Annotated in this window: 78 protein-coding genes and 8 pseudogenes (1 of these 86 only partly in view); 38 read left to right on the forward strand and 48 right to left on the reverse strand. The window is 69.0% G+C overall.

Annotated elements, in window-relative coordinates:
• From ACFVXC_RS22975 to ACFVXC_RS23015, 9 genes and pseudogenes are all read left to right on the forward strand, one after another.
• Positions 1-522, forward strand: the 3' portion of a protein-coding gene (locus tag ACFVXC_RS22975; RefSeq protein ID WP_389907897.1) for a DnaJ C-terminal domain-containing protein. Its footprint begins 432 nt before the window's first position; 522 of the gene's 954 nt are visible here — the last part of the coding sequence; its start codon lies beyond the left edge, outside the window; its stop codon occupies positions 520-522.
• Complete coding sequence (locus tag ACFVXC_RS22980; RefSeq protein ID WP_389907899.1) at positions 519-932, forward strand: chaperone modulator CbpM; 414 nt, start codon at positions 519-521, stop codon at positions 930-932. Before ACFVXC_RS22975 ends, ACFVXC_RS22980 begins: the two co-directional genes overlap by 4 nt.
• A complete protein-coding gene (gene clpB / locus ACFVXC_RS22985; protein ID WP_389907901.1) occupies positions 923-3,562 on the forward strand; it encodes an ATP-dependent chaperone ClpB in 2,640 nt (879 codons plus the stop codon). Before ACFVXC_RS22980 ends, clpB begins: the two co-directional genes overlap by 10 nt.
• Positions 3,559-4,017 (forward strand): thioredoxin, encoded by a 459-nt coding sequence (gene trxA, locus ACFVXC_RS22990; RefSeq protein ID WP_389907903.1) that lies wholly within the window; start codon positions 3,559-3,561, stop codon positions 4,015-4,017. The genes clpB and trxA overlap by 4 nt, the downstream gene beginning before the upstream one ends.
• A 33-nt stretch (positions 4,018-4,050) precedes the next feature.
• On the forward strand, positions 4,051-4,314 hold the full coding sequence (locus ACFVXC_RS22995) for a UBP-type zinc finger domain-containing protein (protein WP_364465188.1): 264 nt from the start codon (positions 4,051-4,053) through the stop codon (positions 4,312-4,314).
• The gene (locus tag ACFVXC_RS23000; RefSeq protein ID WP_389907905.1) at positions 4,314-6,059 is read left to right on the forward strand and encodes an FAD-dependent oxidoreductase; all 1,746 of its coding nucleotides are present in this window, start codon (positions 4,314-4,316) and stop codon (positions 6,057-6,059) included. Before ACFVXC_RS22995 ends, ACFVXC_RS23000 begins: the two co-directional genes overlap by 1 nt.
• Positions 6,020-6,222, forward strand: a pseudogene (locus ACFVXC_RS23005) (DNA helicase); the annotation flags it as partial. The gene ACFVXC_RS23000 and the pseudogene ACFVXC_RS23005, both read left to right, overlap by 40 nt.
• Positions 6,223-6,322: 100 nt before the next feature.
• Positions 6,323-6,743: pseudogene (locus ACFVXC_RS23010) on the forward strand (hypothetical protein).
• Between the two features lie 768 nt (positions 6,744-7,511).
• Positions 7,512-8,075, forward strand: a complete 564-nt coding sequence (locus ACFVXC_RS23015; RefSeq protein WP_389907907.1) for a hypothetical protein — start codon at positions 7,512-7,514, stop codon at positions 8,073-8,075.
• Between the two features lie 745 nt (positions 8,076-8,820).
• Here the strand turns inward: ACFVXC_RS23015 and ACFVXC_RS23020 are convergent.
• Complete coding sequence (locus ACFVXC_RS23020; RefSeq protein ID WP_389907909.1) at positions 8,821-9,342, reverse strand: HAD domain-containing protein; 522 nt, start codon at positions 9,340-9,342, stop codon at positions 8,821-8,823.
• A 419-nt stretch (positions 9,343-9,761) separates the two neighbouring features.
• Between ACFVXC_RS23020 and ACFVXC_RS23025 the strand changes: the two genes are divergently transcribed.
• A complete protein-coding gene (locus ACFVXC_RS23025) occupies positions 9,762-9,908 on the forward strand; it encodes a hypothetical protein (protein WP_389907911.1) in 147 nt (48 codons plus the stop codon).
• Positions 9,909-10,143: 235 nt separating this feature from the next.
• On the opposite strand, the gene ACFVXC_RS23030 is transcribed toward ACFVXC_RS23025, so the two are convergent.
• Positions 10,144-10,389 carry a hypothetical protein gene (locus tag ACFVXC_RS23030; RefSeq protein WP_389906459.1) on the reverse strand — a complete coding sequence of 82 codons (246 nt, stop codon included), beginning with the start codon at positions 10,387-10,389 and terminating at the stop codon, positions 10,144-10,146.
• Positions 10,390-11,108: 719 nt separating this feature from the next.
• The gene (locus ACFVXC_RS23035) at positions 11,109-11,621 is read right to left on the reverse strand and encodes a PadR family transcriptional regulator (RefSeq protein WP_389907913.1); all 513 of its coding nucleotides are present in this window, start codon (positions 11,619-11,621) and stop codon (positions 11,109-11,111) included.
• A 55-nt stretch (positions 11,622-11,676) separates the two neighbouring features.
• Between ACFVXC_RS23035 and ACFVXC_RS23040 the strand changes: the two genes are divergently transcribed.
• The gene (locus ACFVXC_RS23040) at positions 11,677-12,360 is read left to right on the forward strand and encodes a cysteine hydrolase family protein (RefSeq protein ID WP_389907915.1); all 684 of its coding nucleotides are present in this window, start codon (positions 11,677-11,679) and stop codon (positions 12,358-12,360) included.
• 7 nt (positions 12,361-12,367) lie between these two features.
• Here the strand turns inward: ACFVXC_RS23040 and ACFVXC_RS23045 are convergent, their stop codons facing one another.
• The 5 genes from ACFVXC_RS23045 to ACFVXC_RS23065 all read right to left on the reverse strand — a co-directional run bounded on the left by ACFVXC_RS23045 (position 12,368) and on the right by ACFVXC_RS23065 (position 19,144).
• Complete coding sequence (locus ACFVXC_RS23045) at positions 12,368-13,111, reverse strand: alpha/beta fold hydrolase (RefSeq protein WP_389907917.1); 744 nt, start codon at positions 13,109-13,111, stop codon at positions 12,368-12,370.
• A 919-nt stretch (positions 13,112-14,030) separates the two neighbouring features.
• Complete coding sequence (locus ACFVXC_RS23050) at positions 14,031-15,248, reverse strand: glycoside hydrolase family 1 protein (protein WP_389907919.1); 1,218 nt, start codon at positions 15,246-15,248, stop codon at positions 14,031-14,033.
• 32 nt (positions 15,249-15,280) lie between these two features.
• Positions 15,281-16,642 (reverse strand): MFS transporter, encoded by a 1,362-nt coding sequence (locus ACFVXC_RS23055; protein WP_389907921.1) that lies wholly within the window; start codon positions 16,640-16,642, stop codon positions 15,281-15,283.
• Between the two features lie 142 nt (positions 16,643-16,784).
• Positions 16,785-18,551, reverse strand: a complete 1,767-nt coding sequence (locus ACFVXC_RS23060; RefSeq protein WP_389907923.1) for a sulfatase — start codon at positions 18,549-18,551, stop codon at positions 16,785-16,787.
• Positions 18,551-19,144 carry a PadR family transcriptional regulator gene (locus ACFVXC_RS23065; RefSeq protein WP_389907925.1) on the reverse strand — a complete coding sequence of 198 codons (594 nt, stop codon included), beginning with the start codon at positions 19,142-19,144 and terminating at the stop codon, positions 18,551-18,553. Before ACFVXC_RS23065 ends, ACFVXC_RS23060 begins: the two co-directional genes overlap by 1 nt.
• Before the next feature lie 55 nt (positions 19,145-19,199).
• On the opposite strand from ACFVXC_RS23065, the gene ACFVXC_RS23070 reads away from it, so the two are divergent.
• Positions 19,200-20,126 carry a formylglycine-generating enzyme family protein gene (locus ACFVXC_RS23070; RefSeq protein WP_389907927.1) on the forward strand — a complete coding sequence of 309 codons (927 nt, stop codon included), beginning with the start codon at positions 19,200-19,202 and terminating at the stop codon, positions 20,124-20,126.
• 3 nt (positions 20,127-20,129) lie between these two features.
• Here ACFVXC_RS23070 and ACFVXC_RS23075 read toward each other — a convergent pair whose 3' ends face one another.
• A complete protein-coding gene (locus ACFVXC_RS23075) occupies positions 20,130-20,693 on the reverse strand; it encodes a TetR/AcrR family transcriptional regulator (protein ID WP_389907929.1) in 564 nt (187 codons plus the stop codon).
• A 149-nt stretch (positions 20,694-20,842) separates the two neighbouring features.
• Between ACFVXC_RS23075 and ACFVXC_RS23080 the strand changes: the two genes are divergently transcribed.
• Complete coding sequence (locus ACFVXC_RS23080; RefSeq protein ID WP_389907931.1) at positions 20,843-22,117, forward strand: MFS transporter; 1,275 nt, start codon at positions 20,843-20,845, stop codon at positions 22,115-22,117.
• 73 nt (positions 22,118-22,190) lie between these two features.
• Positions 22,191-24,479, forward strand: a complete 2,289-nt coding sequence (locus ACFVXC_RS23085) for a glycoside hydrolase family 3 C-terminal domain-containing protein (RefSeq protein ID WP_389907933.1) — start codon at positions 22,191-22,193, stop codon at positions 24,477-24,479.
• A gap of 1,107 nt (positions 24,480-25,586) precedes the next feature.
• Here ACFVXC_RS23085 and ACFVXC_RS23090 read toward each other — a convergent pair.
• Positions 25,587-25,928, reverse strand: coding sequence for a cupin domain-containing protein (locus ACFVXC_RS23090; RefSeq protein ID WP_389907935.1), 342 nt, complete (start codon positions 25,926-25,928; stop codon positions 25,587-25,589).
• A gap of 71 nt (positions 25,929-25,999) precedes the next feature.
• Here ACFVXC_RS23090 and ACFVXC_RS23095 point away from each other — a divergent pair, with 71 nt between their 5' ends.
• The 3 genes and pseudogenes from ACFVXC_RS23095 to ACFVXC_RS23105 all read left to right on the forward strand — a co-directional run bounded on the left by ACFVXC_RS23095 (position 26,000) and on the right by ACFVXC_RS23105 (position 27,970).
• Positions 26,000-27,037 (forward strand): GlxA family transcriptional regulator, encoded by a 1,038-nt coding sequence (locus tag ACFVXC_RS23095; protein WP_389907937.1) that lies wholly within the window; start codon positions 26,000-26,002, stop codon positions 27,035-27,037.
• Positions 27,038-27,305: 268 nt separating this feature from the next.
• Positions 27,306-27,554 (forward strand): annotated as a pseudogene (locus ACFVXC_RS23100) (IS256 family transposase); the annotation flags it as partial.
• Positions 27,551-27,970, forward strand: a complete 420-nt coding sequence (locus tag ACFVXC_RS23105; protein ID WP_389907939.1) for a VOC family protein — start codon at positions 27,551-27,553, stop codon at positions 27,968-27,970. The pseudogene ACFVXC_RS23100 and the gene ACFVXC_RS23105, both read left to right, overlap by 4 nt.
• Positions 27,971-28,023: 53 nt before the next feature.
• On the opposite strand, the gene ACFVXC_RS23110 is transcribed toward ACFVXC_RS23105, so the two are convergent.
• The 7 genes and pseudogenes from ACFVXC_RS23110 to ACFVXC_RS23140 form a co-directional block, all read right to left on the reverse strand.
• The gene (locus ACFVXC_RS23110; protein ID WP_389907941.1) at positions 28,024-28,641 is read right to left on the reverse strand and encodes a hypothetical protein; all 618 of its coding nucleotides are present in this window, start codon (positions 28,639-28,641) and stop codon (positions 28,024-28,026) included.
• Between the two features lie 169 nt (positions 28,642-28,810).
• On the reverse strand, positions 28,811-29,227 hold the full coding sequence (locus ACFVXC_RS23115) for a DUF6193 family natural product biosynthesis protein (protein ID WP_389907943.1): 417 nt from the start codon (positions 29,225-29,227) through the stop codon (positions 28,811-28,813).
• 25 nt (positions 29,228-29,252) lie between these two features.
• Positions 29,253-29,447 (reverse strand): annotated as a pseudogene (locus ACFVXC_RS23120) (transposase); the annotation flags it as partial.
• Between the two features lie 22 nt (positions 29,448-29,469).
• Entirely contained in the window at positions 29,470-29,649 is a 180-nt protein-coding gene (locus ACFVXC_RS23125; protein ID WP_389907945.1) for a hypothetical protein, read from the reverse strand.
• Between the two features lie 265 nt (positions 29,650-29,914).
• The gene (locus ACFVXC_RS23130) at positions 29,915-30,982 is read right to left on the reverse strand and encodes an alkene reductase (RefSeq protein ID WP_389907947.1); all 1,068 of its coding nucleotides are present in this window, start codon (positions 30,980-30,982) and stop codon (positions 29,915-29,917) included.
• Between the two features lie 74 nt (positions 30,983-31,056).
• On the reverse strand, positions 31,057-31,707 hold the full coding sequence (locus tag ACFVXC_RS23135) for an SAM-dependent methyltransferase (RefSeq protein ID WP_389907949.1): 651 nt from the start codon (positions 31,705-31,707) through the stop codon (positions 31,057-31,059).
• A 15-nt stretch (positions 31,708-31,722) separates the two neighbouring features.
• A complete protein-coding gene (locus ACFVXC_RS23140) occupies positions 31,723-33,225 on the reverse strand; it encodes an MFS transporter (RefSeq protein WP_389907951.1) in 1,503 nt (500 codons plus the stop codon).
• A 131-nt stretch (positions 33,226-33,356) separates the two neighbouring features.
• On the opposite strand from ACFVXC_RS23140, the gene ACFVXC_RS23145 reads away from it, so the two are divergent.
• Positions 33,357-33,926 (forward strand): helix-turn-helix domain-containing protein, encoded by a 570-nt coding sequence (locus ACFVXC_RS23145; protein ID WP_389907953.1) that lies wholly within the window; start codon positions 33,357-33,359, stop codon positions 33,924-33,926.
• Between the two features lie 137 nt (positions 33,927-34,063).
• On the opposite strand, the gene ACFVXC_RS23150 is transcribed toward ACFVXC_RS23145, so the two are convergent.
• Positions 34,064-34,816: a calcium-binding protein gene (locus ACFVXC_RS23150; RefSeq protein WP_389907955.1), complete on the reverse strand. Its 753-nt coding sequence runs from the start codon at positions 34,814-34,816 to the stop codon at positions 34,064-34,066.
• Positions 34,817-35,303: 487 nt separating this feature from the next.
• On the opposite strand from ACFVXC_RS23150, the gene ACFVXC_RS23155 reads away from it, so the two are divergent.
• Together ACFVXC_RS23155 and ACFVXC_RS23160 are read left to right on the forward strand one after the other, a co-directional pair.
• Positions 35,304-35,612: a hypothetical protein gene (locus ACFVXC_RS23155; RefSeq protein WP_389907957.1), complete on the forward strand. Its 309-nt coding sequence runs from the start codon at positions 35,304-35,306 to the stop codon at positions 35,610-35,612.
• A 23-nt stretch (positions 35,613-35,635) separates the two neighbouring features.
• Positions 35,636-35,803: pseudogene (locus tag ACFVXC_RS23160) on the forward strand (transposase); the annotation flags it as partial.
• An 881-nt stretch (positions 35,804-36,684) separates the two neighbouring features.
• Here ACFVXC_RS23160 and ACFVXC_RS23165 read toward each other — a convergent pair.
• Positions 36,685-37,302, reverse strand: coding sequence for an SMI1/KNR4 family protein (locus ACFVXC_RS23165; RefSeq protein ID WP_389907959.1), 618 nt, complete (start codon positions 37,300-37,302; stop codon positions 36,685-36,687).
• Between the two features lie 151 nt (positions 37,303-37,453).
• Positions 37,454-37,612: a hypothetical protein gene (locus ACFVXC_RS23170; protein WP_389907961.1), complete on the reverse strand. Its 159-nt coding sequence runs from the start codon at positions 37,610-37,612 to the stop codon at positions 37,454-37,456.
• A gap of 27 nt (positions 37,613-37,639) precedes the next feature.
• On the opposite strand from ACFVXC_RS23170, the gene ACFVXC_RS23175 reads away from it, so the two are divergent.
• Entirely contained in the window at positions 37,640-37,921 is a 282-nt protein-coding gene (locus ACFVXC_RS23175; RefSeq protein WP_389907963.1) for a TetR family transcriptional regulator C-terminal domain-containing protein, read from the forward strand.
• A 35-nt stretch (positions 37,922-37,956) separates the two neighbouring features.
• Here ACFVXC_RS23175 and ACFVXC_RS23180 read toward each other — a convergent pair whose 3' ends face one another.
• Positions 37,957-39,141 carry a serine hydrolase domain-containing protein gene (locus ACFVXC_RS23180; RefSeq protein WP_389907965.1) on the reverse strand — a complete coding sequence of 395 codons (1,185 nt, stop codon included), beginning with the start codon at positions 39,139-39,141 and terminating at the stop codon, positions 37,957-37,959.
• A gap of 317 nt (positions 39,142-39,458) precedes the next feature.
• Between ACFVXC_RS23180 and ACFVXC_RS23185 the strand changes: the two genes are divergently transcribed.
• The gene (locus ACFVXC_RS23185) at positions 39,459-40,778 is read left to right on the forward strand and encodes an MFS transporter (protein WP_389907967.1); all 1,320 of its coding nucleotides are present in this window, start codon (positions 39,459-39,461) and stop codon (positions 40,776-40,778) included.
• 56 nt (positions 40,779-40,834) lie between these two features.
• On the opposite strand, the gene ACFVXC_RS23190 is transcribed toward ACFVXC_RS23185, so the two are convergent.
• A complete protein-coding gene (locus ACFVXC_RS23190; RefSeq protein WP_389907969.1) occupies positions 40,835-41,437 on the reverse strand; it encodes a TetR/AcrR family transcriptional regulator in 603 nt (200 codons plus the stop codon).
• Between the two features lie 137 nt (positions 41,438-41,574).
• Here ACFVXC_RS23190 and ACFVXC_RS23195 point away from each other — a divergent pair, with 137 nt between their 5' ends.
• The 4 genes from ACFVXC_RS23195 to ACFVXC_RS23210 all read left to right on the forward strand — a co-directional run bounded on the left by ACFVXC_RS23195 (position 41,575) and on the right by ACFVXC_RS23210 (position 46,416).
• On the forward strand, positions 41,575-43,143 hold the full coding sequence (locus ACFVXC_RS23195; RefSeq protein ID WP_389907971.1) for an AMP-binding protein: 1,569 nt from the start codon (positions 41,575-41,577) through the stop codon (positions 43,141-43,143).
• A gap of 31 nt (positions 43,144-43,174) precedes the next feature.
• On the forward strand, positions 43,175-44,371 hold the full coding sequence (locus tag ACFVXC_RS23200; protein ID WP_389907973.1) for an acyl-CoA dehydrogenase family protein: 1,197 nt from the start codon (positions 43,175-43,177) through the stop codon (positions 44,369-44,371).
• Between the two features lie 52 nt (positions 44,372-44,423).
• Positions 44,424-45,548 (forward strand): CaiB/BaiF CoA transferase family protein, encoded by a 1,125-nt coding sequence (locus tag ACFVXC_RS23205; protein ID WP_389907975.1) that lies wholly within the window; start codon positions 44,424-44,426, stop codon positions 45,546-45,548.
• A 112-nt stretch (positions 45,549-45,660) separates the two neighbouring features.
• Positions 45,661-46,416: a transposase family protein gene (locus ACFVXC_RS23210; RefSeq protein WP_389907977.1), complete on the forward strand. Its 756-nt coding sequence runs from the start codon at positions 45,661-45,663 to the stop codon at positions 46,414-46,416.
• Positions 46,417-46,603: 187 nt separating this feature from the next.
• On the opposite strand, the gene ACFVXC_RS23215 is transcribed toward ACFVXC_RS23210, so the two are convergent.
• Positions 46,604-47,506 (reverse strand): helix-turn-helix transcriptional regulator, encoded by a 903-nt coding sequence (locus ACFVXC_RS23215; protein ID WP_389907979.1) that lies wholly within the window; start codon positions 47,504-47,506, stop codon positions 46,604-46,606.
• A 494-nt stretch (positions 47,507-48,000) separates the two neighbouring features.
• On the opposite strand from ACFVXC_RS23215, the gene ACFVXC_RS23220 reads away from it, so the two are divergent.
• On the forward strand, positions 48,001-48,534 hold the full coding sequence (locus ACFVXC_RS23220) for a nuclear transport factor 2 family protein (RefSeq protein ID WP_389907981.1): 534 nt from the start codon (positions 48,001-48,003) through the stop codon (positions 48,532-48,534).
• Between the two features lie 355 nt (positions 48,535-48,889).
• Here ACFVXC_RS23220 and ACFVXC_RS23225 read toward each other — a convergent pair whose 3' ends face one another.
• The 4 genes from ACFVXC_RS23225 to ACFVXC_RS23240 all read right to left on the reverse strand — a co-directional run bounded on the left by ACFVXC_RS23225 (position 48,890) and on the right by ACFVXC_RS23240 (position 50,997).
• Positions 48,890-49,621, reverse strand: coding sequence for a pentapeptide repeat-containing protein (locus ACFVXC_RS23225; protein ID WP_389907983.1), 732 nt, complete (start codon positions 49,619-49,621; stop codon positions 48,890-48,892).
• A gap of 39 nt (positions 49,622-49,660) precedes the next feature.
• Complete coding sequence (locus tag ACFVXC_RS23230; protein ID WP_389907985.1) at positions 49,661-50,227, reverse strand: hypothetical protein; 567 nt, start codon at positions 50,225-50,227, stop codon at positions 49,661-49,663.
• 296 nt (positions 50,228-50,523) lie between these two features.
• Positions 50,524-50,787 (reverse strand): hypothetical protein, encoded by a 264-nt coding sequence (locus tag ACFVXC_RS23235; protein ID WP_389907987.1) that lies wholly within the window; start codon positions 50,785-50,787, stop codon positions 50,524-50,526.
• A gap of 9 nt (positions 50,788-50,796) precedes the next feature.
• Positions 50,797-50,997, reverse strand: a complete 201-nt coding sequence (locus tag ACFVXC_RS23240) for a hypothetical protein (protein ID WP_389907989.1) — start codon at positions 50,995-50,997, stop codon at positions 50,797-50,799.
• Between the two features lie 12 nt (positions 50,998-51,009).
• Here ACFVXC_RS23240 and ACFVXC_RS23245 point away from each other — a divergent pair.
• Positions 51,010-51,054: pseudogene (locus ACFVXC_RS23245) on the forward strand (hypothetical protein); the annotation flags it as partial.
• 73 nt (positions 51,055-51,127) lie between these two features.
• The gene (locus ACFVXC_RS23250; RefSeq protein ID WP_389907991.1) at positions 51,128-51,562 is read left to right on the forward strand and encodes a Tn3 family transposase; all 435 of its coding nucleotides are present in this window, start codon (positions 51,128-51,130) and stop codon (positions 51,560-51,562) included.
• Between the two features lie 78 nt (positions 51,563-51,640).
• On the opposite strand, the gene ACFVXC_RS23255 is transcribed toward ACFVXC_RS23250, so the two are convergent.
• Entirely contained in the window at positions 51,641-53,131 is a 1,491-nt protein-coding gene (locus tag ACFVXC_RS23255) for a PLP-dependent aminotransferase family protein (protein ID WP_389907993.1), read from the reverse strand.
• 28 nt (positions 53,132-53,159) lie between these two features.
• Here ACFVXC_RS23255 and ACFVXC_RS23260 point away from each other — a divergent pair, with 28 nt between their 5' ends.
• The 3 genes and pseudogenes from ACFVXC_RS23260 to ACFVXC_RS23270 all read left to right on the forward strand — a co-directional run.
• Positions 53,160-54,032, forward strand: a complete 873-nt coding sequence (locus ACFVXC_RS23260; protein WP_389907995.1) for a methyltransferase domain-containing protein — start codon at positions 53,160-53,162, stop codon at positions 54,030-54,032.
• 344 nt (positions 54,033-54,376) lie between these two features.
• On the forward strand, positions 54,377-54,559 hold the full coding sequence (locus ACFVXC_RS23265) for a recombinase family protein (protein ID WP_389907997.1): 183 nt from the start codon (positions 54,377-54,379) through the stop codon (positions 54,557-54,559).
• 737 nt (positions 54,560-55,296) lie between these two features.
• A pseudogene (locus ACFVXC_RS23270) lies at positions 55,297-55,569 on the forward strand (IS5/IS1182 family transposase); the annotation flags it as partial.
• A gap of 32 nt (positions 55,570-55,601) precedes the next feature.
• On the opposite strand, the gene ACFVXC_RS23275 reads toward ACFVXC_RS23270, so the two are convergent.
• A complete protein-coding gene (locus ACFVXC_RS23275; protein WP_389907999.1) occupies positions 55,602-56,540 on the reverse strand; it encodes an alpha/beta hydrolase in 939 nt (312 codons plus the stop codon).
• A gap of 142 nt (positions 56,541-56,682) precedes the next feature.
• On the opposite strand from ACFVXC_RS23275, the gene ACFVXC_RS23280 reads away from it, so the two are divergent.
• A complete protein-coding gene (locus ACFVXC_RS23280; RefSeq protein ID WP_389908001.1) occupies positions 56,683-57,714 on the forward strand; it encodes a GlxA family transcriptional regulator in 1,032 nt (343 codons plus the stop codon).
• Between the two features lie 174 nt (positions 57,715-57,888).
• A pseudogene (locus tag ACFVXC_RS23285) lies at positions 57,889-58,056 on the forward strand (transposase); the annotation flags it as partial.
• 545 nt (positions 58,057-58,601) lie between these two features.
• Here ACFVXC_RS23285 and ACFVXC_RS23290 read toward each other — a convergent pair.
• On the reverse strand, positions 58,602-59,489 hold the full coding sequence (locus ACFVXC_RS23290) for an alpha/beta hydrolase (RefSeq protein ID WP_389908003.1): 888 nt from the start codon (positions 59,487-59,489) through the stop codon (positions 58,602-58,604).
• A gap of 147 nt (positions 59,490-59,636) precedes the next feature.
• On the opposite strand from ACFVXC_RS23290, the gene ACFVXC_RS23295 reads away from it, so the two are divergent.
• Positions 59,637-60,509, forward strand: coding sequence for a helix-turn-helix domain-containing protein (locus ACFVXC_RS23295; RefSeq protein ID WP_389908005.1), 873 nt, complete (start codon positions 59,637-59,639; stop codon positions 60,507-60,509).
• A 543-nt stretch (positions 60,510-61,052) separates the two neighbouring features.
• Here ACFVXC_RS23295 and ACFVXC_RS23300 read toward each other — a convergent pair.
• The 18 genes from ACFVXC_RS23300 to ACFVXC_RS23385 all read right to left on the reverse strand — a co-directional run bounded on the left by ACFVXC_RS23300 (position 61,053) and on the right by ACFVXC_RS23385 (position 84,998).
• On the reverse strand, positions 61,053-61,358 hold the full coding sequence (locus tag ACFVXC_RS23300; RefSeq protein ID WP_389908079.1) for a NucA/NucB deoxyribonuclease domain-containing protein: 306 nt from the start codon (positions 61,356-61,358) through the stop codon (positions 61,053-61,055).
• Positions 61,359-62,418: 1,060 nt separating this feature from the next.
• A complete protein-coding gene (locus ACFVXC_RS23305) occupies positions 62,419-65,598 on the reverse strand; it encodes a hypothetical protein (RefSeq protein WP_389908007.1) in 3,180 nt (1,059 codons plus the stop codon).
• 13 nt (positions 65,599-65,611) lie between these two features.
• Positions 65,612-67,159, reverse strand: coding sequence for an IPT/TIG domain-containing protein (locus ACFVXC_RS23310; RefSeq protein WP_389908009.1), 1,548 nt, complete (start codon positions 67,157-67,159; stop codon positions 65,612-65,614).
• A 56-nt stretch (positions 67,160-67,215) separates the two neighbouring features.
• Complete coding sequence (locus tag ACFVXC_RS23315) at positions 67,216-69,255, reverse strand: hypothetical protein (RefSeq protein WP_389908011.1); 2,040 nt, start codon at positions 69,253-69,255, stop codon at positions 67,216-67,218.
• A 6-nt stretch (positions 69,256-69,261) separates the two neighbouring features.
• Positions 69,262-70,818, reverse strand: a complete 1,557-nt coding sequence (locus ACFVXC_RS23320; protein WP_389908013.1) for a baseplate J/gp47 family protein — start codon at positions 70,816-70,818, stop codon at positions 69,262-69,264.
• A gap of 33 nt (positions 70,819-70,851) precedes the next feature.
• Positions 70,852-71,214: a GPW/gp25 family protein gene (locus ACFVXC_RS23325; RefSeq protein WP_389908015.1), complete on the reverse strand. Its 363-nt coding sequence runs from the start codon at positions 71,212-71,214 to the stop codon at positions 70,852-70,854.
• 39 nt (positions 71,215-71,253) lie between these two features.
• A complete protein-coding gene (locus ACFVXC_RS23330; RefSeq protein ID WP_389908017.1) occupies positions 71,254-71,742 on the reverse strand; it encodes a hypothetical protein in 489 nt (162 codons plus the stop codon).
• 4 nt (positions 71,743-71,746) lie between these two features.
• On the reverse strand, positions 71,747-72,442 hold the full coding sequence (locus ACFVXC_RS23335) for a phage baseplate assembly protein V (RefSeq protein WP_389908019.1): 696 nt from the start codon (positions 72,440-72,442) through the stop codon (positions 71,747-71,749).
• Positions 72,439-73,593: a phage late control D family protein gene (locus ACFVXC_RS23340; protein WP_389908021.1), complete on the reverse strand. Its 1,155-nt coding sequence runs from the start codon at positions 73,591-73,593 to the stop codon at positions 72,439-72,441. Before ACFVXC_RS23340 ends, ACFVXC_RS23335 begins: the two co-directional genes overlap by 4 nt.
• A gap of 9 nt (positions 73,594-73,602) precedes the next feature.
• Positions 73,603-74,187, reverse strand: a complete 585-nt coding sequence (locus ACFVXC_RS23345) for a hypothetical protein (protein ID WP_389908023.1) — start codon at positions 74,185-74,187, stop codon at positions 73,603-73,605.
• A gap of 7 nt (positions 74,188-74,194) precedes the next feature.
• Positions 74,195-74,914 carry a hypothetical protein gene (locus ACFVXC_RS23350; RefSeq protein ID WP_389908025.1) on the reverse strand — a complete coding sequence of 240 codons (720 nt, stop codon included), beginning with the start codon at positions 74,912-74,914 and terminating at the stop codon, positions 74,195-74,197.
• A gap of 5 nt (positions 74,915-74,919) precedes the next feature.
• The gene (locus ACFVXC_RS23355) at positions 74,920-77,160 is read right to left on the reverse strand and encodes a DUF4157 domain-containing protein (RefSeq protein ID WP_389908027.1); all 2,241 of its coding nucleotides are present in this window, start codon (positions 77,158-77,160) and stop codon (positions 74,920-74,922) included.
• Positions 77,154-79,310, reverse strand: a complete 2,157-nt coding sequence (locus ACFVXC_RS23360; RefSeq protein ID WP_389908029.1) for an ATP-binding protein — start codon at positions 79,308-79,310, stop codon at positions 77,154-77,156. The genes ACFVXC_RS23355 and ACFVXC_RS23360 overlap by 7 nt, the downstream gene beginning before the upstream one ends.
• Positions 79,307-80,146 carry a DUF4255 domain-containing protein gene (locus ACFVXC_RS23365; protein ID WP_389908031.1) on the reverse strand — a complete coding sequence of 280 codons (840 nt, stop codon included), beginning with the start codon at positions 80,144-80,146 and terminating at the stop codon, positions 79,307-79,309. Before ACFVXC_RS23365 ends, ACFVXC_RS23360 begins: the two co-directional genes overlap by 4 nt.
• 1,140 nt (positions 80,147-81,286) lie before the next feature.
• Positions 81,287-82,156: a hypothetical protein gene (locus ACFVXC_RS23370; RefSeq protein ID WP_389908033.1), complete on the reverse strand. Its 870-nt coding sequence runs from the start codon at positions 82,154-82,156 to the stop codon at positions 81,287-81,289.
• 2 nt (positions 82,157-82,158) lie between these two features.
• On the reverse strand, positions 82,159-82,659 hold the full coding sequence (locus tag ACFVXC_RS23375) for a phage tail protein (protein WP_389908035.1): 501 nt from the start codon (positions 82,657-82,659) through the stop codon (positions 82,159-82,161).
• A gap of 31 nt (positions 82,660-82,690) precedes the next feature.
• A complete protein-coding gene (locus ACFVXC_RS23380; RefSeq protein WP_389908037.1) occupies positions 82,691-84,637 on the reverse strand; it encodes a phage tail sheath family protein in 1,947 nt (648 codons plus the stop codon).
• Between the two features lie 64 nt (positions 84,638-84,701).
• On the reverse strand, positions 84,702-84,998 hold the full coding sequence (locus ACFVXC_RS23385; protein WP_389908039.1) for a hypothetical protein: 297 nt from the start codon (positions 84,996-84,998) through the stop codon (positions 84,702-84,704).
• Positions 84,999-85,175: 177 nt separating this feature from the next.
• Here ACFVXC_RS23385 and ACFVXC_RS23390 point away from each other — a divergent pair, with 177 nt between their 5' ends.
• The 3 genes from ACFVXC_RS23390 (at position 85,176) to ACFVXC_RS23400 (ending at position 88,151) form a co-directional block, all read left to right on the forward strand.
• Positions 85,176-85,379 (forward strand): hypothetical protein, encoded by a 204-nt coding sequence (locus tag ACFVXC_RS23390; protein ID WP_389908041.1) that lies wholly within the window; start codon positions 85,176-85,178, stop codon positions 85,377-85,379.
• A 200-nt stretch (positions 85,380-85,579) separates the two neighbouring features.
• Positions 85,580-86,254 (forward strand): BTAD domain-containing putative transcriptional regulator, encoded by a 675-nt coding sequence (locus tag ACFVXC_RS23395; protein ID WP_389908043.1) that lies wholly within the window; start codon positions 85,580-85,582, stop codon positions 86,252-86,254.
• Between the two features lie 28 nt (positions 86,255-86,282).
• Positions 86,283-88,151 (forward strand): DUF4157 domain-containing protein, encoded by a 1,869-nt coding sequence (locus ACFVXC_RS23400; protein ID WP_389908045.1) that lies wholly within the window; start codon positions 86,283-86,285, stop codon positions 88,149-88,151.
• Positions 88,152-88,759: the final 608 nt, after the last annotated feature.

The raw sequence follows: 88,759 nt of genomic DNA on the forward strand, positions 1-88,759 counted from the left end.
GAACTGCCACTCACCGTCGAGGAGGCGTACAAGGGCGGCAGCCGCACCGTCACACTCGCCGGGTCCACCGGGCAGCCGCGGCGTTACGAGGTCGACGTCCCGCCGGGCGTCACCGACGGGCAGCGCATCCGGCTGGCGGGCGAGGGCGGGCGGGGCAGTGGTGCTGCACCCGCGGGCGACCTGCACCTGCGGGTGAGGATTCAGTCCCATCCTCAGTTCAGGCTGGACGGCCGCGATGTCCACGTGCAAATCCCGGTCACCCCCTGGGAAGCGGCCCTGGGCGCGACCGTGCCGGTGCCCACCCCCGGCGGCGGCACAGCCAAGGTCACTGTGCCTGCCGGCTCTTCCAGCGGCCGTCGGCTGCGGCTGCGCGGCGAGGGCATGCCCAACCCGCGCGGTGTGAACGGCGACCTGTACGCCGAACTCCGCGTCATGGTGCCACCCACCCTTGGCGACCGGGAGCGTGAACTGTTCGAGGAGCTCGCCGCGACCTCCTCGTTCGACCCCAGGAGGACGCGATGAACGACCGACCCACGGGAGCGGCGGCGGGCATCGGCCGGACCGGTGCAGGTGACCGTCCGGTACGGCCGGCCACCTATGTGGCCACCGCCTCGACGGCTGCCCGGTATGCGCTCGTTCCCGCCTCGAGGCTTTCCCTGGAGGCCGTGGCCCGTCGATCGGGTCTCCATCCTGATCTGGTCCGCCGGTTCGTCGCCCTCGGCCTTGTCGACGCCGAACGCGACGCTGTGGGCCACCTGATGTTCGACCCCGGTGCCCCAGTGGTACTTGCCCGCATCCAGCGGCTGCGCTCCGGACTCTGCCTCAATTACGCATCCATCGGCCTGGTGCTCGACCTGCTCGACCGCATCAGCCTGCTCGAAACCGCCCTGCGTGGCCGCGGCACGAGGAGTGAAACACCCCCATGGACATAAACCGTCTCACCCAGAAATCCCAGGAAGCCCTCCAGGAGGCCCAGACCGCGGCCGCCCGCATGGGCCAGACCGAAGTGGACGGGGAACACCTGCTGCTCGCACTCCTCGATCAGGAGGACGGTCTGATCCCACGGCTGCTGCAACAGGCCGGGACCGAGCCGAAGGAACTGCGCGCGGCCGTGCGCGAGGAACTCTCCCGCCGTCCGAAGGTCACCGGCCCCGGTGCGGCGCCCGGACAGGTCTTCGTCACTCAGCGCCTGGCCGGCCTGCTGGACGCCGCTGAACGGGAGGCCAAACGCCTCAAGGACGAGTACGTGTCCGTGGAGCACCTCCTGATCGCCCTGGCTGAAGAGGGGGCATCAACAGCCGCCGGGCGACTGCTCAACCAGGCAGGGATCACCAGGGACTCGTTCCTGGGCGCGCTCACGAAGGTCCGTGGCAACCAGCGCGTCACCTCCGCCAACCCCGAAGTGGCCTACGAGGCTCTGGAGAAGTACGGCCGCGATCTCGTCGCCGAGGCCAGGGAAGGCAGGCTCGACCCGGTCATCGGCCGGGACGGCGAGATCCGCCGCGTCACCCAGATCCTGAGCCGTAAGTCCAAGAACAACCCGGTCCTCATCGGAGACCCCGGTGTCGGCAAGACTGCCATCGTCGAGGGCCTCGCCCAGCGCATCGTCCGCGGCGACGTCCCCGAAGGGCTTCGCGACAAGATCGTGTTCGCCCTCGACATGGGCTCCCTGGTCGCGGGCGCCAAGTACCGAGGCGAGTTCGAGGAACGGCTCAAGGCCGTACTCAGCGAGGTCAAGGCTGCGCAGGGCGGCATCCTGCTCTTCGTCGACGAACTGCACACCGTGGTCGGTGCGGGCGCTGCCGAAGGGGCCATGGACGCGGGGAACATGCTCAAGCCGATGCTCGCTCGGGGCGAACTGCACATGATCGGCGCCACCACCCTCGACGAGTACCGCCAGCACATCGAAAAGGATGCCGCGCTCGAACGACGTTTCCAGCAGGTCATGGTCGACGAGCCCAGCCTCGAGGACACCATCTCCATCCTGCGTGGACTGCGTGAGCGCCTGGAGGTCTTCCACGGTGTCAAGATCCAGGACACCGCGCTGGTCTCCGCCGCCACCCTCAGCCACCGCTACATCACCGATCGGTTCCTGCCCGACAAGGCCATCGACCTCGTCGACGAGGCATGCGCCCGGCTGCGTACCGAGATCGACTCCATGCCTGCCGAACTCGACGAGATCACCCGCCGCGTCACCCGCCTGGAGATCGAGGAAGCCGCCCTCTCCAAGGAGACCGACCCCGCCAGCAAGACCCGTCTGGAGGAACTGCGCAAGGAACTGGCCGACCTGCGCGGTGAGGCCGACGCCAAACACGCCCAGTGGGAGGCCGAACGGCAGGCGATCCGGCGCGTGCAGGAACTGCGCCAGGAACTGGAGCAGGTCCGCCACGAGGCGGAGGAGGCCGAACGCGCCTACGACCTCAACCGCGCCGCCGAACTCCGATACGGCCGTCTCCAGGACCTGGAGCGCCGACTCGCCGCGGAGGAGGAGCAACTGGCCACCAGGCAGGGACAGAACCGGTTGCTGCGCGAGGTGGTCACCGAAGAGGAGATCGCAGAGATCGTCGCCGCCTGGACCGGCATCCCGGTCGCCCGCCTCCAGGAGGGGGAACGCGACAAGCTGCTGCGCCTCGACGAGATCCTTCGCGAGCGTGTCGTCGGCCAGGACGAGGCCGTCAAGCTCGTCGCCGACGCCATCATCCGTGCCCGCTCCGGCATCCGCGACCCTCGCCGGCCCATCGGCTCCTTCATCTTCCTCGGCCCCACCGGCGTGGGAAAGACCGAGCTGACCAAGACCCTCGCCCGGGCGCTGTTCGACTCCGAGGAGAACATGGTGCGCCTCGACATGAGTGAGTACCAGGAGCGGCACACCGTCAGCAGGCTCATGGGCGCACCGCCCGGATACGTCGGCTACGAGGAAGGCGGCCAGCTCACCGAAGCCGTACGCCGCAAGCCGTACTCGGTTGTGCTGTTCGACGAGATCGAGAAGGCACACAGCGACGTCTTCAACACCCTGCTGCAGATCCTCGATGACGGCCGCATCACCGACGCTCAGGGCCGCACCGTCGACTTCCGCAACACCGTGATCATCATGACGTCCAACATCGGCTCCGAGCACCTCCTCGACGGCGCCACTGCCGAGGGTGAGATCAAGCCTGACGCCCGTGCCCTGGTGATGGGCGAGCTGCGGGGGCACTTCCGTCCGGAGTTCCTCAACCGCGTCGATGACATCGTGCTGTTCAAGCCGCTGGGTGAGCGGCAGATCGAACGAATCGTGGAGCTGCAGTTCGACGAACTGCGGCAGCGGCTCGCGGAACGTCGCATCAACGTGCAACTCACCGATGCGGCAAGGGAGTTGATTTCCCACCAGGGGTATGACCCGGTGTACGGGGCCCGGCCGCTGCGGCGATACATCTCCCACGAGGTCGAGACACTGGTCGGGCGTGCCCTTCTGCGAGGCGACGTCCAGGACGGCGCGACGGTCCGCGTCGACGCCGAGCACGGAGAGCTGGTGGTCACCTACGACCAGCAGGAAGAGGCCCGGGAAGCGAGGGCAGCGTGAACACCACCCGTACGACGACGATGACCTGCCCGCACTGCGGGCGCGACAACCGGATTCCTGTTGCCGCCAAGGGGCGTCCTAAATGCGGCCACTGCAAGCAACCGCTGCCCTGGATGGTCGACGCCGGCGACGACGACTTCACCGAAGTCGCCGACAACGCCGTCCAGCCTGTCGTCGTCGACCTCTGGGCCACCTGGTGCGGCCCCTGCCGCATGGTGAGCCCCGCCCTCGAACAGGTGGCCCGCGACCTCGCCGGACGGATCAAGCTCGTCAAAGTCGACATAGACAAGAACCCAGGATTGAGCCGGCGGTTCGAGGTCCAGGCAGTGCCCACGCTGCTCGTTCAGGACCAAGGCGTAACGCTCGCCCGACAGGCCGGCGCGGCACCTGCGCACGTCCTGCGTGAGTGGGTCGAACAGGCCCTGGAAGGCCGGCAGAACACTGCGGGACGGTAATTGCGGAGCGCAGAGAGGCGGAAGGAGAACGTCATGGCCACGATTCCGGATCCGCACCTGGCAATGGTGCGGCCAGTGACGCCGCGTACCCCGCAGGGCTGCGAGGAGTGCCTCAGGGAGCATTCTCCATGGGTGCACCTGCGGCTCTGCCTCACCTGCGGGCACGTCGGCTGCTGTGACTCCTCACCCCTCAAGCACGCCCGACGACACGCGGGCAGCGCCGATCACCCCGTCGTGCAGTCCTTCCAACCGGGAGAGGACTGGCGATGGTGCTACGTCCACGAGGCTTTGGTCTGATGCGTGCTGACCAGCACAAGAATGGTGCGGTCCGTGAGACGCCGGACCGACACGGGGCATTCCCGCGCCTGACACCGGAGCAGCTTCAGGACCTGACCGCGTACGGTGAGCGCCGCAGGACCGCGGAAGGCGAGGTGCTGTACCGCGAGGGCGAGCCGCTCCAGGAATTTCTCGCGATCCTCAGCGGGACCGTCGAGATCGTTCAGGACCACGGCGGGCCGGAAGAGCGCACGGTGGCGGCCCACGGACCCGGCAGGTTCCTGGGTGAACTGGGGATGCTGGAGGGGCAGGCGGCGTTCGACACCGCCGTGGTGCGCGAGGCAGGCGAGATCGTGGCTGTGCCGGTGGAGCGCCAACGCACCCTGGTCGGCCGCGACCCCGTACTCGGCGACCTGATCCTCCGCGCTTATCTGGGCCGCCGATACCTGCTCATCGGCCTCGGTGCGGGCTTTCGCATCCTGGGATCGTGCTATTCGCGGGACACGCTGCGGCTGCGTGAGTTCGCTGCCCGCAACCGGTTGCCCCACCGCTGGCTGGATCTGGAAAGGGACGAGGAGGCTGAGTCGCTGCTGCGTCGGTTCTCCATCCGCCCCGAGGAAACTCCGGTGGTCCTCTGGAAGGGCGAGCGGGTGCTGCGCAATCCGAGTAACGCCGAACTTGCCAGGCTCATAGGGCTGCCCGCCCCCACGTCGAAGGCCGGGCAGTGCGACGTGATGGTGGTCGGCGCGGGCCCTGCGGGACTCGCCGCCGCCGTGTACGGAGCCTCTGACGGCCTCACCACGATCTTCGTCGACGCTGTGGCCACTGGAGGCCAGGCAGGCACCTCGTCTCGCATCGAGAACTACCTCGGCTTCCCGTCGGGCATCTCCGGGGGCGAGCTCATCGAACGCGCGGTGCTCCAGGCCCACAAGTTCGGTGCCCGCCTGATGGTGCCGGCCCAGGTCAACGGGCTCGTCCCGCAGGACGACGAGTACGTAATCGCCTTCACCGACGGGTCCCAGATCCGGGCCGGTGCCGTGGTGCTCGCCTCAGGTGTCTGGTATCGCAGGCTCGAGGTGCCTGGCATCGACCGGCTGGAAGGCATCAGCGTCTACTACGCGGCGACCGTGCACGAGGCCAGTCTCTGCCAGGCGGACCCGGTCGCCGTAGTCGGCGGGGGTAACTCCGCCGGCCAGGCGGCGCTGTTCCTGGCCCGTCACGCGTCCAGAGTTCACCTGCTCGTCCGGGGCGGCGACCTCAACGCGGACATGTCGCGTTACCTGGTGGACCAGGTGGAACGGCACCCGAAGATCGAGGTACTGCTCCACACCGAGGTCCGGGGCGTTTCCGGTCAGGAGAAGCTGGAATCGCTGAGCGTCGAGCACAACGCACATGGTGGGCGCCGCACGCTGCGGGCCGCCGCGCTGTTCGTGTTCATCGGGGCCCGCCCGTGCACGGAATGGCTGAGGGGCGTGCTCGCCCTGGACGAGAAGGGTTTCGTCCTCACAGGGGCGGACGCCCAGGCTGCTGCCGACACGACCCGGTGGGGCCCGCTCGGCCGTGGCCCATTGCTGCTGGAGACCAGCCTCCCCGGGGTCTTCGCAGCCGGCGACGTCAGGAGCGGCTCGGTCAAACGAGTTGCCTCGGCCACCGGTGAAGGTGCCATGGCGATCCGCCTCGTGCACCAGCACCGGGAAAAGGCCGGCAACCTGGTCCGCACGGCAGGGCTGTCGCCCAACTCGCCCCCGAAGGAACGGCCGAGGTGACCGTCTCCACCGCCCACAAGGCCAAAGGGCGCGAATGGCCACGCGTGAGGATCGCCGACGACTTCCCCCAACCAAGGACAGCTACGAGCGCGACGATCCCGGCCAGCCCGTGCCCGGACCGGCCGATGACGCCGAAGTGTGCCTCGCCTATGTCGCCGTTTCGTTCGGATCACCGGCCCTTGGCATGTGAGGGCGCTCGTCGAGTGCGCCGCCTCCGGCGGCCTTTGTAGTCTTACGGTGCTGTCATCGGGGGGAAGTTGACCGTGGAGAACATCCTGTCCGTGGCCATCGGGGCCGCAATCGGCCTCATAGGGGTCCTGTTCGGTTCGTGGTTCACCGCGCGCGCGTCGACAGGACCGCATGTGGCTCCGCGAACAGAAGCTCAAAGCCGGGATCGCCTTTAACACGGCCATAGTTCAGCTACTGGACTACCTCAAGGAAACACAGCTGAGTGACGACGGTCCCGGAGCCAACGAGCTGGCGAACCAGATGCAGGAAGCACGCTCAGCCCGCTACCTGCTCTGTTCCAGCGACACCGTCGATCTCGCCGACGCTCTCGCGCGTCGGGTCTGGAGCACCCGTCCCACCGACGGCAGGGACGGCCGCCGGGCCGAGTTCCGAGAGACATTGGACCTCCTGCGGCGCTTCACCCACCAGCCCCGGCAGGAGATCGCCGGATCGTAGTCCCCATTGGATCACCGGGCCGACCAGAGGACGATGCCTGCGACGTGCAGTCCGGCCATCCCACAAGCGCCGGGCTTGCTTCTTCTCTCGCGGAAGCCGTCGACCGCCCGGTCTGTCCCTCGGGCATCTTTGAGGCCGGGCTGAGTCACGCCCCCGGTTGCCTGGGGGAGTGCTCCAGCGGCCGGGGAGCGGCCACCAGAGGGGCACGCGGCCGCCGCCCGTTCACGTCCCTTTGCGCGATCGGCCCGGGACGGCGAAGTATGGGGCTGCAGGGCGGACATCGCGTTCTTGCGGTGGGAAGCTGGAAGATGCCCGGGCGCCGCCGTAGATGGGACGGCGACCGGAAACCGCGCGGGACCACAGCTCCTCCTGGCCCTCGCGCGAGGTGCCCTCCTGGCGTGGGGCGAGGCTGCGGGAGTTGCCCCGTCGGCCGATCACGCGTGGAGAGCGGCGGCTGGAGCCGTGTAGTCGGCGATGCGGCTCCAGTCGGCCTCGGTGGTCACGGCTCGGGGGCTGGGAGCCTGCGGCGCGGGCCACTCTCATACTCGCAGTCATTGGGCCCTGTGAGGCGTCTGTGGGCCGCCGACAACCCGTGGACTGCGGAGGGTGGCCTCAGAGTCTGCTTCTGCGTCCCGAAACCGCGGATCAGTCCGGAAACCTGATGTCACTCGTTTGGTGCGAAGATCCGGAAGCAGCGCCGGAACAGAGACATTTTGTCTCAGGATGGCCCGGAAAGAACTCGTCTTTCGTTACAGAAAGGCTGACTTCATGGCCAATCGACTGAGATTCCAGCGTTCCGCGTCGCTCCTGGGCGCGGTCCTCCTGGCGGGTGCGGGACTGGCGTCTGGGAGCGGGGTCGCACACTCCGCGGGCTCCGCCCGGGCCGCGGAGGCAAGGGAACCCGCGTACGAGGCGCGCACAGTCTGCAGCGGGTGGGTCGAGCGCTACGGCGCTAGCGGCTATACCTACTCCAAGATGCGGCTCTGCATCAACGTCGTAAAGAACAGCATTATGGGTCAGTTGTACGCGGACAACAACGAAGTCCAATACTGGTGGTCCGGCGGCTGGTGGAACCCCTCCAACAAGTGGCCGGCCAAAGTGACGATCACCGGCACTCTGACCAAGAGCGACGGCCGATCCAAAGGGTTCGAGGGGGAGGCCGGCCAGGGCACCCCCGACAAGAAGATCGACCTGACGCCCATGAACTGGCGCTGCGGCACGTACAAGATCGACTATGTCTTCAAGCAGGTCGGCCCGTACTGGGACACGAATCCGATCCACCGAAAGGCAGTCGCCAACATCATGGTCCCCTGCGGCCCTGGGTGGGGCTAGCCCTCAGATAGGTGGCCTTACCGGTGAGGGCGCTCGTGCCGCCCTCACCGGCCCTCCTCTAAAGGAGAGCGATCGGTCCGCATTTCTCTTCTTGGGCGTCTTATAAGCGAGCTCCGCGCCGCAGGAGCTCCTTCGCCCTCTGTGGGCGGGGGAGCGGTATGAGGACCACCACCTCTACGACCACAAGATTCCGATCATCGCGACCGGGCTGGGCAGCCTGCGTGAACACGGCCTGGCCGGACCGGCTTTCCGCCGCACCCACGTGCAGCCCCTCCTGGAAGCCATCGGCAACCCCCGCCGCGAAGCACACGACATCCGCCAGCGGGCCAAGTACGAGGCCCGTGACCGCGAGCACCAGGAACAACTGCGCCGCGCGACGGAACAACAGCAGGCCGAGTGGGAAGCGCGCCGCACCCTCTGGGCCAACTGCGGCACGAAGTTCACCGACCAACGATGGAAGGCGATCGAGACCGCCGGGGTGGGGTGCCCCACGGGAGACTCACCGGCGCCTGAGCGACGCCTGCAAGCAGCAGGTTCTCACTGCCGAACACCAGGCTGGCTTTATTCACGAGTAGTTGCTCTGGTCCAATTTGTGTGGTGCCGACCGGGCGCGCTGCCGAGTGCTTCTGGCGAAGGCGTCTGACCTGCGAGTTCCGTCTCGACGGTCCGCCGCCCTCACAAGTGGCGGACCGTCCCGCAGCGCCACCAGGTCGTTCCCGCGACCTCTTCATGTTCTCCAGCTGTGTCAGACCGGCTGTCGCAGCCACGACTCGAGAGCCGCATAGTCGCTGTCAGCCAGGCCACGGCGGGGATCGACACGATGGAGCAGGCCTTGCCCCTGATGATGGGCAGCGACCCAGGCCCGATCGGTATTCGTGATCTCGTCGTCGACCCAGGCGAACGGGCGCCCCGCAGCCCATTCGACAAGGGCACGGGTCTTCCAGTGCAGTCCGTTCCGTTCGTCCTGGTCATCGGTATCGGACGGCTCCGGCCAGACCACCACCGCCAGCTGCGGCAGACCGATGCGGGGCGCGATGCACTCGTTCGCGTCCAACATCCATGTCGTCGCCCAGACCACCTCGCACGGGAGCGCCGCCAGCCGGGGCCCGTGCTCGGGATTAATCCTTTTCAGGAGCGGATTCGCGTCCGCATCGGGCAGTTCAGGACCCGCCGCATAAGTCGGATGCGGCTGGGGCACCGCGCCGAACGGTATGAGTGGCCCGTCGACATCGAGAAACAGCAGGGCACGCTGCAGGGAAGCAGTCACGGGAGCACGATAGCGGCGGATCCCACCAGTGCCCGCCTTGATGACCGAGCCCGACACCCGACCGTGGCCCCGCTTGCTGCTACTTCTCGTGAACACACACGGGTCCCAAGGTCCGCAACTGCTGCCCGTAGCAGCAGACAAACACTGCTGCTGGAAGTGAACCAAGCCACCAGGCCACCAGGCCACCAAGTCGGCCAGGCGGTGCCGGAGTTCCAGGAGCAGGATCAGGTTGTGCCCGAGCCGCGGGCCGGGGGCGGTTGGCTCTCGCGATTCCGCACCGGTTCTGGGTAACCACGGGCGATTACCCACTTTGGGTAATCGCCCGCCACGTGGCCTTGACCTGTGGTGATAGCTCCTACCACTTTCGACTGCCCTGAGCGAGTGCCCATCGGCGCCGCCGATCGGGTACAAGTACCGCTATGGCGCGTGAGCGGCTCCGGTGGTCGGCCGTGGTGGACCGGGCGAGGCAGATCATTGTGGGATACGCCCCCCTCAAGGTCACGCTTCGACAGGTCATGTACCGGCTGGACTCCGAGGGCGTCCTGCCGCACACGCCGCTGATGTAGCGCCGCCTGTCCTCGCAACTGGCCAAGGCCCGGCCGTGCCGTGGCCATCGCCCACCGTGCGACCATCGCCACCGCTGGCACCGAGCAACACGAAGGCGGCCTCTCCGGCCCCCGCGCAGGGGGTGGAGGAGCCGCCTTCGTCCGTCACGCCGACGCAGCGTCCGGTTCTCCGACGTGCCGCAGCCAAGGAGACCGGGGCCTCGGTGGAGAGAGCCGGAGGCGATCCGCCTCGGACTCAGGGCCGGTAGAAGACCAGCATGGTGCCCGGGTTCTGGGGGTCGCGTTCGCAGTGGACGATCGTGACGTGGTGGCCCGCTCCCTGGTCCACCCCCCGTTGGGTCTCCTGCGTGAAGCAGTCCGTCGCGGGGTCGCCCGGCGTGAACATCGAGGGGAGTTCGGCGGCCTGCGCGGCTCCGATGCTGAGGCCGGAGAAGGCCAGAACGCTGGCGGCGGCGACTGCTGCGCGCTTGAACTTGCGCATGTTTTCTCTCCTTACGTGCGTACGTGCGTACGTGCGTACGTGCAGTGGTGCGTGTGCGCCTGTGCGGCGCACGGGCCCGCTACTCGCGGAGCGCGGCTGGCTCGGGCCGCCCCCGCGGTCGGCCGGAGTCGTGTCCGGCCGTGGCAAAGCGTCGCGTTGCGCTTCGCGTTTCTCTCGGACACTGAGCAGTCGATCACACGAACGGGTGCAACTCCAAGGGCTCACGGTCCCTGTTACAGGGCTACGACAGACCAGCCGGAGTCGATTCCCCGCGTGCCGGGCCTGGCTGCGTAGGTGAGACCGGAGAGCGTTTATCAGTGGTTTCGAAGAGCGGTTGATGGCAGGGCGCTCTGAAAATGTCGCTGAGAATTGCGCTCTGGTACAGATCTTGGTGAGCGGTCGCGGGGAGCGATGGCAGTGTTGCCAGGCCAGTCAGCGTCACCGACCGGCTCACCGACCGGCTCACCGACCGCGGCGAGCTGAGGCGCGTCCCGACTCGTCCCAGATTGCTGCCTGGCGTCTGCCGTCTCTTCGTTCTTGACCGCTGCGTGGAACAAGCCGCAGCCGCCGCACGAGCGGTCGTCACCGCCGACGGATCCCGGTCCATCCGCGCCGATACGCTCTCGATCTCACGGACATGTACTCGTTCTGTCCCCCGCACACTCTCGCGGAAGAAAGAGCGCCCAGGGTTGAGCCCCGTGCGGTTCTCCCCGTCAGCGTCATGCCAGTTGCTCCCGCAGCCAGGACCGTTCTGCATGGCTGGTGGCGCGGGCGACGAGGAGCATGCCGCGGCGGTAGGGGTCGTCGGTGTCCTCGGCACGGAGCGGGCGGTTGCCGTCATGGAAGAAGCTCGCGGGCTGCTCCAGGAACTCCAGCCTCCGGCGTAGCACCGCGTGCTGGTCGGCGGTGTCGGGGAGCTGGGAGAGGAAGGCCAGGATGGTGAAGTACCGGGCGCCGTCGGTGATGTCCGGCTCGTCGGGCTCCCGGAGGCGGCGCAGCAGTTCGGTGCGGCCGGCGGGGGTCAGGCTCAGGGTGTGCCGCTGGGCGGCCGAGGCGCCGGGCTCGGTGCGCCGGTCCAGTAGTCCGGCCCTGACCAGGCGGTTGATCGCCGGGTAGAGGCTGCCGTCGCTGACCGGCCGGGCGTGGCCGGACAAGTGCGCGATGAGGCGGCGCAGTTGGTATCCGTGCAGCGGGCCGTCGGCCAGGAATCCCAGGATCGCGAGTTCCAGCATGCTGCTACTCTCGCACATCGAAACGAGGTATCTCGAATCGAGGTAAGGGGTAGAGGTGGCGTATTCCGAGGGATGGGTGACCGAGCGAGCGCGTGACGGCTACCAACACGGCCGGGCGTCGTTCGGCGTACGGCCCGAACGCTCCGCGCTGCTGGTCATCGACATGCAGGACGAATTCACCCGTCCCGGCTGGAGCCCCTACTGGGTACCGGCGGCAACCCGGATGGCGCCCCGGCTGCGCCAACTGGTCGAGACGTGCCGGGCCGCCTCTGTCCCGGTCATCTGGACCATCTTCGACGACACGCATCTCGGACTGGACCGGCCGCACGCCCTGCAATACCTCCCGCACTCCGACACCGGCTGGTGCCGGCCGGGCCCCGCGAAGGTGTGGGGCCCGATGGGCTACCGCGCCGACGAGGCCCTGATCCGCAAGCCCTCCTACGGCGCGTTCTACGACACCCCGCTCGACACGATGCTGCGCAACCTCGGCCGCGACACGGTCATCGTCACGGGAACCCTCACCAACTACTGCTGCGGCACCACGGCCCGGCAGGCATACGAACGCGGCTACAAAGTCGTCGTCGGATCCGACGTCACCGCCACCGACGACGAGTCCCGCCAGGAACCCGAACTCGCCGTCCTACGCAAAGGCTTCGCACTGGTGCTGTCCGCTGAGGAGATCACGCATCAGTTGATCGGACACGCCTCCGGCACTAGGAACCGGGCGAACGTAACCTGATGCGGCACTAGCTGAAGAACTGATGGACGCGGGAGACGAACCATTCAGGTTGTGCCAGGTGTGGATAGTGCGTGCGGGTCGGCGTCTGCTCGGCCACGGCCCCCGGGATGCGGTCGGTGAGCCAGCCGGCGTAGTGCTCACCGGGGTCGGTTCCGTGCAAGGACAGGTACGGCACGTCGGGCGGGAGACTCGTAGTGCGTTGAGACCACGCTGCCAGCGTGTCGGCGTCCCAATCGAGCAACGGGGTCCAAAACCCGCTGAACACCTCCTGGTCCAGGACGCGGCGGCGCTCGATGTCGGCCACCAGCGCAGGATCCAGCTCGCCGTACAGCGAGGCGAAAACCGTACGAGTGAAGTCCGCAAAACCCTCTCCCCGCACGGCGGCGGCTATCTCCGCGGGCAGGGGGCCAACCTGCAGCGACTGGTCGACATTGACCACACCACGGGTCGGGTAACAGGCCGCGTAGGCGGTCGCGATCACTCCGCCGAGGGAGTGGCCGACGATGAACGGAGGCTGGTCCTCACCCAGCGACTCGATCAGTCGGTGGATGTCCTCCACCGACTCGTCGATCCCGTACGGTCCGGTCCGGGGCGAGTCACCGTGGCCACGCAGGTCGACGCTCAGCACGCGGAAGTGCTGCTGCAGGTGAACGAGGTTCCAGAAGCTCCGGTTTTCGGTGATGCCGTGGACGGCCACGAGCAGTGGTCCCGTGCCGTCGAGCTCGTGGGCCAGATGATTGTTGGGTACCATGATCACTCTCGGTAACGATGTGAGTTGGGGCGGATCGCTGCCAGTCCAGAAGCAGCCTATCTCCGGCCTCGAACGACCACTCGAACTGGGTCGCTCACCTGGAGGTTCGCCGGACGTGGGGCGGCCTTCGTCTGATCATGTGCTCCGGCCAAGGTGCACGTGACCACGACGAAGGCCGTGATGGCGAGCCTGCTGCCTGGTGTTGTGCGGAGGGAATTGTTCGCAGAAGCGTCACGCTTCCCTACGTGGTTCTGCGGGACATGGTGAGCCCTTTGTTCGGTTCATCTACCCAGGGAAGTCGGGTGTGTCTTTCACGCTTCTGCCGTTTGTGGCCACCCCGGATTGGCCACCCGACGCCCCACGGCGACTCGGCTGCCAATTTCGAACTCCTCGCCGACGTCATGGACCTCGAAGCTGTGGGACAGCGAGCAGACCGCGGCGTATCTTGCCGGCGCTCCCGTTCCGGAGCTGTTGCAGGCGGGGTCCTTGTTCCTTCGTGCTGTTCGAGTACCGACCGTGATGCCTGAATGCTGCATGGCGGCGGTCGACGCCCTGCAGCAGAGCGGCGGGCGGTCCGGGGTGCTCGTGGGTGGTGGTGGTCGCGTGGACGCAGGGGGTGTGTCTGGTACGCGTCGGGCTGTAGAGCCTTCGGCTAGCAAGGTGGTGCCCGACGTCCTCGTGTCGGCACCTCCTGAGGGCCTTCGTGAGTGATCTCGTACCAGAGCGGTTGGAAACTGTACGGCGAGGTCGCCCAACTGCCGCTGTCGAGAGCCGGATCAGAGACGTGGTGATGACTCGCCGGCAGGACGGGACTGGCGCCCCCACCACTCGCCGAGTGTGACACCAGCTATTGCGTACGCGCTGGGTCTCCCATCCCCCAAGGGGATCTGGACACCATGGTCGACCGCTTCCGGGAGCCTCAGGTCGTCTGCTTCGACCGGGGAGCGAGAGGCAGGGTCCGGGTGCGTCCCGTGGCGCCGAGCCATGCGGCGGAGGCCTTGGGGGTACGGGCGAAGGTCTCGCGGTCGACGGCGATCAGGCCGAAGGTGGGTGTGTAGCGGCCCCACTCGTAGTTGTCGAGCGCGCTCCAGTGGAAGTAGCCGCGGACGTCGACACCGTCGTCCATGGCGTCGGCGAGGGAGTCGAGGGCGTCGGCGGTGTAGTGGATGCGGCGGGTGTCGTCGGCGGTGGCGATGCCGTTCTCGGTGACGATCAGCGGGACGCCGGGGGCGACGGCGGCACTGTGGCGCAGCGCCTCTCCCAGGGCGCGGGGGTAGTACTCCCAGCCCATGAGGGTGTGTTCGACTTCCGGCGGTGCGGGCAGCGGGCCGTCGTGGCCGACGCGGGTGCGGGTGTACGACTGCACGCCGAGCCAGTCGTCGCCGCGGGCCGCTTCGAGGAAGACGTCCTCGCGCGGGTATCGGACCGCCGCCGCGACGTCCTCCGCCCCCGGCAGCGGCTGGTACACCTGGTTCGCGATGGACCAGCCGCAACGCACGTGCGGGGCAATGGACTTGACCGTCTCCACTGCCCGGCCGTGCGCACGTAGGAGAGCTTCGGTGGTGGCGCCGTCCGGCACTGTCGGCCCGAACGTGGGTATTTGGCTTCCGGCGAGATGGGCCTTTTGGAGCGTGGCCATGGAGGTGAGCATGTTGGGCTCGTTGATGGTGCAGGCATAGGTCACGTCGGTGGCGTAGACGGGCGCGGCTGCCGTCAGGTAGCGGGCGAACAGTTCGTCCGAACCGGCGGAGGCCCATCCGCCGCGCTCCATGAACCACCGGGGAGCGGTGAAGTGGTGCAGCGTCACCAGGGGCCGCAGGCCACGCTCGTGCGCACCCTCGACCATGCGCCGGTAGTGGGCGATCGCGGCCTGGGAGAACTCGCCGGGAGCGGGCTCGATGCGCGCCCACTCGATGCTGAACCGGTAGTCGGTGAAGCCCAGTTCGGCCAGCAGGTCCATGTCTTCGGGCCAGCGGTGGTAGCTGTCGCAGGCATCGCCGCTGGGCTCCTTGATATACGGGTTCTCCGTGTGCTCGAAGAGCCACCAGTCGCTGTTGGTGTTGTTGCCCTCGATCTGGTGCGCGGCGGTGGAGGCGCCCCAGAGGAAGCCGTCGGGCAGGTGGCGTGCGGGTGTCATCAGCTGTTCTCGATCCAGGGTGTTGTTTGCAGTTAGCGGGGCTCGGTCAGGGCGGCCCTGCGCCGGGCGTCCAGTTCCCGCTGTACGCGGGCGGTGTCGGTGGCGTAGGGGCGGTAGAGCAGAGTGAGGAAGAGGCCGTTCACCAGCATCAGGACGACCAGGACCCAGAGGAAGACCGCACGGAGCCCGACGGCTTCGGCGAGGAATCCCGCGCCGAGGCTGTAGCCCGCCCAGGCGATCGACTCGGCGACGGACACGTACAACGCGAAGGCGGCGCCCCGGAGTTCGGGCGGGGTGATGGCCATGACCATCGGCCGGTTGACGCTCGGGTTGATGCCCTGTGACGTGCCGAGCAGTGCGAAGAAGACGCCGTACACGAGGATGCTGTCGTAGTGGAACTGGCTGCCGAAGAAAGCGAATACGGCGAAGGCGAGCTGGGCCGCCTGGAGGACGGCGACCGGTCCGAAACGGGGACTGCGCCGCGAGGCCCAGTCGGCGGCTGCCCCGCCCAGGAGGGTTCCGAGGAAGTAGCCGACACCGAAGGGCAGGCTGACGAGTGAGGCCTTCTGGGTGCTGAAACCGTGCACGTCCACCAGGAAGACCACGCCGAACGTGACCACCAGCAGGTGCCCGGACAGCAGCCGCGAGACGATCAGGATCACCAGACTGCGGATCTTGAGGAGCGAGAACGCCTGGGCCCAGGTGAGCTTCGAATGGGCTTCACGGGTGGCCTGGTCCAGGTCGGCGAGTTGCTCCTCGGCGGCACCCCGACCTGGGTCGCGGAACCAGACCAGCAGGGCGAGACCGAGCAGGAGGTTGAACGCGCCGATGCCCCACAGGCCCCAGCGCCAGCCCTCGTCCACGCCGGCGAGCTGCCCCTGGAGCGGCCCGATCACCGCACTGACCAGCGAGATAGATCCGTACAGGACACCGACGGCACGGCCGCGGGAGGAACTGCCGAAGAGGTCGCCGATGATCTCGGTGATGATCGGGTTCGCGGCGGCGTATCCGGCCGCCAATATGGTGTACAGGATGAGGAGTTGGGTGAAGTTCTGGGAGAAGCCCGCGGCGATGCCCCAGACGCCCCACAGGCCGGTGGCCACGACGAGCACGCTCTTGCGCGACCAGCGCTGAGCCGCCCACACCCAGAAGGGGCCGGTGAAGACGCCCACGATCTTGCTGGCCGCGGTGAGGATGCCCAGGGCGCCGAGCGAGACGCCGAGGGACTGGCGGATCAGCGGGAAGAGGCTGCTGACCAGGCTGGCCTCGGTGTTGTCGACGACCATGGTGCCGCCGAGCAGGGAGAGTTGTCGCCACCGGCCCTTGATCTGTGCGGGAGTTGAGCCGGTAGCCGGGCCGGGGGGCGCAGCGTCTTTGCTGAGCTCGGTCGTCATGGTGCCTTCTCGATTCTGTGCGGCGAGGCGGCGAGCAGTGGGCCCTGGGTGGGCCGCGCGCGAGAGGGGCGTGGGAGAGAGGGCCGCGCGGGGGAGGAGCGTGGGAGAGAGGGCCGCGCGGGGGAGCGGCGACTGCGTGGGGTCAGAGTTTCGCGAGATCCTCGGCGACCCGGTGCAGCGCATCGGACGGGAACAGCGCCCCCGCCGTCGCCGCGAGATCGATCAGCGGTGTCGCCCCGACCATCTGGAGCAGTTCGGAGTCCACCACGCCCGGCAGATGGGTGCGCAGCACCTCGACGGCGAACGGGTCGGCGATGAGCGCCCGGAACGGGGTACGCAGCGAGAGCCGGCCCTCCGGGTAGTCCGCCATGCGGGGCAGCGGTTGCGTCGCGCGCTCGGCCTGGGCGCGCTGGGCCCGTATCAGGAGGTGCTCGTCCCCGACCGGTCCGTGCTCGGGCAGGCCCAGGCGCGCGTACTGGCTGGGCGGTGCGTCGTTGGCCCGCATCAGCTCGGTCATCAGGGTCGCCATGCGCAGTTCGGCCGCGTCGTCGACGAGCGGGGTGTTCTGTCCGGGGTCGCTCTCCAGATCGAAGAGGAGGGTGCCGTGGTGGTACGGGTTGAACATGGTGCGGGCCGGTACGCGCACTGTGCGGACGTTCTTGGTGAAGTCGAACGGTTCGGCCAGCTCCAGGCCGACGAGCTCGGCGGGCGAGAACCGGCCCCGCATGTGCGTCGGCATCAACGTGTGCTCGTACAAGGGGGAGTTGTCGGGTGAAGCGGGCGCGCGCATGTACACGTGTCGCCCGTCGGTGACGTTGACGTGTCCGCCGTGGATGCCGAAGAGACCGGCCTCCCGTACGGGTGTGTCGGTGGCCATCGGCAGTGGTGCGCCCTGCATGTCGCTGGGGCGCTCGACGCCGAAGAATTCGAGGAAGGTCGGGGCGAGGTCGACGGTCTGTACGAGAGCCCCCCGCCGCGCGCCCGCGGCGGCCGTGCGGGGGTCCCAGGCGAACAGGGGGAGGTGGACCAGTTCGTTGAACCAGGGCTGGACGCTCTTGCCCCACCAGCCCTTCTCGCCGAGCAGCAGTCCGTGGTCGGTGTTGACGATCAGCAGGGTGTCGTCCCACAGCTCCAGTTCGTCCATGGTGTCCAGGACCCGCCCCAGCGACTGGTCGCACATGGAGAGGAGCGCCCCGTACTCCATCCGCCCATGCTCGACCTGTTCGTCGGTTTCCACCACGCGTTTGTAGTCGGGCCAGTCGAAGTGCGGGCCGTCGTAGTCGTGCGGGTAGAGGTCCTTGTAGCGCTGCGGGCTGAAGAAGGGTTCGTGCGGGTCGAAGGTCTCGATCTGGACGAACCACCGGTCGGCGTTCTTGTTCGCCGTGACGAATTCGAGGCCGGCGTCGAAGGTGAGGGTCTGTGGGTGCCGGTCCTCGGTGGCCGTGTGCTGCCGGTTGATCCAGTCCTGCCGGTAGCCGGGGCCGAACCGCATCTTCTTGAGGTCCTCGGGTATCGGCGGGTCGGCCACCTGTCCCTTCCACGGGTCGCCCTCCTGCCCGCGGAAGAACTCCCAGGTGTGGTAGCGGCCGTGGTAAGTCGCGCCGCCGTCCTCCCAGTAGTGTGGGTGGTCGCTGACCAGGTGGGTGTAGACGCCGTTCTGCTTGAGGAGTTCCGGCATCGAGTCGTCGAACGGCTCCAGCGGTCCCCAGCTGCGGTGCAGGAAGTTGTGCCGCCCGGTGTGGATCTCGCGGCGGGCCGGCATGCACGGCATCGACCCGGCGTACGCGTTGTCGAAGGTGACGGCACGCTCGGCGAGGCGGGCGAAGTTCGGGGCGTGTGTCCAGTCGCCCCCGTACGGAGGCAGCATGTGACGGTTGAGGCTGTCGAACATGACCATGATGGCCTTCATCAGGCGGACTCCTCACCGGTCGTACGGTCGGCGGTACGGCTTCCGGTCATCCGGTGAAGGGTCTGCTCCAGCCAGTCGACCCAGGTGTCCATCGCCCTCGCGCCCAGCAGGTGCAGCGACTCCTGGACCTCCCGGTCCAGGTTCTGATCGAGGCCCGGCAGCGGGTCCTCGTAGTGCAGGGTTCGGTCGCGGTGGCGGTTCTTGGCGATCTGCGCGCGGCGGTAGTCGAGTTCGGTACGGAGCAGGCCGATCGCCGTGTCCCTGTCCAGGGGAGCGCACACGCTGAAGCGGGCGGTGAAGTCGATGTCCTGGAGTCGGGTCGAGGGCTCGTACGGCGCACGTACCCAGTCCATCAGCGCGTTGTGCCCGCTTTCGGTCAGCCGGTAGACCTTCGCGTCCGGGCGCCCCTCGCGTGCGTCGACCTCGTGTCGCACCCAGCCCTCGCCCTCCAGTTGGGCGAGTTTTCGGTAGATCTGGCTGTGATGCGCCTTCGCCCACACGAACTGCCCCTCGGTCTCCAGCCACTTGCGCAGGTCGTAGCCGCTGTAGGGGCGGCGAGCCAGCAGACCCAGCAGCACGTACTCGAACTTCACCTTGGCGACTCCCTATGTGTGTTCTCACCTATGTGCGTATTCATATACTCGGGTCATGGAGACGTCAATGGACTGCTGCGCATCCGTTCCCCGGCCCGGTGCCTCCGGACCGCTCCCCGTGTCGGCCGCGGATCCTCCCGTGCACGATCAAGTCGCCCTGGAGGGCGGTGAGTTCTCGATGGGTGACGCTTTCGACGAGGGGTATCCGGCAGACGGCGAACGTCCTGTGCACACGGTGCGCGTCGCGTCGTTCGGCATCGACGTCACCACCGTCACCGTGGCGATGTTCCGGGCCTTCGCCGAGGAGAGCGGGTACGTCACCGTGGCCGAGCGGGAGGGGAGCTCGGCCGTCTTCCACCTCGCGGTCGCCGCCGAACGCCCCGACATCGCCGCCGCCGACCCCACCGTCCCGTGGTGGCTCGACGTGCGCGGAGCCGACTGGCGCCACCCGCACGGCCCGCTGTCCGACGCCGAACCCGACCACCCCGTCGTGCACGTGGCCTGGGACGACGCCGTCGCCTATTGCGCGTGGGCGGGGCGTCGGCTGCCGACGGAGGCCGAGTGGGAGTACGCGGCGCGGGGTGGCCTCGAAGGGCGGCGCTTCGCCTGGGGCGACGAGCTGCTCCCCGGCGGCCGGTGGCGGTGCAACATCTGGCAGGGCCGCTTCCCGTACGAGAACACGGGCGCCGACGGCCATCTAGCGACCGCGCCCGTACGGACGTACTCGCCCAACGGTTTCGGGCTGTACGAGGTCGCCGGGAACGTGTGGGAGTGGTGCGCCGACCGGTTCGCGCCGGACTACTACGCGCAGTCGCCGTCGGCCGATCCGCGAGGGCCGGAGAGTGGCGACCGGCGGGTGATGCGCGGCGGCTCGTACCTCTGCCACCACTCGTACTGCCACCGCTACCGTGTGGCGGCCCGCTCGGCCAACACCCCCGGTTCCAGCAGCGGGAACTGCGGGTTCAGGACGGTGGCGGGGTGAGGGTCAGGCCGTGAACGTGCGCCACACGCGGCGCACGTGGTCGGCCATGTCGATGGCCGGGTCGCTCAGCCACTGGAGCATGATGCCGTCGGACGCGGCGATGAGGGCCGAGGCGGTGAAGTCGGCGTCCACGGAGGGGAGCTGTTCGGCCTCCAAGTGCGCGACGATCGTCGCGCGCAGGAGGGCATAACGCTCCTTGAAGTACGCGTGCGCCGGGTGGGCCGAGTCGGTCGACGCGGCGACGAGGGTGACGTACAGCCGGGCGCGGGCCGCGTTCGCGGCGTTCGCCGTCAGGGCCAGGGCCAGGAACTCGCCCGGGTCGCGCACGGCGTCCGGGGCCCGGAACCGTGCCTCCGCCGCCCGGTCGCTCGCGCGCAGCACCTCGGTGAGGAGGTGGTCCTTGGACTCGAAGTAGTGCATCACGCCGGTGAGGCTGATGCCGCTCTCCTTGGCGACCGCACGCAGCGTCGTGTTCCGCTCGCCCTCCCGGCCGAAGATCTCCAGGGTGACCTGGAGGATCTCCTCCCGCTTGGCGACGCCCTTGGCGTACGAGGTCTTCGCTTTCACGGGGTCAGCCTATGTGCCGCAGCGAACTCGGGGCAGTCGACCCTTGTCCTCAAAAACAGTACGCCGTACTGTTTCGAAGCGACCGCACGATCCCGCACGATCCGAAGCCGGTGCACACCGTTGTGTCCGGACGAGAGAAGGTCCCGCCCGTGCAAGGACGCGTTGAGAAATTCGTAGCCCCGCCTGTCGCGCCGGGCACCGGCCCGACCGTGAGCGGGCGGGCGCTGTGGCGCATGATGGCCTGCGCGGGGCCCGCCACCCTGAGCATCGCCCTCGTCTGGGGCGCCGTGCCCGGTGTCCTGCTGGCCCTCCAGATCCAGCGCACCGTCGGCGAGGACGCCAAGGTCGGCTCCCTGGCGCTGGTCGCCACCGTCGGTGCGATCGTCGCCATGGTGGCGCAGCCCGTCGCCGGTACGGTCTCCGACCGGACCCGAACGCGGTTCGGCCGGCGCACACCCTGGATCGTGGCCGGTGCGCTGACCGGTGGCACCGCGCTGCTCGCCATGGCGTTCATGAGCTCCGTGCCCGCGATCCTGGCCGCCTGGTGCTTCGTGCAACTCGGCTACAACTTCGCGATGGCCCCGCTGTCCGCCGCGATGCCCGACCGGGTGCCGGTCGCCAGGCGTGGCCAGTACTCGGCGGTGCTCGGGATCAGTTCCATGTGCGGATCACTGTTCGGGCAGATCCTGGGTTCCGTACTGGAGGCCCACATCACCCTGGCGTACGTGCTGCTGGCAGCCTTCTCGGTCGTCGCAGTGAGCGTGTTCGTCACCCTCAACCCGGACCGGTCCAGCCGGGACGTGCCCCAAGAGCCTTTCCGCGCGGGCGAGTTCCTGCGGAACCTGCTGCCCGATCCGCATAAGCACCCCGACTTCTTCTGGGTCTTCGTCGGCCGGCTCTGCACCTTCCAGTCGTACTTCCTGGTCATCGGATACAAGCTCTACATCCTCCAGGACTACGTCGGCCTCGGGGACGGGGCGATCGGCAAGGTGCCCGCCCTCGCCGTCGCGGGAGTAGCCGGAATACTCCCGGCCACGCTCATCTGCGGCCCGCTCTCGGACCGGCTCGGCAGACGCAAACCCTTCGTCGTCGCCTCGGCCTCCCTCATCGGCTGCGCCATGCTCGTTCCGCTGGCCGTGCCGACCGTGACCGGGATGCTCGTGATGGCGTTCCTGGTGGGCGTCGGCTTCGGCTGCTTCCAGGGCGTGGACACCGCCCTGATCTCCCAAGTACTGCCTTCCCACAAGTCGTTCGCCCGCGACCTCGGCGTCATCAACATCGCCGCCGCCCTGCCACAGGCGCTCGCACCGGCCGTCGCCGCGGCCGTCGTCCTAGGGCTCGGCTACCAGGCCCTGTTCCCCGCAGCGGCGATCTTCGGGGTGCTCGGCGCGATCGCGGTCCTGCGGGTCCGCAGCGTGCGCTGAGGCCCCCCGACTTCCCCTGAGGACTCCCGACTTCCCTTCAGAACACGCAATCAGAACACGCAAGGAGCACACAGTGACCGACCCCACGGCAGCCACCACCCCCGAAGAAGCGGTGGCCCGGCTGAGCATCGAAGAGAAGGCCACTTTGACTACCGGGGCGAGCTGGTGGATCACCGAGAGCTTCCCGCACGCGGACATCCCGGAGTTCCGCCTCGCCGACGGACCGCACGGACTGCGACGGCAGAAAGACGACCGGGTCGACCAGCTCGGCATCATCGACAGCGCCCCGGCCACCTGCTTCCCGCCCGCCGTCACCCTCGCGAGCAGCTGGGACACCGCTCTCGCCGAACGCGTCGGCCGGGCGCTGGGCCGCGAGTCGCTCGCCCAGGGCGTGCACGTACTCCTCGGCCCCGGCGTCAACATCAAGCGCAGCCCCCTGTGCGGGCGCAACTTCGAGTACTTCTCCGAGGACCCGCTGCTCAGCGGCGCCCTCGGTACCGCCTGGGTGAACGGCGTCCAGTCGCAGGGCGTCGGCACCTCACTCAAGCACTTCGCCGCCAACAACCAGGAGAACGACCGCATGACGGTCAGCTCCGACATCGACGCCCGCACCCTGCGCGAGATCTACCTCCCCGCCTTCCGCCGCGTGGTCACCGAGGCCGGGCCCTGGACCGTCATGTGCGCCTACAACCGCCTCAACGGTGTGCACTCCTCGGAGAACCACTGGCTCCTCACCGAGGTGCTGCGCGACGAATGGGGCTACGAAGGCGTCGTCGTCTCGGACTGGGGCGCCGTCGTCGACCGGGCCCGTTCCCTCGCCGCCGGACTCGACCTCGAAATGCCCTCGTCCTCGGGATTCGGTCCTGCCCGTCTTGTCGCGGCGGCGGCCTCCGGCGAAATCGACGAGAAGGTCCTCGACGTCAGTGCCGCACGCGTGGTCGCACTCGCCCGCAGGGCGGTCCTGCACGCCGACCCGGACGCCTCCTACGACCAGGACGCCCACCACGCCCTCTCCCGCGAGGCCGCCGCCCGCGGTGCCGTACTCCTGAAGAACGAGGGCGGACTGCTGCCCCTCGACCCCGCCACTGGCGCACGCATCGCGGTACTCGGCGAGTTCGCCCGTACGCCCCGCTACCAGGGCGCGGGCAGCTCGCGCGTCACCCCGACCCGGCTTGACGACGCGCTCACCGCCCTCACCGCCGCCGCACCTGCCGCCCGTATCGACTTCGCGCCCGGCTTTCCCGTCGACGACCCGGACGGCGACGTGACCGGTCTGCGCGAGGAAGCAGTACGAGCCGCCCGCGAAGCCGACGTGGCCGTCCTCTTCCTCGGTCTCCCGCCGAGCTTCGAGTCCGAGGGGTACGACCGCGACCACATCGAACTCCCCGCCGAGCAGACCGAGTTGCTCGACGCGGTGACGGCAGTCAACCCGAACACGATCGTGGTACTCGCCAACGGCAGCGTCGTCCGCCTCTCCGGCTGGATCGACGACGTACCGGCCGTCCTGGAGGGCTGGCTGGCCGGCCAGGCCGGTGGCTCCGCCACCGCGGACCTGCTCTTCGGTCACGCCAACCCGGCCGGTCGCCTCACCGAAACCGTCCCGCTGCGCCTCGCCGATACCCCTGCCCACCTCGACTGGCCGGGAGAGAGGGGCCACGCGCGGTACGCCGAGGGGCTGTTCGTCGGATACCGCCACTACGACGCCCGCGAGATGGAGGTCTCGTACCCCTTCGGACACGGCCTGTCATACACGACCTTCGAGCAGACCGATCTGCGGGTGGCCCAGGACGCCACCGGGCTCGACGTCACGTTGACAGTCACGAACACCGGGCCGCGCGCCGGGCACGAGGTGGTGCAGGTGTACGTGGGTGCACCGGGCTCGAAAGTGGCCCGTCCCATACGGGAGCTGAAGGCGTTCGCCGCGGTGTTGCTCACCCCGGGGGAGACCCGCGACGTCACCCTGCGCATAGCCCGTGCGGACCTCGCGTACTTCGATATCGGCGTCGACGCCTGGCTCGTCGAAGGACTCGAATACCGCGTCGACGTAGGCGCCTCCAGCCGCGACATCCGCCTGACCACGACGGTCACGGTCGAGGGAGACCCGTACGCTCCGCTCCTGGACGCCGACTCGACTATCGGCGAGTGGCGCGCGCACCCCGTGGGCGGCCCCGCGGTCGACCGCCTCCTTGATCGCGTACGGGAGACCATGCGCGACGCGTACCCGAAGGAGGGCAGCCACCGCTACCGGATGATCGCGAACATGAGACTGAGCCAGCTCGCGAAGCTGCCCATCGTGCCGCTGGACTTCGCGGACGTGGACAACCTGCTGGCAGAAGTGCGGAGGGCTCCGGCACAGAGCTGACGAACGGCATAGAGGCCCCCCGGGTCCAACCACTGGCCGACCCCGGGCATGACGAGGCGAGGGTCCGACCGGCGTATCCCGGGCGGACCCTCACTGGTGTTCTGGTGGCGGCTTGTGTCTGCCTGTCGGCGTGCCGGGCATACGGAAGTGACCTAGCGGCAGAACAGGTCGAACAGATAGGCGCGCCAGGAGGGCCAGAGGGACTCCCGCGCGCCACCGACGGTTGACACGGATCCAGTTGACCCCCGTCAGATTCTGGTGGCAATGAGACCTCTGTTCGGAGCGATCGCGCAGGGCGGCCTCGTGGGTCTATGACTGGTGTGCCGCAGCCCCAGCTGCACTCCGGCACAGAGTCCATCCCCTGAAGGCCGGTCCCCGAACAGGCCCGCGCCTGACCTCGGCCGGTACGTGCTGGCCCGGGCACGGGTGCGCTCACTGGAGTTCCCGTGACGGCACCCACGCTGGCCAGGCGGTTCCTGGTGTCGACAGTCCGGCGGACACGGCACAGCAATGGGCGGCTCAGGAGCGTACGGCCGTGCTGGCCCGGCCGATCACCGAGCAGCCCTTCGGGCCCCGGCACTCCGCCGACGCGATCGTCATCGACGAAGACGGGGAGTGCTAGGGCACCTTGTACCGGGGCGTATTCAACCATCACCTGACAGCCGGGGCCGCGGTGCTGCGGCCCCGTCACACCGCCACACCGCGCACGCGTGCGAAGTGTTGACCCCGGCCTGGTCAGCCACCGTGATAGTCGTTGGGGTTGTCGACCGCCCCGGCTCGCCGGGCAGCTTCTTCGTCCCCGATCAGGTTGAGGAGATCAGCGGCCTGAGCTTGAGAGCGCACGTCCTTCGCCCTCGCGTCTTCCCAGGCTCGGTCCTCGCGGGCCTCGCTCAACCTCTGCAGGCTTGGATGGCGGGCAGGAGCCAGAAGGGCGTCGATATGGCGACGGGGACGCGAGGCTGTCGCCGGTGTTGTCGATGGTGTAGGCGAGGTTGAAGACGGCGGCGTCGCCGGGCTTCAGTGTGGTGATACGCGACTGGGCGTGGCCGCGCTCGATGGGGCTCGAGGTGCACCGTTGCGGGTCACGGACTTCGGGCTGGACGACAGCTAGTGGTCACGCTCGTTCAGCACCGTGATGCCGAGCATCCGCGCGCCCGACTCGGTGCGCGGCCGGTGTCGGCTGCCCGGGGCGAAGACCACGTACGAACCGGGACCGTGGCGCTCCCCGCCGTCTATCACCTCCCCGCTCACCACGAAGTACCGCTCCTCGGTCGCATGCACGTCGGTCTCGGGCCATTCCGTCCCCGCGGCAAAGTCGATCAACCAGCCGCGGGCGTACTGCGTCCTCTGAAGCCTGCGGCGCACGATTCCGGGGGCGACCTCCTGCGGTTCGACGTCATCGACTTGGACGACGGTCTTCAACATGGGCGTGTCGGTGCTCTCACTCATGGGGCCACTGTGCCGCCGGGCAAGCCAGCCGAGTCAGAGTCTGGAAAGACATCCTCAGGTACATTCCTGCCATGACCTGTCACCGGGTGGTGGCTCTGCTCAACGAGCCGCAGTCACCCTTTGAACTCGCCTGTGCAGCCGAGGTGTTCGGCACCGTCCGGCAGGATCTGCCGGCACACTACGACTTCGCAGTGTGCGCCCGGCGCCCCGGCCTGGTGCGTACCACGGTTGGCCACTCCATCCTCGTCGAGCAGGGTCTGGCAGCCCTCCAAGCGGCGGACACCGTCATCGTCCCCGGGTGGCAACCGCCCGGTGCGGCCGCCCCGCCGGATGTTATTGACGAACTGCGGGCCGCACACAGGCGTGGGGCGCGGCTCGCAGCCATCTGCACCGGCGCCTTCGTCTTGGCCCAGGCCGGGCTTCTCGACGGGCGCAGCGCCACCACCCACTGGCGCCGCACCACCCAGCTCGCCACTGCCTTCCCTCGGGTGAGCGTGGATGCGGACGTGCTGTACATCGACCACGGCGATGTGGCCACCAGCGCCGGTACCGGTGCCGGCATCGACCTCTGCCTGCACCTGGTGCGCTCCGACCACGGCGCCGCGTACGCCGCACAGATCGCCCGGAGCATGGTGCTGCCACCACACCGCGAGGGCAGCCAGCTCCAGTACGCCGCGCCGACCACCTACGCCGGCACTCGGGCAGCCGAATCACTGGCGCCGCTCCTGGAATGGGCCTTGTCCCAACTCGATGCCCGCCTGACTGTCGATCAGCTCGCCGCTCAGGCAGGCGTATCAGGGCGCACCCTCGCGCGCCGGTTCGTTGAACAGCTCGGGACCGGCCCTGGACAGTGGCTGCTCGGCCAGCGTCTCGATGCGGCCCGGGCTCTGCTGGAGCAGACCGATCTGCCGGTGGAGACCATTGCCACACGGGTTGGCCTCTCTTCTGCCGTCAACCTGCGGCGCCGATTCCGGAACGCGTTCGGCGTCACGCCCAGCGCGTACCGACGGACGTTCGGCGAGGGCACTGCGGCGATCCCGGCACAGCGCAAGGCCCGCCGTGAGTACGAGAACCGCGGCAACGCCCTCGTGGCTGACACCCAGCTCTGAGTGGATCCAGAGCTATCCCGCCAAGATCAGCTCATTGCCCCCAACATGTCTCGTCCCTCCATGTGGCAGGACTCGTACGGGGGCACCACACGCCGGACGGTCTTGTTCGCGTCGACCGTTCGCAGCCGCTCGACGGACAGGCGGACGACCCGTAGGGACATCACGAACCTCTGAGAACCTGCTGCGAATGGGGCGCGCCCAGCGTCACTGACATGGGAGGCTGGTACGGGTGACGAAGCAGGGGCTGATCGATGGCTTACCTGGGCCGTTCTACGACTTCCCCGCCGAGCACTGGATCCACTTGCGCACCACGACCCCGATCGAGTCGACCTTCGCGACCGCCCACCTGCGGACTAAGGTCACCAAAGGGGTCGGCTCACGAGCCGCCGCCCTGGCGATGGTGTTCAAACTCGTCGAGTCCGCCCAAGCCCGCTGGCGAGCCGTGAACGCACCCCGCCTCGTCGCCCCTGTCAGAGCCGGAGCCCGCTTCGAACGCCCCGAGGCGGTCGCCGCATGAGCCGACCGTCGCACGGCACGTTGCATCACATTGAGCTGTGGGTGCCGGACCTCCATCGCGCACTCGCCTCGCTCGGCTGGCTGCTGGAGGCGCTGGGTTACGCCCCCTTCCAGAGCTGGGACGACGGACGCAGCTGGCAACTCGGGCCGACCTACCTGGTCATCGAGCAGTCTCCGGCCCTCACCGCCGAAGAGTACGACCGCTGCCGTCCGGGGCTGAACCACCTGGCCTTCCACGTCGAAGACGCCGCCACGGCCGAGAAGCTGGTGGCCGACGCCGCCCAGCACGGCTGGCACCTGCTGTTCCCCGAGCAGCATCCCTACGCCGGAGGCCGAAAGCACTACGCCGCCTACCTGGAGAACGACGACGGCTTCGAAGTCGAACTCGTCGCGGTCAACTCGCGTGAACGAAACTGAGATCAACCGATCCACAGGTCTTGACGAATACCCGGCGGGGGCATTCCCGCGTTTCAGTACCCCAGCTGCTTCTTCACCTCGGCCACGCGCGGCCCAGAGTCCACGACGGGCATCTTCCACCGGTAGGCGGTGCTCTCGCCGTCGGTGTAGAGGAGCGTGCCACCCTTCGCCTGCGCGGCCGTCAGATCGAAGGCCGCCGAATCCCACTCGTAGGTGCCGGGCTGCACCGCGCCGCCGCTGTCGTACTTATCCATGCTGATCATGGTGGAGTTGCCGCTGTCGAAGTCGACCGATTCCCCGTCCGGGGCGATCCACTTCCAGCCGTCGCCCGTGATCGGCGCGGTCTGTTCCGCCGGCGCCCCCGTCATCGCCTTGACCTTCATCGTGACCACAGCGAACGTGCCGTACTCGGACTTCTCGCCGCTGCCCTCTTTCACGTACACGACGGTGTCGGGGGTGATCTGTAGGACGCCGACCCCTTCGTCGCCGATGGTCTGCGCGGGGTCTCCCAGCGTCAGAGTCTTGTCGACACCGTCTCCGTCGTCCGGTTCCTTCGACGCTGGCGCCTTGGTGGGCCGCTTCGCCGCGGGTTCGTCGTCGCCCCCGCCGCCGCACCCGGTGAGAGCCGTGAGGAGCAGGACCGTCGTGACTGCAGCAACTCGAACGCGCATATGTGCCCCCACAGTTGAGCTAGTCGGGACACCGCAGGGCAGAAGCTGTGACTTTTCGCGGTAGATGGCACTTGTTCGCGATAGTTGTCACTCGCTGTCGATGCGGCGTGCGAGTCGGCTGAGCCGGGACGCGATAGTCGGAACTGGGCCACGACGGTTGAAATCAAGATCAGCTCGCGGAGCGGTTGGGCCCTGAGGGCTCGGCGTTCGCGGGCCGGGCCCCGGCCTCGTGGGCGGCGAGTTCTTCTCGGGTTCCGACGAGGGCAGGTCCGCAGGTGGCAGGGAGTCGATCGACGACCATCGTGACGGCCTGCTGTGCCGTCGTGGCTGGACCTACGGACTCGCTGCGCAAGGGTCCGGAGACCCAGTACTCGCCGTCTGCTGCGGGCTGGATGTAAGGAACGCCCCATGCCCATGGCCACTCCGTGCAGCGGCTGAAATGCAGCTCTCCCATTCCCGTCCAGGGGAACAACTGGCGTAGGCGGGGTTCGGCGTAGGCCGCTTCGAGTAGTTCCGGACGAACCCGCCCGTCGTCGCGAACCTTCTGCCAACCCGCTTCGACCAGGGCCAGTGGTGCTGTATCCATGGTGACCATCTTCCCCGTGCTGCGGGCGTTCGTGCGCGGTCTGGAACGCACCGAGCTCGTGGGGAAGATCCCGCCAGGGTGAGCACGTGCGGTACTTCCACGCAATGGCCTCCAGGATTCGACGGTGGTCGGCCCACCGCCGTCCACGGACCGGATCGGCTGGCATCAACGGCTCGATCCGGGCCCACATCGCATTAGTGATCACTAACCGGACAGGCATATCCGATCAACTGATCAACCCATCAGGGAGGCGCGCTCTTGGCGCGGCTCTTCCTGATGAGCTCGGCGTCGTCGCGCATGACGTCGGGGACCCTTTGGCCGGCCTCGGACTGTCCGTGCTCCTCGCCGCACGGGCAGATGCTCCACCCGTTGTTGTCGATGCGGTCCGCGACCCGCGCGATAATCTCGGCGGCTTCGTCCAAGGGCCCGAGTGGGAGGCTGGCATCGTCGCTCTTGGAGTCGGCGCCGAGGTCGCAACCTGCGGCGAACTGCCGAACGGCGGACGGCCTGCTCCGGGAATTTGCCGGGTGCGGGGCGCTTCGCAGCGGGTGGGATGAGCGCACCGTGTTGCCGCTTGGCCGCGCTGACAGGGCGTCATCGCTGCGGCGGCTGAGCACCCCCAAGACACTCTGCTTTCGACTACTTGAACGAGATGCCTGCGGCCTTGGGGGTGCCGGTGTGGCCTTGTTACAGGGCTGGGTAGTCGGTGTAGCCGCGGTGGTCGCCGCCGTAGAAGGTGTTCGTGTCGGGCTGGTTCAGGGGTGCCTGGGTCTGCCAGCGGTGGACGAGGTCGGGGTTGGCGATGAAGGCGCGTCCGACGGCGACGAGGTCTGCCTGGTCGTTGTCGAGGAGGGCCTGGGCGATGGTGGCGTCGGTGACGGGGTCCCAGCCGTTGCTGACGATGCGGGGGCCGGCGAAGCGGCGGGAGAGGTCCTCGATGAGGGGTGTGGTGGGGTCTCCGATGGTGTGCAGGTAGGCCAGGCCCATGGCGGACAGGGCGTCGACGAGTGTGCGGTAGGTGATGGCGGTGTCGTCCGGGTCGTCTTCGATGGCGCCGTGGAGGTTGATGGCCGGTGAGATGCGGATGCCGACGCGTTCGCTGCCGATGGCGTCGGAGACGGCCTGGGCGACCTCGATGACGAAGCCGGCGCGTGCCTGGGGGGTGCCGCCGTAGGAGTCGGTGCGCTGGTTGGTGTTGGGAGCGAGGAACTGGTGGAGCAGGTAGCCGTTGGCGGCGTGGAGTTCGATGCCGTCGAGTCCGGCGTCGACTGCGGCCCGTGCGGCGTGGGCGTATTCGCCGATGACGGAGGGGATTTCGTCGGTGTCCAGTGCGCGGGGGGTGGGGTGGGGCTGGGGGCCGGTGGCGGTGAACATCTTGCCGGGGGCGGCGATGGCGCTGGGGGCGACGGTTTCGGCGTGGTGCTTGTTGTCGGGGTGGGAGATGCGTCCGGCGTGCATGATCTGCGCGACGATGCTTCCGCCGTTTTGGTGGACGGCGTCGGCGACGGTGCGCCAGGCGGCGATCTGGGCGGGCGTGTGCAGGCCGGGTGAGTTCATGTAGCCCTGGCCCACGGTGCTGGGCTGGACGCCTTCGGTGATGACCAGTCCGGCGGTGGCCCGCTGCCCGTAGTAGTCGGCCATGAGGTCGGTCGGCACACCGTCGGGGGTGGCGCGGTTGCGGGTCATGGGTGCCATGACGATGCGGTTGTCCAGTGTCCACTTGCCGACGGTCACCGGTGAGAAGAGGTCTGCCATGAGGGGTCTCCTTGGATGAGGGCTGCGCGCGCCGTAGAGGGTGGCGCAGCCGGGGTGCGGGGCGGGTGGGGTTTTCAGGTGCGCCGGATGGTGACGACGGTGTCGGTCACGGTTGCTGTCTGGCCGTTTGGGCCGGTCGCTTCGCGTTCGGGGGTGGCCAGGCGGGCAGGGGTGAACCGGGCGGGGTCCAGGGCGAGTTCGTCAAAGATTTCTTCGGGGCAGGGGAAGTGGGTGCCGGGGTCGGTGTTCCAGGCCCAGGGGCGCACCGAGCCGTGGTCGACGATGAGGAGGAGTCCGCCGGGGGTGAGGGCGTGGGCGGCACGGCGCAGGATGTCGGCGCGGGGGAGGTCGTAGGGAGTCTGGAGGTACTGGGCGGAGACGAGGTCGAATGTCCCGGCGGGGAAGGTTTCGGCGAGGTCGTGCTGCCGGGTGGACACGCGGTCGGTCACGCTTGCGCGGGCTGTGTGCTGCGTGACGCGCCGCAGTGCGGTGGGGGCGATGTCGACGGCGGTGACGTGCCAGCCGTGGGTGGCGAGCCAGACGGTGTCGCCGCCTTCGCCGCACCCCAGGTCCAGGGCGCGTCCGGGAGGAGAGAGCTGGACTGCGGTTTCGGCGAGTACCGGGTTGGGGTCGCCCTTCCACACGGCGGCCTTGCCGCGGTAGAGGTTCTCCCAGAACCGGGCAGCCTCGGCCGGGGCCTGCGCGTTGTGGGTGGAGTCCTGCATCGGGTGGCCCTTCGGTCAGTGGGCGGGGGCTGGAGCGGTGAGTTGAGCGGACGGTGTCTTGGGGGTTTTCACCAGGACGGCCAGAGCGAGGACGGCTGTGGCCATGAGGACTCCGGCGACGATGAACGCGATGCGATAGCCGTGCAGGAAGCCCTGGAGCTGCAGGGCCCGGGATGCTGCGCCGCCGGCCGGGGTGCGGGGGGTGAGGTAGCCGGTGACGGCGGCGAGGTAGAGGGTGTTGAGGAGGGCCGGGCCGAGTGCGGCGCCGATCTGCTGGCTGGTGGTGAGGGCGGCGCTGGCCACTCCGGCGTCGCGCGGATCGACGCCGGACAGTGCGACGTTGGGGCCCGCCAGGAAGAACAGGCCCACGCCGACGCTTACGAGGATCTGGGTCGGCAGGACCTCCCCGGTGTAGGCGGAGGCGGCGTCCAGGCGGGTGAGCCAGAGCAGTCCTGCGGAGGCCAGGGCGGTTCCGGCGACCATCAGGGGCTTGGGGCCGAAGCGGGTGACCAGGGGCGGGCCGAGTGTGGTGGTGGCGATGATCCCTGCGCTGAAGGGCAGGAAGGCGATGCCAGCCTGGAGCGGAGTGTAGTGGAGGTTGACCTGCAGGAAGTACGTCATGAACAGGTTCATGCCGAACATGCCGGCGCCGATGAGGAGGTTGGCCAGGAACACCCCGGCCCGGTTGCGTTCCATGACCACCCGCAGCGGCAGCAGGGGGTGGGCGGTGCGGCGTTCCACGAGGACGAACGCGGTCAGCAGCAGAACGGCGGCGGCCAGGAGGATCAGGGTGGCGGGCGCTGTCCAGCCGTCGCCGTCGGCGGCCTGGGTGAAGCCGTAGACGAGGGCGACCAGCCCACCGGTCACCAGGAGGGTGCCGGGGAGGTCGTAGTGCCGGTCGCCCGCAGCGCGGCTCTCCCGGACGTAGGGACGGGCTGCGAGGGCGACGATCAGGGCGATGGGGACATTGATGTACATGCACCAGCGCCAGCCCGCGTACTCGGTGAGGACGCCGCCCAGGAGAAGCCCGACGGCTCCTCCGCCGCCCTGGAACGCGCCGAAGATCCCGAATGCCTTGGCGCGTTCTCTGGGGTCGGTGAAGGCCACAGTGATGAGGGAGAGCGCCGCGGGTGCCAGGAGCGCGGCGAAGGCGCCCTGCAGGGCGCGTGCGGTGAACAGGGTGCCCGGGTTGGGTGCCAGTCCGCCGAGCATGGAAGCCGCGGCGAAGCCCAGCAGCCCGATGACGAGGATGCGCTTGCGGCCGGCGAAGTCGGCGATGCGCCCGCCGAGCAGCAGCAGCCCGCCGAAGGCGAGTGCGTAGGCGGTGATCATCCACTGGCGGTTCGCGTCGCCCATCGCGAGATCGCTCTGCGCCTGCGGCAGCGCGATGTTCACGATGGACACGTCCAGCACGACCATGAGGGTGGCGACCGACGCGACGATCAGGGCCATCCAGCGGCGCGGATCCGGTGCATCCGCATCCTGGGCCTTTCCGGCGGTGCGGGCGGGGGTAGACATCGGCAGCTCTCCTGAGCAATGAGGGGCAGGGGCTCGGTGGGCTACGGGGTGCGTGGCTCACGTCGCCAGGAGAGTGCGCCCAGCTCCGGAAGAGTTGCAATCTCTCATGCCGGTTCAGCAAGATGCGGAGCATGGACGACTTCGAGAACGTGCTGGCCGGTGTCGGGCCCCGGCTGCGGGACCTGCGCCGCAGGCACGCCATCACACTGGCCGCGCTGGCCGACCTCACAGGGATCTCGGAGAGCACGCTCTCCCGCCTGGAGGGCGGAGGCCGCAAGCCCAACCTGGAACTGCTGCTGCCCCTGGCCCGCGCCTACAACGTCCCGCTCGACGAGCTCGTCGGCGCTCCGGAGACGGGCGACCCCCGCGTGCATCTGCGCCCCGTCACGCGCGACGGCATGACGTACGTGCCGCTGACCCGCAGGCCGGGCGGCATGCACGCGCACAAGCTCGTCATCAGCCCCGCCGCGGGTGAGCCCGAGCTCCGGACACACGAGGGCTACGAGTGGATCTACGTTCTCAACGGCAGGCTCCGCCTTCACCTCGGTGACCGCGTCCTGGTGATGGCGCCGGGGGAAGTCGCGGAGTTCGACACCCATGTCCCGCACCGGCTGGGCCCCGACAACGACCAGCCGGTGGAACTGCTGGTCATCTTCGGCAAGCAGGGCGAACGCGCCCACCTGCGCGCCGGCCCCGCCTGACACCCCGCCCACGAAGGACAGGCCCCCCGTGACCGCGCACAGCGGCTACCCCAGCGACCTGTCCGACGCCCGCCGTGCGCGTCCCTGATCACGGTGACCGATGAGCGAACCCGGCAGCGGTCGACGCGAGCTGGCGGCTACCTGACGTCGACGAAGTCGGCAGTGGTAGTGGCGGGGTGGGTGCTCGAGGTGCCGACAAACGACCAGCGCCAGTACCCGTCAGTCGCGGCCTTCACGTCTGTCCTCAAGGCTCCGCGGCTGCCCGTGCTCACCGTCTTCACGGTGGTGTAGGCGCTGGAGCCCTTCTTGCGGAACTGCAGTTTCACCGGCTGGCCGGTGTAGCCGGCGTATTTGTACGTCTCCCAGTTCGCGCGGGTGAGGCTGCCGGTCACGGTCAGCGTCTTGCCCTTCTTCACCGGCTCAGGCGCAGCGTTGACCGTCGCCTTGGCGTTGCGCCTCACCTGGACCGTGGCGGCGGCGTCCTTACCCATGTAGTCGCCGTCGTTTCCGCTGATCGCGACATCCGCTTTCCAGGTGCCGGCTGTGGTGTTGTCCTGGGGATCGATCCGCGGGCGCAAGGTCATGCGGTACGTGCACGTGCTGGTCGTAGGTGCACCGGCATGGGGTACACACTTGCCGGTGGGGTTGTCCGGAATGACGAGGCCCTTGGTGCCGTTCCACAGCGACGGGACGGTGAAGTCTTCCCTGATGCCCGAATCGTCGCTGGCGGTCACCTGGAGGGTGAACTTCTTCGCCTCCGTGGTGCCGAGGGCAATGTCGCGCCCCCCGTTGACGACCACCTTGAGTATCTGGGTATCACCCTCGTGTTCGTCAGCCTGCGCGCCGCCCTGGACGGCGAACGCAGACAGGGCGCCAACAACAGCTGCCACGACAGCACGCTTACGCATCAGTGTCTTTCTCTCGGCTCAACAAGGTCAACAACACCTGACATCAGGGTTGCCTGACCTGCCTCAGTGCTCTTGAGGCGTCGAGAACGACTCTTGAAAGCGTCAAACAGTTGTATCCAGAGGGGGATCCCTCCTTCGAGCCGTCGACGGGCACCTGCGGTGGCGCGCTTTGAGCCTGGAAGGTGACAGGCGACCGGCAACTGTCACGCTCACCACGCGCCAGGCGGTTCTCGTCGGCACCACGGCAAATTTCGTTCTGCTGGGCTGATCCAGCAGCGCTCAGCCCGGCACAGTAACTACGCTCCGGCCTGACCGCCGCTGCTGTCACTCTTGCCGTCATCGCCGCCGTACTGGAGCTGTTGGGGTCAGGTGGACCGTCAACGACATCCGTACCGCGCGGCGGAACTTGGCGTCATACCTGGAGTTTCCGCGGACCGTGTACGGCTCGGCTCACGGCGTCCTCGGCTCGGTGACTATGACTGCCGAGGGCACGGTGGGCGTGCCGACACCTGAGCAGCGCATCGAGGATCTGGAGGCGTGGCGGCGCGGGATGCGGGCTGAACTCGAAAGGCGTGAGGAGAACGTGAGGGAACGTCTGACGGAGCATTTCCAAGGCGCTCTGAAGGCCGCCGAGCAGACCCCCGACGACCAGTTCGCGAAACTACGCGCGTACATCAGTGGTTCTCAGCAGTCCGCCTGGAGGAGCTACCGGGGCCCGATCACCCTCGGCGTTGGAGTCGCGTTCGGCCTGGTAGCCAACGTCCTCTCCAACGTCTAATCGGTTGCAACGCCGAAATCCGCGCAATCATGCGCACCTGGATCGCCGATCGGGACTGGCTGACCGTCCACCAACTGCCGTCATACGCACCGGATCTCAACCCGGTCGAGGGCATCTGGTCCCTGCTGCGGCGCGGCTGGCTCAGTAATGTCGCCTTCACCAGCCCTGACCACCTAGTCCAGGCCGTCAGGGCACCCTGGACCAGAGGCAGCGTTTGGAAAAGCTCGCACGGTCGTCCGTTGACCACGGCGATCACGCTTACTTCATGAGCTGGGTCTGGCTCGGCGCGGGCGGCGTCTACGTCGACATCTTCCTGCCCGACGGCTCCGCTGCCCTGACGGGCCTCAAGACCGGATGGATCGATGTGCCAGGAGACGCGAGGCCCTGGCAATTCCGTGTTCCCCGGCCCGAACCCCGCCGCGTGGCGGACCCGGCCCCGGAAGGGGGATTTATGATCGACCTTCCGCTCCTGGAGTTCAGGGGTGAAGGGGCTGCCAGTCGGGCGGCGATCAGCCGGGTGGGACCTGCGGCCGAGGAGGCAATGGACCGGGCCTTCAGCCGCGAGGAGCACCAGCTCGGCATGCTCGCCGGCGTACCGGTCCGAGGGCGGTGGATCCGCGGCGATGTCCTCGGCGAGGCGCGGCACGAGGTACTGATCGGAGTTCTGGGCGAGCGGGTAGAGGTGAACCGCCGCGCAACGCGAGCGGCTGGCCACCCTGACGGGCGATCGGCTCGATACGCTCCTCGACGGCCGCCTGCTCACAGCCGTACGCCCAGTCGACGGCCCCCGACCGAGCTGGGACCGGATCAGCGCAGAGCTGCTGGAGCCGTCCTGACGTCTGTCTTTCGCACTCGGCTGGCACTGCCCTTTTCGGCGCCACATCGTCACGCAGAGCGTCTGATTTCTCACCCTTTTGCAATGAGGTATCCGCTACCGGCAAGCTGGGTCCTGTGGGTGCGGAGAACGCTTGCAGAGTAGGCAGCAAGGGCCACCCGGTCGTAACGGCGCTGCGACGAGAGGGCCTCCTCGGTGCTTTTGTGCTTCGCAACTCCGCACTGCCGAGGAGGATTCTTAGGTCTCGTCTGCTTCCCGCCACTCCAGGAAGCCGTCATCGTCTGTGTAGGGGCACCACTGGCCCCACATATCAAAGCGGGCGGCATGCAGAGCGTTGTCGGTTGCTTGCAGGAGATGAGTCAGCGTCAGGAATGCCGGGTTGTCCTCGAAGTATCCGCCGGAGTCGAGGTCGAACATGCCGATCCTGCCCAGGGGCTCATCCTCGCCCTGACTGATGAACAAGAGGTTGCCGCTCTCGTCATAACAGACAGGAATCCACTTCGGGTTCCAGACCAGATGTTCACTCGGCAAGGGGTCGGGGAATTGATGTGGGCGTTCCTGGTGCTGTTCTCTCTGCTGCTGTGTGCGGCGCTCATTGGCTGCCATCATCTGTCGGTGTTCGTGCGCAATCTGCCGAGCGGTGGCGAATCGGTAGAAAATGGGCAGGATAAGCTCTCCTGACCCATCGTGCCGCAGAAGCGACTCGCGAAGCCTGTCCGGGCAAGGCATGCCCAACTGTCGCTCGAGGGCATCCAGATCATCGTAACTGGCTGGCTCGGGAAGTGATGCGTATGTTGCGGGAGCCTGACTCCGCAGCCACTCCTCGATGCCGTGCCAGGCGTCATTGATCGTCATGGCAGCATCGTCGCGCGGCGTGCTATAGCACCGCAGGAGAGGCGCCGTAGTGGCGCCACCCCTCACAAGCATCCTCGCGCCTGCGCGGTGCTCGGCCACCGTGAGTGCGTGACTCTACCTCTGGCGTGGCGCCACGCACCCGCCTCTCACCTCATACGCAGGGCGGGCCGGCCTTCAGCATCCTGATTTTTCCACTGAATGCTTCGGTGCTGTCCTGGCTGACCAGGATGAAGTTGCCCTTGTGCGGGGTCACGCTGTACTCGTTGGCGTTTCCGGCCGTCGTGTCGTTCCCTTCGGTCTCGCCGTACATCCATGCGCCCTTTTCGGTGTTGAGGTATTGCCACTTGCTTTCTTCGCCACCCGCTACACCCGCATCCTCGACACTCTCGCCGCCGAGATCCGCTCCCTGCGTGCGCGGGGGTTGTTCGAGCCCGTGCCCGATCCGGAGACCGAGGCGGCACGGCTGACGGCCCTGTGGGACGGCCTCCAGATCCACGCCCGTCACATAGGCACGGGCGACATGCGCATTCCCGAGCGGCTCCTGCGCCACCTCAACGGCCCGATCGGCGAACGCGTCCCCGCGCAGCGCCGGTCAGACCTTTTGATGTGCGAGCCCTGAACGACGGCCGACGTAGATGCGCGCGTGACTGCCGTTCAGCGGGTGCGCTGGAGATGCGTGGCGATCTGCTGGAATGCGGGGACGAGCGGGGCAGCGGGTACGGCCGGGGACATGACCTGAGAGCCGTAGTGGACGATGACCGTCTCCAACTCCGGTGAGATGAATAGGCGTTGGCCATGGATGCCGCTGGCCATGAACGAGCCGTGGCCGTCGTTCAGGATCCACCACAGGTCGTGGTACGACAGGTTGGCGGGAGCGGTCGGCGGCGCGGCGGGGAAGCGGACGTGCCGGGCGTAGCCCTCGGGGGCGTTGGTGATGTCGGCGATCACGGCGCTCGGTACGATCTGCTGTTCCCCGACGGCGCCGCCACAGCGGATCATCTCGCCGAGCCGGGCGACATCGCGGGCAGTGGCGCTGAATCCGCCGCAGGCCGCTTCCGCGCCTTCGCTGTCGAGGACGTAATACGCGTCCTCGTCGGCGCCGATGCGGGACCAGACCATGTCACTGAGCAGGCCCGAGGTGGTGGCGCCGGTGACGCGGCGGAGGATCTCGGCGAGCGTTTCGACGTTGCCGTTCTCGTAGCGGAACTCGGTGCCGGGCGCCGCGGTGGCGCGTGCGGTGGCCAGGTGTTCGCGGATGCTGCCGGGGCCGCTGTAGCCGTAGGGGCGCAGCGAGGGCGCGATCACCGCGAAGTAGCGCTGCGCTTCGACCGGTTTGTCGAAGGGGCGCCCCCCGTAGGAGACCTGTGTGCCCATGTGCAACAGGTGGTCAACCGTGCTGTCCCCAAAGGCGGTTCCGGCGAGTTCGGGGACGTACTTGGAAGCTGTCGCCTCACGGTCGAGGGCCCCCTCGTAGATGAGTGCGGCCGCCATCAGGCCCATGTAGGACTTCGCCGCCGAGGCATTGAAGTGCGGATCGTGGGGCTGCAAGCCGTGCGGATAGGTCTCGTAGACGAGGTCCCCTCGATGGAGCACCAGAAGGGCGTCGGTCTGAGCGGCTTCGAGAAGTTCGCGGAGCGGCACGGCGCGTCCGCCGGGTGTGGTGAAGGTGATCCGGCCGACGTCCGCGATGTCGGCCGGCACACTGCGGGCCGGGCCTGGCCCGCGCCATACGCGCCGGCTGGGTAGCAGTTCGCGTTCCGAGGTGGTGTACCTGCGCACCCACGCCGGATCGGTATAGCCGCGGGACCAGTGAAGATTCATGAGCGGCGTGTCAGACATCTGCGCTCCTCAGCGGTGAGTGACAGAACGACCGCAACCATACACACCGTTCAATTGCTTCCCGAGGGCCCCGGGTGGCGCGACTGGTCCGCCGAGGATGGGCGGGTCTGGATCTCATATCCCAGCAGAACCATTGACCGGAAGTGTGCAGCGAGTTACGTTGCCGGACACTTGACCCGTTACTAGACGTTCAGTTCAGATGCTTCGTGCTGCTGCGTCCTGCTGCCGCAAGAACGGGAGCCCTGCCACCGGCACCGGCACTCCCGCAGCCGAGCATTCCGCCCTGCCTTTTTCTCTGAGTCGCAGGAGTCTGTTCCATGTCCTCACAACCATCGCCGCAGCTGGCTCCCGAAGCGTCCGGCGATCTCGGAGTACCGGCGTTCGACCGGCACCGCGCCTGGCTCGTCACCGCGTTGATCGTCACGTTCATGGTGGTCAACTTCGCGGACAAGTCGGTGCTCGGCCTGGCGGCCGGCCCGATCATGGACGAGCTGGACATCAGCCACAGCACCTACGGGCTGATCTCCAGTTCCTACTCGGTCCTGTTCAGCTTGTCCGGGCTTGTGGTCGGCTTCTTCTCCTCGCGGCTGTCCAGCCGTGTCCTGCTGTTTGCGATGTGCCTGGTGTGGGGTCTCGCCCAGCTGCCGGTTCTGATCGTGGCGACCGTGCCGACCTTGGTGGCCGGTCGGCTGCTGCTCGGTGCCGCTGAGGGCCCGGCCACGCCCATGTCGATGCACGCCCTGTACAAGTGGTTCCCGGTGGGGCGCCGAGGCCTGCCCTCGGCCCTGCAGATCAGCGGCGCCGCGCTGGGCACCCTGGTGGCCGCCCCCGTGGTGACCTGGCTCATCACCCAGTTCGGCTGGCGGTCGGCGTTCGCCGTGCTGGCCGTGGTCAGCCTGGTATGGAGCAGCGTGTGGTGGTTCCTCGGGCACGACGGCCCGTACGACGACAAGCCGGCGGCCGAGTCGCAGGCCGGGCCGGACGGGCAGGCGCGCGTGCCCTATCGGCGGTTGCTGCTGTGCGGCACGGTCGTCGGAAGTGTGGCCAGCGCGTTTGGGGCGTCGTGGGCGATGGCGGTGAGTCATGCGTGGCTGCCGTCCTATCTCGGGACGCAGCTGTCCATGAGTCCGGGGGCGGCGGCCTCGGTCATCAGCGCCGTGTCGGCCTTCAGTTTTGTGCTGCTGCTCGCACTGTCCCCCGCGGTGGACCGGCTGACCCGGCGGGGGGCCTCCCTGCGCTGGTCGAGCGGTGTGCCGCAGGGAGTGGCGGTGGTCTGCGCGGGAACGGCGATGGCGCTGATTCCGGTTTCCGGAGCCACTTCGGTCCAGCTGGTCCTGATCGCCGTCGCGTTCGGCGCGCATTCGATCGCCTTCCCGCTCCACTACATGACGGCCGCAGCGGTGGCCCCGGCCTCTCAGCGGGGAGCCCTGTTCGGCATCGTCGCCGCCACGGGGACACTCCCCGGCCTGCTGGCCCCTTCCATCACCGGACGACTTCTCGATACCGCCTCATCGCAAGGTGCGGGCTACGCGCAGTCGTTCGCCCTGGCGGCGGCGGTCATGATCGGCTGCGGGGTGGTGGCGGCCTGCTGCATCAATCCGGCCCGGGATGCGGCCCGGCTGAAGTCGGCCGCATAGGGCCCGGGCAAGCGATGGCACCGGTTCGGCTGCGCCCGACGGCGGGCCGCACGGAGTCAGTCCCCGGGCGGGCTGGTGTAACCGCTGGCCCAGTAACGGCCGTGCATCGCGAGGTCGAGCAGCATGCGGACGGCCTCCTCGGCGGGCATCGGCGCGGTGTCCTGCTCGGCCCACCAGCGCAGCACCGCGATCTGTTCGCCCACCCAGACGCGGGCCAGGAGGTCGGCATCGATGCGCGGCTCGACGCCGTTGCGTTCGGCGCGGGACTTGAACTCCTGCGCCGTCGCGGCGGCCAGGGAGTCCACGAACATCTGCAGCGGCTTGCCGTCGCCCTCGCCGCGCAGGACGACACGGTAGGCGTCCCGTTCGTCGCGGACATGGCGCAGCATCTCCAACAGGGGCTTGCCGGTGAATCCGACGGCACTGCCGGAGACCACCGGTTCCAGGCGCTGACCGAGATGTTCGAGCACGTCGGTGGTCACGCGGGCGAACAGATCGTCCTTGCCCTTGAAGTGCGCGTAGAACGTGGCGCGGGCCACATCGGCCCGCTCAGTGATGTCCTCGACGGTGAGTGCGCTGAAGCCGCGTTCCAGCACCAGCTCCACCAGCGCGCCGCCCAGCGCCCGGCGGGTTCGTCGGGTGCGCCTGTCCTCGGCCATGCGGCCCTCCTTCGCCCTCGAGTTGTCCGTGCACAGTCTAGACGGCTCTTGACAGTGCGCGAGTTACAAAACAGTCTGTATGTAATCGATCATTCTGTATGCAACAACTGATCAGACCGCACGGCTGGAGATCGTTGATGAACCTCGGCACCTACCTCACCCGCAGCGCCCGCTACTGGCCCGACGCCACCGCCCTGGTCTGCGGCACCCGGTCCTGGACGTACGCGGAGCTCGACCGAGCGACCGACCGGCTCGCCGCCACACTGATCGCCCGCGGACTGCGCCCGGGGGACGCGGTCGCCTCGCTCGCCTGGAACCGCGGGGAACTGGTCGAGATCGAATTCGCCCTGTACAAAGCCGGGTTGGTTCGCGCGCCGATCAACGCCCGGCTGGGGCGCGGGGAGATCGAGCACATCCTGGGATACGCCCCGGTGCGCGTCCTCGTGTTCGACGCCGCGCACCGCGAGGACGCACTCGCCGCGATCGAGGCGGCAGGCACCGGATGCCTCGCCGTCCAGCTTGACGAGGACGATGCTCCTCTGGCCCCCGGCGTCATCGGCTACCGGGGCCTGCTCGCGCAGGGCACACCTGAGGCGGCGCCCGTCGAGGTCGACGAGGACGACGCCTGCGTCCTGAACTTCACCTCCGGCTCCACCGGAGCGCTCAAGGCGGCCGTGCAGACCTTCGGCAACCGGCTGGCCAACATGCGCAAGCTCCTGATGAGCGACGAGTCCCGGCCCCGCCCCGGCACCCGTTACCTTGCCTGCGGTCCCATCACGCACGCTACGGGCATGACGCTGCTGGCCAACATGTTCGCCGGGGCGACCACCCACGTACTGCCGACCTGGAGCGCCGAAGCGTTCGTGGACACGGTGGAGAAGGAGCGGATCACCGCCACCTTCCTCGTCCCCGCCATGGTCAACATGGTCCTCGGCCACCCGGACGCGGCCCGCCGCGACCTGTTCAGCCTGGCCAGCGTCCGGGTCGGCGGCGCGCCCATCTCGCCCCAACGCCTCAAGGACGCCGTGGAGTTCTTCGGCCCCGTCGTCGCGCAGGGCTACGGTCTAGGTGAGACCACCAGCGTGGTGGCGGGCCTCAGCAGCGAGGAGATCGCGCACGCGGTCGCCCACGACGCCGAGCTCCTGCAGTCCTGCGGACGGGCGACGTACGACACCGAGATCCGCATCGTCGACAAGGCGGGCCGGTCCCTGCCGCCCCGCGAGGTCGGGGAGCTCATCGTCCGCGGGCCCGACTGCGTACGCGCGTACTGGCAGGAGCCGGAGCTGTCGGCGCAGACGTTCCGCGACGGCTGGGTGCACACCGGCGACCTCGCCTGGATGCGGGAGGACGGCTACCTGTTCCTCGTCGACCGCAAGAAGGACATGATCATCTCCGGTGGGTTCAACATCTACTGCACCGAGGTCGAGGCCGCCCTGTACGAGCACCCCGGCGTCCAAGAGGTCTGCGTCGTCGGCGTGCCCGACGAGACCTGGGGCGAAGCGGTCAAGGCCGTCATCGTGCCCCGCCCCGGACACGAACTTCGCGCCGACGACATCATCGCGTTCTGCGCACAGCGCCTCGACCGCCTCAAGAAGCCGAGGAGCGTCGACCTCGTCGCCGAACTGCCGCACAACCGCAACGGCAAGCTCGACCGCAAGGCCGTGCGCGAACCGTTCTGGGCCGGCGCAGACCGCCGCGTCAACTGACCCGCCCCCTCTCCTCCCTCAAGGAAACACGATGACTTTCTCCCTGCGTCCTTCCTACGACGACCCGCAGCTGTCCGGCCTCGTCGACCGGCTCCGCACCTACCTCGAAGGTGAACTGGCCGACTACGAACGCGAACGCGGCATCACCCACGAGACCCGCCTCACCCGCGCCGACCTCGAACCGGTCTGGGAGCGCAGCCGCGAACTGGGCTTCTACGGCATCCACTTGCCCGTGCAGTACGGCGGCAAGGACCTCTCCTACACGGCGCTGGCCGCCCTGAAGGAAGAAATCGGCGCCAGCGGACGCGTCCTCGGCCACAGCGTCCTGGGCGACATGGGTGGCCCGCTGCGCGCGGGCGACATCCTGCGCCACGCCACCGAGTACCAACTGGACAAGTACCTGCTCCCGCTGGTCCGCGGCGAACGCGCCTGCTGCTTCTCGCTCACCGAGACCGACGCAGGCTCCGACGTGCGCTCCATGCGCACCACCGCCGCCCGCGACGGCGATGGCTACCGCCTGACCGGCCACAAGGTCTTCAGCTCCGCGGGCCCGTTCGCCGACTTCGCCATCGTCGTGGCCCGGATGGCAGGAACCGGCGAACAGGATGGCGAGAAGCCGTCGTTCTCCGCGTTCCTCGTCGACCTCGACAGCCCCGGCTGCCAGGTGACGGACGGGGCCACGCCCATGTCGGGCGAGCACATCGAGAGCGACATCATCCTCGACGACTGCCACGTCCCCGCCGAGAACCTGCTCGGCGAGGAGGGCAAGGGCATGCGGATCGCGCTCGGCCGCGTCACCACCAACCGGCTCCTGCACTGCCCCACCGTCATCGGCGCCACCCGCCGTGCCCTCGACCTCACCCTGGAGCGCACCCGTACGCGCAAGGTCGCCGGAGGCCAGCTCCTGCTGCAGTTGCAGTCCATCCAGCACAAGGTCGCCGACATGGCCACCGAACTCTACGCGGCCCGCTCCATGACGTACGCCGCGCTAGCCGCCCTCGACCGGGGGGAGGAGGTCCGCACCGAGGCGTTCATGTGCAAGCTGTTCGTCGCCGAGTCCGCCTTCCGCATCCTCGACCAGGCCGTCCAGATCCACGGCAAGGAAGGACTCACCCAGGGTAACGAGATCGAGTTCTTGTTCCGCAAGATCCGCATGTTCCGCGTCCTGACCGGCACCTCCGAGATCCAGCGCAATGGCATCGCCCACGGCCTCGCCTTCATGAACTGACCCCACCACCCGCCAGCCCCGGCCGCACGACAGACGTACTCCAGGAGGCCCCATGCCCCCTTCCGCAGCACCCACCTGGTCATCCCTGACCGGTAAACGCATCCTCGACCTCTCACGCCTCCTGCCCGGCCCGTACGCCACCTCGCTGCTGGCCGACCTGGGCGCCGACGTCATCAAGGTCGAGTCTCCCGACGGCGGCGATCCGCTGCGCGCCGCCCCCGACCTGTTCGACGCGCTCAACCGCAACAAGCGCTCCGTCACCCTCGACCTGCGCTCCCGCGACGACCGTGCGGCGTTCCTCGAACTCGCGCGCACCGCCGACGCCGTCGTGGACAGCTTCCGCCCCGGCTTCCTCGACTCCCTGGGCCTCGGGTACTCCACGCTCCACGAAGCCAACCCGCGCCTGATCCTGTGCTCGCTTAGCGGATACGGACAGACTGGGCCATATGTCCATAGACCCGGGCATGAGCTCAACTTCCTCGGCTTATCCGGGTTCTTCGCCGTCGTGGGGCGCCTCGACGGACACGTCACCCGCCCCGGCGTCCGCGTGGGTGACATGGCCGGAGCCATGCACGCGGCCCTGGCACTTGCCGTGGCCCTCAGCGCCGGCGGTGCGGGACAGCACATCGATGTCGCCCTCAGCGAATCCATCACCGCCTGGTGCTCCCTGTTCGCGCTGCCACTGCGCGACATCCCGGACCCGTTGGAAGCCGGCCTGGTCCAGGGCGACAACGACATCTTCACCACCGCGGACGGACACCGCCTGTCGCTCGCCACGTTCGAGGACAAGTTCTGGCTCAGCTTCCGCACCGCGCTGGCCGGCGACTTCCCTGCCCTGAAAGTATCCACCTACGACCAGCGACCCGACCGCACCGCGGCCCGCCAGGCCGTCGGCAACCTCCTGACCGGCGTGTTCCAAGCCCGCGACTACGCCTGGTGGGAAACGCGCCTCACGGACCTCAACGCCCCCTGGGCCCCCGTTCTGTCCACGCCCGGGGACCTCCTGACCGATCCCCACGCCACAGCGCGGCACCTGTTCAACACCTCGCCGGCGCACGGCTCTTGCCCTCAGGCCCGCTTCCCCGTCACCTTCAGCGCCGGCCTCGACACCTTCCGGCGACCTGCTCCCACACTCGGCCAGCACAATGACGATCTACTGGTCGAGCGCACCCACTGAGCCCCTTTCAAGCTGACGGTGCTGACCCCGAGTTGGACTGTCCTGTGCAAGGACGAAGCTCCTGGTAGACGGGTTCTCGACCAAGATCACCCGTGTCCGCCAGGAGCTTCGCGTGCTTGTCCATCCGTCCTCGATTGATCTGTCCAGCCGCACTCTGCGGTTCCTGACGGGGCAACTGACCGTGCGGCGGCAGGAGATCGGGACGCGGTGGCGACGCCTGTCCGCCGCACGTCAGGCCCTGCTCGCTCTGGCTCATCTGCGGTGCGGTGACACCTACGCCCAGCTCGCCGCCGAGTTCGGCATCGGGATCGCCACCGTCTACCGCTACATACGGGAAGCCGTCGAGGTCCTGTCCACCCTCGCCCCGACCCTGACCGAGGCGATGAAGACCATCCGGGCGAAGACGTTCGTCATCCTCGACGGCACCCCGCTGCCCATTGACCGCATCGCCGCCGACACCCCGTACTACTCCGGGAAACACAAACGTCACGGCATGAACGTCCAGGTACTCACCGATCCGTTCGCCCGTCTGCTCTGCGCCTCACCGGCGTTGCCCGGCTCGGCCCACGACCTCACCGCCGCCCGGCAGCACGGGATCATCGACGCCCTCGCCGACGCGGGACCCAACTGCTGGGCCGATAAGGCGTATCAAGGCGCCGACGGACCCGTCCGCGTCCCGTTCCGAGGCCGCCGACTCAAACGATGGAAGCGTCGCCACCACACCACTCACGCCAAGATCCGCTGTGTCGGTGAGCAGGCCATGGCCACCCTCAAGGGCTGGCGACTCCTGCGGAAACTCCGCTGCAGCACCAACCGCATCACCAATCTGCTGAAGGCCGTCCTCGTCCTCCAGCACGCATCAGGGTGAGGTTGGAAAGAGCTCCATGTCTAAGGTTGAGTGAGGGTCTTTCAGCCTGCCGATGGCGAGGTTGGGGAGATGGCCATGGCCCGTGGTGCGGTCCCGGTGTGCACAGTGGAAGCGCCTTTGGCGAAGGCGGCATCCCTGATGTAGTGCGACATGCGCACCAGGATGAAGCGAGCGCGCTGGGGCGGGGTCAGGCGTTGCGCGTGGGGTTGTCTGCCGAGCGGTGTCGGGTGGGTGCGTGTTCGGTGGCGGCCATGGCGCCCAGCAGGTGAAGGGCGCGGGCGGAGGGGGAGCCGGGTTCGGCTGTGTAGGTGACGAGCATCTGGTGGGGTGAGGCCGGTGTGGTCCAGGTGAGGTAGCTGAGGTCCAGGTCTCCGACCTCGGGGTGGCGTAGCAGTTGCATGCCGGTGGCCTTTTCGTGGACGTGGTGCTCGGCCCACAGGCGGCGGAAGGTTTCGCTGTACATGGACAGCTCTCCGACGAGTGCGGAGAGCGGCGGGTGATCCGGGTTGGCTCCTGCGGTCATGCGCAGTATGCCGACTGTGTTGCGTGCTGCGGACTCCCAGTCACGGTGGCGGGCGGCGACTTCCTCGTCGCGGAAGATCAGCCAGGCGGTGTTGCGTTCCTTTTCGGGCAGGTCGTCGAAGTCGGTGAACACGGCGCAGGCGAGACGGTTCCAGCCGATCACCTGCGTGGTGTTGGTCATGACCATGGCCGGCACGGTGAGAGTGTCCAGGAGGGTGTGGGTGGCCTGGCTCATCTGTTCCTTTGGAACGCGGGGTGCCGAGGCGCGGCGGCGTGGCGGGTGCGCTACGTGGTAGAGGTGGGCGCGCTGGGCGTCGTCGAGGCGCAGCACGTTCGCGAGAGCATCCAGGACCGACTCGGACGGTCGTCCGCCGCGGCCCTGCTCCAGCCGGACGTAGTAGTCGGTGGAGAGGCCGACCAGCGCGGCGACCTCTTCGCGGCGAAGTCCCGGGACGCGACGGCGGCCGGTGTCGGGGAGTCCTGCGGAGGAAGGGGAGACGGCGGCACGGCGGGCTTGAAGGAACTCCCCGAGCTCCGTCCCGGTCCGGCTGGGCTGGATCTTGCTCATGTGCCCATAATGCCCGGCCTACGCCCCTCCAATGCCGGATGTGGGTGGGTCCGCGAGTACCCAGGTTCGCTGGTCCGCCCGTTGTATGCGGCCTGGATGCGGTGCTGGTGCGCGCGCACGCTGGTTCACATGAACAGCACCACCAGCCGCACGACGAGCGGCGCCCCATCCAGCATGCGGTCAGTGATCCGGCCCGCACGGTGACGAGGGGCGCGGTCGCGGCGGGGCCCCGGCAGACCGGTGTACGCGCGATCGTCGTTGCCGTCCTGCTGGCCTCGTCCCTTTTTCCGCCCTGCACCTGGTCTTCATCGTGATCAGTGCTCTGGCCCTGACCGGAGCCGTGTTCATCTGCTGGGCCCTGCGCGATCACCACGCCGCCCACGAGCGGTAGGCCGCGGCCGTCCCCACCACGCCAGCTACTCCCGACGAAACGCCGCAGCAGCCCAGAACCCACCACTCCACACCCAGAAACAGACCGGAACGAGAGGACGATCATGAAGAATCACGCGTCGGCTCACGGGCAGATGATGCACCTGGAGACGGCCAGCCTGGAGGAGAAGGTCACCTACCTCCTGGACCGGGCCCAGATCATCGATGTCACGCAGCGCTACGGTGAATGCGTCGACATGCGCGATTTCAAGCGGCTCCGGAGCTGCTACACCGACGAGATCGAAGTCGATCACAGCCCGACCATCGGCATGGGCCGTATGCACATCTCCGCCGACCGCTGGTGCGAGATGGCCGACAAGTTCCACAGCCAGCTCGACGGCGACGAGCACATGCTCATCCCTCAGAGCATCATCATCAACGCCGACACGGCAACCTGCCACGTGCTGGTCCACGCGAAGCACTTCTACCGGAACGCGAACGGAAGCCCCTTCGAAGCCCTGATCGGCACCTACGATCTGGGGTTCGCCAAGACCGCGGACGGATGGAAGATCAGCCGCTCGATCCAGGGAATACGCTGGACCGAGGGCAACTGGCAGTTCCACACCGACATCAAGGAATCCCTGCAGAGCGAGTCGTGAGTCGGGCTGGAGATACAGGCAGTGGCTGACGCCTGGTGATGTGACCTCGCGCGGATTGACGGCCGAGCCAGAGGCAGAGGCCATGAAGCGCAGGGCTGTTTCAGAGTCCGGTTGATGCTGCGAAGTCGCGGGTCACAGGGGCGTGGCGACTGCCGATCGACCCGTCTCGCACACATCGAAGCTCCGGTTGGAGCGGGTGATCTCTCAAGTCGCCCTGCCGAACCGGAGCTTCGATGTGCCGTCAGTCTGCCGACGTTTGCCTGATCAAGTCGCCCTCGCGTCAGCACCGCGCACTGCCGGGACTGCCGCGGCGACTGGTCACGCTGGCCGATCCGCGGCACCGGCGCGGGAAGCGTCAGCGTGCTGCTGATCGCATACTCGGCCGTGCTGAGCGGAGCGCGTTCGTTGGCCGGTAGCCCTCGCTGACCTTCGCGTAGTACGTGGTCGTGTCCGGTGCGGAGTTGAGGACTTGCACCGTGGCGCCACGCCGATTCAGCCACCGTTCCAGTGCACGGCCCGCCAGCTCCTGGCGTGCCCCACTGGTCACGACGTGCGCGGGCCCGTACACGCTGCCGGTGAGGCCTTCCACCACCGTGTGCTCATCCAGCAGCACTTCGAAGGACGTCTGCTGTACCGACGCGCCGGTCAGGTCGGCCCCTTCCAGACGCGCGTCCAGGAGCAGGGCGCCGCGGAGGCTTGCTCCTCGGAAGCAAGCCCCACGGGCGTCGGTCTTGTAGAGGTCAGCTCTGCCGAGATTCGCGCCGGCCAGCACCGCGTCCCGCAGGCTCGCCTCATCCAGGACTGCCTTGACCAGGCAGGCCCGGCTGAGGTCGGCGCGGTCCAGGACGGCGTATGCCAGATCAGCGCGGTACAGGTCGGTGCCGGTCAGGACCGCACCCTTGAGGCGGGTTTCGATGAGCAGTCCGCTGGCCAGGTCGGCGCCGGTGAGGTCGGCACCCGATGCGTCGAGACCGCACAGATCCAGGGTGGTGTCCTCTTGCCCGCTCCATGTCCTGAGTGCATCAGCAGCCTCGGAGCCCGCGGGCAGTACGCGCACGGCCCGCACGCCGTCACACCTGTCAGGCAACTCGATCACTCCCTCACTGTTTCCCGGCGCCGCGCGCCGCTACATCAGCCGATGCCACGTGGCCAGGGCCAGCTGCGCTGCCGAGGACCAGTCGGTGGCGCCTGCCGAGCGGAGCGAGCGGCCGAGATCGCCGAGGAGCAGACGAGGGTGGCGTCGCCACCACCACATGTCGATGGGGTCGAATCCGCTGATCCGGTGGAACTGCGACAAGGTGATGCCGTCGTCGAAGACGCTGGAGGCCCGGAAGCGGTCGTCGAGGGCTTTGATCTGTGGGGTCCATAGACAGGGCTGGGGGCTCAGCAGCGAGGCGTGGATGCGGGCGATGGCCCGCAGCACCTCGTCACGGTTCTTGGCCTGCTGCATCCATGCGGGCAGGCGCGCCACCACGGTCATCCTTCGGCCGTGGTCGTGCCAGGGGATTCCTTCACGCAGCGGTGCCTGCACGAATCGTCTGATCAGGTCCAGGTGTTCCAGGTTGTAGGCCCATACCCATCCGTGCCGGGTCTCAGTCTGCAGCCAGAGACACACATCGAAGTACGGGTCTGTGGCCGGCGCGTGCCGGTCCCGGTGCAAGGACACACCGCCACGGCTCCAGTCCTTCGCCATCCCGCAGCTCCGACAAACGAGACGCCTCCGTGCGAAGAGGCCCTGGTCGTGAATCCCGGACGGGCCTGGTGCCGTACCGATGTGCGCGACCTTCCCGCAGCCGGAACAGCGCACCAGAACCGACGTGAGGAAGTCGTACTCCGTGCTCCGGGGGTCCCGGAACCGGTGGTGCGTGGAGATCGAACTCATTGGACAAGTATGCGAGCCACGCGCCCAAGGCTCCTACGGGTTAAATCTCAAGCCGATCTGAGCGTGCGCAGTGAAGCCCTCACTACCGGGCGGGGGCTGCTGGCGTCTCAGGCTTCGAAGTAGTCGAGCGTGACGATGGTGCGCCGGTTGGTCTTCGTGTAGACGATGGGCACGCTCGTGCCGGGGGGCCGGTACTCCCACATGATCCCGCCGTGCTCGGTGCGGGTGCGGAGGATGCCGATTGTGGGGGCGGCAGCGGTGGCGGCCAAGGCGCGGTCGACGGCGATCTCTTCGGCGGGGGTGAAGCGGCTAGCCTGCTCTGCGTCCACGGGGCCGGGGATGATGCGAGCTCCGGGCCTGCTGTGCTTCATGGCCTTGGATTATGCCGCGTTGCCGCTCACATCGATGCCGTGTTGCGCATACAGGTCGATGCGCAGATCTTCCCAGTCCACGGTCGGCGTCTTGCCGTCCCGGATGCCCTGCCAGTAGTCGGCAAGCTCCGTGTTGCTGGACTCCCGCGCGGTGGCGATGGTCTCGTCGAGGTCAGCGAGTTCCTCGGTGGTCCACGGCTGGTTGCTCATGCCGACCAGATCGTGAAGTACGCCACCGCCCTGCGCCTGGGCACCGCCGAAGCCGAGCAGGTCCTGCGGCGCTTCACCAGGGGAGGGCCCAAGCACCCGACGTACCGGGCGATCGAAGGAGTTGGGCCGAGTGGTACGTACTTCGTTCGTCTGCGACTACCTGGCCGACGTTGGGATGCGCCAGGAGATTCACGAGGGGTTGCAGGTGGTGGAGAACTGGAACTCTGCGAACAGGGACCTCTTCTACGGCAAGGACGGCGACCCGGCCGGTGCGGACAAGGAATCCCAGGAGGTCAGTATGCTCGCGCTGCACCTGCTCCAGGCCGCGCTGGTGCACGTCAACACGCTGCTGATGCAGGAGGTCTTGGCTGATCCGAAGTGGGCGGACAGGCTGGCCGATGCGGACCGCCGGGCGTTCTCCCCGCTGTTCTGGACCCATGTGAATCCGTACGGCCGGTTCGAGCGGGACATGAACTGCCGCCTTGATCTGGACCTGGCCAGCCGAGCGGCCACGATTCCTGGCCCACGTAGCCCGCAGAGCGGGGTGATCCCGGCGCCGAGATGACCGGTGGCTCCGGCTGGCCGCGAAAGCCGCCACTTTCCCCGCCCCGAGTTCAGGAGCGTGCGGGCGTGGATCGGAGCGTCAGGACAGCTGTCTCAGGACTGCGCCGAGTGTCGCCACTCCTTCGCTGATGTTGGTCGGCGTGCTCGCGGCGTAGCCCAGGACCAGTCCCGGTTGGCGGGAACGCTGACAGTGCCAGGACAAGGGGTGCACTTTCACATCGCGTGCGAGTGCCGCGGCTGCGATGTCTGTGTCGGCGAACCCGGCCTTGAAGGTGACGGTCAGGTGCAGGCCCGCTGCGGTGCCGTGCACAGTCGCGCCCGGCAAGTGGGTACCGACGGCTTCGATCATGGCGTCCCGCCGGCGGCGGTGGTGCCTGCGCAGGTGGCGCAGCTGTCGTTCCATCTCGCCCGATTCCATGAACCGGGCGAGGACGAGTTGTGGCAGGGCGGCGTTGCCGAGGTCGGCGAACCGCTTGGCATCCACGAGGGCGTCGCGGTACTTCCGCGGGGCGAGAAGCCACCCGATGCGCAGGGCCGGGGCGAGGAGCTTGGACACGCTCCCGGCGTAGAAGACGTTCTCGGCGAGCACGGACCGCAGGGCCGGCACGGGCGCCCGGTCGTAGCGGTGCTCGGCGTCGTAGTCATCCTCAATGATCAGTCCGCCGCTTTCGCGGGCCCAGTGGGTCAGTTCGCTGCGCCGGCCACCACGGAGAACGACACCCATGGGGAACTGGTGTGCGGGTGTCAGGAAGACGGCCGCTGCACCCGTGGCGCGCAGATCATCGACGCGCACCCCTTCTGAGTCGACCGCGACGGGCGGGGTGTCCAACTGACAGTTGTTCAGGTGCTGGCGGGCCCCCAGGGAGCCGGGGTCCTCCATCGCCACCGCGGAGATGCCGTCACTGTGCAGCACCTGCCCCATGAGGGTGAGTGACTGGGCGGTACCGGCGACGACTAGGACCTCGCCGGGGTCCGCCCGGATACCGCGGTTGCGGGCGATCCAGTTCACGATGGCCAGACGGAGCGCCGGCGTACCGCGTGGGTCTCCGTATCCGAGGTCGGATGCCGCGAGCCGATCCAGGACACGGCGTTCTGCGCGCAGCCACGCCGCGCGCGGGAACGCGGCAAGATCGGGGAGCCCTGGGGAGAGGTCGATCCGGGCCCGGGCCATGCGCATCGCGTCGAAGACGTCTGCCTGGGGCGCGGCGGCGAACACTGAGCGAGGTGACGGGGGACGGGCAGGTCTAGGAGGCTTGGCTGCTGCTGTCGTCGCGGGTGCGCCGACGACGATCGTTCCGTTGCGCCCTCGTCCGGCGAGCTGCCCGTCCTCGACCAGACGTTGGTAAGCCTCGGTGACGACGCCACGCGATACGCCCAGCTCGTCGGCCAGGACACGCGTGGCCGGCAGCCTGCTTCCCACCGGCAGCCGCCCGTCTGCCAGCGCGAGCCGGATCTGCTGGGTCAGCCACTCGGACTTCCCGCCGCTCGGCGCCTCGTCGATGGCCAGATGAAGGAAGTCCGCCCCAGACACTATGGACTGGTGAGAAGTGAACTCATTGGATCTGTTCATCGGGCCATACTGGCAGCAGGGTGGGCCCATGGACACAGCCACAACACCTCCCGCCCCTGTCCCGGCGGCCGCCTACGTACACGGGTACTCACAGCGTGAGGGCCGTCGGCTTGGCGACCAGGCGGACACACTGGCACAGCTGCTGCACGCCGGAACGACCTACCCCGCAGGCAGTCGGGTGCTGGAGCTCGGCTGCGGGGTCGGCGCTCAAACAGTCCACTTGCTTCGTTCTAGTCCCGGGGCGCACATCGTCGCGGTCGACCAGTCGGAGGAGTCTCTCGCGCAGGCCCGCACCCACGTCGCCGGCATCGCACCCGAGGCACAGGTGCAGTGGCGCCGCGCCGACGTGTTCGACCTTCCTTTCGCCGACGCGGAATTCGACCACGTCTTCGTGTGCTTCGTCCTGGAACATCTGGCGGATCCTCAGCGGGCGCTGGCTGGACTACGACGCGTACTACGGCCCGGGGGCACCATCACCGTGATCGAGGGGGACCACGGATCGGTAGTGTTCCACCCCGACAGCGCGTATGCCCGGGCAGTGATCGACTGCCAGGTCCGCCTCCAGGCGACAGCGGGAGGCAACGCGCTGCTCGGTCGGCAACTACAGCCGTTGCTGGCTGGTGCCGGATACGACGGCGTTGTAGTCCGCCCACGTACGGTCTATGCCGACCGGACCCGGCCCGAGTGGGTCGACGGCTTCACCCGCAACACCTTTATCGCCATGGTCGAATCCGTTCGGGACAACGCCCTGGCCGCCGCCCTGACCACCCCTCCCGACTGGGACCGGGGGATCGCCGACCTGCACCGGTCCGCCCACGACGGAATCTTCCACTACACGTTCTTCAAAGCCGTCGCCATGAACCTGCCCGCAGGTCCCGCAACGTTCCCTCATCTCTCGTAAACGACCCTTTCCCGGCGCAGGATCGAAAGTGATCGGCGGGAGCGGTCGGGATCGCGGGTTCACTGTCACAACTCGTTCTCTCTCAAAGTGGAGCCAGGAGTGTTCTGAGAAATGTTTGTGACAGCATCCGGGGTCATGACGGGCCCTCAAACCGCACCCACGTCCGAAGCGGACGCCGTCGAGCGCTCCCCCTGCCCACGCTGTCACGCGTCTCCAGGCTCACCCTGCCGCTCGCGCTCCGGCGCGGTCGCCGGGACCTGTCACACCGGCCGCTTCACCAAGGTGCCCCGGCAGAGCTGACAGCCCTGGCCGATCACATCACCACCCACGGCCTGGTGCTGGAGATGCTCGCCGGACCCCTCCATGGGATGTACGACCCCAGCGGTCCAGGACGCCTGCTGTTCGGGTTCTTCGCCGCGATGACCGAGACCGAACGTGAGAACATCCGCGAGGCCACCCTCGAAGGACTGGATGCCGCGGCCCGCAAGGGCAACTACGGCGGCCGGGCGGCCGGCTCTCGGTCATGACCGACGGCATGCTGTACACCGTGCGCCGCCGCCGCCGCGCGAACGGCGAGACCGTTGAGGATATCCAGCCCGACCTGCTCATCCCCACCGGCCGCCGCAAAGGATAGAGCCCCAGCCTCTCCAGCATCTACCGGGCGCTGGCCGAGCACGAGAAGACCCAGGCGTACCCGGAGGCCATCGAGACGGCGCACGCCGACTTCGCCGCCCTCCAGCAGCGCGACCCCAGCCCCGCGTAGTTACTCAGTGCTACATGACGGGTGGCGGCAGCTGTACGAGAACACGGCCGCCTGGATTGTCAGGAGGCATTGAAGGCCCACTGAGATTGCTTGCCTGACCCCGCACCCGCTCGCGCGCAGGGCAGGCGGTGGGTGCCGAGCTGTGTGCTTCACACAAGATGGGAGCCTGCGGGCAGGAGCTCTCGTTCCAGCCGCCATTCGGTCTACGAGGCGTCAGGGCAGTCAGGGGCACGGACACCCACAGCGCCCCGTCGTCGTCGATCAGCAGCAGCCCGGTGGCGTGCAACTCGTGAAATGACCGCAGCGCTTCCTGCTCATCGATGCCCTGTCGCGACGCATGATCTCGCCGAAGAACCCACACCTGCTGAGGGTGAGGTCCAGGGTGACTCGTTCTTGGCCACGATCGGATAGGTCATCCGGTTGTGCTGGCGTCCACTTAAACGGATGACCCATCCGATTATTTGAGTGGAGGAGCTCATGACGAAGACAGCCGTGATCACGGCCGGGACAGGCGGCATCGACCTGGAGATCGTCCAACGCGCCCCCGGTACCAGGGGGTTCACTCCGATCCCGAAACGCTGTGCGGTGGAGCGCACCTACGGCTGGCTGATGCTGCACCGTCGCCCGGCCCGCGACTACGAAACCCACCCACACCGTTCCGAAGCCATGATCCACCTCGCCACGACCGACCTCTTGGCCCGCCGCCTCGCCAGAGAGAACACCGTCTCCTGGCGAGACTCGACACCACCACACCAAAGCCGCATCCAGGGATGAAACAACAGGAGGAAACGACCCCTCAGCCTCAATCAGGGGTGGAGGGCGTCGCGCAGGGTGCGTACCTGGTCGGTGAGGTTGTGTTCGCTGATGCGGGCCTGCGGGAAGAGGAGGTCGAAGCCGTGGACGGCGCCGGGGACCTGGACGAGTTCGGTGGTGACGCCGGCGGCGGACAGGCGTGCGGCGTAGTCGCGGCCCTCGTCGCGCAGCGGGTCGATCTCGGCCACGGCGATATAGGTGGGCGGCAGGCCGCTGAGATCGGTGGCGCGGATCGGGAAGGCGTACGGGTCGGCGTGGCCGTCCTTCGCGTAGTACTGCACGGCCAGTTCCAGCGCCCCCCGGTCGAAGACCGGGGTATCGGTGAACTCCCGTGCCGAGGCGCTGGTGAGACTGCCGTCCACGCTGGGGTAGGTCAGGGACTGGAAGAGCAGGTGGGGGCCCGCCTGGTCGCGGGCGCGGAGCACGGTGGAGGCGGCGATGTTCCCGCCGGCGCTGCCGCCGGCCACCGCGATGCGTGTTGGGTCTGCGCCGAGTTCGGCCGGGTTGTCGGCGATCCAGGTCAGGGCGGCGTAGACGTCGTCGGCTGCGGCCGGGTAGGGATGTTCGGGGGCGAGGCGGTAGTCGACGGAGACGACGACGGCGTGGGCGTCGCGGGCGTAGCGCAGGGAGCGCCCCTCTTCGGCCTCGGGGGATCCGTAGGTGAAGGCGCCGCCGTGCACGTAGAGGATCATCGGCAGGTCTTCGGTGGCGTCGGGGCGGTAGACGCGCAGTCGCAGTTGTCCTGCGGGGCCGGGGATGTACAGGTCTCGCACCTTGACCTGGTCGTCGACGGGGGTGTCGGGGTGTGCGCGCAGCAGTGCGTAGCGCTGGGGGTCGGCGAGGACGGCGTCCAGGCCATGGACGGGGAAGACGCCGGTGTCGGCGGTGTCGAGCAGGGTCTGGATTTCGGGATCGAGCGCGGGGGAAGTCATGGCTGGCTGGGCACCTTCCGGGTGTTCGACCGGGTGCTGCCCGGTCTGTTGTGCGGTCTGTTGTGCGGAACTGACCTCAGTCTCTGCCGATCACCAGCGGCACAGAAGTGGCCCGGGAGCCACTATGTGCAACTATTGGGCCATGACTGTTGCGACACCGCACCATGTGGCCGTCCTGGCCCTCGCACCGGTGGTGGCCTTCGACCTGAGCATCCCGGCCCAGATGCTTGCCTCGGTCGAAACCCGCGCGGGCACCGCGGCCTACGAGGTACGCACCCTCACCCCGGACGGCTCCCCAGTACCGACGGTGAACGGGTATGGCGTCACGCCGCAGGGCGACTTGTCCCTGCTGGAGCACGCCGACACGGTGATCGTCGCCGGCACCCGCTGCCCGGAGGTACTGGACGCCGGCGCGGTGGACGCCTCCGTCGCCGAAGCGCTGCGCCGTGCGGCCCGGCGCCGCGCCCGGCTGGTGTCCCTGTGCACCGGCTCGTTCGTACTCGCGGCCGCCGGCCTGCTGGAAAGCCGTCGGGCCGCGACCCATTGGCGCTACGCGCAGCAGTTCAGGCGGCTCTTTCCCGCAGTCGACCTCGACACCGACCCGCTCTACATCGCCGACCGCGGGATCCTGACGTCAGCCGGCGGCGCGGCCGCCATCGACCTGTGCCTGCACCTGGTCCGGGAGGACCACGGCAGTTCCGTGGCGAACCGGGTGGCGCGGTACAACGTCGTCGCGCCCATGAGAGACGGAGGGCAGGCACAGTACATCGAGCACCCGGTCCGGGAGGACGCGGACACCTCGACGGCCGGGGCACGGACGCTGATGACCGAACACCTGGACCGGCGGCTGTCCCTCAAAGACCTCGCGGCCCACTGCCACATGAGCGTACGAACCTTCACCAGGCGCTTCCGACAGGAGACCGGACTCTCCCCGGCCGAATGGCTCGCCTCGGCCCGCTTGGCACACGTACGCCACCTGCTGGAGTCGACCGAACTGCCGGTTGACGACATCGCCGCCAGGGCCGGCCTGGGCAGTGGCACCAACCTGCGGCAGCATATGCGCACCGCCCTGGACATCACCCCGTCCGCCTACCGCAGGGCATTCCGCTCGGCCACCACTGCCTTCGCACCGCCCCTCTCCGAGGACCAGCGGGCCCGGTCCGCAGGCACGTGACGCCGTTCGGCGCGGGTTGCCCCGGAAACACGACCGCTTGCACGGAGAGTCGGCCGCGCCGAGAGGCCGAGAGGCCGCGGGGCACGGGTGGTGCGCCGGCGTCCCGGTCAGCGCGCATGGCGCAGCGGCGTGCTCTTGATAGTGAGGTGGGATCAGTCAGTCGTTGGTCTGGGCGTGCCGTTGACTGATGCGCAGTGGGCGCGGATCGAGCCGTTGCTCCCGGACCGGACGCCGAAGCGAGGTGGTCGCCGGCGGGATCACCGCGAGGTGATCGACGCGATCGCCTACAAGTTCCAGACCGGGACCCAGCGGGTGCATCTGCCGGAGAGTTACGGCAACTGGCGGGGCGTCTACATCCGGTTGCGGATATGGGCCGTTGACGGCACCTGGGAGCGGGTGTTCACCACCCTGGTGGCGGTGGTGCCAGCCGCGCCAGGTGCGGCCCTCGAAGTGGTCCAGGCCCAGGCCGTGTTTGAGTTCGCGGCAGTCGTGCTCGATGCGCCAGCGCATCTTGGCCCAGCACACCAGCTCGGGAGGGATCCGATGCACCATTCCCGACAAGGTCGACCAGGCACGCAACCGCCAGAAGCTCGGCTCCCGCGGTGGCCGACCGTCGCGTTTCGATCCGTCCGACTACCCCGAGCGCCGTGCTGTCGAGTGCGGGATCAACCGCCTCAAGAGACATCGCGCGGTCGCCACGAGATACGACAAGCTTGCCGTCCGCTACGAGGCCGTGGTGCTGGTTGCAGCCATCGGAGAGTGGCTGCAACCAGCACCTTCGCGACACTTGGCAGCCTGACCCTCGCCGGGGACACCCCACCCTGGCCAAGCGAGCTACCCGCAGCGCGGACGAGGGGTCCGCTGGATGGCCGCTCACGCTTGCCGACTCAGGCGAGGTGCTTGCTGAAGAACTCGACCAGCTTGGCGACGGCAGGAGTCACGTACTGGTCGCGGTCGTACAGGTCGACGTGGGTGGCGCCGTCGACGAGGAACAGCTCGGCGTTGCCGGGGCTGTCGGCGACGGCCTTCTCCGAGAACCCGCGGGTCACCGCCTCGGTGCCGGCGATCATGAGCAGCGGGCGAGGCGCGATCTTGGCGACGTCGGCGAAGGAGTCGAACTGGTCGAGTAGATCCGCGCTGCGCACGACCATGTCACCCGTGGAGCGCGGGTGCCTGCCGCGGGGCGTCTTGTAGTAGTCGACGAACTCGGCCGTCGGGGCGGGGGTGTCGGCATCGGCCTTCTCCGGCAGCACAGCGAACGTTGCCGCGGGCTCGCCGGCGGCTTCGGCGCTGCGGAGGTTTCCGGAGTTCGCCACCATCTGCTGCCAGCCCTTGGGGTCGGCGCCGCGGAAGAAGCTGGGCACGTCGGTCCCGGAGACGCCTGCCACGGCCTTCATGCGGTGGTCCGTCTGGGCCGCGTAGGGCACGTAGGCGCCCGAGCCGCACACGCCCATCACGCCGATACGGTCGGAGTCGACCTCGGGACGGGTAGTGAGGTAGGAGACCGCCGCACGGAAGTCTTCCGCGCGCTGGAAGGGGTCCTCCAGGCCGTGGGGCGTGCCCTCGGACTCTCCCTGGAAGGCGGCGTCGAAGGTCAGGACGGCGAAGCCCTCCTTGACCAGGCGCGCGGCGTAGACCGCCGGGGACTGCTCCTTGACGCCGGTCGTCTGGTGGCCGACGACAATCGCGGCGAGCGGGCCGTCGCCGTCCTCGGGAAGGTAGAGGTGACCGGCGAGCTGCAGGCCGTTGGTGGGAAAGCGGACGTCAGTTCTCATTCTCTGCTCCTGGGGGTCATGACCGGCCGGCGATCTGCGGGCCTGTATCCACTGTCCGGTCGGCAACCTGGTCGCTGGAAGGGCGTACTCCTTCCTAGGAAGGATCTGTCCCAGGCAGAGCCCGTGCCCGGATGCCATGCTGAACGGGTGATCGGATCCGCACATCTTCGCGAGCTCGGTGAGCTCCTCAGACATCGCCGTGGCGAGCTCACCCCAGCGCAGGTGGGGCTTCCCGAGCGCGAGCACACCCAGCGCCGTGTGCGGGGGCTGCGCCGCGAGGAAGTGGCTGAGCTCGCCGCGATCAGCACCGACTACTACGTACGCATCGAGCAGGGCCGTCTGGCGCCGTCGAAGGCAGTGCTCGAGTCCCTCGGACGTGCGCTACGGCTGGACGGCAACCAGAGGTCGTATGCGGAAGGACTGGTAGACCAGGCCGCCAGGGCCGGGCACCGCAAGACGCCGCGTCGGCCGGCCCGGCCCAGGGTGCACGCGCACCTGACCCGGCTGCTCGGCCAGCTCACCGATACGCCCGCCATCGTCTTCGGCCCACGGCTCGACATCCTCGCCTGGAACCCGCTGGCAGCGGAGCTGCTGTGTGACTTCGCAGCCGTGCCCGAGCCCGAGCGCAACTACGTCCGCATGGTCTTCACCGACCCGGTGATGCGCGACATCTACCCGGACTGGGAAGACGTGGCCCGCACCTGCGTCGAAGTCCTGCGGATGGAAGCCGGGACGAATCCGGCCGACCCGGCCCTCACGGCTCTCGTGGGCGAGCTGGCCGTTGCCGATCAGCAATTCCGGGCCTGGTGGGCCGAACACCGCGTCGCGCACCAGGACTTCGGCAGCAAACGCATTACCCACTCCATCGCCGGCGAACTCACCCTCGACTGGGACACCTTTCGCTACGCCGGTGCACCAGAACAGCAACTCGTGCTCTGGTCGGCCGAACCCGGCACCGCAGACGCGGAACGACTGGCCGATCTGGCCCACGGCACGGCCCAGAGTCCGCAATCTTCGTGAGGATCACTGCGACTGAATCTTTTCGAGGAGCAGCGGACCGTCGTCACTTTCGATACACGGCCCAGCGGTCTCGCTGTGTTGAGGCCTGCTGTTCAGCTCGGTGGTCGGCGGGCTGCGCCGAAGGCTGTGTGCGGCATTGCGTGAACCAGCTTGCGACGGTCGCGGCGGCGACCCCAGTGAAGAGCTGGGCTGGTACAGAGCGAGGCTTTCCCGATGCTCTGCACATCAACTATGTGCGCAATTTCGCCGAACCGTTGACCGCGTTGCAGGACCAGTACTGCAAGAACGGCGCCCGCCCCTACCAAGAGCTGGAGGACGCCAGCGGCGGCCGCCTTACACACTCAACGAATGCCCGGGTGATGACCGGTCAGACTGGCAGGCTCAGTAGATTCTTCGTCGGTGCCGGAGGCTTTCCGGTCCTCTTTCTCAGGCACGCGAACCTCCCATGTCAGTCCAAGGGCATTAGAATCTTCCACTCGATCACGCAGCTGGGCGAGGGCCTGTTTGGCCCTCGCCCAGAAGTCAACTTCAGTCTTTTGCCGCCTAGTTAACGCAGATCCCGTAGGCATCTCCGTCAAGGATGCGATCCTGGCCGTACCGCTTGGAGAGTGCGCCTCCGGCCTTGGAGTTGTCTGACTGGGGAACGTACTTCACCGAGAAGTTGCCATCACCCTTCCCTGCGCCTTCCTTGGTCGAGGCGAAGGGGAACTCATCGCACTGCTCGCCCGTGTTGTGTGACAGCCCGGCACAAGCTGCATTCTTGGCCGCCCCGTTCTTCTTCGATACATCGGCGGAGGCGCTGTCGAACTTAGGGTAGGTGCGATGAAGAGGCGCTCGTCTCCCCTCCAGATGTACCCGGGGATGTCTTTGTCGGTCTTCTTCCGGTACGTCAGCTGCGGGGCGTGGAGGGCGTCAAAGACGTGCTCCGCGACGGCCTTGACGTCGGTATTCGTCCGGTCGTAGTGGAACGACGGGGTGACGCGGCTGAAGATGGCACCCTTGGTCCCGTACGGGACCAGGTACTCGCCAGAGTCGAACCTGACCACGTTGTCCGGCGCACCCCACCAGCCCGTGGTGCGTGTCCCGCTGGTCGCGAGGAACTGCGACCGGTATACGCACAGGGTGGCGTCATCGATGCGCTTACCGGCACCCTTGGCTGACGTGAGGTCGTAGGTAACCGCAACCCCCGTGCCATGGAAGGCGGCCGTGGGCTTCGGCGTGCCGGCCTGCCCGGGAGGCATGTCGGCAACAGTGCATCCACCCGGAGCTGTCGGACTTGCTGCGGTCGGCTCCCAGGTGATGCGAGCCGCTGGTGTTGCGAACACGCCAGTCTCTGTCGTGGCGTGTCGACAACCCAGCACCCTGGACCTGGAACGAAGAACATCCCCGTCCTCTGGCAAAGCCCCGACCCCAAGTCGCTTCCGGCCCCCGTCCTCCCTGCCTGGGCAACCGCACAGCTGGGCAAGGTCCAAGTCGAGCACCAGCCAGCGACCTGTCCCACCAACACTGCCCTCGGTCTGCGCAAGAACTGGCCGGTCGGCGATGCCTTCCCTCGGCGCCACCGAAGCAACCCAAGCTGACGATCTTCCGGCGGCCTCAGCAGACCCAAGGGCTGCCATCGAGGTGAGAGCAAGCCGCTTGAAACCTCCGGCTCCGGCCGCTCCGGCCTCGACTTGGACGTATCCTCGTAATACGCCGCCCTCCAGGTCCACTGGGTCGCGCAGCGCAACGCGCTGACCGTCGCCCAGGTGCGCAAGCTCGTGGCCGACCACACCGACGGCCGCACTCTGGGATTCCTGGGCGAGCCCACCTCAACATCCTCAAGCTCAACATCGTGCTCAAGGAACTCGCAGCTTCGTAACACCGCGACGGAGAACCGCCCACCCCTCGCGGGGCGGGCGGCCCGTGCCTACCGTGCCCAGGGGAACCAGTTGGGCAACTGGTCCGGTCGGCACGGCAGGTCCTTGGCCGTCTTCAGCGCCCCGACGCCGCGCAGACTCACCCCCGGGGTGGTCAGCGCCACGAAGGCGTCGTCGCGCGTACGGCCGCTGATGTCGGTGATGCGCAGGGCGATGGTGAACTTCAGGTGGGCCGTGCGCAGCCCGAACGACTGGGTGACGCCGATGGACTCGCCGAGATCCACCCATGCGCGGCGCTCCACCGCGTAGGCCTCCACCCGGTACGCGCGCAGGTCCGTGTCCGGCCGGACGAACACGGTGACGTCGTCGTCGCCACCGGCGGCCAGGATGACCAGGCGGGTGATACCGACCTCCAGCCGGCCCGCCGCGCCGAGCGAGACGAACGTTCCCGCGGGCTTGTCGACGACGCTGCCGAGCACCGCGCGCGCGTCGGCGTGCTGGTTGGCGTCCTTGATCGCGCCTGCCTCGAACTTGATGACGCGGTTGGTGTACCGCAGGTCGCCGACCGGCGGCGTGTGCTTCGGTACGAGCACGTCCTGGCCGCCGAACTGCAGGCCGATGGCGGGGTTGACCTTCGGGTCGAACGTCACCGTGCCGGTGTACGAGCCGTCGAGCCGGCTGGTCAGCGCGCCGGGCTTGCCGCCGAGCGCGGTGAGGCCGAAGCCGCCGGCCGTGTCGGGGTTGATCAGCAGGACGTTGCCGAACCGGTCCCGCGGGATGACGGTCGCGTCGATCTGGCCGGGCCCGGTCTGGTTGAGGTCGATCCGGGTGTGCTGCGGCTCGGGCCGCACCATGACGAGCGTCTCCTGCTTGCTCTCGCGGTGGAAGCTGGTGCCGTCGGCGGTGATGCCGGTGGCGGACAGGTAGAAGACGTACTGCTTCGGGACCGACGTGTCCGTGACGGTGGCCCGGTAGTTGCCGGTGCCGTCCGCGTCGCTCATCGCCTGGACGTGTTCGCGGCGGCTGCCGTCGATGTTCAGCCCGGCGAGCTGGGCCCCCAACTGCCTGACGAGCAGCGGGGTGGCGTCCTTGCCGGCGAGCAGCTCCTCGGCGCGCTTCAGCGCCTCGGCGGGTACGCGCAGCGCGGCGATCTGGTTGTCCGTCGACTGCACCGGCGCGGTGGTGGACAGCGATACCGCGGCGCCGGTCACCGGCCGGCCTTCGGCGGTGAGGCGGCCGGTAACGGTGATCGGGTCCCCGGCGAAGTAGGTGCCCTTGTCCTGGCTGACCTCCAGGCGCAGCGTCGAGTCGGTGAGCACGTCGTAGACGTAGTGCTCGACGTCGGGATCGCCCTCGCTCGTCGCGCTCGTCGTGCCCGTCGTGTCCGCGGCGCCGATGACTCCGCCGCCGGAGCTGACGAGCAGCCGCCAGGTGCCGTCGCGCCCCCGGGTGCCGGACGTGCCGGTGGCCCCCTCGGAGCCACTGTCGCCCCGCAGGAAGTCCCGGGGGATCAGGTACATGTTCGAGCGCGTCCCGCCGTGGAAGGTGACCTGGGAGAACCTGCCCTGGCCCGCGTTCTCCGGCGTGATCAGTTCGCAGTTCGGGGTCAGCAGTTCCAGCCGCAGCCTGCTGGCGTCGGGGGTGTTCCAGTCCAGGACGAAGGCGGCCTTGTCGTCGTACGGGGTGATGACCGTCTCGTGGCGGATCTCCCGCTCGCCGAAGACGAACACGCCCGGCGGGTCGGCGGGGGAGGAGGCGTCGGTCAGGCCCTCCTTGAGGGCGTTGCGCAGGACCGCGCCGAGTTGGGTGGGGGTGAACCCCGGTTCCGTGACGCTGTGCGAGACGCCGCCGAACGAGCCGTCGGCGAGGGTCTTGATCAGGATGTGGTCGACGTCGGTGTGCCCCTCGACGCCGTACCCGATGCCGTACATCGTGATCTTCTTCTCGGCGAGCGAGGTGCCGGTCGGCGCCGTGCCGTTGGGTGGTGCGGTGAACTCCTTCGGGTTGTGCGTGCCCGAGTTGTGTGCCCCGTCGCTCATCATGATCAGCCAGCGGCGGCTGGTGTTGACGCTGAGCGGGTCAGTGCCGAAGTAGCTGGTGGAAGGCGCCAGGACATGGTCGAGGCCGTCGCCCATCGGGGTGCTGCCGGTGGGCACGATGGCCTCGACGGCGCTGCCCGCGTCGGCCATCTCGGAGGCCGCGATCTGCTTCATCGGGACGATGTCGAAGCCGGCGGGGCCGGCGCCCACTGCGGGGAAGCGGGCGATGCCGAACCGGCCACCGTTGTCGGCGAAGAGGCCGAGGAGGTGCAGGAACCCCTTGGTCGCCGTGGTCAGCTCCCCCCAGCGGGACTCCGCGACGGTGGCGGGGGGACCACCGAGTGGGTTGCCGCCCATGCTGCCCGAGGAGTCGAGCAGGAGGACGACCTCCAGCTTCTGCGTGACGGCGGTCAACGCGAGTTGCTGGTTGTGGCCGGCGGAGGTGCCCACCGTGGGGTCCGGTGGTGTCACGACGATGTTCGTGGTCAGAGTGGTCTTGTTGTCCGGCGGGGGCGCGGCGGGCGCGGTGAACCGGAGCGAGAGGGTCTCTGTGCGGGAGGGGCGTACGGTCAGCGGCAGGGGCGAGGTGACCGTGAAGCCGCTGGTCGGAAGGGAGCCCGCCGTGGCGATGGCCAGCGGGGCGGTGCCCTTGTTGGACACCTGCACGCTGTCCGAGTCGGACTTGTTGACGAGGGAGAGGAAGGCGGACACCGTGCCAGGCGAGATGTCGAGCCAGGGTTTGGCCGTGTCGGTGGCCGCGTCGGCCACCACCCAGGTGAACTCGACGGGCGCGCCACCCACGTTGTTGTTCTGGAAACCCAGCCGCCAGGTCTCCGCGGTGCCCGCCTGGTCGAACCCCATGCGGATGATGGCCACGTTGTCGGCCTCGACGTCGCGTTTCACGTCGCCCAGGTACGTGGTCTTGTTGAACACCCCGCCGGTGAATCCGGTGATCTCCACCGCGGGTCCCTCGGTGTCGCCGGGGGTGGCCGGGGTGTCGGGGTGTCCCGCCCGGATGAACAGCGTCGGGAGTTCGACGGCGCCCGTCGCGCACACCCGGACGTACATCATCTTCGCGTAGCCGCCCTGGTCGCGCGGCCCGGCCAACTGGTCGATGCCGACGAAGACCGGCAGCCCGGTGCTGACGGTGAGCGCGGCGGTCTGCGGATCGGGATAGATGTGGAACGCCATGAGCATTCCCTTCCTAACCGTTGATCGTGAATATGTCCGTGCTGGTGGCGGTGCCGCCCGCCGTGGTGACCGAGAGCTTCATGTCCTTGGTGGTGCCGGGCGGCGTCATCCCTGCGGGCACCCGTACGGAAATCTGGGTGGCGGAGGGCGTGCCGATGATCACCGCGGTGAAGGTGTCGAACTTGACCGTGACCGGGGCGAAGTTGAAGTTGTTGCCGTTGAGGATGATGGGCTGCTGGCCGGCCACCCCGGACTTAGGGGAGAACTGGGGCGGCGTGGTGGAGAAGGTCGGGGCGGGGATGTTCAGTTCGGCCCGGAACGGGTCGTCGCTGACGATGCTGCCCGCCGGGTTGATCACGGTGATCTTGACGTCGGCGTTGGTGCTGCCCGCGGGCACCAGGCCCGCCGGCACCTGGACGACCATGCGGGTGGCGGTCGGCACGCCGACCACCGTGGCGGCCACGGCCGCGAAGCGCACCTGCGTGCCGGCGGCGTTGAAGTTGAACCCGTTGAGCGTCACCTGCGTGCCCGGGGTGCCGTTGCCCGGACTGAACTGGGTGGTCGGCTCGGTGAACGCCGGCGCGGGGTCCGCCGTGAACGTGTCGTCGCTGATCACCGAGCCGCCCAGGTTGCTGACGGTGATCCTGACGGCCGCGGAGACACCCCCCGGGGTCAGCCCGCCCGGCACCCGGGCCACGACCTGCGTCGACGACGCCCCGCCCACGATCTTCGCGGGCAGGTCGCCGAAGCGCACGGTCACCGGGGCGACGGCGAAGTTGCTGCCGTTCAGGGTGACCGGCTGCCCGATGACGCCGCTCTTGGGCACGAACTGCGGCTGCCCGGGCGCCGGGACCGTGAACGCGGGCAGCAGCAGCGTCCGCTCCATCAGGCTCATCCTGCGCTCCATGTCGGAGACGGTCAGCCGGCGCTGCCGCAGATCGCCGATCACGGCTGCTTCGATGGTCGCCACCCCCCGGGGCCGCTGGAGGGAGGCCAGCGGGTAGAAGCTGTGTCCGGACGACGGCGCCGGCACCGCGTCCCCCTCACTGACCCGCACCACCCACACCGGCTTGAGCCGTACGGACGTCTGGACGCCCACGTCGCGGCTGTTGTTCAGCTCCGCGTCCACCGTGCCGTCCACCTCGGCCAGCGACACGTCCAGGTACACGGTGTCCGTCCGCGGATCGGGCTGCGCCGCCGTGGGCGCCGTGAGCACGGGCAGGCCCGGCTGGCTCTTGTACGTCACCGCCGCCGGGATGACCACCTCGACGCCGCCGACCAGCGCGCTGCCGGGCCCCCCGGCATCGCCGGCCGCGATGAGGAAGTCCTGACCGTTCTGCCCGGTGGGCAGCGCCTGCACGGCGAAGCCGTTGGCCCCGGCCGCGGCCCCGTTACCGACGTAGCGGTTGATGACCGCGCGGACCGTCGCCGAGATCAGGTCCTGCAACAGGTTCAGGTCCCGGTCCAGGACCGGCACACCCTGCTCGACGTGGATGCCCACGTACCCCTTCTGCTGGTTGGCCAGCAGCAGTTCCAGCGGTGACTGCGAATAGTCCGCCACGGTCCCCCTCCTTCTGCGGCGTTGCTCCGGTACGGCGTGATGGCTTGGCGAGATGGCTACGGAGTGATGAAGACGGGGCGCGCGGTGACCGGCATGGCGTCGGCGAGGACCCCGGCCAGCCGGGAGACCATCGCCTTGACCTGGTCCGGATCGGCGGTGCCCGGCGGCGCGAGGAACAGGCCGACGGTGTCCCGCCCGATGCGGTCGTCGTTGGTGCGCAAGCCGCCGGCCCCGGCGTCGTACGTGTACGTCTGGAAGTCCTCGAACCGGCCGCGGAGCCCCAGCTTGGCCGCGCCCGTGGCGTCGACGGTGGTCGTCCCCGCGTACCGGTGATCCACGGTGCGACTCGCACCGTAGTCGGCGCTCGCGTACTCCAGGCTCTCGTTGGAGCGGTGCACCAACAGGGTGCCCGACGGTGTGTCCACGGCGTACGGCCCGCGCCGCGCGTACGGCCCGCCTCCGATCCGCTGGTTGGCCCCCCACGTGAGCGGGGTGACGGCGAGGACGTTGCGGCTCAGGGACCAGCCGCCGTTCTGCGTCGAACTCCAGAACACCTCGATGTTGCCGTCGGCGGTCAGCAGCGCGGCGGGCTGCCGGTCGTGGTAGTCGGCACTGGCCTTCGGCAGCGCACGGATCGGGGACCAGTCCGAGACCGCCGGGTCGAGCCCCGCCTTGACCCGGTGCACGATGCTCCAGCGGGACTGGCCCGGCGGGCCGCCGCTCTCGTGCCGTGCCCAGAACAGCCACAGCCGCTGGGCCGTGCTCGTCGGATGGAACAGGACGAACAAGTCGTCCTCCACCCGCGGCGGTCGGCCGCCGTCCGCCGGCAGGGTCAGCGGCGCGGGCAGCCAGGCACCGCCGACGTTGCGGTTGTAGCGCAGCTCCCAGCCGTCGCCCACCGCCTCCAGCCAGAACAGCCACAGCCCGCCGGCGTTGTCGGCGACCGCGGTGGGCAACCGCCGCTCGGTGGCGGTGTCCCCGAACACGGCGGGCGCCGACCAGGTGGCAGGTCCCGTCCGCACGCTGTACCAGATCCGCCACTTGCGGTCCGCGGGCGGCTGCTCCGGGTCGTACCCCTGCCAGAACAGCCACACGATCCCGGCGCCCTGTACGGCCACCGAAGGGTGCTTGTCGATGCCCGGCCGGTCCACCCGCGGGGCGCTGGGCTCCCACTTCCCGCCCGCGAACCGTTTCATCCAGATGTCCCAGCCGTGCGGCCGGCGGGTGTGGAAGAAGAACAGCGACGAACCGTCTGCCTCGCGCAGCGCCACCGGCCGCCCGTCATGGGCGAAGTTGACGGACGCGAGCTCCGCGGGCGCAAAGACGCCGGAGGCATCGCGCAGCGCGGACCACAGGTTCAGCCGCTCCGGCTGGTTGGTGCGCGCCACGTTGTGGACGTACTCCTTGGTACGGCTGGTCCAGCCGGTGACCCGGGCCACGGTGGCGTCCAGCGTGGGCACCCCGCCGATGGTCCGGTAGATGCGCGGCGCGAACCTGACCTCGTTGCGCTGCGCGTCCACCGGCAGCCCGAAATCGGTCTGCCAGCCGATCCACTGCGCGAGGAGCGGCAGCAGCCGGCCGTCGACCCGGTCGAGGTCGCCGAGGTCGAGTCCGGCGCGGACGAGGCTGTAGATCCGGTCGAGTTCGCCGCCGGGCAGGTCCAGGAAGCGGCGGAGCTGCCCCTTGTCGCGGTCGGCCGGCAGGCCGCTGCCCACCGGAGGGGTGCGGTCGGCGTCGTAGCGGCGGTAGATCGCCGGGAGCATGCCGTAGAGCAGACTCGCGAAGTCGTACCGCGACGTGGCCATGGCGGACGTGTGGTTGTGCGGGTCGGGGTCGTACGTGGGCACGGGGGAGCCGCTGAACGGGAACAGCGTGTAGTAGTAGACCGTCCCGCCCCGGAGGCCGGTGTCGACGGTGCGCGTGTCGGGGCCGATCGTGTGGGCGATGAGCCGGCCGTCGTCGGGGCCGGTCGGATGGGTGCCCTCCCGGCGCACCACGCGGATCCCGGGCGCGCGCCCCGGATCGGGGTTGTGCCAGCTCAGGTCGATCCTGTTGCCGGAGGGGTGGGCGGTGGCCGTGATGTCCGTCAGCCGCACCGTCCGTCACCTCCTTCCCTGTTCGAGGACGATGACCTTCAGGCCGAGGCGGTAATCGGGCTCCGGCGGGACGATGGGCACCTCGTTCGAGCCGAGCACGAGGGTGCCGTGCGGTTCGACCGGCGCGCCCGTCCGGTCCCCGCGCCGGAACTCGGTGATGTTCACGAAGACGACGCCGGGAACGTCCTGCGTCTCCTCGTAGAACTTGCTGAGGTACACCGTCTGGTTGAAGTCGACCCGCTCGAAGTCCAGCAGGCGGGCGGCGGCCTGCTGGACCTGGGCGACGACGTCTTCCCGTACGTAGAAACTCTCGACCGCCAGCTCGGCCGTCACGCGGATCGGGACGTAGTCGACGTCGGAGACCTCGATGAGCTGGCTGAGCATCCGTTTGTCCTCGAAGAAGCCCTTGAGGTCGGCCTCCAGCACGTCGCTGACCTTGCCGCCGCCCTGCGGCGCGACGTGCAGCGTCACCTGGTTCCAGCCGGTTGCCTCGGCGCGGACCTTGCCGACGCCCTTGAAGCTGAGGGCGAGCGCCTCGTAGTCGGCGGCGGTCACGGCGCGGCGCAGGGAGCGGAACACGGCGGGGGCGTGCTGCACGGCGTGCGCGATGTCCTCGCGCTCCGCGCCGCCGGTCGCGGGGGCGGGGTTGCTGACCGTCGCGCCGAGCAGTGCGAGCTGGGGTGCACCGACGATGGTGGTCACCGCGCCCGCGGGCACGTTGCCCGCCGAGCCGCCGCCGACGCGGTACGTGGCCCGGATCGCCGCGGCCTGCGGGGGGATCGCGCCGAACGTGCCGTCGCCGAAGACGACGGTGGCCCGGTCGGCGTCGTCGATCTCCACCCGGTAGTCGCGCTGCCCCGCCTGGCTGAACGCCAGGCTCTCCCGCAGCGTCCACGCGGAGGGCACCGACGCGAGCCGGCTCTCCACCACCACGTCCCGGCCCGCCGGTCGCAGGATCAGTCCCGGGTGGGCGAGGGGGAAGCGCTGGTTGGGCGCGTTGTCCGACGTGCCGAGCAGCTCGTCCCTGATCAGCCGGCCCTCCTCGACCGGGATGCCGCCCTGTGTCGGCCCGAAGACCTTCCGGCCGGTCGCCGGGTCGGCCGTCAGCTTCGAGAAGTCGATGACGAGCGGCGCCTCGCGGGTGTACTCGAACCTGACGCTCGGCTTGTCGCGCTGGCTCTTGGTCGCGAACGCGTCCCCCCGCGCCACGGTGACCGTCGCGGTGACGGTGCCGGGCACGGTCAGGCTCAGCGAGGCCGCCGCGGGGGCCGCGGTGCCCAGTTCGTAGCCGATGAGCCGCAGGTGTTCGATGACGCTGCGCCGGGTGCGGGCCGTGCCGAGGAAACTCTCGTTGGCCACCCGGTCCTGGTAGTAGCTGAGGATGTCGCCGAGATGCGCGAACAGTTGCAGCAGTACGTTGCCGAAGTCGGCCTCGCCCGCGAAGTCCTTCCACTCCGGCAGTTTCTGCGGGATCAGCCCGCGCATGGACGCGAGCAGGCTCTCGTAGTCGCGGGCCATGTAGTCGATGACCGGCCGATCGTCTGTCCTCTTGATCTCAGCCATGCCGCGTCCCCGCTCGTCCGTTCCCGTTCCCGCTCACCGGAACTGCACCCTGACCGCCTGCCGTGCGAGGTCCCGGCGCCGTACGTAGGCCACCTCGACGGACAGCGTCTCTTCCTGCGCCTGTACGTCCACTCCGCTGACCACGAGGTCGTCTCCCAGCCACCGGGTCAGCGCCTGGCCGACGGTGAACTCGACGGCCGCGGCCAGGATCGCGTTGGCGGGGTCGAAGACCAGGTTGAACAGCCCGCACCCGAACTCCGGTTGGTTGATCCGCTCCCCGGGTGCCGTGAACAGCACCTGGATGACCTTGCCGCGCAACTCCGCGCTCTCGTCGGGCTCCGGCACGATGGCACCGGCCGCGCTGACGCCGAACGGGAATCCGAACCCTGTCGCCACGCTCGCCCCCTCCCTCTCGCTTCGCCGCTCGTATGCCGGTCACTGGGAGCAGGCCACCAGCGACTGCTGCTGCGCGCTGACCTTCGACTCGCCGGGTGTGGGCAGGCCGCTGCACGTGTCGATCACGTCCTTGTCGAGCAGTACCTTGACGCCGCCGATGGTCAGCAGCTTGCTGCCCGCACCGGCGCCGGGTGTGCCGCCGCCGAGCGGGGTGTCGAGGATGGACAGCGAGGTGGCGAGGGGTTTCGGCGCGGCGGGCACGAAGTCGCTGCCGGCGGGCCCGGCGTGGCCCCCGGGTGGGGGGCCCGGCGCGGTCTGGCCCGCGTCGAGGGTGCTGCCGCTGGTGACCAGGGCCACCGGCACGCCGTTGATCCGTACGAAGTCGCTGAGCCCTTCCGTGATCGAGCCCTGGTAGGCGTACTTCCCGAGGCCCGCGTAGGGCGTCGTGCCGTTTTCGAGGGTGCCCGATACCTTGTGCGTGTCGGTGCCCCGCACGCTGTCGCCCTTGACGGCGATGCTCTTGGCCATCGACTCAGCCCTCCTTCAGGTCGATGCTGGCGGCGACCACCGTCACGCTCTGGCCGGCGGCGTTGATGGTGAGGGGCGTCTTCGCGGTGAGGGTGACGGCGTCGGAGGACATCTGGAGAAAGTTGCCGGTGGCGTCGGTGATGCGGATGCCGTCGTCGGTGAGCGAGACGGTGTTGCCGCCCGCGTCGGTGACCGTGACCCCGGACTGATCCATCGTCAGGAGATGGCCGCGGCTGCCTTCGCGGACGAGGACCCGTTCCTTGCCGTCGGCGTCCTCCAACTGGATGGTGTGCCCCTTGAGAGTGGCGAGGATCTTCGAGGTCGGGGGCGACTGCACCGCTTCCACGTCCTCGGTGCCCGCGTCGGAGCGCGGCTTCGGCACCTGGCTCTCGTCGCCCGGCCTGCTCCAGTACGTACCGACCCAGATGGGGAACTCTGTGTCTCCCCGCTCGAACTCGACCCACACCCCGGCCTCGCGCTCCGGAATGAACAGCAACCCCTGCCCCGCGGCCCCTCCGTACGGGACACAGGGCGTGGCCCAGCCGGTGACGACCTCCGGGCCCAGCACGTCCGCGACGGTGAGCCGCAGTCGGCCGAGGCGCGAAGGGTCGTCGTTGTCGACCACCGTGCCCCGGTACTTGCCGTAGCAGCGCCGCCCGGTGTCCTCCACCAGGCCGGCGACTATGCGCTCCAGCGTCACAGCGACACCTCCGCGGCCAGGGCGCCCGCGGCCAGTAGTCCGGCCGCCGCGTCGGCCCCGCCGGTTGAGAAGTCCTCGTCGCCCCTGGGCGCCAGTGCGTTGCGCTTGATGCGGAACGTCTGGAGGTAGCCGTCGAGGGTAAACCTGTGGGTGACGTGCGCGACGTAGTAGACGCCGCTGTGCGTCGCCCCGACGCCCTTGACGGTGACGGTGGTGCGGGGCCGCAGGATGCTGCCGTACTCGTTGGCGGCGATCTCGCCCTCCCCGGTCACCAGCCACTCGGCCTGGTCGTGGACGCTCTGGCAGATGTCGGTCATCTCCGGTACGCCGGTGGTCACGCTCTGCGCCACGTACACGAGCCCGGGCTCCATGCCGGGGCCGAGGACACCGGCGGCCGGCGCCGCGCCCAGGGCGGTCTGGGAGCCGGGGACCGCGTGCGCTTCCAGCACGTCGCCGGTGATGTGGTCGATCTGGAACATCGCGACGTCCGTGGGGGCCAGCGCGTCGACCTCCAGGCTGAACCGGTTGACGTTCGTCTCTTCCCCGAAGTGCACCGCGAGCACCGGCTGCGGCGTGTCGTCGACGGCCGGCGGACGGAAGTAGCCCCTGTCGCCGTCCACGAAGCACTCGAAACCGTTGCGCAGGGCCAGCCGCCTGAGCAACTGGATGTCGGTCTCGCGCTGGATGACGGTCGACACCGCCTCGTCGTGGACGATCCCCGTGTCGGTCACCTGCGGCGTCAGCCCGTACGCCTGGAACGTCTCGGTCGCGATGTCGCTGTCCTTCTTGTTCGGCCAGTCCTTGAGCCGTTCCACGCGGTCCATCAGGACGCTGGCGTCCGTACCCCACACCTGGAGCCGGCAGGCGTCGAGCCCGGGGCCGAAGTCCGGGCGGACGTGCGTGATGTAGCCGGTCAGCAGCGGCTGCGCGTCGTCCTGTAAGCCCGCGGTGACCTGCACCCGCCGCCACACCATGAGCCGCTCGTCGTCCAGGTACGTCCACGACCCGTCGGGGCGCAGCAGCAGCGCCAGCGTCATCCGGAACATCCCGGCCAGTTCCTCGTCGAGCTCGACCTCCAGGTCCAGCAGGTCCGCGTAGAGGTCTGCGGCCTCCACGCCGTCGATGTCGATGCGCAGGTCGTCGTGGCGCACGCCGGCCCCCTATCCGCTCACTGCCGCGGGGATCGCGATGGGCTGACCGAGCCGCCCGCGGTCGACCGGCGGCCCGACGTCGAAGCCGCGCGCCGCGATCAGCGCGGCCAGGTCCTGCGTACTGACGTCGATGCGGTGGTACGTGACGACGACGGCGCGGGTGAACCGCTCGACGATCACGGTGACCTGCTGCCCGCTCACCGTCTGCGTCTGCGGGACGAGTTCCACGTCTTCGGCCACGGTCACGTCGCGCACCCCGTTCACCGCCGAAAGCGCGGAGATCAGCGCGGCCCACGGCGGGTCCTTCGCCGCCGTGGTGAGCGGGAAGCGGGTGGACGTCACGGGTTCCTGGCCGAGGAGTTCCAGGGGGGAGAGGAACAGCGGGTTGGCGTCGCAGATGTGCCAGTAGTGCAGGGGTTGCCCGTAGTAGGAGGCGGCGAGCTGGTCAAGCCGGTCGCCGGAGTCTACGGTGTGCTCCAGCGCGCCGGACGTGTCGGGCAGCGGCCGGACGCCCTTGGCGGGCAGGATCCGGCCGCGGGCGTCGGGCGACACCACGTCGGGGACGGTGCGGTAGCGGGACAGCTTGCTGAACATGTGTCACTCACCCTGGGACGACGACGTTCGCTGCATCGGTGACGGCGGTGGCGAGCCCCACGGTCGACATGACCTCCGTCATGGTCTGTGTGTACCGGTAGGGGATGCTGCTGCCCTCGATGACCGTGAGGGAGACCGAGACGGTGGCCCGGACGGGGTTCAGATCGGCGCTGAACTCCGTCTCGGTGATGTTGAGAGAGTTGATGTTCACCGGCAGCACCCGTTTGCGGCCGAAGATGAACAGGATCAGCGGCGGGTTGGCGCTGCGGGTGAAGCTGAACCCGTCGGGCTTGTGCAGCAGCCGGGCTGCGAGGCCACCGAGCACGCTCTCCCGCTTCGGCTGCGTCATCATTTCCAGCGTCGCGATCTGCGGGCCGATGCCGAACTGTTCGGTGACCGTGTCGCCGTCGTCCAGCCGGTCGGTGGCGTCGAGGCGGATGTCGAAGCCGAGCTTCTGCTCCTCCACGGTCACCAACTGCTCCCGCTGGACGTCCAGCAGGCTGGAGCGCCGGCCGTGTTCGGTGCGCAGGGTGCGCGGCGGTGCGCCCGACTTCTGCGCCGCCGCTGCCGCCGCGGGGGCGCCGGCGAAGGTGTAGGACAGCGATCGGTTACGGGTGAGCTGCACGGGGTTGAACTGGAACACCACAAGGAGCGGCGGCAGGCTCAGCCCGTACTCCACGAATGCGCCGCGCAGAATGCGAGGCTTGTTGGGAAAGCCGTCGGTCATCTCGCCTAGTCCTCCCCGCCCTTGCAGGTCAGTTCTCCGGTGGTGCAGTGGCCGTGCGGATAGGTGGTCAGGATCTGGCGTACGTTCATGCGGCGCTGGCCGAGGGGTTCCACCCAGGCGAGGCACTGGAAGACGTGCAGGACGTCCGTGGGGGTGGAGTAGACCTTGTTCGGGTTGGCGCCGCCCGGGTAGTAGCGGGTCACGCCGCCGTGCGCGAAGCGCAGCGCCGCCTCGAAGTTGTTGCCGCACCCGTTGGCGTCGATCAGCGCGGCGAACCACGGGTTGTCGGGGTGCCTGGTGCCGGACAGGCCGCCGTCCAAGGTCTCCTCGGCGTGGTCGGGGCTGCTGGGCTTGGCCCAGACGACGACGGCCGCGGTGCTGCCGGCCAGACCGACCTGGAGGAGCACCCCTTGGACGAAGCGCACGATGTCGATGCACTGCGCCCCGGTGGCCAGGTCGTCCGCCAGCTTCCACGCGTTGTCGAGCCGGACGAACAGGTTGTAGCTGTTCCAGCGCTTCATGACGCTCGTCACCAGCGCGTGCGGGTCGAGGGAGCCCGCCTCACGGGCGGCTTCGCCGACGATCCGCGCCGACGTCCGCATGCGCCGGAGCGTGACCTCCGCTGGTGCGCGGGGCGGGCCGGCGGTGACGTACAGGCTGTGCCGGGTCCGGGCGATCTCGCGCTTCCACTGCTGCCATTCCAGGTCCCACACGATCTGCCGGTTCTCCAGCGAGGTGACGGTGTCGGGCAGCGCGGTGGTGCCGACGAGCGGCAGCATTTGGGCCGTGCCGCCGTGCAGGGTGCCGGAGAATTCGAAGTTCAGCGCGGGTTCGGTGCTGCGGCCGGTCAGCCGGACGGGCGCGGTCGGCGCGTTGAGCGGGGAGATGTTGAGGTTGACGTCGGCGCGGACGCTGGTGCCCATGGTCTGGCTGATCGGGCGGCTGTTCGCGAGCCCCTTGTCGGAGAACCACTCCGGTTCGCCGTACGCGCTGCCGTCGCTCTCCCAGTCGTCCTCGTTGTTCTTCATCAGTCCGTGGTCGGACCGGAAGGTGACGGAGCTGAGGAGCGTTCCGGGGTGGCTGCCCTCCTCGGTCTGCCGGGTGCCGCCCGTGCCGAGGGCCCGGTCGTAGAGCGCGGTGAGCTCGGGTTTGCGGGCGTTCGGCAGGTTGTCAAGGAGCCGGTCGTAGTTGATGGCGGCCATGGCGGTCGCGAGTTGGTTCCCCGATAGCTGTTTCAGCAGGTCGAGGGCGACCACCGCGTCCTGGTCGGTGACGGCCCAGTCGAAGAGCCCGTACGAGAGGCGGTCCTCGACGGTCTCCAGCGTGGTGGCGGGCGGTTGCAGCCCCGAGACGTCGGCGGCGAGCCGGTCGTACTCGGGGAGCCGCCCGTCGGGGAGGTTCTCCCGCAGCCGCCGCGCGTGGGTCGCGTCGTTGAAGAACACCGCCTGCTGGAGGCGGGGCAGCGACTTGAGGAGGTCCAGCGAACGGGTGGCGTCCTGGTCGGTGATGGCCCAGTCGAACAGCCCGTAGCCGAGGTAGTCCTCGATCTGGTCGAGTTCGGGGCTGATCGCCCGCTGTACGGTCTCGGCCGCCGGAGCCGCGCCACCGCGCTGCTGCACGACGTGGGTCAGTTCGTGGGCGAGCAGCCGGTGGTCGTGCTCGCTTTCGTTCTGCGCCAGGTGGATGTGGTGGCCGTGGGTGAAGGCGCGGGCCCGGATGTCGGCCGCGTACTGGTGGGACGGGGTGTCGGTGTGCAGCTGTACGTGCGCGAAGTCCTGGCCGAAGCGGGGCTCCATGAACGCGCGGGACGCAGGCGTCAGCGGGCGTCCGCCGCTGGTGGGCGGGGAGGCGGCCGGCGTGCCGCCGGTGCCGCCGTGCCCGGCCGGCAGCCGCTGGATGGCGGGGCGCGGGGCGGCGGGCGCGGGGCCGGAGAGCCCGGGGCCGGGGGCCGCGGCGATCCGTTCGGCGACCCGTTCGGCCTCCTGCTCGTACCGGTCGCCGGCGGGCCCGACGAGCGCGCTGGTCTGCACGGGACCGCAGCCGGAACAGCCTCCCGAGCAGCCGCACCCCGAGGGGCCGTCGTGCTCGCTGTCGCCGTCTTCGGCGAGGCGCTGGAGGTAGTCGCTGCCGAGGCTGCGCTGCAACGCCAGGTCGGTCGCGGCCCTCGCCCGGGGTGCCTGCGGCGGTGCCGGGCGCGGCCCGTGCGTCTGCGTGGAGTGGGTGGTCTGGTGCGGCATCGTCAGCATGGCCCCGTCCCTCCGACGGCCCCGACGGCGTCGTCGGCCGGGGCCGGCTCCGTCCAGAGCTTGCCGATCTTCTCGAACTCCCGCCGGACTCCCCGCAGGATGTGCCGTCGGCCGATGGGCCCGCCGTCGGCCGCGGCCAGGAACGCCGCGTTCAGCACGATGTTCTTGATGCTGCCGCCGGCCACTGGGAACTCCCGGGCCAGCGCGGCGAAGTCGACGTCCGCCGCGACCGGAGCCTGCGGCGGGAAGAGGCCCTGCCAGATCCGAAGCCTGCTGTCGGCCTCGGGGAACGGAAACTCGATGATGAAGCGGACGCGGCGGGTGAACGCGTCGTCCAGGTTCTGCCGCAGGTTCGTCGCCAGGACCACCACACCCTCGTACTCCTCCATTTTCTGCAGGAGGTAGCTCGTCTCGATGTTGGCGTACCGGTCGTGCGCGTCCGACACCTCGGTGCGCTTGCCGAACAGCGCGTCGGCCTCGTCGAAGAAGAGGATGGCGTTGCTGGTGCGCGCCTCGGTGAAGACGCGGGCCAGGTTCTTCTCGGTCTCGCCGATGTATTTGCTGACGACCCCGGAGAGGTCCACGGCGTACAGGCCGAGCCCGAGGTCGTGCGCCAGCACCTCCGCCGCCATCGTCTTACCCGTCCCCGGGACCCCGCTGAACAGCACGCTCAGCCCTTTGCCGCGGTGGGTCTCCCCGCCGAAGCCCCAACGGTCGTACACCTGGTGGCGGTGGCGGAGCTGGTCGCGGACCTCCCGCAGTTGCTCCATCCGGTCGGTGGGCAGCACGAGGTCGTCCCAGCCGGAGCGGGGCCGCACCTCGACGGCCAGGTCGCCGAGCCGCTGGCGGGACAGCGCCCGGCAGGCGGCGGACAGGTCGGCCAGGGTCATGGCGCGCGGCAGCGGCTCCATCAGCCGCCGGTTGCGGGCGTACCGGATCGCGGCCCGCATCCCGCCGGGCGACAGGCGGAAGAGCGTCGCCAACTCGGCGGCCCACGCGCCCGGCTCGGCGGTGTGCTCGGCGAGCAGCCGCTGCCACAGTGCGGTGCCGCGGGCCACGTCGGGCAGCGGCACGGGGACCGGCTGGAAGAGGGCGCCGGCGAAGCTCTCCGCGCCGTCCCAGGCCGATTCGCCGGTCAGGAACACCAGGTCGCCGAAGTCGGCGACGGCCGCTGCCAGGGCGGCGCGCAGCGGTGCGGCGTCGTCGTGGCGGAGCGCGTCGGCGTGCGGCAGGTGGACGGCGGCCCGGCACAGCCGCGCCTCCCTCAGGTCGGTGCCGTACGCCGGCTGGTCGCCGAGGCTGAGCAGCCCCATGCCCAGGTCGCGGCAGGTACGGCGGGCCAGCTCGCGCTTGCCCGCGCCAGAGGGGCCGTACAGATAGAACACCAGTGGGCGGGCGTCGCCGTCCTGTTTCAGGTGGTGTTCGGCGAGGCGGCGCAGGCCCTGCGCGAGATCCGCGTCGGCGTCTTCGGCCTCAACGTCGCTTTCGGCGGCGCCCTCCGCGCGGTACAGCCGTGCGTCGGGGGCGTCCGCGTCCAGCAGGAAGCGGCAGATCCGAGGGTCCAGCGCCAGGAACTGGGCGAGGCCGGTGGACCCCGAGGGGCTCTGCGGGTCGTCGATCTTCCGCAGGATGCCGGTGCGCAGCAGCGGCGCCGTCTCCTGGAACGCGCCGAGAGCGGCCCAGCGCTGCCGCTCACCCGGGCAGAGCAGGTCGAGGACGAGATCGACGCTGGGGCGCTTGCGGGTGATGTCGTCCTGGAGGTAGGCGTACAGCCGGTCGTACTTGCGCCGCAGTTCCGGGCCGAGGCACACGGTGACGGCCCGCAGCTCCCACGGGCTCAGCGCGAAGAGCGCACCGAGCGCGGGCAGCGCCAGCGTGACGCCGTTGGCGGCGCTGCGCTGCACGCGCGCGTCGATCTCCGCGTCCAGCCGGTCGAGTTCGGCGGCGGGGGAGGGCGGGTCCTGGGGTTGGTGGGTGAGCAGCCAGTCGACTTCCTGCCGGGTGATGTAGACGGTGCGGGCCGCCTGCTGCTGCGGGGCCGCCTCGTTCTGCAGGCTGACCGTCGCGAGCCGACGCTCGATCAATAGGTCGAGGCGGCGCAACTCGTCTGCGAGGTGCTCGCCGTTGTCCCGGTACGCGCGGTGGGTCATGGCGTGACCTCGAACACGAACGTGCGGCGGAACAGGTGCGAGACGTCCACGCGCACCTCGTAGAACCCGACCTTCAGGCCCGCGGCGAGCGTCACCGTGAACGCGTCACCGCTCAGCGGCACCGGGGCCCCGACCGGCTCGCCACCGAGACGCACGTCGGCGAGCCACCCGGCCAGGTGCGTACCGGTGAACGTGAGCACCGAGCCCGCCTGTCCCGCGGCCGGCGACATGGCGGTGACCTCGGGCGGGCTGAGGGGCGCCCGTACATCGGGAATGCCGACCCGGCGCACCCGCTTCGGCAGCGGGCGGGCCGCGCCCGGCAGCCGGTCGAGCTGGACGGTGGACACCTGGTAGAGCACGGAGAGCCGGAACGGCTGGGCGAAGGTGCTCCAGATCCGGCTCAGCTCCTCGTGGTCCAGCGGCGCGATCGCGATCTGCAGCTGCTCGCGGGCGTCGAGGAGACCAGGGTCGAGGTAGGTGCGGGGGACGACCGGGTTCTCGTGGAAGACCCGCATGGCCTCGCCCACGCTCTGGTGCGCGGTCACGTTGCCGCTCAGCGGGTCGTTGGGCGCGTAGGGCGTAAGGAGGTAGAAGAGGTACAGGGACAGGGGGGCGTCGAGGAGTTGGTCGGTGGTGCCCGGCCGGAGTGACCAGTCCTGGTTCTTGAGGTACGGATTCTCGGTGATCTTGTAGAGGAAGAGGTTGATGCGTCGGCCGCCGCCCGGCTCGTCGGGGGCGAGGACGGTCACGTCCATGGCCGGGGTGAGCCGCATCTCACCGACCAGGAGGCTGCGCAGCGAGGCGCTGACCATGCCGATCGCGGTCCCGGCGCTCACCGCAGGATCCTGCCGCGTAGCCGGGGGAGATGGCGCCGCACCCAGAAGGCGGCGATGCCGTCGAGGGGCGGGGGCGGGGGGCTGATGATGACGGGCGGCGCTGGCTGGAGAGGGATGGAGGGCGGCGGTTCGGCAATTGGTGCCGCCGCGGTCTCGTCCGGCCAGGGCATCCGCGCCGGGGGTCCGGGGCGGGGCGTGGTGACGCTGCGCAGCGGCTGGGTGGGGAGAGGCCGGGGGCGCGGGCGGCGGTCGGGAGGCGGCGGTGGGGGTGTGCCGCGGTGCTGGGCGGGGGCGGGCTCGCCGGGTCGCGTCGCGTGTGCGCGGAGCTCCGGGCCGTGCGGCGCTGCCGGGCGCGCCGTCGGGTGGGGCGGTGTGGACGGGGGTACGGCGGGTTGCTCCCGCGGGGTGGTGCGGGCTTGCGGCGGAGTGGTGCGTACGGCCGGAACAGTCGCCGACTGCGGGCCCGGGCTGTGCGGCGCGTGGCTCGGTACGCCGCTTGCGGTCGGTGCTGGTGCCGGGGTGTCGCCTGGTGGGTGGTTCGGTGGGGCGGCTTCCTTTGGCGCGTGCCGTCGGGTGCGCTCTTGCCCGCCAGATGACCGTGACGGTGACGGAGGCGCTGACGGCATCGCCGTGATCCCCGGAACCGTCACAGAAACCACGTCCGCCGCCTCGTCATCACCTTCCCTTGGGGACGACACGGCAGTGGCCCGCGTCGGTTGGTTCTGCTCGTCCTCCTGGCCGCCGCTTACAGCCACGGGACGCGCGGTGGCTTCCGCATCGGCGTCCGCGCCCGTGTCTGTGCCCGCGCTCTTGCCCGCGCTCTTGCCCGTGTCTGCGTCTTCGTCTGCGTCGAAGAAGTCGTACTCGATCCGGGCCGGCAGAACATCCCCGCCATCAGACTGCCCGTACGGCACATCCGGACCACTCGGCATCCCGTACACCACCCCCGAGCCACCAGGCCCCCCGTACGGTTCCCCCGAGCCGTACCACGGCCGCAGGTACGCGAACCCGACGCCCGGCAGCGGCGGCACGAAGGTGACGCGCACACCGGTGTCCTCAGGGAGCCCGAGCAGCGCGCGTACCCGGGCGCGATGCCGGAACGGCCGCCGCCCGTCAGCCAAGACACCCCTCAGGTAGCCCTCATGCGCCACTGTTGAGCACCTCGATCGCGTCGGCGAGCACCTCGATGTAGGTGCGCCGCTTGTCGCGGGTCAGCTCCATGATCTCGTGTTCGCTCCAGTGGTAGTGGTACGCCAGGTAGTGCACTTCGCGGTAGAGCAACCCGCTGTCGGTGCGCAGTTCGCCGAGGAAGAAGCGTTGGATGTCCAGCGGTGCGATGATCACCCGGCCGCAGTGGACGCACCGCGCCTCCATCGACTGCTCGACGGATGGGGCGAGTTCGTGCATCCGCTGCTCGATCTCGGACCGGGCGGTTGCCGACAGCTCGGCTATCCGCCGCTGCTCCGGCCGGTCGCCGTCCGGTCCCAGCCGCTGCACGCAGCGGGCCAGGAGCGAGGTCAGGGCCTCGGCCTCGTTGCTCGCGGACAGTTCCGCGAGCTCTTCCTGGTCGGCCCCGTTCGGCAACCGGAAGGTGACCTCCAGGGGTTCGGCCGTCAGCGTCATCGTGTGGGCGGGGGCCCGCCGGCGGGCCTCCTCCACCGGCACGTCGGCGAGCGAGAACTCCAAAGACACCCGCTCACCGCACTCCGCCCAGGGGCAGACGAGATGTGCGCGGACCACGTCGCCGAAGCTCGCCCTGCGCAGGTGGAGCAGCAGGTACTGCCGGTCGGCGACCAGCAGCCCCCGGGCCACTTCGGGCGGTACGGGCGAGATGCCGCCGAGCCGGCGCACGCAGCGGCTGAGGACCTCGGTGATCAGCGCCGCGGGCCGCGGCGCGCGCGCGTCGGCGAGCAACTCCTCGTCGCGCCCGGTGAGCACCGCGAGCTCGAAGTCGCGGTGCAGCCGCTCCTCGGCGTCCCAGTAGCCGCCCGGCAGTACCCCCACGGACACCCCTACGTCTCCTTGGCCTCGGTCACCGAGGTGTCCCGCACCCAGCCCTCGTTCTCCAGCTTGACGGTGCTGATCATCACGGCGTTGCCGCTCGCGTCGAGCTGCGGCAGCGCCTGGTACTCCGAGACCCAGCAGCGGAAGATGTTGTACGCCAACACCTTCTGCCCCTGGTGGTTGTAGACCTCGATGCTGATGTCCTTACGGAAGGACGCCAGGGACATCGCCGCGTCACCCTGAAAGTTGTTGACCTTGTTCGCCCACGCCTCGAAGGTCGTGTCGTGTGTGACACCGGCCTCCAGGGTGAGCGCGTCGTACTTCGTCTTGCCGGGGATCTGGTGCGGTCCGCTCGAATCCCCGCCCTCGTACCAGGGCGTGACTTCCGTGGTGCGTTTGAGTGCGCTGCACTTGCTCAGGCCGGCCACGTACTGGCCATCCACCTTGATCTTGAACTTGAACCCGAGGTACGGGTCGAACCGCGTCGCGTTGACGCTGAACTTGGGCATCGGGCGCTCTCCTTCCGCTGGCGGTCGTCACTCACCCGGACGCGAGGCCGGCCTTCTGGCTGATCTTCACGACGACGAACTCCGCCGGCTTCAGGGGCGCGAACCCCACCAGGACGTTCACCACCCCGTTGTCGATGTCGGTCTGCGTCGTCGTCTCGCCGTCGCACTTGACGAAAAAGCCCTCCGCCGGCGTGGCACCTTGGAACGCCCCCTGGCGGAAGAGCGTCATCATGAACGAGCCGATGGTCAGCCGCAGTTGCGACCACAGTGGCTCGTCGTTCGGTTCGAACACCGCCCACTGGATGCCGTTGTAGATGCTGACCCGCAGCATGATCGCGGTACGGCGGACGGGCACGTAGCGCCACGCCGGGTCTGAGGTGATGGTGCGCGCGCCGAACACGACCACTCCCGCGCCGGCGAAGCGCCTGATGACGTCCACGCCCAGCGGGTTGAGGGTGCCGTGCTGCACGTCGCCGAGCTCCGCGGCGAGCCCGGCCACGCCGTTGAGGCTCGCCTCCGTGCCGGCCGGCGCCTTCCACACGCCGCGGCTCGCGTCGATACGGGCGTACAGTCCCGCGACGAACCCCGAGGGCGGCAGCAGGACGGGCTCCCGGGACCGGCCGGTCGGGTCCAGCGCCTTGACCCAGGGGAAGTAGAGCGCGCCGTACGAGTTGGCGACGGTGAGCTTGGTGCGGAAGGCGGCGGCCTCGTCGGCGGTGTCGTCGTGGGAGCCCGTCTCACCGATGTAGAACACGTCCTGGAGAGGCCGGTTGGCGCAGTAGGCCATGCCGAGGTCCAGCATCGACGTCGTCGCCTCGCCGGGGACGGCGAGGAGGCTGAAGTCCGTCACGTTGTCCAGTCGCGGGAAGCCTGAGCTGAACGTCGTCTCCGTCACCGCGGCGACGCCGTCGCTGCCGAGCGTCACCGGCGCGATGACCGGAGCGGTCAGCGCCGCGTCGCCGATCTGCATGACGTCGGCCTTGGCGGGGCGCCGGACCGCCGCTCCGTCCTCGGACCGCCCGCCGTTGCCCGCGCCGAGTTTGAGCAGGCCGGTGGCGTCCGCGGTCGCCGCCGGCTGGACGCGTACGGACGAGGTGGCGAGGGTGGTGGTGCCGGACTGGAGGACGAACCGGGACTGCCCGGCCACGGTCTCCACGGCGCAGGTGAAAGCGGTGAAGGCCGTGGCGTCGGTGGACGTCTTCTTCCGGGTCAGGGCGCGCACCGCGGTCTGCACCGCCGTCGCCACGTCCGCCAGCACGGTCGAGGCGCCGGCCGGCGCGGGCAGCGTGACCGCCTGGAACCCGTCGGCGTCCAGGTTGATCTGGAAGCCGAGGTTGCCGTTCAGCGGCAGGGTCGGTGCGAAGCCGCCCCGGTGGATGCCGCGCTGCACGCTGAGGTTGCCGGACAGCAGTTGGGCGCTGATGAGGGTGGAGTCCTGCGCCAGGACGGTGACCGCGTAGTTCGGGGCAGTCGGGTCGACGCTGAGGTTGTCGAAGACCTCCAGCGGGGCGGTGTCCTTGAAGTTGGCGGGCACGACCGCCGGGTCGGCCTGGCGTCGCACGCTGACCTTGAACTCGTTGCCCGGGTCGAGCGTTCCGTCCTCGATCTGGAGGAACAGCGTGTTGCCCCAGGTGCCCTTGCTGCGGGCCGAGAACGTCATGCCGCCGGCGACCGGCGTGGCCCGGTTGTTGACGGTGACGGTGGCGGTCGCGGCGTCGGTGCGGGTGACGCGCACGACGTAACACTGCCGCCCGCCGTTGTTGAAGTACTGGAACACGCTGTGCGCGAGATATCCATCGTCCGTGTACGTCCCGTACCGGCGCTGGAATTCCGTCCAATTCGTGATGCGGGTGGCTTCCTCCGGGCCCATCTCGGCGAAACCGACGAAGGCAGCCGTGGACGTGCTGGCGACGTCGAGCGGGCGCGTCCCGCCGGAAATCTCCTCGATGTAGACACCCGGATAAGTCAGAGTCGCCATGGTCGTCTCCTGTCGCAATACATCAGCCCGGCGCATTCGCACTCACGGCCGATTTCGGGCTCCCTCAGTCGTCCTGTGCCTCGACCCGCTTGGCGGCGGCCTTTCCCCTCCGACCCGGCGATTCGGCGGGCTCCGGAGCCGGCTCGGTTTCCCGCGCAACCTCTTCGGTGGGCTCCGCCGGTACGTCCTCGACCGCGATCAATCGCCGCGCCCGCAGCTTCTCCACCTTGGCGCTGCCGGCGACCTCCGCCTCGGGCAGTTCCCGCGAGACCTCCCCGGGAGACAGCCGTACCGCGCTCCCCGAAGCCAGCTCCACCACGACCGGCACGGAGGGAAGGAGACTTCTGATCCTTACGGCCACGTCGACTCTCCTCGCTGCGGGTGCGCCCCACGCCACGCCGCCTCCCGTGGCGGCAGCGCCGGAGCCACAACGCCAGCATCCCCCTGAGCCGTCACCCGTCCGTCACCACGGGCCGGTGCCCGACCCCGCGCCGCCCGCGGCAACGCCACGGTGACGAGACGGCGACAGGCTGGCATCATGACGTCTGGAAGAGGCAGAACCGGAGTGTGCGTGGTCCGCGTCCTGGTGCAGAGCCACGGAGCGCTGATCACGCTGCGGATCAACCCCGACATCGACACATTCTCGATGGGTGCCGAATCATCTACCGCAGACGTCGAATCCGCCCTACAGACGATGCGGGAATTCTTGCAGTCCTTCCTCGCCGAAACGCCCGGGAGTTGATACAACCAGCATCCGGCACCTGGCGGCTGAACGGCGACCCATCGCCTGATTTCTCCGACCGGTGAGTTCCGGACGGGGGACTGATGGGACCAGCTTTTCCGTACTTTCTGACCTCTGGAGACATGGGTGCACCACCTCCAGTGCTCCACTTGTTCGGCGAACTCCACGTAAGCGTGGGAACACGTCGGGTGGACATTCCGATGAGCTGCCGACGCCTGCTGGCCTTCGTCGCCCTGCGCCCCTTTCGGGTGGACCGGGCCTACGCCGCGGGCTCGTTGTGGCCGGTCAACGACGAGGACCGGGCGCACGGCAACCTGCGCTCAGCGCTGTGGCGGCTGAACCGCGTGGACGTCCACCTGCTGTCGGCCGACAAGCACGGGCTGATCGTGCACGATGACGTGGTCGTCGATCTGCACGCGGTCAGCGCATGGGCGACCCGCGTCATCGAACACACCGCGGCACAGGACGAGTTGCGTTCCGCGCCGCCCGGCCTGGAGGCGCTGGAGCTGCTGCCCGGCTGGTACGACGACTGGGCCCTGATGGAGCGCGAACGCGTCCGGCAGCGACTCCTGCACGCCCTGGACTCGCAGAGCCAGCAGTTGCGGCTCATGGGCTGCCATGCGGAAGCCCTGGACGTCGCGATGGCGGCGGTCAGCGCCGAGCCGCTGCGCGAGAGCGCGCAACGCACCCTCCTCCTGGCGCATCTGGCCGCCGGCAACTGGGTGGAGGGCCGGCGCGGCCTGGAGATGTACGCGCGCCTCCTTGAGCGGGAGCTCGGGGTGGAGCCGGCGCCCGACCTCACGGACCTGTTGTGGGACGGCGGCGACGCGCGCAGCGGTGGCAGGGGCGAGAGGAACGCCAGCCGGCAGGGGTGATCCGCACCCCGGCCGCCGGAAGGGAACCATGCAGACCACCGAGGACCACCAGAGGTCGCTGCCGTACCTGGTGCCCGCGACGCGGGAGCCGTCCGCCGCGCCGGTCCCCGGCGCGGGGAGCGGGGGCCCGACGCTTCAGCGCAGCCTCGGCAACGGCTATCTGCAGCGTGCCGCCGCGGAGGGCTGGGGGACGGGCGACTGGGACGAGGGCGACGGCATGAGCCCCGCCGTGCCGTGTGGTTGCGGGGGCGGCTGCGCCGGCTGCGGGCCGAGTGGGGCCGCGCAGCCCAAGCTGACCGTCGGGCCGGCCGACGACGCGTACGAGCGGGAAGCCGATCGGATCGCCGAGCGCATCACCGGGCCGCCGGGTGCACAAGGGGGGACGCCCCTCGTGCGCCGACGCGTGTCGCCCGACGCGGGCGCGCCGGGCGACACCGTGGCGCCGACCACCGGTGGCCAACCGCTGTCGGTCGCCACCCGCGCGTTCATGGAGCCGCGCTTCGGCCACGACTTCGGCCGTGTACGCGTCCACACCGACGCCGGCGCCGCCGCGTCGGCACGTGCGGTGCACGCCGACGCGTACACCCTCGGCCACCACCTGGTCTTCGCCGCCGGACGGTACGCGCCGGAAACCAGCCAGGGACAGCGGCTACTGGCACACGAACTGACCCACGTGGTGCAGCAGACGGGCGGCACGGGCCCGGCCGGGAGCGACTCCACCGCCGCCGGAGGGCCGAGCGCGACGGCCCCCGTCGTCCAGCGCAAGGTCACCGCGGACGGCGTCCAGGAAGCCCGGCCCCGTTACAGCTACTCCACGCACTGCGGATGGATCGACTGGGGCCACGTCCGGCCGGACGCGGCCGAGCTTCTGATCAGCCAGGTGCGGGCGGCGTCCGCGGTGCTGAGCGCGGAAGAGGCCGGGCGCTCCGGGCAGCCCGGCCACCACGCGGTACGGCACGACGAGCCGGGAGTCGGCGTGTACGAGGACTGCCCGGGGCAGTACGCGCCCGGCGAGCGCGCCGCTTCGGCCCGCCCGCGGGCGCCGCTGTTCGAGCGCACGCAGTTCCCGAACCACACGGAGACCGACCTGTACGGCTTCGAGGTCGGGCAGTCCGACCCCGCGCTGTTCGCGGGCGCCCTCTCCCCGATCGCCGCGGAACTCGCCGCCGACCCCAAGGCGTCGGGGGAGATCTACGGATTCTCGGACTGCATGGGCGTGGAGCGCGCCAACGTGGACCTGCGGGCGGCCAGGGCGCTGGCCGCGCTCCGGATGTTCCCCGAGGACCTGCAGAAGCGCTTCACGGCGACGACGTTCGCCAGCGCGCAGCAGTACCTGGCGAGCAACACCCACGAGGAGGGGCGGCGCCGCAACCGTGCCGTCGCGATAAAGATCCTCCGCCCGCTGCCCGCGGAGAACGTCATCGCCACGCAGCGGAGCGCGTTCCACGGGGTGACGGTCAACGCCGCGAGCGTGATCTCGAAGATCCTCCAACCGCTCACGCCCGACCAGGTGCTGCGCGTGTCCCTGGCGATCTTCATGGCCGTCTCCACGGTGTTCGAGGAGACGCAGGGCTCGACGGACTTCCTCACCGGCTCGTCGTTCTCCGAGGAGGACCTGCCGTCCAACCTCATCAGCTTCTACGTCGCCGCCAACCACCTGAGCTACCGGACGGACGTGGAGAAGATCTGCGACGTCTGGGACCCCACCCGTTCCCTGGCCGCGTTCCAGGGCTACACCTTCGGCCGGACGCGGTACACCTTCAAACAGACGCGGCTGCCGGCCGGCGGGGCGTGGCCGACGCAGTTCGACGCGATCCAGCCAGAACCGCCCGGGCGGCTGTGGCAGATAGGGCCGATGACGCTGATCGCGCCGGGGAGCGTGCAGTACGTGCCGTGAGGCGCGGGGTCAGCGAGGTGCCCGTGCAGTCGGACCTTGCGCCTGCCGAAAACCTCATCCGCGCAGTTCAAACGGCGTGTTGGTACTCGTCCAGCACTCCGCCTGTGCTGAGTCGATCGCGGCCGACACCCGCTCGCCGCCCTGCTGCTGCCCCAACTGCCCGGCCCCGTAAGGTGCTGAAAGAGTGTTTTATCCCGGGGAGGTTGTTTGGTGGCGCTTCGGGGTGTCAGTTGCCGAGGAACGGATGAGGCAGACGAGACGGTCGCGGTGTTTGGGACTGGTGTCATCGTTCGAAGGTCCGACGTCTATCGGTCGCTCCTGTCTGATCCCAACGCGGCCCCGCTTGACCTCGTTTGCGCCCTGGGGACATCGCCTGCTCGACGGTACGACCGAAACATGACGCGACACCGCCCGTATCCCAGCGCTCTTTCCGACGCGCGATGGGAGCTGATCGGGCCCACAGACGCTGCTCTCACCCCCGCCCGTATCGAGGGCCGGCCGGGCCGTGGCCGTGGGCAGCTCGCGGTTCACGGACGGGGTGCGTCTGTATGTCCCGGGCGCGTATGTGGTCTCGACCCGGCAATTGGGGGAGGTGACCGAGGCGCTCG

The sequence above is a fragment of the Streptomyces sp. NPDC058257 genome, from assembly GCF_042881845.1.
Lineage (GTDB): Bacteria > Actinomycetota > Actinomycetes > Streptomycetales > Streptomycetaceae > Streptomyces.

Bases quoted from the DNA above. Each gene is read 5' to 3' on its own strand.
- ACFVXC_RS22980 (WP_389907899.1), top strand. From the start codon at position 519: ATGAACGACCGACCCACGGGAGCGGCGGCGGGCATCGGCCGGACCGGT.
- clpB (WP_389907901.1), top strand. From the start codon at position 923: ATGGACATAAACCGTCTCACCCAGAAATCCCAGGAAGCCCTCCAGGAG.
- ACFVXC_RS22995 (WP_364465188.1), top strand. From the start codon at position 4,051: ATGGCCACGATTCCGGATCCGCACCTGGCAATGGTGCGGCCAGTGACG.
- ACFVXC_RS23000 (WP_389907905.1), top strand. From the start codon at position 4,314: ATGCGTGCTGACCAGCACAAGAATGGTGCGGTCCGTGAGACGCCGGAC.
- ACFVXC_RS23015 (WP_389907907.1), top strand. From the start codon at position 7,512: ATGGCCAATCGACTGAGATTCCAGCGTTCCGCGTCGCTCCTGGGCGCG.
- ACFVXC_RS23025 (WP_389907911.1), top strand. From the start codon at position 9,762: ATGGCGCGTGAGCGGCTCCGGTGGTCGGCCGTGGTGGACCGGGCGAGG.
- ACFVXC_RS23030 (WP_389906459.1), bottom strand. From the start codon at position 10,389: ATGCGCAAGTTCAAGCGCGCAGCAGTCGCCGCCGCCAGCGTTCTGGCC.
- ACFVXC_RS23035 (WP_389907913.1), bottom strand. From the start codon at position 11,621: ATGCTGGAACTCGCGATCCTGGGATTCCTGGCCGACGGCCCGCTGCAC.
- ACFVXC_RS23045 (WP_389907917.1), bottom strand. From the start codon at position 13,111: ATGGTACCCAACAATCATCTGGCCCACGAGCTCGACGGCACGGGACCA.
- ACFVXC_RS23050 (WP_389907919.1), bottom strand. From the start codon at position 15,248: ATGACACCCGCACGCCACCTGCCCGACGGCTTCCTCTGGGGCGCCTCC.
- ACFVXC_RS23055 (WP_389907921.1), bottom strand. From the start codon at position 16,642: ATGACGACCGAGCTCAGCAAAGACGCTGCGCCCCCCGGCCCGGCTACC.
- ACFVXC_RS23060 (WP_389907923.1), bottom strand. From the start codon at position 18,551: ATGAAGGCCATCATGGTCATGTTCGACAGCCTCAACCGTCACATGCTG.
- ACFVXC_RS23070 (WP_389907927.1), top strand. From the start codon at position 19,200: ATGGAGACGTCAATGGACTGCTGCGCATCCGTTCCCCGGCCCGGTGCC.
- ACFVXC_RS23090 (WP_389907935.1), bottom strand. From the start codon at position 25,928: ATGAGTGAGAGCACCGACACGCCCATGTTGAAGACCGTCGTCCAAGTC.
- ACFVXC_RS23095 (WP_389907937.1), top strand. From the start codon at position 26,000: ATGACCTGTCACCGGGTGGTGGCTCTGCTCAACGAGCCGCAGTCACCC.
- ACFVXC_RS23105 (WP_389907939.1), top strand. From the start codon at position 27,551: ATGAGCCGACCGTCGCACGGCACGTTGCATCACATTGAGCTGTGGGTG.
- ACFVXC_RS23110 (WP_389907941.1), bottom strand. From the start codon at position 28,641: ATGCGCGTTCGAGTTGCTGCAGTCACGACGGTCCTGCTCCTCACGGCT.
- ACFVXC_RS23115 (WP_389907943.1), bottom strand. From the start codon at position 29,227: ATGGATACAGCACCACTGGCCCTGGTCGAAGCGGGTTGGCAGAAGGTT.
- ACFVXC_RS23130 (WP_389907947.1), bottom strand. From the start codon at position 30,982: ATGGCAGACCTCTTCTCACCGGTGACCGTCGGCAAGTGGACACTGGAC.
- ACFVXC_RS23135 (WP_389907949.1), bottom strand. From the start codon at position 31,707: ATGCAGGACTCCACCCACAACGCGCAGGCCCCGGCCGAGGCTGCCCGG.
- ACFVXC_RS23140 (WP_389907951.1), bottom strand. From the start codon at position 33,225: ATGTCTACCCCCGCCCGCACCGCCGGAAAGGCCCAGGATGCGGATGCA.
- ACFVXC_RS23145 (WP_389907953.1), top strand. From the start codon at position 33,357: ATGGACGACTTCGAGAACGTGCTGGCCGGTGTCGGGCCCCGGCTGCGG.
- ACFVXC_RS23165 (WP_389907959.1), bottom strand. From the start codon at position 37,302: ATGACGATCAATGACGCCTGGCACGGCATCGAGGAGTGGCTGCGGAGT.
- ACFVXC_RS23170 (WP_389907961.1), bottom strand. From the start codon at position 37,612: ATGTACGGCGAGACCGAAGGGAACGACACGACGGCCGGAAACGCCAAC.
- ACFVXC_RS23180 (WP_389907965.1), bottom strand. From the start codon at position 39,141: ATGTCTGACACGCCGCTCATGAATCTTCACTGGTCCCGCGGCTATACC.
- ACFVXC_RS23185 (WP_389907967.1), top strand. From the start codon at position 39,459: ATGTCCTCACAACCATCGCCGCAGCTGGCTCCCGAAGCGTCCGGCGAT.
- ACFVXC_RS23190 (WP_389907969.1), bottom strand. From the start codon at position 41,437: ATGGCCGAGGACAGGCGCACCCGACGAACCCGCCGGGCGCTGGGCGGC.
- ACFVXC_RS23195 (WP_389907971.1), top strand. From the start codon at position 41,575: ATGAACCTCGGCACCTACCTCACCCGCAGCGCCCGCTACTGGCCCGAC.
- ACFVXC_RS23200 (WP_389907973.1), top strand. From the start codon at position 43,175: ATGACTTTCTCCCTGCGTCCTTCCTACGACGACCCGCAGCTGTCCGGC.
- ACFVXC_RS23205 (WP_389907975.1), top strand. From the start codon at position 44,424: ATGCCCCCTTCCGCAGCACCCACCTGGTCATCCCTGACCGGTAAACGC.
- ACFVXC_RS23215 (WP_389907979.1), bottom strand. From the start codon at position 47,506: ATGAGCAAGATCCAGCCCAGCCGGACCGGGACGGAGCTCGGGGAGTTC.
- ACFVXC_RS23220 (WP_389907981.1), top strand. From the start codon at position 48,001: ATGAAGAATCACGCGTCGGCTCACGGGCAGATGATGCACCTGGAGACG.
- ACFVXC_RS23230 (WP_389907985.1), bottom strand. From the start codon at position 50,227: ATGGCGAAGGACTGGAGCCGTGGCGGTGTGTCCTTGCACCGGGACCGG.
- ACFVXC_RS23235 (WP_389907987.1), bottom strand. From the start codon at position 50,787: ATGAAGCACAGCAGGCCCGGAGCTCGCATCATCCCCGGCCCCGTGGAC.
- ACFVXC_RS23240 (WP_389907989.1), bottom strand. From the start codon at position 50,997: ATGAGCAACCAGCCGTGGACCACCGAGGAACTCGCTGACCTCGACGAG.
- ACFVXC_RS23255 (WP_389907993.1), bottom strand. From the start codon at position 53,131: ATGAACAGATCCAATGAGTTCACTTCTCACCAGTCCATAGTGTCTGGG.
- ACFVXC_RS23260 (WP_389907995.1), top strand. From the start codon at position 53,160: ATGGACACAGCCACAACACCTCCCGCCCCTGTCCCGGCGGCCGCCTAC.
- ACFVXC_RS23265 (WP_389907997.1), top strand. From the start codon at position 54,377: ATGCTCGCCGGACCCCTCCATGGGATGTACGACCCCAGCGGTCCAGGA.
- ACFVXC_RS23275 (WP_389907999.1), bottom strand. From the start codon at position 56,540: ATGACTTCCCCCGCGCTCGATCCCGAAATCCAGACCCTGCTCGACACC.
- ACFVXC_RS23280 (WP_389908001.1), top strand. From the start codon at position 56,683: ATGACTGTTGCGACACCGCACCATGTGGCCGTCCTGGCCCTCGCACCG.
- ACFVXC_RS23290 (WP_389908003.1), bottom strand. From the start codon at position 59,489: ATGAGAACTGACGTCCGCTTTCCCACCAACGGCCTGCAGCTCGCCGGT.
- ACFVXC_RS23305 (WP_389908007.1), bottom strand. From the start codon at position 65,598: ATGGCGTTCCACATCTATCCCGATCCGCAGACCGCCGCGCTCACCGTC.
- ACFVXC_RS23320 (WP_389908013.1), bottom strand. From the start codon at position 70,818: ATGGCTGAGATCAAGAGGACAGACGATCGGCCGGTCATCGACTACATG.
- ACFVXC_RS23330 (WP_389908017.1), bottom strand. From the start codon at position 71,742: ATGGCCAAGAGCATCGCCGTCAAGGGCGACAGCGTGCGGGGCACCGAC.
- ACFVXC_RS23345 (WP_389908023.1), bottom strand. From the start codon at position 74,187: ATGTTCAGCAAGCTGTCCCGCTACCGCACCGTCCCCGACGTGGTGTCG.
- ACFVXC_RS23350 (WP_389908025.1), bottom strand. From the start codon at position 74,914: ATGACCGACGGCTTTCCCAACAAGCCTCGCATTCTGCGCGGCGCATTC.
- ACFVXC_RS23355 (WP_389908027.1), bottom strand. From the start codon at position 77,160: ATGCTGACGATGCCGCACCAGACCACCCACTCCACGCAGACGCACGGG.
- ACFVXC_RS23360 (WP_389908029.1), bottom strand. From the start codon at position 79,310: ATGACCCACCGCGCGTACCGGGACAACGGCGAGCACCTCGCAGACGAG.
- ACFVXC_RS23375 (WP_389908035.1), bottom strand. From the start codon at position 82,659: ATGCCCAAGTTCAGCGTCAACGCGACGCGGTTCGACCCGTACCTCGGG.
- ACFVXC_RS23380 (WP_389908037.1), bottom strand. From the start codon at position 84,637: ATGGCGACTCTGACTTATCCGGGTGTCTACATCGAGGAGATTTCCGGC.
- ACFVXC_RS23390 (WP_389908041.1), top strand. From the start codon at position 85,176: ATGACGTCTGGAAGAGGCAGAACCGGAGTGTGCGTGGTCCGCGTCCTG.
- ACFVXC_RS23395 (WP_389908043.1), top strand. From the start codon at position 85,580: ATGAGCTGCCGACGCCTGCTGGCCTTCGTCGCCCTGCGCCCCTTTCGG.
- ACFVXC_RS23400 (WP_389908045.1), top strand. From the start codon at position 86,283: ATGCAGACCACCGAGGACCACCAGAGGTCGCTGCCGTACCTGGTGCCC.